This is a genomic window from Streptomyces sp. CA-251247, assembly GCF_050952975.1.
Lineage (GTDB): Bacteria > Actinomycetota > Actinomycetes > Streptomycetales > Streptomycetaceae > Streptomyces > Streptomyces achmelvichensis.
This window is the reverse complement of the sequence record NZ_CP191861.1, coordinates 681,665-797,007: the sequence shown is the minus strand read 5'-3', so window position 1 is coordinate 797,007 and position 115,343 is coordinate 681,665. Positions and strand designations below refer to the sequence as shown.

Below are 115,343 nucleotides of genomic sequence, written 5' to 3'. Positions count from 1 at the left end.
CGGGGCGCTCGGAAATCCGCATCGCATGCGGATCATCGCCGCCCTCGTCGACGGAGGCCGTAACTACGTCAGCCGCCTCGCCCGGGAACTCGGCATCGGTCGCCCGCTCCTGCACATGCACCTGCAACGACTGGAGGCGGCGGGGCTCGTCACCGGCGAGCTGGAGCTGTCGGAGGGCGGAAAGGCCATGAAGTACTTCGAGGTCACGCCCTTCTGTTACGCACTGACCCCCGAGACCGTCGCCGAGGCGGCGCGGACGATCACCGAGGAAGCGAGAGAGACCGTGAAGGAGACTGCGCGATGAACGGAGCGGACTGGGCGGGAGTGGCCGGCGCCTCCGGTGTCTTCCTGTTTCTCATCGTGGTCGTGTGGCAGATCGCCGCGACCTGGCGGGCCCGCATGCTGGCCTCCCGAGAGCAGCAGTACAAGGAGCTCGCGGCCAAATACGCGCAACTCCTGGAAGACAACGTCGAGTTGCACCGCCGCACCCTCGACGAACTGACGCAGGCCCGCACCTCGATCACGTCGATGGAGAAGATGATGCGCGAGATCGAGTAGCGGTACGCAGGTGCGGTACGGCGGCGCGGCACGTCAGTCGGTACCGCAGCAGTGACACGGCCGGGAGCGGCAACTCCCGGCCGTGCCCATGGAGAACTCGTCCCAGGCACATCCCACCCGTACACCGCGGCAGGTCGGCACACCATCACGCCGCGGTGCGGGTCCTGTGCGCCCCGAGCCGGTCAGCGACCGGCAGCACTCCACACCCAGGAGACTACTCATGAAAGCGCTGTTCAAGCGGGTGGCGACCGCCCCCGGCGGCCGACGCACCAAGTGGCTCGTCCTCGCCGCGTGGCTGATCCTGGCCGTCGCGCTGGGCCCGCTGGCCGGCAAGCTCGGCGACGTCGAGGACACCGGGCCCAATGCCTTCCTGCCGCGCGGAGCCGAATCCGCCCAGGTCAACACCGAGCTGAAGAAGTTCCGTAACGACGCGCTGATGCCCGCCGTCATCGTCTACACCGGCACGGACAGGGCAGCGACCACCGCGAAGGCGACGGCCGACCGCAGTGCCTTCACCCGCCTCGCCGCGTCGGGCGAGCAGGTGCCTGTGCCCCTTCGGTCGCAGGACGGCGACGCACTGATGATCGTCGTTCCCCTCGACACCAAGGGCGAAGTCACCGACGCCGTCAAGGAGTTGCGGGACATCGCCGGCTCCAACGCGCCACCGGGCGTGGACATCGAGGTCGGCGGCCCCGCCGGCTCGCTCGTCGACCAGGTCGCCGTCTTCGACTCACTCGACTCCACCCTGATGATCGCCACCGGTCTCGTCGTCGCCGCCCTCCTGCTGATCACCTACCGCAGTCCTGTCCTGTGGCTCTTCCCGCTGATGTCGGTCGGCTTCGCCGCCGTCCTCACCCAGGTCTGCACGTATCTGCTCGCCAAGCACGCACAACTGCCCGTCGACCCGCAGAGCGCGGGCATCCTGATGGTCCTGGTCTTCGGCGTCGGAACCGACTACGCCCTGCTGCTCATCGCCCGATACCGCGAGGAACTCCACCGCCACGAGGACCGGCACCGGGCGATGACCATCGCGCTGCGCCGTTCCGGTCCGGCGATCCTCGCCTCCGCGGGCACCATCGCGGTCGGACTCGCCTGCCTCTCACTGGCCGACATCAACTCCTCGCGCTCCATGGGGTTGGTCGGAGCCGTCGGAGTGATCTGCGGATTCATCGCGATGATCACGGTTCTCCCGGCGCTGCTGGTGATCGCGGGCCGCTGGGTCTTCTGGCCGTTCGTCCCGCGGTTCGGCACGCCGGCCCGTAAGACCACCACCGTCTGGTCCCGTATCGGGTCCGCCGTCGCCCGGCGTCCGCGCTGGTCCTGGATGATGTCGGTCGCTGTCACCGGCGTCCTCGCGCTCAGCGCCTTCGGCATCAGCATGGGCCTCACGCAGTCCGAGATGTTCCAGGACAAGCCCGAGTCCGTCGTCGCCCAGGAAAGGATCTCCGCGCACTACCCTTCGGGCGCCTCCGACCCGGCGACGATCGTCACCGCCTCGGCCCAGGTGCCCGAGGTGAAGACCGCCGCTGCGGCGGTCGCGGGCGTCGCCCGCGTCGAGGACGGCGATCGCACCGCCGACGGCGAACTGACCACTCTTGCCGTGGTGTTGAAGGACACCCCGGACAGTCGGGCCGCCAAGAACACCATCGACGCCGTACGGGATGCCGTCCACCGCGTGTCCGGCGCCGACGCACTGGTCGGCGGCACCACCGCCCAGACCCTGGACACCCAGCGGGCCGCCGACCGTGACCTGCGGACCGTCATCCCCGTGGTGCTCCTCGTCGTACTCCTCGTCCTGGTCTGGTTGTTGCGTGCCATCGTCGCCGGGCTGCTGCTGCTCGCCACCGTGGTGCTCTCGTACTTCGCGGCGCTCGGCGCCTCGAACCTCGTCTTCGAGCACGTACTCGGCTTCGCCGGGGTCGACTGGTCCATTCCCCTGATGGGCTTCGTGTTCCTCGTCGCCCTCGGCATCGACTACAACATCTTCCTGATGCACCGGGTGAGGGAGGAATCCATCCGTCTCGGCCGCAGCCGCGGCGTACTGGAAGGCCTGACGAGCACCGGAGGCGTCATCACCTCCGCCGGCGTCGTCCTCGCCGCGACGTTCGCGGTCTTCGCGGGACTGCCGCTGGTGACCATGGCGCAGATGGGCGTCATCGTCGGGATCGGGGTTCTGCTCGACACCTTCCTCGTCCGCACGGTCCTGGTGCCGGCGCTGGCCCTCGACCTGGGCCGCTGGTTCTGGTGGCCGGGCCGCCTCTTCCGTGACCCGGACCCGGAGCCCGGGGAGGCCGCCACGCGGCAGGAGGCAGGGCTGACGCCGGAACCTGCCTGAACCCGAGGCAGGGCTGACGCCGGAACCTGCCTGAACCCGAGGCAGGAGAGCCGGCTACCGGGCCGTGGTCCGGTAGCCGGCTCTCTCGTCGGGGCTGCCGATCCATCCCCGCGTCTCGTCAGCGACGGATGTCCTCCACCTCCGCGAAACCGTTCGCCCGGTCCCACCGGAGCTGTGTCAGCCACTCGACGGACCTTCTGGTGAAGGTGAGTTGCTGGGCGTTCCCCGAGGCGGTGACCTTCTCCCAGCCGTCGAAGTTCGCCGTCACCTCGGTGTGCCATGCCGACCGGTTCTTCTCCCCGACCGCGGCGAGAGACTCGGTCGGCGGTTCCCCATCGGCGCAGTAGGGCCCCCAGTCGGCGATGACCGCCACCACACCGTCGAACGCCATGAGCTTCATGCTCCCGCACGGGTCCGCGGTGGTCCTGTGCACCACATGGGGCTTGCTCCATGCCGTGTCCCCGGGGTCGACGTGCTGCTCCATGAGTCCGCGGCCGGGGCTGTAGTACATGCCGACGCGTCGGCCTCCGTCCATCACGACCTGCTGGTCGAAGGGGGCATGCGACGGGGAGGTGGGAGAGGCCGGGGGGTCTTCCGCGTCTGCCACGGGCTCGCCGCCGCAGCCGGCCACCGCCAGCAGCGCCGCCGCCACACCCACGATGCGCCTACGCCCGCGTGCCCGCATGTACGTCACCTGACCTGCCCTGTCCGAGAGTCTCTGTGCGAAGGGAGCTTGCCCGTCACCTCGCCGGCGACACCGGCGTACGCCACCCGGCCGGGGCCGGGGCGGGGACACATGGTTCGCTTGGCGGAACCGGCAGCACGGGTTCAGTCGTGTACCGGACAGCGACGACGGGAGGTCGACGTTCCTGTTGATGCGGGGGAGCGGGAACTGCCGGTCGTTGTCGTCCGGACGCCGTGCACAGGTGACATGCGATACCTCAGGGGATCACCACATGCGTCGAGTCAGCCGATTCGCAGCGCCGCTCGCGGCCTTGCCCTTGCTCCTGACAGCTACCGCCTGTGCCGAGGAGGACGCGAAGCCACCGTCCCCCGAGGCCAGGCTGTGCGGTGTCACCATGGCGAGTTGGTGGTTCGACGCGACGGGCGCGGGCGATCTGTCGGGACGGCTGCGCGGCGGACTGCCGCTGCCGAAGCCCACGCAGACGGAGCACACCACTGCCACCGCGAGATGCTTGGTGTACTCGGGTGACGAGCAGGTCGGGCGGTTCCTGGCCGAGGTCCCGCCGGCCGACCGGGTCGTCAACGCCGCGGCACAGCTCGCCGAACGACCGGCGGACAGGCGCTTCACCGCTGCCGGAGGCAAGGGTGCCGTGGATCCGGATCAGGACGATGACGGCACGGAAGCCTGGTGGACCTGCAAGAGCGCTCTGCTCCATCTCGAGGTCCTTCGCCCGCGGGATGCCGACAAGCGCATCGAGCTGACCAAGGACCTCGCCGGCCGAGTCGCCGCTGTCGTCGGCTGCCCGGGGCCCGCTCCCGCGCGTGCTTCCGGCTGAGCCGGACCGGCCGTCGCCGGTCCGCCGCGGGTCCGCCACGGGTCAGGCGGCGGCCTTGCGCCGCTGAAGCAGCCGAGGGTGCAGGGCGAGCAGGATCGCGGCGACGCCGCCCCACAGGGTGAGTGTGATGAGAGGGCCCGACATGTGTGCGCCGTTGAAGTAGCTCAGGTCGTTGATGGCACGGACGGCGGCCCCGGGCGGCAGAAGCGCGGAGATGATCCGGGCGGGGGCGGGGAGCAGATCGGCTCCGATGACGGCACCACTGGTCGCATTGCCGACGGTGAGCAGCAGGAGCGTGGTGACCGGGAGTCCGACAGGCCCGAGAGCGGTGCCGAGGAACTTGGTGGTGAAGGCCGCGGCAGCTGCCAAGAGGGTGAGGGTGAGGATCAGCGGAAGCAGCGGGGCCGGAACTGCTCCCAGGACGGGGCCGGAGATGATCGCCGCGACGGTGCCGATGGCCGCGGAGGCGCCCGTCAGCAGCCAGAACCGGTGACGCAGACGGAGGACGCTGACGAGGCCGAGAGCGTTCGAGCCCAGCACGAAACCGGCGAGCGTCACACCGAAGGCCATGTAGAAGCCGGCCAGTCCCCGCGAATCGAAGTGCGCCAGCGGCACGACGTTCTCGGTGGTGACATGTGCGCCCGCGCCGTGGGCGTAGGCGTCGACGAGGCCGCTCACGGCCGAGGTCGTGGACGCTCCGGCCGCCCCGGCGACCTCCAGCCGCAGCTGGTCCGGGCCGTCGGCGCTGAGCACGGCGACGACGTCGTTGTGCACCAGTGCGCTCCGGGCCGCGTCGGCGTCCGTCGCAGCGTGGACCTCGACCGCGTCGCCGAGAGCCTGACGTATCTCGCCCGGCAGGTCGGACCCGGTGACAGCGATGGGGACCTGGTGGGGCTGGGGGTCGCGCTGGAGACCGACGTAGCACGCGATGAACGCCGCCACGACGATCAGTGCGATCACCGTCGGCTGGAGCCATGCCCTCACCGGCGGCCGACGGTTGCCCGAACTGAGCTTGGTCGACGTCTCGGCCACCGCGGGGGGCGTTTGATGACGCTCGGTTACGGATCCGGCGGGAACTGTCATGAAGGGCTCTCTCGTGAGGGTGGAGGAGACATGCGGACGGCAGGCGGAAGCGGCCGCACAGGGAAGATACGAGCATATGCTCCTATCTCTGAAATCGCAAAGGTGGGCGTCCCGTGTGGACCTGCCCGGGGTGCGTGCCTCGCAGCCCCGGACGGGCGGCCTTCCTCCATTAGGTGCATATACTCTTATTGTCTCGGCGAAGCTTCGGAGGAGATCATGGCCGCACAGACCGCCCCCGCCTGCAACAGCATGGCCTTGCGCAAGGCGGCCCGGTATCTCGGTGCGACGTACGACAAGGCCCTCGCCCCGGTCGGCCTTCGCTCCACGCAGTTCAGCATCCTCCAGAAGCTCAGCAACCAGGGCGAGACGACGATCACCCACCTCGCCGACATGATCGCCATGGACCGCACGACCCTGGCCACCAACCTCAAGCCGCTCGCCCGGGAAGGGCTGGTGACCGTCGAGCACTCGGCAGCCGACCGCCGGGCGCGCATCGTCGCGCTCACGCCGGACGGCAATGCCCGTCTGAAGGCAGCGCTACCGCTGTGGCGCGCCGTGCAGGTTCAGTTCGAGGACACCTTCGGCGCGGAGAAGGCCTCCCAGCTGCGCGCCCTGCTCGATGAGGTGCTCGACACGGGCTTCCAGCCCTGGGCCGAGTAACCGACAGGGCCAGGGGCTGTCGTTCGGATCTTGCCGGGCCCGGGAGCGGTCGGGGCGCGACACTGGGTTCCAGGAACAGGTGGCGGACCGAGGAGGCAGACCGATGGCTACGACCAGCGACAGCTCCGATGCCGTGCCGACCGTGCACCGTCGGTCCGAAGCGATCGACAGCGTGGTGTGGGAGCCGAGCGAGCGCTGGGTGCGGGCGACCAAGGGCGAGGTCACGGTCGTGGACAGCCGGCGACCGGTTCTTGTGTGGGAGCCCGGCCGCCCGGTGCCTCTTTACGCCTTTCCGGCCGAGGACGTCCGGACGGATCTGCTGCGCACGGTGGAGCGGCCGGCCAACTCGCGCCGTCATGCGGGTGCGACGGTCTTCTACGACCTCGTGCTCGCCGACCAGTCGGTCAAGGCGGCGGCCTGGACCTATCCCGGCGAGGAGCTGGCCGGACACATCAGCTTCGAATGGTTCGGCCGCGATGTTCTCGACCACTGGTACGAGGAGGACGAGGAGATCTTCGTGCACCCGCGCGACCCGCACAAGCGGGTGGACGCCCTGCCGAGCACTCGTCACGTCCAGGTCGAGATCGAGGGCACGACGGTGGCGGACACGCACACGCCGGTTCTGCTGTTCGAGACCCATCTGCCGGTCCGTTACTACTTCCCGCGGGATGACGTCCGCCTCGACCTGCTCACCCCGACCGATGCTCAGACCCGCTGCCCGTACAAGGGTGTGGCGACGGAGTACTGGTCCTGGGAGGGCGACGCCGACGTACTGCCGGACATCGCCTGGAGCTACCCGGACCCGCTGCGCCCCGTGGAGCTCATCAAGGACCGGGTGGCCTTCTACAACGAGTCGGTGGACATCGTCGTCGACGGAGAACGGCAGGAGCGCCCGGTCACGTTCTTCAGCAAGCGGTCGCGTTCCTGAATCCGCGCAGTCCGTTGCGGCATCGTCGAGGCGCAGGTACGCGGTGGCCGATACGCGCTCATGGCCATCACGCACCCATTACTGTCCTCAGCCATGACCGAGTCGACCTACCTGCACGCCACGCGCGTGGCCTACGACACCGTCGCCGTCGACTACGCCGAGATCGCGCCTCCCGCGTTCGAAGGCGACCTGTACGGCCGCGCGATGATCAGCGCATTCGCCGAACTCACGCGGGGCGCCGACAGCGGGCCCGTCGCTGATCTCGGGTGCGGGCCCGGGCATGTGACGGCGCATCTGCACTCACTCGGGGTGGATGCGTTCGGCATCGACCTGTCGCCGGAGACCGTCGCGGTTGCCCGTCGGATGCACCCGCACCTGACGTTCGACGAAGGGTCGATGACCGACCTGCATCTGGCCGACGGCGCTCTCGGCGGCATCCTCGCCTGGTACTCGATCGTTCACACCCCTCCGGAGCTGTTGCCGGTGGTGTTCGCCGAGTTCCACCGCGTCCTGGCCCCGGGCGGCCATCTGCTGGTCGGCTTCAAGGCTGGTGACAAACACCGCCACTTGGAGAACGCGTACGGTCACGAGCTCTCCCTCGATGTGTACTGGGTGTCTCCCGACCGCATCGCCGAGCTGCTGAGCCGGGCCGGGCTCGAGGTGGACGCCCGGATGATTCGCGAGCCCACCGAGCAGGAGAAGCCCCGGCAGGGCCGACAGGCATACCTCCTGGCTCGGAAGCCCTGAAGCCGGTCGATCCTCGACGGTGATCAGGCCTCGGTGAGGTGAAGCAGGTGTGGCATCAGCCGCCGGAGCCGGCCGCGCCCACGAAGAGGCAGAACGGGTGGCCCACCGGGTCGAGCAGCACCCGGACGTCTTCCTGGGGCTGGAGGTCTGCCAGGGTGGCGCCCAGGGCGCGGGCGTGTGCGACGGCCCAGGGCAGGTCGTCCACCTCGATGTCCAGGTGGATCATCATCTGCTGCCTGTCCGGTGTGGACGGCCACTGTGGGCGCACGAAGTGCGGCTCGGTCTGGAACGACAGGCCGGCGCCGCCTTCGGGTGGCGCGAGCATCACCCAGTCCGGCTGGTCCTCCCGTACCGGCCAGCCCAGCAAGCCCCGGTAGAACGCTGCCAACTCCCGTGCGTCGGGGGCGTCGAGCACCGTTGCGGCGAGTGTGCAGCGCGGTCGTGTCCCCATGGGTTCACGCTACCGGCGACCGCACTCGGAGGATCAGCAGACCTGTCGGCTCCGGGCGGCGTACCGGCGGGTAACGCCGTCGGTGGCGGGCCCGAGCGGCAGCTCCCGTCACTCCAGCGGGTAGTCCGGATACAGCCACCGCCGCAGTGCCCGGCTCATGAACGGCATGACCGCGTACGTCAGGAGCGGGGCCAGGATCACCGGGAAGACGAGGGTGCGGGCCAGGAGCGGCCAGGCGTGGAAGTACTCGGCGAACACCCCGTCGTACAGCAGCGCGAAGGGATAGACCGCGACGATCGTGACGAGCGACATCTTCCAGCGCGCCGGTGGCCGGGCCGGGCCGTTGGGGACGTTGAACCACGTCTCCAGCCCCGTGGTGGTCAGCTTCGGATGGGCCGAGCGGCCGAAGGGTTTGACGCGGTCCTGCCAGGAGGCCCGCTGGGGTGAGGTCATCCAGCGGTCCAGGCTCTCGGTGTCCGCGAACCGGACGACCGCGTGGTAGCGGTGGCTGTCGCCCTCGGGTCGCAGCCAGGTCACTCCGCGGTGGCCGGTGAACGAGGCTGCCTCCGCCTCGATCTCGTGGGCCCACTCCTCGAATTGCTCTTCCCTGCCGGGCACCACCTCCCAGGTGTAGACGACCGTCACCGCTTCTCGGGCTGCTTCTCGCACACTCTGGCTCATACCGCAAATCTTACGGTTGCGCAGGGTTTGTATGTGTATGAGCATGGAGGGGTGCTTTCTCTGGAGGTGCGCTATGTCCGCACGCGGCCCGGCCCTCACAGAACGAGGGGCAGCACTCGAGGAACGAGGTCCCGGTCCGGTCCGGGTCACCTTGTCGATCAACGGCACCGAGCACACTCTCGACATCGAGCCCCGCGTCAGTCTGTTGGACGCCCTTCGTGAGCGTCTCGACCTGACGGGCGCCAAGAAGGGTTGCGACCAGGGCACTTGTGGCGCATGCACGCTGTGGGTCGACGGAAAACGGGTGCTCGCCTGCCTCACCCTCGCCATGACCTGCGAGGGCCGTGAGGTGACCACCGTCGAGGGCCTGGCCGAAGAGGGCGAACTGCACGACATGCAGCAGGCCTTCATCGCCGAGGACGCGTTCCAGTGCGGCTTCTGCACCCCCGGCCAGATCATGTCCGCCGTGGCGCTGATGCAGGAGGGCCACGCCGGGGACGACGCCGAGATCAAGGAATGGATGAGCGGCAACATCTGCCGCTGCGCCGCCTATCCCCATATCCGGGCTGCGATCCGCTCCGTCCGCGACCAACCGTAGGGAGGCCCGACGTGCGGCCGATCACCTACCTCCGCGCGACCGACACGGCGACCGCCGTCGCCGCTGTGAGCAGCGATCCCACCAGCGACTTCCTCGCCGGCGGCACCACCGAGGTCGATCTGCTCCGCCAGAACGTGCTGAACCCCCGCCGGCTCGTGGACATCAACGAGCTTCCGCTGACCGGCATCGAGGGCACTGAGGAAGGCGGCCTGCGGATCGGCTCGCTGGCCCGGATGAGTGAGGTCGCCGCCGCTCCCGTCGTCCGTGAGCGCTTCCCGCTGATCGCCCAGGCCCTGGAGCTCGGTGCGTCCGCGCAGCTGCGCAACATGGCGTCCATGGGAGGCAACCTCCTCCAGCGCGTGCGGTGTTCGTACTTCCGCGACGCGCACTCCGCCTGCAACAAGCGCGAGCCCGGCACCGGCTGCTCGGCCATCGACGGCTTCAGCCGCGGTCACGCGGTGCTCGGCACCAGCGAGCACTGCATCGCCACCCACCCCTCGGACGTGGCCGTGGCCCTCATGGCGCTGGACACACGTGTGCACACGATGGGTCCGAGCGGCGAACGGGCTTATCCCATCAACGACTTCTTCCTCCTCCCCGGGGACTCGCCACACCGCGAGCACCCCCTGGAGCACGGTGAGCTGATCACGGAGATCGAGGTGGCCCCGACACCCCTCGCCCGGCGCTCCCTCTATCTGAAGGTCCGGGACCGCGAGTCGTACGAGTTCGCGCTCGTCTCGGTCGCGGCCGCGATGTCCGTCGCCGACGGCAGGATCGTGGACGTGCGGATGGCGCTGGGCGGTGTGGCCACCAAGCCCTGGCGGGCCGAGCGGGCCGAGGACTTCCTGATCGGCGCGACCATCATGCGGGACAACTTCGCCATGGCCGCCCGCGTGGAGATGGCCGCCGCCCGGCCGACGCCCATGAACGCCTTCAAGGTCGAACTCGCGCAGCGCGCGATCGTCCGCGCACTCGACATGCTCAGCAACGGAACGGGAACCGCGTCCGCGTCCGGAAGCGAGAGCGGGAGCCCGTCATGACCACGACCACCCCCTCTGCCATCGGACAGCCGCTCGACCGTGTGGACGGTCGCCCCAAAGTCACCGGAGGCGCCCGCTACTCCGCCGAGATCCCCATGCCGGACATGGCGTACGCGTACGTGGTCGGCTCCCGTGTCGCCGCGGGACGGGTCACGGGCATCGACGCCAGTGCCGCACAGGCCGAGGAGGGCGTACTCGCCGTCCTCACCCACCAGAACCTCCCGAAGATCGCCGAACAGCCGCCGCTCGTGCCCTCGCTCGGCGGCACGGCGGCACCCGCGCAGACCTTCTTCCCGATGCAGGACGACACCGTCCACTACGCGGGCCAGCAGATCGCGATCGTCATCGCCGACACGTGGGAACGCGCCCAGCACGCCGCGCAGCTGTTGAGCGTCTCCTACGAGGAGACCACCCCGGTCACCACCCTCGACCAGGGCCGGGACCAGGCGTACGAGCCCGAGAGGATCTTCGGCGGCTGGGTACCGGGCCGCCTCGAGCGCGGTGACGCGGAAGCCGGGCTGGCCGATGCCGACATTCGGGTGGAGGGCACGTTCACGTACGCCGCGAACAATCACAACCCCATCGAACCCTCCTGCACCACGGCCGAGTGGGAGGGCGACGAGCTGCTTCTGTACGACGCCACCCAGGGGGTCAATGCCACGCAGATGACCGTCTCCCGGCTGCTCGGCATCCCGATGTCGAAGATCCGCGTCATCGGCCACTACGTCGGCGGCAGTTTCGGCGCCAAGGCGATGATCCATGCCCACTCGGCGCTCGCCGCCATGGCGGCCCGCGAGGTCGGCAGGCCCGTCAAGCTCGCCCTGACCCGCGAGCAGATGTTCACCTCGGTGGGGCACCGTGAGGAGCAGGAGCAGCAGTTGGCGATCGGTGCGACGAGCGAGGGCCGGCTGACCGCGATCCGGCACCACAAACTGTCCCCGACCTCCCACTTCGACGACTGGGCAGAACCCTCGATCGGCATCTCCTCGCAGATCTACGCCTGCCCGAACTACGAGGGCGTCTACCGGTTGTTCCGGGCCAACACCATGACCCCCACGTTCATGCGGGCACCGGGTGAGGCGACCGGCATGTTCGCGCTCGAATGCTCGATGGACGAGCTCGCCCATGAACTCGGCCTCGACCCCATCGAACTGCGGCTGCGCAACCACTCCGACGTCGACGCGATGTCGGGGCTTCCCTGGTCCAGCAGTGGTCTGCGGGAGTGCTATGAGCGCGGAGCACAGCGCTTCGGCTGGCAGGGGCGCGATCCGCGGCCCGGCACACGCCGTGAGGGCAACTGGCTGATCGGTACGGGCATGGCCACCGCGGCGTACCCGGTGCCCCCGCTCCCCAATGCCCAGCGTGCCCGCGCGCGTCTGTACGCCGACGGGACCGCGGTCGTCCAGGCCGCAACCCCCGACTTCGGCACCGGCGTCGCCACGGTGATGGCCCAGGTCGCCGCGGACGGTCTCGGCATGCGTGTGGACCGCTGCCGTTTCGAGGACGGTGACACCGATCTGCCCAATATCAACGCGGCAGTCGGCTCCGCGGGCGCCGGCATGATCAGCGCGGCCGTGCACAGCGCGGCCACGGCCCTGCGCCAGCAGCTCATCCAACGGGCCGTCGGCGACTCCGGTTCGCCGCTGCATGGAACGGACCCGGTCGACGTGGTCGTGCAGGACGGCGTCATGACGGCCGGCACGTCATCCGACCCGTACACCGATCTGATGCAGCGCAACTTCCTGTCGGATGCCGAGGCTTCGGGCCAGTGGAGCCCGCCGCCCCCCGACGTCCCCTACGGAATGATGACCTTCGGCGCCCAGTTCGCCGAGGTCGCAGTGGACGCCGAACTCGGCCTGGTCCGGGTGCGGCGTATGACGGGTGCCTTCGCACCCGGCCGGGTGCTCAATGACAAGACGGCCCGCAGTCAGCTGATGGGCGGCATGCTGTGGGGTCTCGGGCAGGCGCTCCTGGAAGCCAACTACATGTCGCCGGACACCGGCCGCTGGGTCAACTCGAACCTCGGTGAGTACCTCGTGCCCGTCAACGCGGACGCGCCGGACGTCGACATCGAGCTGATCGAGATCGAGGACGGCATCGTCAACCCCCTGGGCGTGAAGGGAGTCGGCGAGATCGGCCAGGTCGGCGCGGCGGCTGCGATCGCCAACGCCGTTCACCACGCCACCGGACGCCGGATCCGCAAGCTGCCGATCACCATCGAGGACATGCTCTGAGCCTCGTGTGAGCAAGCAGTGATCAGCTCACGGCCGTCGCTTCGGGGGAGTTGGCCAGGCGGTCGAGCCATTCGGCCATGGGCGCCTGCTCACTGGCAGTCAGGACGTCAGGAGGGGTGGCGCTCAGCGTTTCGCGGCACGTCCGAAGGATCAGAACGGCCATGGAAACACCGGACCCCACGCTCGGAACGACCACCCTGACCGCCCTGCTGGAGAGCACGGAGGATGTCGCAGGAGCGGCACTGGCGGCCCTCCTGACCCGCTCCGCGGCCGGGTTCGCCCTCTGGGACACCGACCTGCGGTGCATCTGGGTGAACGACACCCTGGGCCAGTACGACGGAATCGCCCGGGAGTCCCGGTTGGGGCGCGGGCCCGGGGAGGCGCTGCCCGGCGACGCCGAAGAGCTCGCGACGGCGATGCGGCAGGTGCTGGCCACCGGCGCCGGTCTGACCGGCCGCGAGTACCGGGTACCTGCCGCGGCGGGCACGGTGCGCGACAGCGCCTACTCCGCCTCCTTCGTCCGTCTGGACGACGCCGACGGCCGGCCCCTGGGCGTGTGCCTGGTGGTCCTGGCCGTCCGCGACAGGCGGTGGGCCGGGGACCGCCTGGCCGTCGTGAGCGAGGCCGGTGCCCGCATCGGCACCACTCTGGACGTCATGCGTACGGCACAGGAGCTGGCCGACTTCACCGTTCCTCTCGTCGCCGACTACGTCACCGTCGACCTGACCGAGGCAGTGCAGCTGGGCGAGGAGCCGCTGGAACGGCTGGAGCCGTCCCAGGGGCGCATCCCCACCTTCCGGCGCGCGGGCAGGGCGTCCATCCACACCGGCGCCCCGGAGTCCCTGTGGACCCAGGGCGAGGTGGTCTACGTCCCCGAGGCGTCGCCGTTCATGCAGGTGCTGTCGACGGGAGGTCCGGTGCTGGAGCCGACCCTCGACACCTCAGCGGACTCCTGGCTGGCCAACGACCCGGCGCGGGCGGAGAAGATCCGCGCGTTCGGCATGCACTCCCTGATGGTCCTCCCGATCCGTGCGCGCGGCGTTCTGCTGGGTGTGGCCGTGTTCGTCCGGACGGACAACCCGATGCCCTTCGACGAAAGCGATCACCAGCTCGCCGCGGAGCTGGTGTCCCGGGCCGCGCTGAGTCTGGACAACGCCCGCCGCTACACCCGCGAGCGGGCCACCGCCCTCGCCCTCCAGCGCAGTCTGCTGCCGAGCTCCGTGAGCGGCGGAACCGCCATGGAGGTGGCGGCCCGCTATCTGCCGGCGGACGCGGCGGACGGCGTCCGCGGAGTCGGCGGCGACTGGTTCGACGTCATCGGGCTGCCCGGCGGCCGGGTGGCACTGGTCGTCGGCGACGTCGTCGGCCATGGCATCGACGCCGCCGCCACCATGGGCCGGCTGCGCACGGCGATCCGCACACTCGCCGACCTGGATCTGCCCCCGGGTGAACTGCTGACCAGGGTGGACCGGACGTTCATCGGACTCGTCGAGGACGAACCGGACTCCGACATGCCGCTGCCCTCCATGGGCGCCACCTGTGTGTACGCGGTCTACGACCCCGCCACACGACGCTGCACGGTGGCGCTGGCTGGGCATCCGCCGCCCGCCGTCGTCGACCCCGGGGGAAGCGTCGCCTTTGCCGATCTGCCGACCGGAACACCCCTCGGTCTGGGGATGCTGCCCTATGAGGCCGCAGAGCTGGACCTGCCTGCGGGAAGCCTCATCGCCCTCTACAGCGACGGACTGGTGGAGGACCGCCGCCAGGACATCGACGTCGGCATGGAACGGGTGCGCAACGCTCTCACCCGGACCGGCCTGTCCGTGGACGATCTCTGCTCGGTGGTGATCGACACACTCCCGACCGAGACCTCGTCCGACGACGTCACCCTGCTGCTGGCCCGCGCCCTGCCGTGATCCCGTCGTGGAGCGTCTGTGTGCGCTGCGCGCAGCGGCGCGGCCGGTCGGCAGGGGCGCGTCCGACGGAGCGCCCGCCCCGGCCGAGGCCGGAGCGGGCGCTGTGACATCGTGAGCCGCCTGGGCCCGCAGTGCCCTCTCAGTACAGCCGGGCGTACGCGCCCCAGCCCGTACCGATCGTCACCGTCGACCCGAAGCCGCCCGCGGCGTTGCCCTTGTTCCGCAGCAGACTGCCGTCCCCGTGCCGTGACACCAGGTCCGGGTAACCGTCCCGGGTCACGTCACCGACCACCATCATCTCCCGGCGTCCCGCGCCCCAGTCCTGGAGCAGCAGCTTGCGGGGCAGGAACTTCCCTTCCCCGAGGCCGTCGTAGCGCCAGACCTCGCCGCCGCTGTCCCGGGCCACCAGGTCCCCGATACCGTCACCGGTCAGATCGGCCGCGCCCATGATGGTGTAGCCGTTCCAGCCGGGTCCGATCAGGATCGGCCTGCCGTATCCCGTCACTCCCGCATTCCCCGGATACAGATAGAGACGTCCGGTGGATGCCTGACGGGCAATCAGATCCGGTGTGCGGAACGGGTCGTTGTCGGCAGCCGGCACGATCGCGTCGAATCCTCCCCAGCCCGCGCCGACCAGGGTCCGCGGAGTGTCGGGGGTGACCCGGGCCCCGCAGCCCGGGGCATACCGCCAGAGGTTGCCGTCCGGGGTACGGGCCACCACATCACCGCACCCGTCATTGGTCAGGTCACCCGCGGACACGAAGCGGGTGGTCGTGTCCCAGCCGGTGGAGGTCCATGAGCCGCTGTCGCGGGAGAGATGGTGGACGGCCAGCTTGCCGGCGGTCGTCATGGAGAACATCTCGCCGTACCCGTCGGCGTCGGTGTCCCGGAACGCACTGCGTCCGCCCGCCTCCCGGGTGTGTTCCAGCCCGCGACTCGTCAGCTCGTGCGTCCCCGTTCCGTCGCCCGAGTCGACGCCGAGCGTCCAGGTGTACGCCCCGCTGGGCACCGGTTGGTTGTCGGAGTCCTTTCCGTCCCAGCCGGCCTGCACCGAGGAGCCCTCCCTGTCCCGCCCACGGATCTCCCTCACCACGTTGCCGTACGGATCCTTGATGGTGACGGTCCAGGACGCCGCCGGACGGCTGAGCCGCCAGTCGCCCCGCCAGGGCCCGAACCCGGCTTCGGGGGCCAGGTCGGTCACCGTGACCGGCTGGCGCGGCACGGTCACCGGCCTGATGCGGATCCGTCCCTCGGTGTCGGTGAACGCCACATGGCCGCCGAACCGGTCGACGTCCCATGCTCCGGACGGTACGTCGGAGGCCAACGTCCGCTCCACGTACGGGAATCCACCGCCCTGGTGGAAGTCGACCAGCTCCAGCCGGCGCTCCGACGGCTCGTACCAGACCAGATAGCCGTCGCCCATCCGGACACCGTCCTGCGAAGGCACCGCGACGTTCTTCCGGGTCCCGAAGTCCCACACCCCGGCCTTGTCGACTCCCGGGCAACGCCAGTACAGCCACCGCCCCACCACCTGGAGCTCCTCGGCGGTGCAGCCCGTCCCGAGAGCGATGTCCCCGGACTTCGCGCCGGTCTTCAGGTCGTAGGACTGGACGGCGCCGGGCTGTTCGCCCCGGGTCCACACCTTGGTGGCCCACACGGACGCCGGACGGCCGTCGGCGATGTGCTGTGCGCCGGAATCGCCGTCGAGGTCTCCCACCCGGGTGTCGAAGCCGTCGAAGACGGCGACGTAACGGCCGGCCGCCGAGGTCAACCGGTCCTGCCGCCATTCGTTTTGGAGTGAGACCTGCTGCGGCGGGCGTGTGCCGCCGACGGAATGGTGGCTGCCCCACGGCTCCTGATAGCCGATCCGGCCGTCGCCGAGCCCCCACAGTCTCGAGTCGAGCTCCGAGCAGAAGGTGCCGGGGTCGTCCCGGCACGGATAGTCGTTCCAGAAGTTGTCGACGGCGAGGCGCCGGGGCCCGGCGGTGGGCGTACCGGTGACGGCGAGGTCGTACTCGTACAGGCTGCGCTTGGTCGCGTTGTCCGCGCGGCCGGTCACATGGAGCCGCCCACCGGCGAGAGCCAGTGCCTCGGGAGGGACGACGCGGCCGTCACGGACGCCCAGGGTGATGACGACATCCTCTGCCGTCCCGGAGGCGGCCGTCCCGGAGGCGGCCGTCCCGGCGGTGCCCGGCCCGGCGACCGCCGGGCCGGCCGACACCAGGGGGGTGCCCACCACGAGTGCGCAGGCAATGACAAAAGCGGTACGGGTTCTGTGTCCGGAGCTCTTCATCCCGATCCCCCATCGAGCGGTTCCGTCGTGTTGGTGCGTACGACACCGGGGACCGCTGATGGGTTGTACGCGACCCGGATCCGCATTGCCGTGCGGACTGAGGGCCGGGCCCGGCCGCCTGCCGACCGTGCAGACCGGCAGCCTTCGGCAGTGGAGCCCCGGTCCTCGGCCCGTGGTGAGATGCGGGGTCGCGTTCCGGGCACGTGTGGTGGCTACCGTTCGTTGGAAGGGGCAAGACGGTCGCTGCGACCCGTGTGCCCTGGGAAGGGCTGTGCTGTCCGGGGCGTGCGCGGCGGCCGATCCGCGCGCTCGGTGAGCGCGTCGAGACCCTCTGAACAGTCGGCCTGATCTGTGCCCGTGGACGGCGCCCTCCGACAGGGCCCTTTCCCCGGCAGTGACGGCCGACTTCGTACGGGGCGATTGGATCAAGGTCACTCCTGACCACTGCGGACGTCAGTGCCGGCCGCATCCGACACCCGTGAGGGAGCTCGTTTTCATGGATTCGCAGACCGTTCACCCTGCCCCGCCCGATATCCGACAGGGGACGGGGAGTGATTTCGCCCAGCTGTCCCGGAAGATCGCCGACGCAGGTCTGATGGGCCGCCGCCCGGGCTACTACGCGGCCCGGATCGCCTCGGTGGCCGCGCTGTACGTCGGCGGCTGGGTCGCGTTCGTTCTCGTCGGCGACAGCTGGTGGACGCTCGCGGTGGCGGCGTTCCTGGCCGTCGTCTTCGGTCAGGTCGCACTCCTCGCGCACGACGTGGCACACCGGCAGGTCTTCCGGCTCCGCAAAGCCAGCGAACGAACCGGCCGCATCGCCGGCAACGCCGGTATCGGCATGGGTTACGGGTGGTGGCAGGACAAGCACACACGCCACCACGCCAACCCCAATCACGAGGAGCTGGACCCCGACCTCATCCCCGACGTCCTGGTCTGGTCGAGGAACCAGGCGCACGCCTCAACGGGGCTGCCCCGTCTGCTCGGCCGGTACCAGGCGTTCCTGTTCTTCCCCCTCCTGACGCTTGAGGGCTTCAATCTGCACCTGTCCGGTGTGAGGTCGCTGGCAGACCGCTCGCTCAAGAACCGCGTGGCGGAAGGAAGCATGCTGTTCGCGCATTTCGCCGTCTACCTGGGTGCCCTGCTGCTGGTGCTGCCGCCCGGCATGGCCCTTGCTTTCCTCGCGGTTCACCAGTGCCTGTTCGGGGTCTATCTGGGCTCGATCTTCGCCCCCAACCACAAGGGCATGCCGATCCTGACCGGTGACGACCGCCCCGACTTCCTGCGGCGCCAGGTGCTCACCTCACGCAATGTCCGCGGCGGTTGGTTCACCGACGTCGCACTCGGCGGACTGAACTACCAGATCGAGCACCACCTGTTCCCGAGCATGCCCAGCCCGCATCTGCGCAAGGCGCAGGTCATCGTCCGCCGCCACTGCCAGGAGCTGGGAGTGGACTACCTGGAGACCAGCCTGATCACGTCCTACCGGCAGGCTCTCGCCAGCCTCCACCACGCCGGAGCCCCCATCCGGCAGCCTGTCCCCGCATAGTTCGGGGCACGGAGTCCGGTGGGCTCGCGGTCCTCGTCCCGCGCGGGCGACAGGGCCCTCCGCCGGTGGCAGTGAGTGACGGCGCCGGAATTGTGTGTCACCGGCGGCGGGGGCGTGGGAGTTCCTCCGGATGCGGCTGTCTCATTTGGGTACAGACTGGACAACGTGGGGCTGACAAGAAAGTCGGCGGCCCCGGTGCGATGTGCCTGCTGCGCGTGACAGTCGCCCGGGTCGCCTGATGCGAGGGTCACCGAGTTGCCTTCCCGCGCTGCCCCCTTCGAGAGACGGCAGTTGACGCGCCCGGGCGGCGAAGTCCCCCGCATTCCGGCGGCAATCCGCACCGTGCGAAAGCGCCGATGGAAGGTGATGGATTCATGGACAACCAGACCAAGGTGGCTCTGGCGGCGGCTGTTGCGGGCGGATACGTGCTGGGCCGGACGAAGAAGGGCAAGCTCGCGCTGACGGTGGCCACGTATCTGGCGGGCAGACGGTTCGGGCTGGAGCCTCGCCAACTGGCGGCTGAGGCCGTGAGTCGTCTGGGTCAGCTCCCGCAGGTCGCCGAGCTTCAGGAGCAGTTCAAGGGCGATGTCCTGGAGGCGGGGCGGAAGGCGGTTGCGGCCGTCGCCGATCGCGGTATGAGTTCCCTCGCCGACACTCTCCAGAGCCGCACGAGCGCACTCGGTGACAAGGTGCGGCTGCCGGAGGAGGACGAGGAGCCCGAGGACGAGGAGCCCGAGGACGAGGAGCCGGAGGACGAGGAGTGGGACGAGGACGAGGAACCGGAGGACGAGGAACCGGAGGACGAGGAACCGGAGGACGAGCTCGACGAGGAGCCTGACGAGGACGAAGAGCCTGACAAGGACGAGGAGCCCGATCGGCAGCCGTCTCGCCGTGCGAAGAAGTCGGCCCCGGCCAAGAAGTCGGCCCCGGCCAAGAAGTCGGCCCCGACCAAGAAGGCGGCGGCCAAGAAGTCGGCCCCGGCGAAGAAGTCGGCCCCGACCAAGAAGGCCCCCGCCAAGAAGACGGCGGCCAAAAAGACAGCGGCCAAGAAAGCCGCACCGGCCAAGAAAGCCGCGGCGAAGAAGTCCGCCCCGGCCAAGAAGGCATCCTCGCGTTCCGGGCGTCGGAGGTAGGCAGTCATGACGGGAAAGGCAGACGCGCGGTCGGGGACGGAGCAGTCGGGCATGGACCGGCTGCGTGAGGAATTGTCGGGGTACGCCAATGCGCAGATGGGGCGGCTTGCCGACAAGGCGGGGGACAAGCTCAAGGACGTCACAGGGCAGCTGACCGACGTGGCGGACAATCCCGGGTCGTTGCCTGCCATCGGCTCGAAAATCCTCGGGGGTGATTCTCCCCTCAAGGCCATCGTGTCCGGGAAGGCGAAGGGCGTCATGGATAAGGTCAAGGGAGCGTTCGGTGGCGGCAAGGGCAAAGGCAAGTCGAGCGGCAAGTCCATGAACATCATCGAAGTGCTCGATGTCGGAGTGCCCCTGCGCACGGCCTACGACTTCTGGACCCAGTACGACCAGTTCAGCAGCTTCATGAAGGGCGTCCAGAGCGTTTCGGCGGGTGATGAGGTGGAGAGCGACTGGAAGGTCAAGATCGCTCTGTCCAACCGCAGCTTCAAGTCGAAGGTCCAGGAGCAGATACCTGACGACCGCATCGCGTGGACATCCGAGGGCGCCAAGGGGAGCACCAAGGGTGTGGTCAGCTTCCATGAGCTGGCGCCCGCGCTGACGCGGATCGTCCTGGTCGTGGAGTACTACCCGTCGGGCTTCTTCGAGAAGACAGGCAATCTGTGGCGAGCCCAAGGGCGCCGTATCCGCCTGGACTTCAAGCACTTCCAGCGGTATGTGTCCCTCACTGACGAGGAGCCCGAGGGCTGGCGCGGGGAGATCCGCGACGGCGAAGTGGTCGTGTCCCATGAGGACGCCATTGCGGAGGAAGAAGACGCCGAAGACGCCGAAGACGCCGAGGCGGAAGACGAGTACGACGAGGACGCCGAGGACGCCGAATACGACGAGGACAGCGAGGACGCCGACGAGGACAGCGAGGACGCCGACGCGGAGTACGACGACGAAGCAGAGGAATGGGAGGACGAGGAGGACGCCGACGGTCGGTAGAAACCCGATCCGCCGGCGCCCGTTCGGAGCTCTCCGCTCTACTCGACGCGGTCGGTGCGGCCTTGATCGCCGTCGTCCTTGTCATCGCCGGGTATGTGGACGTCGTTGACGTTGATGTTGACCTCGACGACCTCCAGCCCGGTCATCTGCTCGACCGCGTCCACGACGTTGTTGCGGACCGCGCGGGACAGGTCGGGTATGGACGCGCCGTACTCGATGAGGATCTGGAGGTCCACGGCCGCCTGCTTCTGGCCGACCTCGACGGATACACCCTGTCCGGCACTGGCCGAGGCTCCGGGGATCCGCCCCTTCATCGCGCCGTACGCCCGTGACGCGCCGCCGCCCAGTGCGTACACGCCGGGTACCTCGCGGGTGGCGATTCCGGCGATCTTCTGGACCACGACGTCGGCGATGGTGGTACTGCCCTGCCCCTCTTCGGAGTTCTGGCCTCGCGATACCGCCGTGGGACCGGTGCCCTTGTCGGTGTCACCGGCGGCGAACGTGGAGTGATCGGCAATCTTCATGACGCCCTCCTCGGGCTCCGGACGTACGAGGCGGTGTCGCGCTCGTCGTACCGGTAGGACCCCTGGCAGGGCAGAACGTCACGATATTCGCGGACTCATCCTCGCTGTTCCTGATCCGCAGTGGTGAGGGCGGCGGCGTCGATGTCGGTGACGATCAGGCGTATTCGGGCGTCCTTCCACCTGGTCCCCTCCAGCACTGCGTGCAGGGCCGCCTCGGCCCTGCTGAGGACCTCGGGAAGAGGGAGGACGAGGGTGACAAGGCGGATCTCGACGACATCATCGCGGACGGCAACCGCCGACGCGTCGAGGTTCCACGGCACGCGTGAGCCGAAGGGGGTGGTGGAGGACGTCGCCGGGCGCAGGCCCGGAATCCCGGCAACGACGGCCAGGAGGGAACGTGTCAGGTCCGTACGAGGTGTCACCTCGTACCGGCCCCGTACGGCTCGATGTCGGTGATCGAGACCCCGACGGAGCGTGGGGTCAGGCCGGTGGCATCGCCGACCGCACGTGTGACCTCACGCTGAACTGCCCGCGCCACGGCCGCTGCCTGGTCCTGCCCCGAGGTGACGAGGTCGACGCAGACGCGCAGCACCGGTGGTTCAGCCGACCGGTCCACCCTCACGTGTACGCCCTCGGTCGGCGCGGGTGTCAGGCCGTTGATCTTCTGCCGGGCCGAGCGTGCCACCTGAGTGGCGAGGCCGGTGAGGCCGGGTTCGAGCCGCACCACACCGGCGACACCGCCCGCGGCATGAGCGGCGACCGCGGCGATCACCGGATCGGCCACCACCCACTGGGTGCGCGGCGCTCCGGTCCTGTCGTGGGGGAGGGGTGTTCCCATCGCGAGCACCTGTCCTTGTGCGTCGGCCGGTCTCAGAGACCGGGAGCCTCGTCCCGGTGGTGTTGTGCGTCGTAGAGGTCCTCCACCGTCAGGTCCACGTGCACGAGGGACACTCCGACGCGTGCCGCGGCGGCGGCCCGCACGCGCTCACGTACGTCGTCGACCGCCTCGGAGTGGAAGCCGCGATAGGCGACAGCGATGGTCAGTTGGACCCGTACGGCGCCATCCGTCCCGGTGGCGGTGATCCGGCAGTGCCGGGCGTGGACACCGTCGACGGAATCGGCGGCGGACCGCAGCACGGCGGCTACCGCCTGTTCGCTGACCCGGACCTCGCCGGGCTCCGTACTGGGCAGAACCAGCATGTGGTGGCGGACTCTCTCCGCCCGGACCGCGGACATGATCCGGGCGGTGAACCCGGCCGGCGGCTGGATCTCCTCCGCGGCGAGCTCGCCCGTCACCTCCCGCAGCACCGCCAGGCTCTCCCGGGCGGCAGCGCAGTACGCGCAACCGGGGTCGTGGCCGTCCGGCTCGTCGCCGCCCCTCGGCGAGGGCCGCTCCCACACCGTCTCGATGTCGCGGCCGCACGGGAGCGCGGAGCCCTGCGCGTCGTTCATTTCCATGGAGCCATCACCTCCGCCAGGTGGGCGCGGGCGCGTGCGATGCGTCCGCGTACCGCAGTCGGGGTCGTGCCCGTCGCTCTCGCGATCTCGTCGTAGGAGCGCCCGTGCACCTCCCGCAACAGCCAGCAGGCGCGCTGTTCAGCTGTCAGTTGCTGGAGGGCGCCGGAGAGCGCGACCAGTTGTTCACCGACCTGTGCCGACCGTTCCGGGGATCCGGCGGCGTCGCCGGATGCGCGAGCGTCCAGGTCCGTATCCGCCGTGGGCCTGCGCGCCCGGATGACATTTAGGCACCGGTTGGTCGTCATCCGGTAGAGCCAGCCCACGAACGCGGCACTCTCCCGCAGCCGGCCCAGTCGGCGCCAGGCGGTCAGGAAGACCTCCTGCACGACATCCTCGGCGTCGCCACGGCCGGCGAGCATGCGCAGCGCCAAGCGGTACATCGGGCCCTGATAGCGAAGCACCAGTACCTCGAAGGCCCTCACATCGCCGTCACGGGCGCGTACGACCAGGGTGGCATCGTCCAGATCCGCCTCGTGCGCGCCGAGTACGAGGGGCTGGGAGCCGGTGTCGGCCATCGATGTCACCTGCAACACCTTCCTGCGCCATCGCCCCCGCTTGCCGGGCACTGGAGAAGACACGACGACGGCGCTTTCGTCACGGCACATCACGTCGCGCCGCGCGTCCGCCTGCGTGCCGGTGCCGTCGTGCCGGCCGGTGACGATGTCCCTTCCACGGTAGGACCGCCCGGCCCGCCGAGCCACCGCCACAGGTGGACGGCCGACGGCCCGCTGTGCCGCGGTGGGGGAAAACCCCCAGCTCAAGACGGAGGTTTGCCACGGTCCGGTGACCGATCCGGGCTCCTGGCGTGGAGGACATGACATCCACATGCAGCAGGGGTCCGGCATGATCGAAGTGCGCTCCCTCACCAAGCGGTACGGCACGACGGTCGCTGTCGACGGTTTCAGCTTCGATGTGCGGCCGGGCGCCGTTACCGGATTCCTCCAACGTCCTCGCCGGTGTGGCGCTGGGGCAGTTGATCATCCTCGAGGCCGTCACCCCACTGGCGGGCGCGGGCAGCCGCCCGCAGGAACTGGGCTCCCTGACGAACCGCGAACGGGCCGGGCTCTCCCTGATGATGGCCGAGGGCAGATCCACCGCCGGTATCGCCCGGGCGCTCGTGGTCTCGGCCGGAACCGTGGAGAAGCATGTGGCGAGCATTTTTCGGGAAGTTGGGCCTGCCGCCTTCGGAGGACGACAACCGGCGGGTACCGGCGGTGCTGCGCTTTCCGTGTACGTGAGGGGCGGCCCGACCCGGAACGGTCACCTGAGGGCGACAGGGCCGGCGGCGGGCCACCCGAAAAGGCGCCCCTGGACGCACGTCGGCCCCGGTCACGGCCTGCGCGCGTCGCGCCGGTCACGGCCTGCGCGCGTCCCGCCGGCCATGCGCCACGCGTACGACGGGCGCCCGACAGCGAGGGACACCGCTTTCCCTTGGGTAGGGTGCCGTGCGACATCGGTGTTTTGTGTAGGGGGAATGCGTGATGAGTGGTCAGCAGCACGACCGGGGGAAGGCAGAGGTCTTTCAGCCGCTCGCGGGAGACGACCCGGCGACCATCGCCGGATACCGGCTGACCGCGAAGCTCGGTGCCGGAGGCATGGGCAAGGTCTACCTCTCGTACACGCCCGGCGGACGGCCGGTGGCCATCAAGGTGATCCGCCCGGAGTTCGGCGAGGACCCGGAGTTCCGCCGCCGTTTCGCGCAGGAGGTGAAGTCCGCGCAGCGCGTGCAGGGCCTGTTCACCGCTCCTGTGATCGACGCGGACACCGACGGTCCGCAGCCCTGGCTGGCGACGGCGTACGTCCCGGGTCCCTCGCTCGCCGACGCGGTCGCCCGGCACGGCGCGCTCCCGGTCGAGGCGGTGCTGCTGCTCGTCGCGGGCATCGCCGAGGCCCTGCACGTCATCCACGGCGCCGGCATCGTGCACCGCGACCTCAAGCCGTCCAACGTGCTGCTCGCGGCCGACGGACCGCGCGTCATCGACTTCGGCATCGCCTACGCGGCCGACGCGACGTCGCTGACCGGCAGCGGCGTCACGATCGGCACACCGTCGTTCATGGCCCCCGAACAGGCCGCGGGGCAGCGGGTCACGGCGGCGACCGACATCTTCGCGCTCGGTCAGGTCGCGGCGTATGCCGCGGCCGGTACCCCGGCCTTCGGCGAGGGCACGTCGCACGGCGTGCTGTACCGGATCGTCCACGAGGAGCCGGATCTCGGCGGAGTGCCGGACCGGTTGAGGGAACTCGTCACGCGCTGCCTGGCGAAGGACCCCGCGGCCAGGCCGTCGATCGCCGACATCATCGGACTCTGCCAGTCGGCGAACGCGGAGACGGTACTGCGGCGGCCCGAGGACTGGCTGCCCGCGGCCGTCAGCGCCGACATCACCGGACGTGCGGCGGCCCCGGCCCCGGCCCAGACACCGCCGCCGCCCTCCACCACCCCCTCGGCGGCGTACTCGCCCACCACCCCGGTGACGCCCGGCACCCCGCCTCCGGGCTACGGCCCGCCCGCCGCGCACGGGCCCTCCCCGCAGTACCCGCCCCCGCAGCACCACCAGCCCACCAACCCCGGCCATGCCCACGCCTACGCCCAGACCCAGGTACCTGCGAATCCGAACCCGCGCCCGTACCCGGCCCCGTACGTCGATCCCCATGCCCGGCGCGCCACCGGCGGTGGCGGCAAACGCGCGGCGCTCATCGCCCTGGCCGTCCTGCTGGTCTTCGGCGTCGGGGGCGGGACGGCGTACCTGGCGATGAAGGACGACGACACGTCGCGGGGGAGCGGTGCGTCCCAGGGCGGTTCCTCCTCGGACACCGGGGAGAGCGGTACCGGCGGCAAGGATGAGTCCGCCCCGAAGCCGGACCCGGCGCCGGCCCCGCCGAAGCCCGTGGACTACCCGGGCATCAACCTCACGGCCGGCTTCCATCTGACGCTCAGTGACGACGACGTCCGGCCGCAGGAGGGCGAGGACGGCGGCTACGAACTCTCCTACGACACCGGCGGTTACCTCGACGCGGAGAGCAACGAGGGCAATCTGGTCCTGCTCGACCCGGGCCAGCAGGGGTCCCTCGAAACGTGCCGCAAGGACACCCGGTTCACCAAGAACGTCTACGTGAACAGGCTGTCGAAGGGCCGTCAGATCTGCATCACGACCGGCACGGGTCACTTGGGCCTGCTGACGGTGCAGGGTTTCTCGGCCGAGGACTCACCGAGCAAGTACCTCACCCTGGACCTGACGGTGTGGCGGAACGCGGCGAGCGGGACCTCGGACGGCTGAGGACGGGCCGGAAGCCGCAGAACGGGGGCCGGCGGGTTTGCCGCGGCCCCCGTTCCGAGCGGGCCTGTTGACCGGCCGTCGTTCCGAGCGGGCCCCCGTTCCGAGCGCGACGGTCAGTGCTTGGGGTGGAAGTCCCCGGGCGGGGCCTCGCCCTGCTGCCGGCTGGTGCGGCGGCGCAGCTCAGTGGCCTTCTCCCGCAGGCGTCGGCGCACATGGGGGTCGGAGGACTGTTCCGCGGCCTGTTCCATCTTCTGCGCCTGCTGCTTCATGTCCTCGGCGGAGCCGTGTGACGGCCTTTCCGGGCTCATGGTCACTCCTTCGTGACGGAGGTGCGTTCCCCCATCAGCGAAACAGTGCCCAGGAGCGGGCGCACGTCGAACGGCTACCCATCGTCACGTGTGGTGGACGCCTGGTGAGTGCGGTGTGCCCGGGTGGCCCTGCCCACCGCTCCGCCGGTGACATCAGGCCGTGGGCTCGTCCGACGACCGGTTCCCCTCCAGCCAGGTCCCGATCACCGCGATGTCGCCGATCTTCGAGACGGGCACCCGCCGCGGATCGTCCTCCAGGACGACGAGGTCGGCGCGCTTGCCGGCGGTGATGCTGCCCGCGCTGTCCTCCCAGTGGCAGGCGTACGCGCCGTCCGAGGTGTAGGCCCGCAGCGCCTCGTCGATTCCGATGCCCTCGTCCGGGCCGACCAGCCGGCCCGACTCGGAGGCCCGCTCCACCATGAACTGGATGGCCCGCAGGGGCGCGCCGTCGGCGACAGGACGGTCCGAACTCCCCACCAGACGGACGCCGTTGTCGAGGAAGCCCCGGCCCCGGTAGAGCCAGGGTGCCCGCTCACGGCCCATGATCGCCGCGTAGTCGTCGCCGAAGTACCGCAGGAAGCTGGGCTGGACGACGGCGGTGGCCCCCACGGCGGCGAACCGGGCCAGCTGGTCCGGGCGGACGAGACCGGCGTGTTCGACGCGGTGCCGGGCCTCCGGGCGGTGGTGCAGTCGCTGCGCCTTCTCCAGGGCGCCCAGGGCGACATCGACCGCGCGGTCCCCGATGGCGTGCACGGCGAGCTGCCAGCCCGCGAGGTGGCCCTGGACGATGGTGTCCTCGAGCTGCTCGGCGGGCATCTGGAGCTGACCCGCCGACTGTGTGCCGTGGTACGGCTCGGTGAGTGCGGCGGTCCGCGCCATCATGCCGCCGTCGGTGAAGACCTTGAGGGCGCCGAGCGACAGGTGCCCGTCCCCGAAGCCGGTGCGCAGGCCGAGGCCGAAGGCGCGCGACGTCATGTCCTCCGGCGCGGCGTCGACGGGCTTCAGGGCGTCCGCGGCCACCATGAGCTGGAGCCGGATCGGCAACCGCCCTGTCTCGTGGGCGAGTTGGTAGGCGGCGGCTTCGACGGGGCTGTGGGCGAACAGCTCGCTGCCGATGCCGGCCTCGGCACACGCGGTGACCCCCTCGCGCCGGCACGTCCACCCGGCGGTCTCGATCGCGTCGACGAGTTCGGTCAGGGAATGCGGCGGCCGCAGCCGCAGGGCCGCGCCCATGGCCTCCTCGGCGAGGAAACCGTCCGTGTGCGGGACGCTCTGCGGGAGCAGGTCCAGGATCGCGGTGTTGACCAGGCACGCGTGTCCGGAGATGTGTCCGAGGTACACCTTGCGCCCCTGGCTCACGGTGTCCAGTTCCGCGGCGCCCAGGGGGCGGTCGAGGGTGCGCTGGTCGTAGCCGCCCAGGTCGACCCAGCTGCCGGGCGGCGCGTCGGCGACCGCCTGCGCGACGACGCCGAGGATGTCGTCGACGCAGCTACTGGGGGCGATGTCCGGTGTCCGCGCCTTCAGTCCTGTCCAGGCGAGGTGCACATGGCTGTCGATGAAGCCCGGCAGCACGGTCGCCCCGTCGAGGTCCACCACCTGCCGGGCGGGGAGTGCGGCCACCTCCTCGTCCAGGCCCACGATGCGTCCCCGCCAGATGCCGATCTCGCGGGCGGCGGGGCGTGCCGGGTCCATCGTGATGACACGTGCGTTGGTCAACCTGGTGCAGAGCACAAGCTGATCCTTTCCTGTGAACGGGTCGTCATCCCACTCCAGAATATGCTTAGGTGAGGCTAACCTAAGAAGGTGTTGCGAGTGGAAGAGCGACGAGTCGACCCCGCGAACCGGCTGGAGTCGTGGGCCGATGGTGTGGTGGCAGACCTCGACGCACAAGAGGACGTCGACAGGGCCCTGCTCCACGCACTGGGTGCGCGACCGAGTCTGCGCGAGGAGACCGCCGCGCGGATGGCCGACGCCGTACGGGCCGCCGCTCTCGGGCTGGGGCCGCCGGGGTGTGCGGTGGCGGCCGGTGTCTCCGAGCGGCTGCTGACCGCCTGGCAGGAGCACGACCCCACCTTCGCGGCCGCGATGGCTGCGGCGGCGACGATGGCCAGGGCGCGCGGACCGGTCCCGGGCGCGACCCTCAACGCGACAGCGCTGCGGGTCCTGTTGACGGCCATGCGCGGCGGCGCCCTGCACGGCCCGGCGGCCGCACTCGTCGGGATGTCCGGGCGCGCGTTCTACCGGCTGCGCAGAGAGCGACCCGAGGTCGGTGCGCTCGTGGCCGCCGCCCGGCGGGCGAGGCCGAAGAAGGCCGACCGGCGCAAGAGGCCCAAGTACGAGCAGCACTACCGGCTGGTGCGGATCGACGACCCCGACGGCGCGGCGCGGGCGGCTCAAGTGCCCCCGGAATCGGCGCACTCGGGGCCGGCTTGAGGCCGGTCGTCCACGCCGTCCCGCCGCCGGATCACGCTCCTGCCTCGATCGTCGACGAGGGGTGGCCCATCAGGTCGTGGTTAGTCTAGCCTTACCTAAGTTCTCGTGCTCGGTCCATGGGCACTGCCAAGCAGGTCCGGAGGAGTGCGGTGGGGGCAACAGACCTGTCGGGGCGGGATGTTCTGCGGAGCTCTGTCACGGGACAGCGCCGCGATGTGACGATCGGCGTGCTGCTCGGCGCGGGGCACCAGGCGGGTGAGGCACTGGTCCCCGTGCTCATCGGTGTCGTGATCGACCAGGGTGTCGCCAAGAGCGACACCGGCGGGCTGCTGCTGGGTATCGCGGCGCTGGCCGTCGTCTACGTGGGACTGTCGTTCAGTTTCCGGTTCGGCGCGCGCGCCGGTGAACGGGCGGCGGAGACCGCGGCCCACCGCCTCAGGACCCGGCTCGTCGGCCGGATCCTGGCACCGGAGGGCGGCGCGGACAGCGGTCGGCTTCCCGGAGAGCTGACGAACATCGCGACCGAGGACGCCAAGCGGGTCGGCGCCGTCAACATGGCCGTGATCGTCGCCGTCGCGGCGCTGACCGGACTCCTCGTCAGCGCGGTGGTCCTGGTGAGCATCTCGGTCCTGCTCGGACTCGTGGTGCTCCTCGGCACACCCCTTCTCCTGTGGCTCGGCCACCTGCTGAGCAAACCGCTGGAGCGCCGGAGCGAGGCCGAACAGGAGCGAGCGGCACAGGCGTCCGGCATCGCCGCGGACCTGGTGGCCGGGCTGCGGGTGCTCAAGGGCATCGGCGCCGAATCCGCCGCCGTCGCGCGCTACCGGCAGACCAGCAGTGAGTCCCTGTCTGCCACGCTCCGGGCCGCACGGGCGCGCGCATGGCAGAACGGCATCGTGCTCGCGCTCACCGGGGTGTTCATCGCCCTCGTCGCCCTCGTCGGCGGACGACTCGCGACACAGGGGGACATCAGCCTCGGCGAACTGGTCTCGGCGGTCGGCCTCGCGCTGTTCCTGCTCGGACCGCTCTCGGAATTCTCCTGGATCAACTCCGAGCTCGCGCAGGGCCGTGCCTCCGCCACGCGCATCGCCGGAGTGCTCGGCGCGGACAGTGCGGTACTCCCCGGTGCCGACCGGCTGCCGCAGCCCGTCCGGGGCGGCGTCCGCCTGCGCGGAGTCTCGTACGGCACACTCCGGGACCTCGATCTCGACATCGCACCCGGCGACATCGTCGGCGTGGTCGCCACCGACCCCGCCGACGCGACCGCGCTGCTGCTCTGCCTGGCCCGGCGCTCCGACCCCGACAGCGGCTCGGTCGAACTGGACGGCGTACCCATGACCACCCTCGATCCCGCGGACGTCCGCACCGCGATCCTCGTCGCGGAACACGACGCGGACCTCTTCGAAGGCACGCTCACCGGCAACGTCCGCGCCGCGGCGCCACCCGAGCACGACATCGGTCCCGCGCTCACCGCGTCGGGCGCCGACGAGGTGGCCGGGACGCTGCCCCAGGGCGGCGACACGATCGTGACGGAACGCGGGCGCTCACTGTCCGGCGGACAGCGCCAGCGCGTCGCGCTCGCACGCGCCCTGGCCGCCGACACACCCGTCCTGGTGGTGCACGACCCGGCCACGGCGGTCGACGCGGTCACCGAGGCCAGGATCGCGGCCGGCCTCAGGGACATCCGCCGCGATCGCACCACCGTCCTGGTGACCACCAGCCCGGCGCTGCTGTCCGTGACCGACCGGGTCGTCCTCATCGAGGACGGCCGGGTGGCGGGCTGCGCCGCCCACGCCGAACTCGTCCGTGACCGCATCTCCTACCGTTCGGCAGTTCTCTCATGACACAACAGCAGGCCGACGGGCAGGCCGCCACGCCCACCGACGCGAACACGGAACCCCAGCAGGCCTCCGCACCCACCGACGCGAACCCGGAGCGACAGACCGTGCAGGAGACCGCCGGCAGCGGCGAGCCCGTCCGGCAGCTGCTGCCGACGGCGACCGCGGCACGGACCCGCGCCGCCGTCGGTGAACTCGTGCGCCCCCACCGGCTCCTCGCGCTGTGCGGCTTCGCCGTCATGGTCGGCGCGACGGCCGTCGGACTGCTGATCCAGCCGCTGCTCGGGCGCGTCGTCGACCTGGCGGCGGACCACCGGCCGCCGGATGCGATCACCACGATCGTGGTGCTGCTCGCCGCCGTCGCCGTCGTCCAGGGACTCACCACCGGCCTCGGCCTCTCGCTGATCTCCCGGCTCGGCGAAACCGTCCTGGCCCGACTGCGCGAGCGGTTCGTCGAACGGGCCCTGGGTCTGCCCCTGGAGCAGGTGGAGAAAGCCGGCTCCGGCGATCTGACCGTACGGGTCACCGCCGACGTGTCCCTGATCGCCGACGCCGTCCGCAACGCCTTGCCGGAGCTGGCCCGTTCACTGCTCGCGATCATCCTGACCCTCGGCGCGCTCGCGGTGCTCGACTGGAGGTTCCTGCTCGCCGCGCTGCTCGCCGTCCCGGTCCAGGTGCACACGGCACGCTGGTACGTCCGAAGGGCCGTACCGCTCTACGCGGAACAGCGCATCGCCACCGGCGCCCAGCAGCAGCAACTGCTCGACACCATCGGCGGCAGCACGACCGTCAAGGCGTTCCGGCTGGAGGAGGAGCACAGCGAACGGGCCGCCGGGCGTTCCTGGTCCGTCGTCCAACTGACCATGCGCGGCGTCCAGCTCGTGCTGGGCTTCTACAGCCGTCTGCACGTCGGCGAGTTCATCGGGCTCGCCGCAGTCCTCGTCACCGGCTTCTGGCTGGTGCGCGACGGATCCGCGTCCCTCGGCACGGCGACCGCCGCCGCGCTGTACTTCCACAGCCTCTTCACCCCCATCAACTCCGCGCTCGTCCTCATCGACGACGCCCTGTCGGCCGCCGCGGGCCTCGCCCGGCTCGTCGGCGTGGCCGATCAGCCGCCCCCCGAGCAGCCCGCGCGGCCCTCGACCCCGCGCGACGCGTCCATCACCGTCACCGGCCTCTGCCATGCGTACGAGACCGGGCATCCCGTGCTGCACGACGTCGACCTGACCCTGCTGCCCGGGGAACGCGTCGCGCTCGTCGGGGCGAGCGGCGCCGGCAAGACCACCCTGGCCAAGATCATCGCGGGAGTGCACCGGCCCTCGGCCGGCACCGTGCAACTCGGCGGCGCCGCACTGCACGAACTCGGCCCGGCCGTCACCCGCCGTACGGTCGCTCTGATCACCCAGGAGACCCACGTCTTCGCCGGGACGCTCACGGACGACCTCCGGCTGGCCAAGCCCGGGGCGAGCGACGGTGAACTGCGCAGCGCACTGGACCGGGTCGACGCGCTGGGCTGGGCCGAAGCCCTTCCCGAAGGGCTCGCCACCGTGGTGGGCGAGGGCGGGCACCGGCTCAGCAGCGCACAGACACAGGCGCTCGCGCTCGCACGGCTGATCCTCGCGGACCCGCCCGTCGCGATCCTCGACGAGGCGACCGCCGAGGCCGGCAGCACCGGAGCCCGCGCACTGGAGAAGGCCGTCGCGCGCGCTGTCGACGGTCGTACGGCACTGATCGTGGCGCACCGCCTCACCCAGGCCGCGACCGCCGACCGCATCGTCGTCATGGACGGCGGACGCATCGTCGAGACCGGCACCCACGAGGAACTCCGCCGTACACAAGGACGCTACGCCGCCCTGTGGGAGGCGTGGTCGGACAGCCGCGATCGCGGCGTCTGAGGAAACACAGCCCCCCACACCCTCACCGCTCCACAGGAACCCGAACCGAAGGACCACCGATGGCCCGCTCCCTCAGAGCTCCACGGCTCGCCGCCGCGCTCGCCTCCGTTCTGCTTCTGCTCGGAACCGCCACCGCCTGCGGGGGCGACTCCGAGTCGGACACGTCCGCATCCACCGGCAAGGACGCGTCGGCCGGCAAGGCCTTCCCCGTGACGATCCCGCACAAGTACGGGAACACCACGATCAAGTCCGAGCCCCAGCGGATCGTCACGGTCGGACTCACCGACCAGGACGCCCTGTTGGCGCTCGGCAAGGTGCCGGTCGGCACCACCGAGTGGCTGGGCGGCTACAAGGGCGCCATCGGTCCCTGGGCCACGGACAAGCTGGCCGGCGGCGCCGCGCCGACGGTGCTGAAGGACACCGGCACCGGCCCGCAGGTCGAGAAGATCGCGGCCCTGAAGCCCGACCTGATCCTCGCCCTGTACGGCGGTCTCACCAAGGAGCAGTACGCGTCCCTGTCGAAGTTCGCCCCGGTCGTCGCGCAGCCGAAGGAGTACAACGACTTCGGCATCCCGTGGCAGGAGCTGACGAAGCGGGTCGGCACCGCGGTCGGCAAGCCCGCCGAGGCCACGAAGGCCGTCGCGGACGTCGAGGCGAAGATCGCCGCGGCCGCCTCGCAGCACCCCGAGTTCAAGGACGCCACCGCAGTGATGGCGACGCCGTACGAGGGCACCTTCGTCTTCGGCAGCCAGGACGCGCGCTCGCGCCTGCTCACCAACCTCGGGCTCAAGCTGCCGACCGGCCTGGACAAGGCGATCGGCGACAAGTTCGGCGCGAACATCAGCAAGGAGCGCATGGACCTGCTCGACCAGCAGGCCGTCGTGTGGATCGTCGGCGATGTCGCCAAGGACACCGCGAAGCTCCACAAGGACGCCTCGTACGGCGACCTGAAGGTGGTGAAGGAGGGCCGTGAGGTCTACATCCCGGAGACCAGCGACTACGGCAACGCGACGTCGTTCGTCTCCGTCCTGAGCCTGCCCTACGTCATGGAGCGGCTGGTCCCGCAGCTGGCGGCCGCGGTCGACGGCAAGCCGGCCACCAAGGTGGAGCAGCCCGCTTCCTGACCGGCCCGACCGGTCCGCATGTGAAGGAGCAGGGCCGCGAGATCACTCGCGGCCCGGCTCCTTCGTCGTCTTCCGGGTGGACCGCCGACCCTGTCGGCGGTCCACCCGGCGCGGTCAGCTGTCCATCGACTGCGCGAGGCTCCTCGGCCGCATGTCCGTCCAGTTGGTCTCGATGTACTCCAGGCACGCCTGCCGCGACGCCGGCCCGTGGGCGACGGTCCAGCCGGCCGGGACGTCCACGAAGTCCGGCCACAGGCTGTGCTGGTTCTCGTCGTTGACCAGCACCGAGTACACGCCCTCGGGGTTCTCGAACGGGTTGCTCATGGTGTCCTTCTCCTCGGTACGGATGTGTGGGTCCGGTCAGTTCTTCGGGGGTGCGGGCGTCGTGCGGGCCGCCCGGGCGAGCAACCCTTCGAGTGCCCGGAACCAGGTCTCGGCCAGGTCCTGGACGGTCTCCCGGGAGAGCGGCCCGTCCAGGTAGGACCAGTGGGCGGCCAGCACCGGCCCGTCCGCGCGGTCCTCGGTCACGACGTTGATGCTCAGTGCGTGGCCCTCGCGCATCGCGGGCTCCGGGCCGATGTCGGCCACGTCCTCCTCGGGGGCGTACGACCAGTCCACCGCCTCCGGGATGCCGAAGCGGCCCAGGTAGTTGAACTCGATCCTCGGCGCTTCCCGTTGTGCCAGTACCTCGCGGGTGTGCGGGTTGAGATGCCGCAGCAGACCGTAGCCGACGCCGTTCGCCGGCAGTGCGGCCAGATGCTCCCGTACGCGCGCCACCGCCTCCTCGGCGGCCGGGCCGCCCGCGAAGGCGTCGGCCAGGTCGACGGGGCCGGGGTCGAGACGGACGGGGAAGACACTGGTGAACCAGCCGACCGTGCGGGACAGGTCCGCACTGTCACCGGCGAGTTCCTCCTCGCGTCCGTGTCCTTCGAGGTCGACCAGCACCGAGGTGTCGCTGCCCCCGTGGCGACGGCGCCAGTCGGCGACCGCGAGCCCCAGGCCGGCCAGCAGCACATCGTTGACCGTCCCGCCGAAGGCCGCCGGGACGGTCGAGAGCAGCGGTGCTGTGCGCTCCGTCGGCATACGCAGGTCCAGCTCACGCATCGACGCGGTCGTGTCGCGCGCCCGGTCCAGCTCGCGCGCCAGCGGGAAGGGCTCCGTACCGCCGTCGAGGACCGCGGTCCAGACGGGCAGCTCGGCCTCCCGCGCCGGGTCCTTCGCCAGCTCGGACAGATGCCGCGACCAGCGTGCGAACGACGTGTCGACGGGCGCCAGTTGCGCCGGGCGGCCCGCCGCCACGTCGTGCCAGGCCGCTGCCAGGTCCGGCAGGAGCACCCGCCAGGAGACACCGTCCACGACCAGGTGGTGGGCCATCAGCAGAAGGCGGCCGGGCTCCGTGCCCGCGTCGAACCACACGGCCCTGACCATCTCGCCGGCGTCCGGGTCCAGCCGGGTCCGGGCGAGGTGCGCGTGCTCGGCGATGGTCGTCCGCAGCGTCCCGTCGTCCGCTCCGGCCACATCCACCCGCTCGATCCACGTGCCGGCGTCGAGAGCGCCCGCCGCCGGAACGTCCAGGCTCCAGCTCGTGGTGTCGTCGGTCGACGGCCGCACGAGCCGGGCCCGCAGCAGGTCGTGCCGGTCCGCCAGCGCCTGGAGCACCGTGGTCAGCGAGGACACGTCCAGCTCCGCGGGAGTGCGGACGAGCGCCGCCTGGTGGTAGCTCCCGAACGGGCCGCCGAGTTCGCGCAGCCAGTGCATGACGGGCGTCAGGGGCACACTGCCCGTGCCGTCGTCGCAGGCGGGCGTCCGCTCGCCCGCGCCGACGAGCTCGGCGACCGTGCTCAGCCCCGCCGCGGTGCGGTGCCGGAAGACCAGCCGCGGTGTGATCCGCACTCCCGCCGCGCGAGCCCTGCTGACCAGTTGCATGGCCACGATGCTGTCGCCGCCCAGAGAGAAGAAGTCGTCGTCGGCGCCCACTTGTTCGAGTCCCAGCACATCGGCGAAGACCGTGCACAGGACCTTCTCCAGCGGTGTCGCGGGCTGCCGCCCGGAGGACAGCGCGGAGAAGTCGGGTGCGGGCAACGCCCCCCGGTCGAGCTTCCCGTTGGGCAGCTTCGGCAGTTGTTCCAGAAGGACCGTCGCGGCCGGGACCATGTAGTCCGGCAGCGTCGCCGCGAGATGGCCGCGGAGCTGCCCCGGATCCGGTGACTGCCCGGCGGCCGGGACGACATAGGCCACCAACTGCTTGCGGGGACCGTCCTGACGTGCCGTCACCACAACGTGACCGACCGCCGGGTGGGCGGCGAGAGCGGACTCGATCTCGGCCAGTTCGATACGGAAGCCGCGGATCTTGACCTGATCGTCGGCGCGGCCGAGATAGTCGATCCGGCCCTCCGCCGTCCAGCGCGCCAGGTCGCCGGTGCGGTAGAGCCGCGAGCCCTGCCCCCCGAACGGGTCGGCGACGAACCGCTCGGCCGTGAGCGCCGGGCTGTCCAGATATCCGCGGGCCAGGCCGCCGCCCGCCAGATACAGCTCACCCGTGACTCCGGGCGGCACCGGCTGGAGCGAGGCGTCCAGAATGTACGCCCTGGTGCCGGCCACCGCCCGTCCCACGAGCGGCCGTTCGCTGTCCCGTACCCGCGCCACCAGGGCGTCGACGGTCGACTCGGTCGGCCCGTACAGATTGAACGCCTCGGTTCCGTCGAGGGCCGCGAGCTGCTGCCACAGCGCCGTGGGCACCGCCTCGCCGCCGACGCCGACGACCGCGAGCGGGCAGTGACCGTCCCGCAGCAGCCCGGTCTCCGCCATCTGCGCGAAGAACGACGGGGTGACCTCCAGGAAGTCGAAGCCGTGCCGGGTGACGTCGGCGGCGAGCAGCTCCGGGTCGCGGCGCGTCTCCTCGGACACCACATGGACGCAGTGCCCGTCGAGCAGCCACAACTGGGGCTGCCAGGAGGCGTCGAACGAGAACGACCAGGCGTGACCGGCCCGCAGATGGTCTCTGCCGGTGGCCGCGACCGCCGGTCGGTACAGCGTCTCGCGGTGGCTGTGGAAGAGGTTGCCGACGCTCTCGTGGGTGACCACCACGCCCTTGGGGCGGCCGGTGGAACCCGAGGTGTGGATGACGTACGCCGGATGGCCCGGCGCGAGAGGCGCCGTGCGTTCGGCGTCGGTCACGTCAGCCGTGTCCAGGGCGGCGGTGCGCTCCGCGGTCGCCGGATCGTCCACGATCAGCACGGGCACGTCCGTACCCGGCAGCTCACCCGCGAGCGCGCGGGTGGTCAGGAGCACGACCGGACGGGCGTCGTCGAGCATCTCCGTGGTGCGGCCATGGGGTGCCTCGGGATCGAGCGGCAGATAGCCCGCTCCCGCCTTGTGGACCGCGAGGATCGCCACCAGGGTGTGGGCCGTACGCGGCAGGGCCAGGGCCACGTACCGCTCCGGACCGGCACCGTGCGCCACGAGCAGCCGCGCCAGCCGGTTGGCCTCGGCGTTCGCCTGCGCGTAGGTGAGTTCCACCCCGTCGGAGGCGACCGCAGGCGCCTCGGGCGACAGCCGGACCTGCTCCTCGAAGAGCCGAGGCACCGTGGTCGGCAGCGCGGTGAGCGGCCGGTCGTTCCACTCGTGGAGGATGCGCCGGCGCTCGGCGTCTCCGAGCACGCCGATCCGTGCCACCGGGGTGTCCGGGTCGGCCGCCACGGCCCGCAGGATGCGCAGGAGCCGGTCGGCGAACGACCGGGCGGTCGCCTCGTCGAAGAGGTCGGCGCTGTACTCCAGCACGCCGTCGACCCCGGTCCCGTCGGCCCGTTCGACGAAGTCGAAGGACAGGTCGAACTTCGCCGTGGTCTGGCCGACGTCCACCCGTCGTGATCGCAGACCCGGCAGGGAGGCCTCGTCGCCGCCGGCTGCCAGATAGACGACCATCACCTGGAACAGCGGGTGGCGGGCGAGCGACCGCGCCGGATTGAGCACCTCCACCAGACGCTCGAACGGCACGTCCTGGTGGTCGAAGGCGGCCAGGTCGCCCTCCCTGACGCGGGCCAGCAGCTCCCGGAACGTCGGGTCGCCGGAGGTGTCCGTGCGCAGCACCAGCGTGTTGAGGAAGAAGCCGACCAGGTCGTCCAGCGCCGCGTCCGTGCGTCCCGAGATCGGGCTGCCGATGGGGATGTCGTGACCGGCACCCAGCCGGGTCAGCAGCGTGGCCACCGCCGCCTGAAGCAACATGAACATGCTGACGTCGCCGGCGCGTGCCACCCGCTTCAGTTCCGCGGTCAGTTCGGCGTCCAGCGAGAGATCGGCCGCGCCTCCCCGATAGCTCGACTCCTGCGGCCGCTGCCGGTCGGCCGGGAGCGCCAGCTCCTCCGGCACACCCGCCAATGCCTGCTTCCAGTAAGCGATCTGGCGGGACGTCGGACTGTCGGGGTCCTGCTCGTCGCCGAGCGACTCCAGGTGCCACAGCGTGTAGTCGGCGTACTGGACCGGCATCGGCTGCCAGTCGGGCGCAAGCCCGGCGCTGCGCGCCCCGTAGGCCCGCGCGAGGTCCCGGTTCAGGGGCAGCTCGGACCACTCGTCCCCGGCGATGTGATGCAGCAGGAGCAGCAGGGTGTACTCCTGCTCGCCGGTCCGGAACACATGGACCCGCAGCGGAGCCTCACGGTCCAGGGCGAATCCGTACGCCGCCGCCTGCGCCAGTCGCCCGGGCAGCGCGTCCTCGCTCGCGTCCTCGAACTCCACCGGCACGAGTGCCTCGTGCGCGTCGAGCACCAGCTGGTAGGGGCGCCCCCCCTCGTCGGGGAAGACCGTGCGCAGTGTCTCGTGCCGCTCGACGAGGTCCGCCACCGCGGCACGCAGCGCGGCCACGTCGAGCTGTCCCGTCAGACGCCACGCGGAGGGGATGTTGTACGTCGCACTGGGGCCCTCCACCTGGTAGAGCACCCACAGCCGGCGCTGCGCCGACGACAGGGGCAGCCGCTCCGGCCGGGAGGCACGTGCGGTCAGGGCAGGACGTGCCTCCTCCACCGCGCCCGACAGATGCTCGGCGAGCCGGCTCACAGTGGGCGCGTCGAAGACGGTCCGCAGCGACACCTCCGCCCCGAACACCGAACGGATCCTGGCGACCAGCCGCATGGCGAGCAAGGAGTGGCCGCCGAGTGCGAAGAAGTCGTCGTCGACGCCGACTCCCGGCAGTCCGAGGACGCCGGCGAACTCCGCACACAGCAGCTCCTCGCGCGGCGTGCGCGGCCGCCGCCCCGACGACAGCGCCGCAAGATCGGGCGCGGGCAGGGCAGCACGGTCCAGCTTGCCGCTGACGCCGAGAGGCAGCGCGTCCAGCACCACGAACGCCGCGGGGACCATGTGTCCGGGCAGTGCCTGCGCGAGGTGGGCGCGCAGCGCCGCGAGGCCGGGCGTGCGGCCGGGCGCGGGCACGACGTACCCGACGAGCCGGGGCACACCGGGGGAGTCCTCCCGTACGACCACGGCCGAGGCGGCGGTGTCCGGGTGGGTGTCGAGCACGGACTCGATCTCACCGAGCTCGATGCGGAAGCCGCGCAGCTTCACCTGGTCGTCGGTGCGGCCGAGGAACTCCACGGTCCCGTCGCTCCGTCGCCGGGCCCGGTCGCCCGTGCGGTACATACGCGTTCCGGGCGGACCGTACGGGTCCGCGGTGAAGCGCTCCGCGGTGAGTCCGGGCCGGCCGAGGTAGCCCCGCACCACGCCTTCGCCCGCGAGATACAGCTCACCCGCGACACCCACCGGCACATGCCGCAGCCGCTCGTCCAGGACATGGGCGCGGATGTTGCCCACCGGGGCCGCCCACGAACCGTCGGCGCCGCCGTGCCGGCCGTAGGCGTCGACGCTGCACTCGGTCGGCCCGTACAGGTCGTGGACCTGGACGCCGGGCAGGGAGCACAGCCGCTGCCACAGGGCGGCGGGGGTGGCCTCGCCGCCCACGGCGAGGGTGCGCGGCAGGTGCCGCTCCCCGGAGAGGAAGCCGTGGTGGGTGAGTTCGCGCAGATGGCTCGGGGTGAGGTCGACGTAGTCCAGCCGGGCCGCGTCGATCAGCGCGAGCAGAGCGGCCGGGTCGGCCATCGTCGGCTCGTCCGGCACATGCAGCTCGTGCCCGGCCAGCAGCCACAGCAGCGGCTCCCAGGAGCCGTCGAAGCTGAACGACGCGGCGTGCAGGGCACGCAGAGGGGCGCCGTCCGCCGCCCGTTCGGCGGGCTCGATGACGTCCCTGTACTGCGCCGCGAAGAAGTTGCTCAGACCGCGGTGGGTGCCCACGACGCCCTTGGGCCGGCCCGTGGAACCCGACGTGAAGATCACGTAGGCGGCGTTGTCCGGCTCCGGGCGGGGCACGGCGGCCGCGGTCGTGCCCTCGAAGGCGGCCGGGTCGTCCAGCAGCACCGCCGGACAGTCCGACCGGTCCGACAGGGAAAGCTCTCCCGCCGGCGCCGTCGTGGTGAGCACGCACAGCGGAGCCGTGTCCGCGAGCATCATCTCCAGCCGGTCCGAGGGATAGCCGGGGTCGAGCGGCAGATATGCGGCACCGGCGCCCAGCACACCGAGAATCGCCGGGACCATCTCCGCCCGGGGCAGCGCCAGGCCGATCACCGTCTCGGGGCCCGCTCCGCGCCGCAGCAGCAGTCGGGAGATCGCGTCCGCCCGTGCGGCCAGCTCACCGAAGGTCAGCCGCGAGGCACCGGACACCAGAGCGGTCGCGTCGGCGCGGCGGCGGGCCACGTCGGCGAACAACTCCGGCACGCTACGGGACTCCAGCGGCCGGGCGGAGTCGTTCCACACCGTCGTGGCCGCCGACTCCTCCTCGTCGGTGAGCACCGTCAGAGCGCCGACCGGCCGGCCCGGGTCGTGCGCGATCTGCTCCAGGAGGCCCACCAGCCGGTCGACGAGCCGGGCAGCCGTGCCCGGTTCGGTCAGATCCGTGGCGTACTCCAGCAGCAGAGCCATGTCGTGACCGGCGCCGTGGTCGACGAAGGTGAAGTCCAGGTCGAACTTGGCCGTACCGGTGTCCATGTCGAACCACTCGGTCGGCATGCCCAGCAGATCCGGGTCCCCGTCGGGGCGGTGGTGGTAGCCGAGCATGACCTGGAACAGCGGGTTGCGGTCGGCGACCCGGGCCGGGTTGACCGCCTCCACCACCCGGTCGAACGGCACGTCCTGGTGCTCGAAGGCGGCGAGCGCCGACTCCCGCACCCGGCCCAGGAGTTCGGCGAACGACGGGTCGCCGGACAGATCCGTGCGCAGGACCAGCGTGTTGACGAAGAAGCCGACCAGCTCGTCCACGGCACTGTCGGTACGCCCCGCGATCGGCGCTCCGAGCGGGATGTCGTCGCCGGCGCCCAGCCGGTGCAGCAGCACCGCCGTCGCCGCCTGGAACACCATGAACATGCTGCAGTTGTGGGCGGCGGCCAGATCGCGCAGCTCCGCGGCGGTCGCGTCGGGCAGTGTGGTGCGCACGACCGCGCCCCGGCCCTTCGTCCGGGCCGCACCCGGGCGGTCCAGCGGCAGGTCGAGCTCCTCCGGCAGGTCCCGCAGGGCCTCGGTCCAGTGGCCGAGCTGCCGCTCGCCCACCTCGGCCAGCAGCCGTTCCTGCCACAGCGTGTAGTCCGCGTACTGCACCGGCAGGGGCGCCCAGTCCGGAGCCGTCCCCGCGGCGCGCGCCGCGTACGCCGTGTTCAGATCGGCCAGGAACGGCCGGTCCGACCACTCGTCGGTGGTGATGTGGTGCAGCACCACGGCCACCACGTGGTCGGCCGGTCCCAGGCGCAGCACCTCGGCCCGGAGGGGCAGTTCGCTTCCGAGGTCGAACGGACGGCGCTGGGCCGCCTCGATCCGACCGGCGAGCGCGGCCTCGTCGCACTCGGACACGAGGAACTCCGGAACGGCCTCCTCGGCCGGGACGATGACCTGGTACGGCTCACCGTCGCGCTCCACGAAGCGGGTCCGCAGTGCCTCGTGGCGTCCCGCCACATCCCGCAGGGCCGCCCGCAGGGCGTCCGCGTCGAGTTCGCCGCGCAGCCGGAAGACCAGCGGGAAGTTGTACGCCACTCCGCCGCCGGTGATCCGCTCGACGAGCCACAGCCGGCGCTGCGTTGCGGAGAGCGGGATGCGCTCCGGGCGCTCGGCCGCCGTTTCCAGCGCGGGCCTGGCGGGCCGGCCCGTGTCCGCACGGCCGGCGAGCAGTTCGGGTGTCGGCGCCTCGAACAGGTCGCGGATGGCGAGTTCGGCGCCCAGTTCGGTACGGGCGCGGCTGATGAGCCGGGTCGCGAGCAGGGAATGGCCGCCCAGGTCGAAGAAGTTGTCCTCCGCGCCGGTCCGTGCCAGACCGAGCACCTCGGCGAACAGCCGGCAGAGCACCTCCTCGCCGGGGGTGCGCGGCCCGCGCCCGGTCGACAGGGCGGCCGCAGGTTCGGCGTCCGGCAGAGCCCGTACATCGAGCTTGCCGTTGTCGTTCATCGGCAGCCGCGGCAGGACGACGAAGGCGGCGGGAACCATGTAACCGGGCAGACGCCCGCCCAGGTCCTCACGCAGGCGGCGCACGAGAGCCCCGGTCCCGCGGGCCGTGGCCGGGGTGTTGGCGTGCACGGCCGTGCCGTCGGCCGACGGCAGCAGCAGTCCGGACGTGCGCCGGACCGCCCCGTCCCGCACGGCCGCCGACTCCCGCACGAACACCGCGTCGAAGCAGCCGAGTTCGCCGGACCAGGTCATCAGGACCCGGTAGCCGCGCTCGGCTCCGAGCAGGCGCAGGGTCTCGGTCTCCACGCCCTCGGGTGCGCCGCCGGGAAGCCGGCCGGCGTCCACCGCCCGCATGGCGGTGAGTTCGCCCGCGGTCCGCGCGTCGGGCACCCGGCGCACCCGCAGGAGCTGCGGACGGTGCTCGTCCAGCCGTGCCGTGAGCTCGTCGGCACCGCTCCAGTCCGACTCCGGAGCGTCGCCGAGGTGCAGCGCACGCGCGGTATCGGCGTACAGCACCACGTCGTAGCGGTAGCGGGTCAGTTCGTTGTGGTGACGGCCGGCCTTGGTGCGCAGCTCGACGCCGAAGCCGAGCGTGGTGAACCAGTCCGGGTCGACCAGGAGTTCCTTCTCCAGGGCGATGCCCCGGTCGACGGCCTTGCGGACGGTGTCCGGATCGGCGTCTGAGCCGGCCCGCGTGAGCTGGATCCCGGTCTGGAAGGGCCGTGCCAGTCGCAGATTGCGCACATCGCCGATGAACAGATGGCCACCGGGGGCGAGCAGACCCATCGCCCCGGTGACGACCTGGGCGAGGTGGTCGAGGCTCGGGAAGTACTGCACGACCGAGTTGATGACGATCGTGTCGAAGTGACCGACGGGCAGACCGTCCGTCACATCGGCGCTCTGGCAGCGCAGTTCGACCTTCCCGGCGAGTGAGGGGTCGCGCCGCAGGTCCTCGCCGATCTTGCGGATGACGGGCGCGGCGAAGTCGGTCGCCCAGTAGGACTCGGCGTCCGGAGCGAGCTGGGAGAGCAGCAGCCCGGATCCGACGCCGATCTCCAGGATGCGCTTCGGCCCCAGCTCGCGGATCCGCTCCACGGTGGCCGCGCGCCACTCGCGCATGTGCTCCACCGGAATGGGTGTTCCGTCGTACGAGCTGTCCCAGCCCGCGAAGTCCTCGGTGAAGACCGCGGTGCCGATCTCGCTGTACTCGGCGGAGTAGATCTCCTGCCACTCGCCGATCTGCTCCCGCTCGGCCGTCTCCCGTGCCTCGTCGTCCGGTTCGGCCGGCACGACGTAGGCCACGAGGCGCTGGGTGCCGGGTGCCGCCGTGTCGTCACGGGCGACGACGGCCGCCTGCACGACCTCCTGATGCTGGGCGAGGACCGTCTCGATCTCACCCAGCTCGACCCGGTGGCCGCGGATCTTGACCTGGTCGTCGGTACGGCCCAGGAAGTCGAGATTGCCGTCCGCCCGGCGGCGCACCAGATCGCCGGTCCGGTACATGCGCTCGCCGGGCAGACCGTACGGGTCGGCGACGAAGCGCCCGGCGGTGAGGCCGGGCCGGTCCAGATAGCCGCGGGCCAGCCCGACCCCGGCGATGTACAGCTCGCCGGGGACCCCGTCGGGGACGGGCCGCAGCCAGGCGTCCAGGATGCGGGCGCGCGTACTGCGGATGGGACGGCCCACCGTGGGCGTCGCGCTGTCGTGCGTACCGCCGCCGAGGGTGTTGATCGTGTACTCGGTCGGCCCGTACAGGTTGTAGCCGTAGGTGCCTTCCGTGTCCCGCAGGGCGTTCCACACGGTCTCCGTGACCGCCTCACCGCCGAGGAGGACGAGCGGCGGGCGGTGCCCCTCCAACAGCCCTTCCTCGATCAGTACATGGGCGTACGTCGGGGTGACGTTGACGACGTCGATGCGGTGCGTCTCGCAGTAGGCGACCAGGGCGATGGCGTCGCGCCGCAGTTCCTCGTCACAGATGTGCACCTCGTGGCCCTCGACGAGCCACAGCAGCTCCTCCCAGGACATGTCGAAGGCGAAGGAGACGGTGTGCGCGATGCGCAGCCTGCGTCCGCCGGCCGAGGCGATGGCCGGCGCGAAGATCTCCTTCTGGTGGTTGAGCTGCATGTTCGTCAGCCCGATGTAGGGCGTCACCACGCCCTTGGGGCGGCCGGTCGAGCCGGATGTGTAGATGACGTAAGCGGGGTGGTCCAGGCTGAAGCGGACCTCGACGCCTTCGGCGGAGCGGGCCGCCAGATCGGCGGCGGTGCCGGGGTCGTCCAGCAGTACCCGCGGCACGTCGCCGGTCAGGGTCCGGGAAACGCCCTCCGTCGTCAGCAGGAGCAGGGGATTCGCGTCCTGGAGCATCAGCGACAGCCGGTCCGCCGGGTGGTCCAGCTCCAGCGGCAGATAGGCCGCGCCGGTGCGCAGCACCGCGAACAGGGCCACCACCATGTCGACGGAACGCGGCAGACCCAGGGCCACGACCGTCTCGGGGCCGGCGCCGTGCGCCAGCAGCAGCCGCGCCATCCTGTTGCACCGGGCGTCGAGTTCGGCGTAGGTGAGCACCTGCTCGCCGAAGACGAGGGCGGTCTCGTCCGGGGTCCGGCCGGCCTGCGCGGCCAGCATGTCCGCGACGGTCTCGTGCGGAACCGGTTCACGTCCCGCCGCGTCCTCGCGGGCCAGTGTGGCGGCCTCGCCGGGCAGCAGCGCGTCGAGCGAGCCGACGGGTGCGGACGGGTCGGCGATCAGCCGGTCCAGCAGCAGGGCGAATCGGTCGAGCAGGATGCGGGCGGACGGGCCGTCGACGAGGTCGGGACGGTAGGCCAGGGTGACACGGACGCTCTCGCCGGGCGTGACGACCAGGTTGACGGGGTAGTGCGTGGCATCGACGTTGGCCACGGCCGTCGCACCGTGCCTGACACGCAGCTCCGCGAGGCGCTCGTCCGTGTCGGCGTTGCGGAGCACGAACAGCGTGTCGAAGAGCCGCCGGTGGCCCGTCTCGGCCTGGAGCACACCGAGCCCCAGGTACTCGTGCGGCATCAGCTCCAGACGCTCGCCCTGGATGCGGCGCAACAGGTTCAGGACGCTCTCGCACGGATCGAAGGCGATGCGTGCGGGCACGGTGTTGAGGAACATGCCGATGACGTTCTCGACGTCCGGCACCTCGCTGGGCCGCCCGGCGACGGTGGTCCCGAAGACGACGTCGGCACGGCCCGTGGCACTCGCGAGCGCCAGTCCCCAGGCCGCGTTGAGCACGGTGTTGAGGGTCAGTCCGTGACTCCGCGCGGTCTCCCGCAGCCGTTCGCCGGCTTCCGCGGTGAGCACGGTCTCCAGATGCTCGGGGATCACCGGTTCCAGACCGCGGTCGGCGGCGGACGGCACGAGGAGCGTCGGCTCCTCCAGACCGTCCAGCGCGCTGCGCCAGGCCGCTGTGGCCCGGCTGTCGTCCTGGTGCTCCAGCCAGGTCAGGTAGTTGCGGTAGGAGCCCGGTCGCGCCAGCGACGCCGGGTCGCCGTCGCTCTCGTACAGGGCGAAGAGCTGGTCGAGGAAGAGCCAGGCGGACCAGCCGTCCCACAGGATGAGGTGACGTCCGATGACGAGCCGGTCGCCGCGTTCGTCGCCGAGCCGCACCAGCAGCATGCGGAAGAGCAGAGGCCGTGCCAGATCGAAGCGCCGGGAGCGTTCCTCGTCCATCAACGCGCCGAGGCGGGCGTCCTGTTCGGCGGCCGGGAGCGAGGAGAGGTCGACCTCTTCGAGAGGGATGTGCGGGTCACGCACGATGAACTGGACGGGCTGGCGCAGCCCTTCGCTGGTGAACCCGGCGCGCAGGCTGGGGTTGCGGTCGAGCAGCACGCTCGCGGCCGTACGCAGCCGGTCGGCGTCGACGCGCTGCGTGAAGTCGAACGACTCGTGCACGGTGTAGACGTCCAGCGAGCCGTCGTCGTACGTCGAGTGGAAGAACAGGCCTTCCTGGAGCGGCGCGAGGGGCCACACGTCGTCGATCCGGCCCGGTGCGAGCCGCTCCACCCGGGACCGCTCCTCGGGGGTGAGGTCGACCGCGGCCTCGGCCGGTTCGGTCTCCCGGTCCTCGGTGACGGTCGCGGCGGCCGCGAGGGCGGCCGGGGTGCGGTGGTCGAAGATGTCGCGTGGATCGAGCGCCAGACCTGCGCGGCGGGCACGGCTGGACACGCCGATGGAGCTGATGCTGTCGCCGCCCAGCAGGAAGAAGTCGTCGTCGATGCTCACCTCCGGCAGCTTCAGCACCGCCGCGAAGATCTCGGTCAGTACCTGTTCCCGTGCGTCGCGCGGGGCGCGGGCGGCGGCGCGTACGGCATGGGGCTCGGGCAGTGCGGCCCGGTCCAGCTTGCCACTCGGGGTGAGCGGCAGGGCGTCGAGGACCACATAGGCACTCGGCACCATCGGCGCGGGCAGCACGGCGGTCAGGGCGTCGCGCAGGTCCACCGCCTCCGGGCGGGCCCCGCCGGCCGGTACGACATAGGCGACGAGCGCCTCGTCGCGGATGGTCACGGCGGCCTGGGCGACCGGTGCCGTGCCCACGAGGGCGGCCTCGATCTCGCCGAGCTCGATGCGGTTGCCGCGCAGTTTGACCTGGCGGTCGGTACGGCCCAGGTACTCGATCACCCCGTCGGCCCGGCGGCGCACGAGGTCCCCGGTGCGGTACATCCGGCCGCCCGCAGGTCCGTACGGGTCGGCGGTGAACCGTTCCGCGGTCAGCGCGGGACGGGCGTGGTAGCCGCGTGCCAGCTGGACACCGCAGAGGTAGAGCTCACCCGGGACACCGTCGGGAACGGGCCTCAGGCAGGCGTCGAGGACGCGCAGGCCGGTGTTCCACACCGGCCGCCCGATGGGCACGACCACGCCCTCGTCGCCGTCGTAGGTGTGGTGGGTGACGTCGACGGCGGCCTCGGTCGGCCCGTACAGGTTGTGCAGCGGCACCCCGGTGAGCGACTGCCAGCGCTGCGCGGCGGACACGGGCAGCGCCTCGCCGCTGCTGAAGGCGCGCCGCAACGACGCGGACCAGGCGGGGTCGCCGGTGATGTCGTCCGCCTGGAGGAAGGCCTCCAGCATGGACGGGACGAAGTGCAGAGTGGTGACCCGCCGTTCGCGGACCAGCGCGGCCAGATGGGCGGGGTCGCGGTGGCCGTCCGGGCGGGCCAGGACGACGGCCGCGCCGTGGAGCAGGGGCCAGAAGAACTCCCAGACGGAGACGTCGAAACTGGACGGCGTCTTCTGGAGCACCCGGTCGTCCGGCCGCAGACCGTAGGCGCCCTGCATCCAGGCGAGCCGGTTGACGATGGCGCGGTGGGTGACCGTGACGCCCTTGGGGCGGCCTGTGGACCCGGATGTGTAGATCAGATAGGCGGGGCTGTCGGGACCCGCGGCCCGGACGGCGACGGGTTCCGTCTCCGGTGTCGTCTCTCCGCCGAGGACGAGCACGGTGAGACCCTCGGCCCGCGGCAGCCGCTCGGCCGTCCCGGGCACCGTGACGGCGAGCGTCGTACCGGAGTCGGCCAGCATGTGGGCGACGCGCTCGGCCGGGTAGTCGGGGTCGACCGGCAGATAGGCGGCGCCGGACTTCAGCACGCCGAGCAGAGCCACCATCAGCTCGGCCGACCGCGGGACGGCGACGGCCACGAAGGACTCGGGTCCGGCGCCTCGCGCGCGCAGCCGGCGCGCCAGCGTCTCGGCCCTCGCGTCCAGTTCGGCGTACGTCAGCTCCTCGTCCTCGAAGACGACGGCCAGGGCGTCGGGAGTGCGCGCCACCTGCTCGGCGATGGCCGAGGCCAGGGTGGCGACCGGGACAGTCCGCTCGTCCCCGGCGGGCAGGGACCGCGCCCGCTCCTGCTCGGAGAGCAGCTCGACGGATGCCGCCACGGTGGAGGGGTCGGCGGCGACCGCCTCCAGGATCCTCGACAGCCGGTCGCCCAACGCGCGGACGGCTTCGCCGTCCAGCCGCGCGAGGTGGTGCTTCAGCCGCAGATCGAGCCGCCTGCCCGGCTTCACGATGAGCGCGAGGGGGTAGTGCACGGCGTCATGGAACGCGTGGCCCGTGATGCGCACCGTCCCGGAGGCGTCGCGCAGGTCCCCGTCGGCGGGGTAGTTCTCGAACACCACCAGGGTGTCGAAGAGTTCCGTGCCGCCGGCCGTCCCCGTCAGCCGCTGGATCTCGGCGAGCCCCAGGTGCTGATGGTCCATCAGGTGCGCTTGCTCGTCCTGGAGACGGGCGAGCAGCAGACCGAGTGACTCGCCGGCCTGCCAGCGGAACCGGGTGGGAAGGGTGTTGATGAACAGGCCCACCATGGACTCGACGCCGTCGACCTCGCTGTCCCGGCCCGAGACGGTGGTGCCGAACACCACGTCCTGGCTTCCGGTGAGCCTGCCGATCAGCAGCCCCCATGCGGCCTGGACCACGGTGCCGAGGGTGACACCATGTTCGCGGGCGCGTTCGGTCAGCCGCTTCGTGGTCCCTCCGGACAGCTCGACCCGGACCTGGCCGGGCACCGGGGCGGTGCCGTCCGCCGGTGTCCCGACCAGCCGTGTCGGCTCGTCGACACCGCCGAGCGCCGCGCGCCAGGCTCCGCGTGCCGCGTCGCGGTCCTGCCGGGCGAGCCGCGCCAGATGGTCGGCGTACGGGGTCACCGCGGGCAGCCCGGGGTCGGGTGTGCCGTAGTACGCCATGAGTTCGCGGTGCAGTACGGGCAACGACCAGCCGTCGGCCACGATGTGATGGAACGTCAGTACCAGTCGGCAGTGCTCCGCCCCGAGCCGCACCAGCGCGCAGCGCAGCAGCGGCGGCCGGGCCAGGTCGAACCGCCCGGCCCGCTCGTCCGCGGCGACCGCGTCGGCCAACGTCTGGCGTACGCCGCCGTCCTGCGCCGACAGGTCGACCTCGCGCCACGGCAGTTCGGCGTCGCGGGGCACGATCTGCACAGGGGTGCCGTCGGAACGGCGGCGGAATCCCGCGCGCAGCGGGGCATGCCGGTCGAGCAGTGCCTGGGCCGCCCGGCGCAGAGTCTCCCCGTCGACCGGACCCGACAGGTCGAGCACCTGCTGGACGACGTAGGCGTCGCTGTCGGCCGCGCCGATCAGGGAGTGGAAGTAGAAGCCCTCCTGGAGCGGGCTCAGGGGGAGCAGTTCCTGCACCGTGAGCGGTGCGCTGCCCTGGATCTCGGCGAGGTCCCCGGGAGCGAGTTCGATCAGCGGCGGGCCCGCGTCGTCGGCGGGAGCGGTGACGAGGTCGACGGCCACCTCCGCGAGCGCGGCCACGGTGCGGTGCCGGAAGACATCACGGGGGGTGAGCCGCAGACCCGCGCCCCTGGCGCGGATGAGCAGCTGGATGGCGGTGATGCTGTCCCCGCCGAGGGCGAGGAAGTCGTCGTCGACGGTGACCGCGCGCAGGCCCAGCACCTCGGCGTACAGGCGGCAGAGCAGTTCCTCGCGGGCGTTGCGCGGGGCGCGGCCCGAGCTGAGCGAGCCGTAGTCGGGCACGGGCAGGGCGTTGGCGTCCAGCTTGCCGCTGGGAGTGACCGGCAGCGCGTGGAGGGGGACGAAGGCGGACGGGACCATGTAGTCGGGCAGCCACTCGGTGGCGTGCCCGCGCAGGGTCCTCATCAGCGCGGTGACATCGCGGAACGGCACGGGCCGGTTGGCCCGGGGGAACCGGCCGCCGGGACGGTACAGCCCTTCGAGGGCGCCGGCCGCCCTCTCGTCGGTCGCGTCGGTGAAAACGGCGTCCAGCGAACCGTCGTCGGCGTGACCGTTCCAGGTGACGTCCACCCGGTGGCCGTGCTCGGCGGCGAGCGCAAGGAGTTCCTCGGGGTCCACGCCGACCGACGCGGGACGGCTGGTGTCCTCCAGCCTGCGCAGCGCCGACAGGTCGTCGGTGAGACGGGCGTTGGGTATCCCGGTCACGCGCAGCCGCCCGGGCCGCTCCGCCAGCAGGGCGGCCACCTCGGCCGTCCCGCCGGTCACGGACCAGTGGACCTCCCGCTCTGCGGGAGCCGGACGCGCGGTGCCGTCGCTCGGGCGCAGGACGACGTCGTAGCGGTAGCGGCTCAGCTCGTTGTGGTGGGCGGCCCGCTTGACCCGTATCTCGGCGTCGAAGCCGTCGAGCCCGGCGAAGTGGTCCGGGTCGAGCAGCAGTTCGCCTTCCCAGCGCACGGACCGCTCGACGGCGGTGCGCAGGGCGTTCTTGTCCGTCTCGCCGTCGCCGTCGGCACGCCGGCTCTCCACGGCGGCGCGCAGGGTGCGCAGCAGCCGCAGATTGCGGACGTCGCCGACGAACACCCTCCCGCCGGGCGCCAGCAGGGCCGACACCTTGCGCAGGACGTCCGTGAGGTAGGCGGAGCTCGGGAAGTACTGGGCCACGGAGTTGATGACGACGGTGTCGAAGAACCCTTCCGGCAGCCCGTCGGTGTCGTGCGCCGGCCGGGCGCTCAGTTCCACGCGGCCCGCCAGCTCGGGCACCGCGTCCACCTGCGTACGCAGCGCGCGCACCGCCTCGTGGGAGACGTCCGTGCCCCAGTAGGTCTCGCAGCCGGGCGCGATCCGGGACAGGAGAAGGCCGCTGCCGACGCCGATCTCCAGCACCCGGCGGGGGCTGCCGAGTTCGGCGATGCGGGCGATGGTCTCGTCCCGCCACTCCCGCATCTCGGCCACGGGGATCGGACGTCCGTCGTACATGCTGTTCCAGCCCGCGAAGTTCTCGCGGAAGCCCTCGGACCCGGCGGCGCTGTAGAGGAGTTCGTGCAGGTCCTTCCACTCCTCGACCTGCTCGCCCTCGTCGTGTCCGGGCCGTGCCTCCACGGAGGGCACGATGTAGGCGGCGAGCCGCCGGTCGCCCGGCCGGTCCTCTCGGGCGATCACCGTGACCTGGTCGACGGCGGGGTGGCGGCGCAGGACGGACTCGATCTCGCCCGGCTCGATACGGAAGCCCCGGATCTTGACCTGGGTGTCGGCGCGTCCGAGGAACTCCAGCCGTCCGTCGGCCTTCCAGCGGACCAGGTCGCCGGTGCGGTAGAGCCGCCCACCGGGGGTCTCCGCGTCACCGAAGGGGTCGGCGACGAACCGTTCGGCGGTGAGGTCGGGCCTGCCGAGGTAGCCGCGCGCCAGACCGTCCCCGGCCAGGTACAGCTCGCCGGCGACACCGGCGGGGACCGGCTGGAGACGGGCGTCCAGCACATAGGCGCGGGTGCCGGGGTCGGGGATGCCGATGGGGACGACGGAGCCGGCCGGGGTGTCGGGATCGCACAGCCCGAGGGTGGAGTTGGTGGTGGCTTCGGTCGGGCCGTAGGCGTTGAACATCATCCGGCCGCCGGCGTAGCGGCCGACCAGCTCGGGGGAGACCCGCTCGGTGCCGGCCAGCAGGGTCGCGGCCGGGGGCAGGAGGACGTCGTCCGGCATCGCCGCGAGCAGGGCGGGCGGCAGGATCATGAAGGTGATGCCGTTGGCGTCGGCGTAGTCCGCGAGGGGCGCGCCGGGCACCCGGCGTTCGGCGGGGACGATGACGAGACGGCCGCCGGACAGCAGACCGAGGCACAGGTCCCAGAAGGCCACGTCGAAGCTGGGCGAAGCGAACTGGAGGACGCGGCTGTGCGGACCGATGCCGAACCGCTCGCTCTGTGTCGCGACGAGCTTCGCCACACCGCTGTGCGCGAGGACGACGCCCTTGGGCCTGCCCGTCGAGCCCGAGGTGTAGATGACATACGCGGCGTTGAGGACGGTGAGAGCCCCACCGCGGTCCTCGTCGGTCGGATCGTGGACGGGCCGGTCCGCCAACTCCGCGGCGGTGGCGGGGGAGTCGAGCAGAAGCCGAGCCATCCCCTCGTGCTCGGGGACGTCCCTGGCGGTGTCCGCTGTCGTCACCAGGACCGCCGGTGCCGCGTCCCCCAGCATGTAGGCGATGCGGTCCGCCGGATAGTCGTGGTCGATCGGGAGGTACGCGGCCCCGGACTTGAGGACGGCGACCTCGGCGATGATCAGGTCGGCCGAGCGGGGGAGGGCCAGCGCGACGATGCGCTCAGGACCGGCACCGCGGGAGATCAGGGCGTGCGCGAGCCGGTTGGCGCGCTCGTCCAGCTCGGCGTAGGTGAGGCGTTCGTCCTCGAAGACGAGGGCGATGTCGCCGGGGCGGCGGCGTACCTGTTCCGCGAACATGGCGGGCCAGGTGGCGGACGGGACCGTGTGAGCGGTGGAGTTCCACTCCACGACCACGCGCCGGTACTCGTCCGGTGTCATCAGCGTCAGAGCGCCGACCGGGGTCTCGGGGCGCGCGGAACCGTCGGCCAGCAGGGTCGCGTAGTGGCCGAGAAGCCGGTCCACGGTCGACTCGTCGAAGAGGTCGGCACGGTAGTGCGCCCGCACCTCTCCCGGCAGCGCTTCCAGCACCAGATCGACCGGGCCCGGCGCGGCGGTGAACGGCCTGGCGGCGGTGGCGAAGGCGGTGTTGAAGAACAGCCCGCCGCCCCGGGTCGGTTCGGGTCGCAGCGCGTCGACCAGAGCCGACAGCTCGACCGGACGGGCCTCGGCCTCGTCGCGGGCCGCCGCCGTCCGGCGTACGAGATCGGCGAAGGCGGGCTCGCCCTCGCACGAGACGCGTACGGGCAGCGGTCCGTGCCCCACGGTGACGTCGGGGGCGCCGCCGTAGCGGTGCAGCAGGGCGACGAAGGCAGCCAGCAGCAGGTCGTCGGAGGCGTCGTGTCCGAGGGGAAGCGTCCGCACGCTGTGCCCGCCGGTCGGGGCCGGCGGATAGGGCCGGTCGGCCGGCAGCACCGTCTCCTGCGGGAGAGGTGTGAGCAACTGCTGCCAGTACGTCAGGACTTCTTCTGAACCGGACACAGTGGCCGAGCCTCCCCAGCAGTCGGTCCCGGCCCCCGGCCGGGGTCGGTCCGCGTCATACTAAGGTAAGCATTACCTAATTAGACAGGCTTTCATGCGGCAGTGGGCCGAGCGGCCGAGCAGCCCTTACATTTAAGGCCTGCCTAACCTAAGGATGGTCGCGTGGGGAGCACAGTGATCGGCGCCAGAAGGCCCCGCGGCATGCTCCTCATGGTGCTGCCCGCCACCGCCCTTGTGGCCCTGTGCGCCCTGTCGTTGGCCTTCGGCGCACTGAGCGTTCCCCTCGACCAGGTGTGGGACACCCTGGTCGGCCACGCCCCCAGCACCCGGATCGAGAACGTGGTCTGGTCCGTCCGCGTACCGAGGACGGCGCTCGGGCTCGCGGCCGGAGCGGCACTCGGCCTGTCGGGCGCGCTGATGCAGGCACTGACCCGCAACCCGCTCGCCGACCCAGGAGTGCTCGGCGTCAGCGCCGGAGCCGCGTTCGCCATCGTCTTCTCGGTCGGCGTCCTCGGACTTGGCTCCGTCTACGGCTACATCTGGTTCGCCTTCGCCGGAGCGATGGCCGCAAGCGTCCTGGTCTACCTCCTCGGCGGACTGGGCCGCTCGGGCACCACGCCCGTCAAACTCGCCCTCGCCGGCGTGGCCGTGACCTCGCTGCTGTTCTCGCTGACCAGCGCGATCGCCCTGACCGACCCGGACGCACTCAACCGCTACCGCTTCTGGTCCGCGGGATCGCTGGCCAACCAGAACGAGGAAGTCCTCGTGCGCGTCCTGCCGTTCCTCGCCGTCGGCGCCGTGCTCGCCCTGGCCTGCGCCCCCGCCCTCAACAGCATGGCGCTCGGCGACGACGTGGCCGCCTCGCTGGGGCTGCGGCTCGGCCTGACCCGGATCCAGGGCGTCCTCGCCGTCACGCTCCTCACCGGCGGCGCCGTCGCCGTCATCGGGCCGGTGGTGTTCGTCGGCCTCGTCGTCCCGCACATCGCCCGCGTCCTGGCCCAGTACGCCGGCGTGGGCCCCGACCACCGCTGGCTGCTGCCCCTGTCGGCGGCGCTCGCGCCCTGTCTGCTGCTCGCCGCCGACATCGTGGGACGCCTTCTCGCGCGGCCGACGGAGATCCAGGCCGGCATCCTCGTCGCCTTCATCGGCGGCCCCTTCTTCATCGCCATGGTGCGCCGTCGACGACTCGCGGAGCTGTGAGCATGACCGATCTGCTGTCCCGCGCCCCCGGCCGCATCACCTTCCGGCTCGGCGTCCCACCCGTCTCCGGAGTGCTGCGGCCACGCCTGATGTGGGTGAGCGGCGTACTCGCTGTCGCCACCTTGCTGGTGTTCTGCCTGGGCATGACGATCGGGGACATCCCGTACTCGTTCATGGACGTCGTGCGGGCCCTGCTCGGTACGGCGGATCCGGGCACCCAGCTCATCGTCCAGGAGCTGCGGCTGCCACGGGCCGTGGCCGGGCTGCTCGTCGGGTTCGCCTTCGGTGTCTCCGGAGCGCTGTTCCAGACCATGACGCTCAACCCGCTCGCCAGCCCGGACATGATCGGCATCACCCAGGGCGCGGGCGCCGCCGTGGTCGCCGGCATCGTGCTCGGCTGGGACGGAGGGCTGAGCACCCAGGCGCTCGGCCTGATCGGGGCGCTGACCGCGGCGCTGCTGGTGTATCTCCTCGCGTGGAAGCGTGGCACGACGGGCTACCGCATCGTGCTCGTCGGCATCGGCATCGCCTGGATCTGCACCAGCGCCACGGACTATCTGATGGCGCGCGGCGAGCGGTTCCAGGCGCAGGCCGCGCTCGGCTGGCTCGTCGGCAATCTCAACGGCCGCGGCTGGGACCAGGTCGGCCCGCTGGCCGCCGCCATGGCGGTGCTCGTCCCCATGGCGCTGGTGCTCGGCCGGCTGATGCGCACGCTCCAGCTCGGCGACGACGTCGCACGAGGACTGGGCACACGGGTGCAGCCGGTCCGACTGGCCGTCCTCCTCGCGGGAGTCGGACTGGTGGCGTTCGGCACCGCCGCGGCCGGCCCCGTCGCTTTCGTGGCGCTTGCCGCGCCCCAGATCGCCCAGCGTCTGGCGCGTACGGCCTGGCCGCCACCGGTGGCCTCGGGGCTCACCGGAGCGCTGGCCGTGCTCGTGTCGGACCTGATCGCACGGAAGCTGATCTCCGGTACGGAGCTTCCGGTCGGGATCGTCACGGGAGTGCTGGGCGCTCCCGTCCTGTTGTGGCTGCTCGTCCGTGCCAACCGCGCCGGCTCAGGAGGCTGAACACGTGTCATCGAAGTCTGTGGACCCCGCGGGCCCCGATCTGCGGGCCGAAGGCCTGCGGCTGGCGTACGAGAGCCGGGTCGTCGTCGACGGCCTCGATGTGGTGATACCGCCCGGCCGGGTCACGGCGATCGTCGGGGCGAACGCGTGCGGGAAGTCGACCCTGCTGCGGGCCCTGGCCCGGCTGCTGGCGCCGAAGGCCGGATCCGTCCATCTCGACGGCCGTGCGGTGCAGTCCATCCCCACCCGGGAACTGGCCCAGCGGCTCGGCATCCTGCCGCAGTCACCGGTCGCACCGGAGGGACTGACGGTCATCGACCTGGTGGGGCGGGGCCGTTCACCGCACCAGACCTGGTGGCGGCAGTGGACCCGGTCCGACGAGCAGGCCGTCCACGACGCCCTGCGCGCCACGTCGATGGCGGATCTCGCCGACCGTCCCGTCGACGAACTCTCCGGCGGGCAGCGCCAGCGCGCCTGGATCGCGATGGCGGTGGCGCAGGGGACGCCGGTGATGCTGCTCGACGAGCCGACGACGTATCTCGACCTCGCGCACCAGATCGATGTGCTGGACCTGGTCACCGACCTCAACCGGCATCAGAACCGCACGGTGGTCATGGTCCTCCACGATCTCAACCAGGCCTGCCGGTACGCCGATCACGTCATCGCCATGAAGAAGGGGCGGATCATGGCCGAGGGCGCACCGGGGGACGTCATCACCGCGACCACGGTCGAGGACGTCTTCGGGCTGCGCTGTCAGGTGGCCAGGGACCCGGTCAGCGGGACCCCGATGATCATTCCGATGGGGCGCCACCACGATGTCGTGGACGCGGTTCCCCGGGCCGATGCCGATGCCGATGCCGATGCGGTCGATGAGGCCGGCGCCGATGCCGATGCGGTCGCCGTCACCGGATCTGCCGGCTGACGCACGAGCGGCCGGGGAGACGAACGGCACGGCTTGACGAACGGTACGGGTTGACGAACGGCCCGGCGGGAACGGGTGGGTGCCCGCTCCCGCCGGGCCGATGACGTCAGGAGGTGCCCGTCACGGCCCTCCGGTCGTCACACCGGGAACATCACGGACGGTCCGTCAGATAGCCGCCCATCGTGCGGAAGTAGTCGGTGGCGGCGAGTTCGGTGCCGTCCTCGGTCCGCACCCGCTTCAGCAGGAGGCCGTGGTTGCGTCCGGTACGGGCGTCCGCGCCGGCGACGATGACGATGCCGTCGCCCTCGCGGATGAAGATCCGCCCGGGGGTGCCTCCGTAGCGTCCTTCCGACACTGCCGCGGAGACGACGCGCAGCCGCTGCCCGCGGTGGTGGGTGAAGGCGTTGGGGTAGGGGTCCGACTGCGCGCGGACGAACCTCTCCAGATCCTCCGCCGGCCAGGTCCAGTCGATCCTGCTGTCCTCCACGGAACGCTTGTGGAAGAAGGTGGACTTCGAGCGGTCCTGCGGCGTCCACACCGCCGTACCGGCGGCGATGTGGTCGAGCGCGTCGTGGACGATCGGTCCGATGAGGTCAACCGTCTTGCGGAACAGGTCCGTTGCGGTGTCCTCGGGTCCGACGGACACCGAACGCTGGAGCACGATGTCGCCCATGTCGAGCTCGCCGTCCATGCGATGGGCCGTGACACCCACCTCCGGCTCGCCGTTGATCAGCGCCCAGATCAGCGGCGAGAAGCCCGCGTACGTGGGCAGCAGCGAGTCGTGGACGTTGAGCGTGCCGTGCGGCGGCAGGTCGAAGATCTCCGGTGGCAGCCAGGTGCGCCAGTTGTTGGCCACGATGATGTCGGGCTCGACGTCCCTGAGAGCGCTGAGCAGTTCGTCGTCCCCGGGGCGGTTGCGCAGCAGGACCGGCACGCCGTGCTTCTCGGCCAGGTCCGCGACGGAGTCGTCCCAGATCTTCTCGTAGGCGTGCTCGCTCTTGGGATGGGTGACGACGAGGACCACTTCGTGTTCGGAATCCAGCAGAGCCTGCAGCGTGCGGTGGCCCCAGGTCTGATAGCCGAACATGACGACCCGCATGTGAATCCTCCTCAGACATTGCAAGGTAAGGCTAACCTTATCTAACATGTGCGTGCTTAGGGAGGCGATGACGCGGTGAACACACTGCAGAGTGGGCCGGGCACCATCCACGACGTTCTGGGCATTGGGTTCGGTCCGTCGAATCTTGCTCTCGCGATAGCGATCCAGGAGTACAACGCACAAGTTTCCGAAGAGGACAGGCTCGAGGCGACGTTCCTCGAGAAGCAGCCCCGGTTCGGCTGGCACCGGGGCATGCTCATCGACGACGCCACGATGCAGGTGTCGTTCCTCAAGGACCTGGTGACGATGCGTGACCCCACCAGTGACTTCAGCTTCCTGTGCTACCTGCGGGAGCGGGAGCGGTTGGTCGACTTCCTCAACCAGAAGACGCTCTTCCCGCTCCGCATCGAGTTCCACGACTACTTCGAGTGGGCCGCCGCCCGCGTCTCCGGCCTGGTGGAGTACGCGACGGAGGTCGTCTCGGTGAAGCCCGTGACCGAGGACGGCGAGGTCCGCTGGTTCGAGGTCACCGGCCGCAACCCGGCGGACCCGCAGCAGCCGATCGTGCGCAGGGCGCGCAATCTGGTCATCGCGACCGGCATGGAACCTCACCTTCCGCCGGGGACCGTGCTGTCCGACCGCGTCTGGCACAACAGCGAGTTGATGCCGCGTGTGGCCCAACTCGTCGGCGAGGGAACCCCCGTACGCCGGGCCGTGGTCCTCGGCGCCGGACAGAGCGCCGCCGAGGCGGTCGACTACCTTCACCGCAGCTTCCCGGCCGCCGAGATCTGCTCCGTCTTCGCCAAGTACGGCTACACCCCGGCCGACGACAGCCCGTTCGCCAACCGGATCTTCGACCCCGAGGCGGTCGACATCTACTACCAGGCGCCGCGGGACGTGAAGCAGGCGCTCTTCGACTACCACCGCGGGACCAACTACTCCGTCGTGGACATGGATCTCATCGAGGCCCTGTCCAGAACGATGTACCAGGAGAAGGTCCAGGGCCGCGAGCGGCTGCGGATGCTCAACGTCTCCCGCATCCGGGAGGTCGAGACGAGCGACGACCGGCTCGACATCACGGTGGAGTACCTGCCGACCGGCGACCGGGACGTGCTCACGGCCGACCTGCTCGTCCACGCGACGGGCTATCAACCGCGCGACATCGGCGAGCGGTTGGGGGACATCAGCAAGCTCTGCATGCGCGACGACGAGGACGCCCTCTTGGTGGGCAGGGACCACCGGGTCGCCACACTGCCGGGCGTCGCCTCCGACATCTACCTCCAGGGCGGCACGGAGCACACGCACGGCATCACGTCGACGCTGCTGTCGAACACGGCCGTACGCGCCGGAGAGATCCGTGCGTCACTCGTCGCCCGGCGCATGGCGAGGGGGCGGGTGGCGAACGGTATCGGCTGACGGAACGGGTTGCCGGCCTCGCATGCGGGGGGTCGGCGGATTCGTACGACATGTCAGACCGCCCGGTGCCGCAGTCCCACGACCTGTGCGGGGTCGCCGTCGACCACTGCCGGGCGAGGTACTGCCGAGGCCCGGACCGCGCGGAAGCGGGCCGGGCCTCTCGTGTCCCTCAGGCCGCCGGGAGCCGGGGCAGTTCCTTCGGGAAGGTCCGCGACTCCTGGCAGTCGACGGCCTTGTACGTGTGGCGAGCGAGCTGGTAGGCGAAGTCGGCGAGGGCCTGCCGCAACTCGTCCCCGTGGACGCGGGTCTCCCCGATGGTGCGGGCGTCGACGGTCAGCGCATAGGCTTCCCGCGCCTCGCCTCGCTTCTTGCCGGGCGGGGTGCAGGGGACATACACGTACGCGCGGTCCGGGTGCACCACGGCTCTGATGTCGCCGGACGACACCTCGACCGGGTCCACGACGTACCCCTGCTCCGCGTAGTAGTCACGCCACTCGCCGGGAGCTGAGTCACGGGACTGCACCTCTCCCGAGATGACGGAGCCACCGCTGGTGCGTACGTAACAGCCGAAGAAGAAGTTGCCGTCCGAACTGTTCAGCCTCCCCCGCTCCTCGGCCGAACGCGCCGAGGGCAGGGCACGCGCTGCCGTCTCCCGGTCCACCGCGCCGTCGCACGGCCGGTCCGGCAGCCGGTCGATACCTTTGGTGAAGATCTCCAGGTACCCGAACACCGCCGCGACCGCCAGCAGGCAGCCTATCCCTGCGATGGCGACGTTCTTCTTGCGACTTGTCTGCATGAGGCTTCCCACATCCACTCAGAAGTTACGCTGCCGGCCGGGCGTGGGAGTCCTCCAGCATGGTGTCGCTGTCATTCCAGCCCTCCTGAAGTGCCTGGCGGATCATGTTCCGCGTGGCATCTTCTGTCAATTCCTTGGAACCGTGCTCCTCGATGGCGTCGACGGCGCTCTGCTGCGTCTGCACGTTGGCCGATTCCAGGGAGTCGTTCAGCTTCCCTCCACTGTCGTAAAGGGCCTGGTCCAGCGCTCCGTCGATCTGCTGTGCGTCCATGAGGCGGTCGACGGACATACCGGCGATTCCGCCGAAGAAGCCGCTGACCGCGGCACCCGTCGCGGCCACTGCCGGCGCTGTTCCCACCAGGGCGACGGTACCCACGCCGACACCGGCGGACAGGAAGGACTTGACGACATCGCCCTTCGTCTTGAGGGCGGTGTTCGCGTCCTTCTCGGCCTCCAAGTCGCCGGCGATCTTGGCGTCCGCGACCGAGTGGCCGACGATGCCCTCGATGATGCCGGCGTTCTTGGAAATGGTCTTGACCGCGTCCTCCGTCTTGCCGTCGAACAGCTCCGGCTGGGCGATGTGCGCCTCCAGGGAGCTGGCCGTATAGACGCTCTCCCCGACGATGATCGCGGCGCGGCCCATGGGATCCCTGGCGGTCTCGTACAGGAACCGTGTGGTATCGAGTTTGTCGAGTCCACCGGGATCCTGGCTGTTGCTCCAGAAGATCGACTCGGCTCCCTGGCCGGCGATCGACCGGTTGATCTCCGGCATGTAGGCGGCCGCCATGTCGCCGAAGCTCTCACCCGTGGCCTTGTTCACCAGCTTGGCGCCGGTCTCCGGCTGTGCGACCGAGTGCATGACCTCCTTCATCAGCGCTACCTGTTCCTTGCTGTGCGGCCTGATGTCGGTCGCCTTCTCGCCGTCCCCGTAGCCCGTCACCGCCGCCTCGAGGGCGTGCGCCACCGCACCGTCGCGGTCGGTGTACCGCATGCTCTCCACCACGTGCTCGAAGGTCTTCTTGTCGTCGAAGGTCTCCAGTGCGGCCTCGGGGTTGTGCGACAGGGCCTTCATGAAGCCGACCATCGGGTCGCGGCCGTCGTCGTCGCCGAAGACGAGGTCCGTGACGTTTCCGGTCTTCCAGAGGTCGTTGGTGCCCATGCCGGTCTGGCCGGCCGGCGCCATGTCCATCTTCAGGAGCTTCTTGCCGTACGCGTCGAGGAACTCGGCGTCGTACTTGCCGTGGTGCATCAGGCTGCTCATGACCTGGTAACCCATGGCACCGTTCGGCCTCAGCGGGTCCGAGGGGTTGGAGCGGAAGGCTGTGGTCGCCTCGTCGAGGACCTTCTTCTTCCACTCCTGCATGCCGTCCGCGTCGGACAGCGTGGCCGTGGCGAGCGTCATGCTCAGGTCCTTCTGGATGCTCTGGAGCTGCTTGAGCTCCTCGCCCTTCGCGCCCGCGTGGATCTCGGCGAGGTCGTTCCAGAACTGCAAGGTCTCCTTGCCACCCAGCTTGGCGGCGAACTGGGCGGCGAAGAGCTCGTCGTCCTTGTACTTGGCCATCGTCCGCTGGAACTCGGCGAGCTCCTGGGGTGACATCTTCTTGGCGTCCTTCGCCAGCATCGCCATGGCGTCGGCCTTTTGCAGCGCGTCGGCGGCGGAGTCGCGGTCGGCATGCTTGACGCCGGAGAAGCCGTAGTCGGCCTGCTCGGCTATCGCCTTCAGGGCACGGGCCGCGGTGGAGTCGCTCGTCGTGGCCTGCCCGAGGAGTTCCTGGATCCTGTTCTTCAGGGCCTCGGCCTTCTCCTTGGTGCCAGGAGGTTCGGGGTGGATGGCCGCGACGACGCGGAAGCCGCCGCCCTGCTCGCCGTAGACCGAGAGCTTGTCCTTGTCGAAACCGTCGTCGAGGGCCTGCTTGAGCTTGTCCCGGTACCCGACGAGCTCGTCGTACGTGTCCTTGAGGATGTTGTGGATGGACGTCCCCTGGGTGAGAGCGTCCGAGAACTCACCGGCCGTCTTGGAGATGAACTCGCGCGAGACGGTGGCATTGACGCCGGCCCAGTTGGCCTTGTCGGCCTTGGCCTTCATGTCGTCGCGCGCCTGCTTCTCCAGGGTGGTCAGGCTCTTGACGACCTTGCCCCAGTCGCTGATCGCGGTGTTCAACAGCGAGAAGTTGGCGTGGCGGAGTGCTTCGAGGTCCATCAGCGCTTTGTTCCCTCGTCAAAACCCTTGTCGAGGGTGGCGATGCTGCTGACGATCGACGCGATGTAGGACTCGTCGCCCGCGTGAGCCTTCTTCGTGAAGTCCATGTGGTTGGAGATGTGGGCGCAGGCGTCGAGCAGGGTGGTCAGCGACTTCTCCCACCGCTCCTGGACGGTGTCCAGGGCGCCTCCGAGCTCGAACTCCTGTGTTTTGAGGTCCTTGGCGGCGGTCTGACTGCTGGACCAGGCGTCACGGCCGTAGCGACCGAGGTCTGTGAACAGCTTGAACGCGCTGTCGCCCACCGCAGCCAGGTCCTGCTGATCGACCTTGAGGTCGCCCTGCTGCCCGTCGCCGCCCTTGCCGCTCGGCACCCCGTTGAGTTGCATTCGTGACGAGCCACCGCTGTCGGCGCCGGCCTTCAGCCGCTCCCATTCGTCCCAGGCCATCTCGTGGTTTCCTTCCCCCGTGCGAACAAGCAACAGATCGACGTTCCACTCGGGAAGTCCGCAGGACGTCCCGGACACGTCAAAGGTCGACCCTAACAAGCCACGGGAACGGATGATCAAGCAGCCTTGCCCCCTTGATCGGCTCTCCCTTGCGGGCGGAGGCCGGGCCGAGGAGGCGGGTGCCCCGGAGGCAGGTCTCGGGTCGGTCCGGTGAGGATCTCGACGCGGCGGCGCGATGACAGGTCTTCGGCGACGGGCCGACCGGTTCGGCGGGAGTGAACGGGGCGCGACAGCGGAGAGCTCGGCTCAGGTCGACGTGGCGGGCGACGCCGACGCGGCTACTGCGAGGGGTGGGCCTTGATGCTCACCGCCGGTCCGCGGGAGTTGAGTGCGACGGCGGCGGCCGCGGCTCCGGTCACCTCGACATCCGCCACGTCAGGCTGCCCGGGTCCCGAGAACCGAAGGATGTCGCACCCGTCTCCCTGCGAAGCGACCAGCGTTCCACGGTCGCCGCCGAACACGGTGCTGACCTTGACGTGCGGCAGAACCTGATCGTTCTTGTCGATCGCGTGGAAGGACAGGGTCGGGATGACCGATCCCATCGTGTGGTCGGTGCACGAGACGAGCCGTGCGGAGCCATAGGCCGCGCCGGCGGGATCAGCGGTCCGCGATGTCCTCGCGCAGTCCGTCGGAGAATTCCCACCACGACATGGGAAGCCAGTCGCCGTCGACAAAGGCATCGACTGTCGCGCCGCGACCGCGGACAGTCACGGTCGTTCCGGGCGGGTACACGGTGCCGGAGAGCCCGGGTACGGGGACGAGCAGGGTTCCGAGTCGCTGTGCTGACACCTTGGGCCCTCCATCTCAATATCTCGGCAGAAATCCGATCGGGTACGCCGAGGCTACCGGCTTGTCCGATCGAGCAGTCCGGAGAATCATGAGAAATAGGTCACGTGGGGAAATCGGGGGGAAACCGAGAATCGGTCGAAGCGAGGTGGCAGCCATGAAGGCAGTCGTTTACCAGGGACCGTTCAGCGTAGCGGTCGAAGATGTTGAAAAGCCCAGTATTCAGCATCCCAACGATGTGATCGTCAGGATCACCTCCACCGCCATATGCGGCTCCGATCTGCACATGTACGAGGGCCGTACCGCTGCCGAGCCCGGCATCGTCTTCGGCCACGAGAACATGGGGATCATCGAGGACTGCGGTGCGGGCGTCACCTCTCTCGAGGAGGGCGACCGCGTGGTCATGCCCTTCAATGTCGCCTGCGGGTTCTGCACCAACTGCGTCGAGGGATACACCGGTTACTGTCTGACCGTCAATCCCGGTTTCGCGGGCGGCGCTTACGGATACGTCGCCATGGGCCCGTGGACGGGCGGCCAGGCGGAATACCTCCGCGTCCCCTACGCCGACTTCAACTGCCTGAAATTGCCGCCGGGTGAGGAGCACGAGCGCGACTTCATTCTGCTCGCCGACATCTTCCCCACCGGCTACCACGGCTGCGAACTCGCCCAGGTCCGTCCCGGCGAAAGTGTCGCTGTGTACGGCGGCGGTCCGGTCGGGCTCATGGCCGCCTATTCGGCCATGCTGCGCGGCGCGAAGAAGGTGTTCGTCGTGGACCGGGTCGCCGAACGCCTGGCGAAGGCCGAGGAGATAGGCGCGGTTCCGATCAACTTCGCCGAGGGCGACCCGGTCGAGCAGATCAAGGACCAGACCGGAGGTGTCGGCACGGACAAGGGCGTCGACGCCGTCGGCTACCAGGCGACGGCACAGGGCACGGACCGCGAGGAACCGGCGACGGTCCTGAACTCTCTCGTCGGCACGGTCCGGGCCACCGGAGCACTGGGAGTCCCGGGTCTCTACGTCCCGGCCGACCCCGGAGGCCCGGACGAGGAGGCCAAGAAGGGCATGCTCCTCGTGTCGGTCGGCAGGCTCTTCGAGAAGGGGCTGCGGATGGGTACGGGACAGTGCAACGTGAAGCGCTACAACCGGTTCCTGCGCGACATGATCATCGAGGGCAGGGCGGAGCCCAGCTTCGTCGTCTCCCACGAACTGCCCCTGGACCAGGCACCTTCGGCGTACGAGAAGTTCGACCAGCGGGTCGAGGGCTACACCAAGGTGGTGCTGCACCCGTAGACACAGCATCGCGGTCAGCGCGCGCAGGCGGATCGGCGCCCGTCGTCCCCGATCCGCCGCGCCCCCGGCATGGCCGGCCGCTCCGGCTGAGGCCGAAGCGCCGCGTCACGCGTCCAGTTGTCGGCGAATGAGCGTGTCGAGTCGCTGCCGCTGGACGAGGGATCCAGGCGGGCCGGGTTCCTGCTCACGCGGCGCGCGGCCGCCGCCGGTGACCTGCGCGAGCTGCCACGGATCTCCGACGCCGGGTACGACGAGGCCGGGAACGAGCTGAACCGGCGGCTGCGGGCGCCGGCCGACGGGCAGCGGGACAGAGGGGGCGCTGCGCGGTGCCTCGACGGACGACGCTCCCCCTTCGGTCTCCGCCCTCGCTCTCCGCGCATTCGGGACGGATGGACTCCCACGGTCACCTGCCGACGGCTAGGGTCGATCCGGTCCGTCGTAAGCGGCGCGGTTACAGGGGATGCTCATGGCACGAGAGTGCTGGTTCTGCGGGAGTGAAGCGACGGCACCGCAGCACGATCGTGTCATCGGGATGCACCGGGACGTCGACAGCAGTCCGACCTGGACCCTGGGTGTCCGCACCAGATGGCACAGGACCGGCATCCGTGTACCGCGCTGCGCACGCTGCCGTGATGGCCACCGGATCGAGCAGGCGACGATGGTGCTCGCCGTCGCCGCGGTGATCGCGTATTCCGCCAGTGGGCAACTGGACAGGCTCCTGGGCATCCTGCCGAGTACCTCGTCCGGCAGGGTCCTCTCGGCGGTGTGGGCAGTGGTGGCCTGTTTCCCCGCACTGGCCTGGATCGCCACCCGGCAGGCATGGTTGCCCTGGCAGCGCCTTGCACCTCGCCGTCTGCGCCACGCGCGCCGGCACCCGGGGGTCCAGGAACTCAGGGAGGACGGCTGGAAGTACAGGCCCGGGCCCTTCCCGTACTGGCAGAACCCCGAGGCCCCGGCCCTGGTGCGGCTGTCCGCGCCGCCCGCCGGCGCCCGGAAGGCGGCCGGCTGTGTCACCGCGGTGCTCGGTCTCGCCTCCGTGGTCGTGACCGTTGTTCTGTATCTGCGGGACAGCGAGCTGGCGGCGGTGTTCCTGGTGGCCGCCCTCGGTCTGTTCTTCCTCTCGTCGAAGATCAACCCCGAAGCGTGATCACGGACCGGCCACGCTGACCGCCGACGCCGACCGCTCTCGTTGCCGAGGCTGACGAGCACCCACGTCCGGGATGTAGTTGCGAGTCCATCGCAGCTGGTCAGAGGCCGTATGACGGCGGTAGCCGCAATGCCGCTCCTGTGCCACGGTGGCTGCATGGACGCCACGGAGGGGAACCGGCACCACCACGGACACCACGACCACGGCCATGCCGAGGCCGGGCATCGACATGAGCCACGTGCGTCCCGCCCCGCCCGGGTACGGCACCGGCTGGCTCACCTGGTCCGGCCGCACAGCCACGAGTCGGTGGACAAGGTCGACACAGCGATGGAGACCTCCCGCGAGGGCATGCGCACGCTGTGGCTCTCCCTCGCCGTCCTCGGCGCCACCACCCTCATCCAGGCGGTGATCGTCGCCCTGTCCGGGTCGGTCGCCCTGCTCGGTGACACGATCCACAACGCAACCGACGCGCTGACCGCGCTCCCGCTCGGCATCGCCTTCGTCCTCGGCCGGCGAGCGGCCAACCGCCGTTATCCGTACGGCTACGGCCGGGCCGAAGACCTCGCCGGCATCCTGATCGTGGCGGCCATCGCCGCCTCCGCCGCACTGGCCGCCTGTGCGGCCGTCGACCGGCTGCTGCACCCTCGCGACATCACCCACCTGTGGGCCGTGGCGGCGGCCGCGGTCGTCGGGTTCATCGGCAACGAGTGGGTGGCCCGCTATCGCATCCGCACCGGCCGGAGGATCGGCTCCGCCGCCCTGGTCGCCGACGGTCTGCACGCCCGTACCGACGGATTCACCTCACTGGCCGTGCTGTTGGGCGCGGGCGGTGCCGCCTTCGGCCTGCGTCTGGCGGACCCCGTCATCGGTCTGCTGATCACCGCCGCGATCCTGTTCGTCCTCAAGGATGCTGCCCGCGAGGTGTACCGGCGCCTGATGGACAGCGTCGATCCCCGTCTCATCGAGACCGCGGAGGCCGCGCTGCACGCGGTGGACGGCCTGCGAGGCGTCGGACCGGTGCGGATGCGATGGATCGGCCACACCCTGCGGGCGGAAGCCGACATCGTCGTCGACCCGCACCTGACCGTCGTCCAGGCTCACCGGCTGGCCGTCGCCGCGGAACACGCACTGATCCACGCGGTACCCCGGCTGACCGCCGCGACCGTCCACACCGACCACACGCCGGCGGACGGCGACCCGCACGAGCCCCTCGCACATCACACGGGCCGGGTGGATGTGGTCGCGGCGGACCGCGCTGGTGCCCCCTGAAGGCCCCGATGCTGCCTCAGCCGGTCGACGGCTCTTCCGGCTGTCGGGAGCCGGACGTCAGATCGGCTGCATCGACGACGTTCAACCCATGGTCCTGCGCCAGCTCGTGGATCCGCAGGAGTGCGGGCACCGCGCTCATCGCTCCACTCATGAGGATGATCACGTGGTCGGTCCCCACACTGAGCGGAGCCGCGAGCCAGGGCGGCCTCGGATCGTCGCTGTAGGGGAGGAACTCGGGGTACTGGGCCCGCAGTTGTTCGTAGAACGCCATGATCCGGTCGTCGAACTCACCCTCGTCATGGTTCTCGGCGAGGCACCTGCGGGCCACGCTCTCGATCACCTCGGGAGCGGCTTGCCGCGCCATGGCGAGGACGGCCAGTTCGACGGGCACGGCCTGTACCCCGTTCCGTTCCGTCTCCACGGTCCCCACCCGCAGGCCCACCAAGGCTCCGCCCACGCCGAGGACGATCAGGCCCAGGCCGCCGACGAGGCCGTAACGGCCGACGGCCGACGTCGTGCGCTCGAGCGAGGACTCGGGCTGTTCGTAGCCGTTGTCGCGGCTGATGGCCTTCACCTTCCGCTCGACGGTGCGCTGGTCGGACGCATTCAGTCCGCCGTCGAGGGCGAGTGACGAGGAAAGCTCCGTCACTTCGGTGACCTCTTGCTGCGAGAACTCGCCCGTGTCGTCGGACGCGTTGGGATGCGGAGGCAGTTTGCTGCACGCGAGCCGCTCACCGGTGGCGCGGCTGAGCGTGATTCCCGCGTCCTTGTCGCAGGTCTCCTCGGGCCGTGAGAACTCCACCGTGTACGGGGAGGAGGGCGACGCAACCATCAGGCTGACCAGACCGCTCGCCGCGCCGATCAGGAAGCAGGCTCCGCCGATCCATGCCAGGACGAGACAGAACCGTGAAAGAGACTCCCGCACGCTTCCCCCCAGACGAGACGCAGTAGCGCTCCAACAGGCTCGATCATCCAGGAGGGTCGACTGCGCGGCCACACCGCAGCGTGTCACGCGTGACAGAGCAGGTGACCTGACGGGCCGGGGTCACAGGACGTGACTGCCGGGCACCCGCGAGACGGCGCGCCCACGGCCCCTCGCGAAGCCCCCGCCCCGCGAGACGCCGTGGCGCGCACCCAACGTCACCCGGACGTCATTCCGCCTTCGCCTGCGCCGAGATGCCCCCGTCCACCGGCATCGCCGTCCCGGTCACGAAGGACGCCCGCCCGCTGCACAGCCACACCGCGGCCTCCGCTATCTCGCGCGGATCCGCCATGCGCTTCTGGATCTGCGGGGCGATGAACGCCTGCTCCAGGTGCGGGAATTGGCGTACGGCCTCATCGATCATCTCGCTGCGTGTGGTGCCGACCACGAGGGCGTTGACGCGGATGCCCTGCGCGCCGTACTCGGCCGCCGCCGCGCGTGTGATCCCGAGGATCGCGTGCTTGGCCGCCACGTACGGTACGGACGCCCCCGTCGCGTAACGCCCCGCGGTACTGCTGGTGTTGACGACCGAGCCGCCCCTGCCCGACGCCAGCATCACCGGCAGCTGGTGCTTCATGCAGTTCCACACCCCCCGGACGTTGACGTCCATCGTGCGGTCGAAGATCTCGTCATCGGTCTCGTGCAGCAGTGTCCCGACGGTGGCGTAGCCGGCGTTGTTGAAGGCGCAGTCGAGCCCGCCGAATTGTTCGACGGCCGCCTCCACCACCCGGCGGACGTCGCCGGAATCGGCCACGTCACCGGGAACGGCGAGTGCGCGACCGCCCTTGGCGGTGATCTCCTCGGCGATGGCACGCAGCTTCTCGGCACGGCGTGCCATCAGTACGACGGCGGCCCCCTCCTGCGCGAACAGATGCGCGGCGGCTGCGCCGATCCCGCTGGACGCGCCCGTGATCATCGCCACCTGGCCCGCGAGCATGCCCTGGTGGTTCCCCTGTGTGATCTCTTCTCCGGTCATCGGACGAGCATATGTAGATCACGGGTGGTGCCGCATCGGTGTTCGACCCGCCGACGTACTCCTCATCCCGGTCGCTCTGCCGCTACCGTCGTGGACAGAAGCGCACGTCGTGAACGCCGCATGGTCCCCACGAGAAATCCTGGTCACACATGAGCGATGCCGACCCGGGGCTGTTCGGGCCCGACTCCGTCACCTGGCACCTGCACGGCGACCCGATGATGTGGGTGGCGGGCGTCCGCGCCCTGTATCTCCAGGCGCTGCATCCCCGCGCCGTCCGCGGGGTCATGGAGAACTCCGACTTCCGCAAGGACGCCTGGGGCAGGCTCCTGCGTACCGCCGACTTCGTCGGCACCATCAGCTACGGCACCACCGAGGCGGCCGAGAAGGCGGGCGCCCGGGTGCGGCGGATCCACTCCCGGCTCACGGCCACGGACCCGGCCACCGGCGAGCGGTACGGCGTCGACGAACCGGACCTGCTGCTGTGGGTGCACTGCGCCGAGATCGACTCCTATCTCCAGGTCGCCCGCCGCTCCGGCCTTCCCCTCAGCGACGCCCAGGCCGACCGCTACATCGAGGAACACCGCGAGAGCGCACGCCTCGTCGGCCTCGACCCCGAGGCCGTACCCGCCACGACCGCCCGGCTCACCGAGTACTTCCGTACGACCCGGCCGCTGCTCGTGGCCGGGCCCGACGCACGGGACGTGGACGACTTCCTCCGGCGTCCGCCGACGCCCGCCCTGCTCGTGCCGGCGCGGGAACTTCTGTGGAGGCGCGTGGCGAACCTCGCGTACAACGCCCTGCCGCCGTTCGCCCACGAGCTGTACGGCCGTCCGGCGCCCCCGCCGCAGCGCGTCACCCGTCAGCTGGCCGCCACCGGGCGTCTGTTGCGCTGCATCCCCTCCCGTGTCCGCTGGCAGCTCCCGCCGGGGCACATCCTGAAAGCAATGGCCCGTCTCGGACCGGACACCCGCCCCGCCCCGTACAAACTCCGCAGACAGGAGGCCATACTGAACGGGCCGGGTGGGGCGCAGCAGAGCAACGGGGGCGACAGCACGCGATGGCGGAAACCAGGCTGATCCAAGGCCGCTACCGGCTGCTCGAACGCATCGGGCGCGGCGGCATGGGCGAGGTGTGGCGAGCCGTCGACGAGGCGCTCGGACGGCACGTCGCGGTCAAGTGCCTCAAGCCGATGGGTCCGCAGCATGACGCCGGCTTCGCCACGGTCCTGCGCGAACGCTTCCGCCGTGAGGCCCGGGTCGCGGCCGCCCTCCAGCACCGCGGGGTCACCGTCGTCCACGACTTCGGCGAGTACGACGGCGTGCTCTACCTGGTCATGGAGCTGCTGGAGGGCCGTAACCTCAGCCAGTTGCTGGAGGAGAACAGCCAGCGACCGCTGCCCGTACGGGATGTTCTCGACATCGCCGAGCAGGTCTCCGACGCCCTCGCGTACACGCACGGGCAGGGCATCGTCCACCGCGACCTGAAGCCCGCCAACATCATGCGGCTCACCGACGGCGCGGTGAAGATCTGCGACTTCGGTATCGCCCGGCTCGGCGAGGACATCGGGTTCACCTCCCGTCTCACCGGTACGGGCATCGCCATGGGCACGCCGCACTACATGTCGCCCGAGCAGATCAGCGGCGGCCATGTCGATCACCGCAGCGACCTGTACTCGCTCGGGTGCGTGCTCTACGAGATCGCCACCGGGGTGCCGCCGTTCGACCACGACGACGCGTGGGCCGTCCTGGTCGGCCACCGCGACACGACACCGGAGCCGCTGCGTACGCACCGGTCCGAGATCCCCGACTCCTTCCAGGAGATCGTGCTGGACCTGCTGGCCAAACCGCCCGAGGACCGGCCCACCGACGCCACGCACCTCACCCTCCGGATCGGCGCCGCGGCGCGCCCGGGTGTGGCGCTCTCCCCGCCGCCGCAGAGTCCGGCCGAGGGGCCGGCGCCCGCACCCCGTCTGCCGTCCTGGACCCGCGGGATGACCACCGGACACAAGGCGACCTCGACCTCGGTGATGCGGACCTCGCTGCCCGACCACACCGCCGGGCTGACGGGGGAGTGGACCACGCTCACCGACCCGTGGGGTGGTCCGGTGCTGCCGGTGTCCGCCGCACGCGAGCGGCCCACTCCGCCGCCCGAGCTGGTCGCCGTCCTGGCCGGCCGGCACAGCGCGGGCCTGAGCCTCGGCCGTCTCGGCCGCTGGGAGGAGGCGGGCGAGGTGCACCGCGCGGTCGCCGCCGAGCGGGAACACGCGCTGGGTCCCGACCATCCGGACACCCTCACCAGCCGCTACGAGGTCGCCTTCACACTCAGCAGGACCGGGCGGGGCGCGGACGCGCTGCGTGAGTTCGGCCGGGTGGCCGAGGGGCGCGAGCGGACCATGGGCGCGGATCATCCCGAGGCGCTGGCCGCGCGACAGGAGACGGCGTACGTCCTCGGGCAGCTGGGGCGCCACTTCGAGGCGCACGAGGTCTACGCCTCCGTGCTCGCCGCCCGCGAGCGCACCATGGGCCCCGACCATCCCGACACCCTGCGCTGCCGGCACAACCTCGCCTTCAACCTCAGCAGGCTGGGACGGCTGGAGGACTCGTTCCGGATGGCCCACGACGTCGCGGCGGCCCGCGCCCGGGTCCTCGGCGCCGACCACCCGGACACCCTGGTCACGCAGTACGAGGTCGCCTACGCGCTCGGTCGCCTGGGCCGCTGGTCGGAGGCGCTCCAGACGTACCGCGAGGTGGCGGCCGCGCGCTCCCGGGCGCTGGGCCCCGACCATCCCGACACCCTCGCCGCCCGCTACGAGGTCGGCATCAGCCTCGGCCGGCTCGGCCACAGCGCCGAGGCGCTGGAGCTCTACCGCTCGCTCGTCGCCGACCGCACCCGGATCCAGGGCCCCACCGACCCGGAAACACTGCGGGCCCGGCACGGTGTCGGGGTGAACCTGGGAAGGCTCGCCCGCTGGGAAGAGGCGCTCGCGGAGGCCGAGGAGGTCAGCGCGCTGCGCGAACGTGTCCTCGGCGCCGACCACCCCGACACCCTGGTCAGCCAGCGTGAAGTGGCCGTCGGCCTGGGCTGGCTCGGCCGGTGGACGGACGCACTCACCACCCACCGGCACGTCGCGACGGCCCGCGAAAGCGTCTTCGGCCCGGACCACCCCGACGCCCTGGCCAGCCGGAACGACGAGGCGCACTGCCTGGAGCAGCTCGGCCGCCAGGAGGAGGCGGTGGAGCTCTACCGCACGGTGGCCGCCCTCCGCGAACGCCGGGGCACGCACGGGCGGTAGGCGTTCGCAGGGCGCGCACCCACGGCCGTCAGCGACTGTCGTCCTGATCCGAACGAGTCGGCCCAGGTGTCCACAGGGCAGGCCCCCCACCCCCATCAGGGGATATCGTCCGCCCATGCCCGCACACACTGCGTACGACGTCGTGATCGTCGGCGGAGGCCACAACGGCCTCGTTGCCGCCGCCTACCTCGCCCGCGCCGGTCGCTCGGTCCTGGTACTGGAGCGCCGGGGGAACACCGGGGGAGCGGCCGTATCCACGCGGCCCTTCGCCGGGGTCGACGCGCGGCTCTCGCGCTACTCCTACCTCGTGTCGCTGCTGCCGGAGAAGATCGTGAGCGACCTCGGTCTGCGCTTCTCCGTGCGCAAGCGCACCGTCTCCTCGTACACCCCCAAGGGCACCGGCGGGCTCCTCGTCGGCGCAGGCCGGACCAGGGAGTCGTTCGCCGCGCTCACCGGCGGCGACGGCGAATACGCCGCCTGGGAGGACTTCTACGGCATGACCGCCCGCCTCGCCGAGCGGGTCTTCCCCACCCTCACGCAACCCCTGCCGACCCGGGACGCGCTGCGGGCCCGGATCGACGACGAGACCGCCTGGCGGATCCTCTTCGAGGAGCCCATCGGTGAGGCGATCGAGAAGCGCTTCAGCGACGACCTCGTCCGGGGTGTCGTCCTCACCGACGCCCTGATCGGGACGTTCGCCGACGCCCATGATCCGGGCCTCGCCCAGAACCGCTGCTTCCTGTACCACGTGATCGGCGGCGGGACAGGCGACTGGGACGTGCCCGTCGGCGGGATGGGCGCGCTGACCGACGCGCTGGCCGCGGCGGCCCGGGACGCCGGCGCGAAGATCGTGACCCTGCACGAGGCGACGCGCATCGAGACGGACGGCGAGCGCGCCGCCGTCACCTACCGCTCGCACGACGCCGAGGGAACGGTCGACGCGGGGCATGTGCTGGTGAACGCCTCACCGCGGGAGCTGGCGGCGCTGCTCGGCGATGAGGCACCCGAGCCGGCCGAGGGGGCGCAGCTCAAGGTCAACATGCTGCTGCGGAGGCTGCCGCGGCTGAAGGACCGCTCCGTCGACCCGCGCGACGCGTTCTCCGGGACGTTCCATGTCTCCGAGGGGTACGGCCAACTGGCCACCGCGTACCGGGAAGCGGCCTCGGGCAGGCTGCCCAGCGCGCCGCCGTCGGAGATCTACTGCCACTCCCTGACCGACCCCTCCATCCTCGGTCCCGAACTCGCCGCGCAGGGCTACCAGACGCTGACCCTGTTCGGACTGCACACGCCGGCCAGGCTGTTCGCCGCCGACAACGACGCCGCGCGCACGGAGCTGCTCGCCGCCACGATCGCCGAACTCGACACGTATCTCGACGAGCCCCTCGCCGGCTGTCTGGCGCTCGACGAGAACGGCGAGCCGTGCATCGAGGCGAAGACGCCGCTCGACCTGGACCGCGAACTGCTGCTCCCCGGCGGGAACATCTTCCACCGCGACCTGTCCTTCCCCTACGCCACCGAGTCGACCGGGCGGTGGGGCGTCGAGACGGCCCACGCCAACGTCCTGCTCTGCGGCGCGGGCGCGGTCCGTGGCGGAGGCGTCAGCGGAGTGCCCGGCCACAACGCCGCGATGGCGGTGCTGGGCCGGTGACGTCCCGTCAGTCGGCGGACATCGTCCAGCCGGTGGCCTCGATCCGGGTGGAGTCCCGGGGCCTGCGTTCGTCGAAGACGGTGCGGCCCCGGTCCGTGACCTTGATCGTGTCCACGTAGACGCCGCGGCCCACATAGAGCTGGTCGGTCGCGTATCGCCAGCGCAGCCGGACGGTGGTGCCGCGCCAGGCGGCGAGGTCCGCGGTCAGCCGGTGCCAGCGACGGCCCGACCAGCCGGTCGCGTTGCCCGCCGGATGCGCCTGGGGCGTCGCGCCGTCCCGTGCGGTCGTGAACGGCACCGGCTGCCAGCTCGCGCCGTCGTCCGACGACGCTTCGAGGAACAGGCCGTCCGAGCCCGGTTCGGTGTCCCACCACAGGGAGCAGCCGAGCCGGGCAGACCCGGCCCGAGAACCGGACGCGGACGAGAGCGCCAGCGCGGGCAGGGCGAGCGTGGCGGACGAGGCGGCGGCCATGCCCGCGAACCAGGCTCTGCGGCCGTGGTCGGGGCGTACGGCGACGGCACGGGCGAGATGGTTGGCCGCGGCGGCCCGCGGCGCGCTGCCGCTGCGCCAACTGCGCACCGGATGGACGGAGTTGCCGAGCACGATCAGGAAGGAGTCGGAGCCGGGGTCGAAGACCAGACTGGTGCCCGTGAATCCGGTGTGCCCGGCGGTGCGCGGGGTGGCCATGGCTCCCATGTACCAGTGCTGGTAGAGCTCGAACCCGAGGCCGTGCTCGTCGCCCGGGAAGGCGGTGTTGAAGTCGGTGAACATCAACTCGACGGAGGACGGGCGCAGGATGCGGGACCGTCCGTAGACACCGCCGTTGAGGAGCGTCCGGGCCAGGACCGCGAGGTCCCAGGCGCAGGAGAAGACGCCGGCGTGACCGGCGACGCCGCCGAAGCCGAAGGCGTTCTCGTCGTGCACCTCTCCCCACACGAGTCCGCGGTCCAGGCCCGACCAGGGCAGCCGGGCATCCTCGGTGGCGGCGATCTTGGGCCGCCAGGAGGCGGGCGGATTGAAACGCGTGCGGTGCATCCCGAGCGGAGCGGTGATCTCGTCCCGGAGCAGGACATCCAGTGCGCGACCGGTGATCTTCTCCAGGATCAGCTGGAGGGAGATCAGATTGAGATCGGAGTAGAGGTAGGCGGTGCCCGGCGGCGTGACCGGGACCTCGTTCCACAGCAGCCGGAGCTTGCCCTCACGGGTGGGCTCCTTGTAGAGCGGGATCCAGGCGCGCAGCCCCGAGGTGTGGGTGAGCAGCTGGCGGACGGTGATGTCCTGCTTCCCCCCGGCTCCGAAGTCCGGCAGATACGTGGCGACCGCCGCCTCCAGCCGCAGCGTGCCGCGCTCGATCTGCTGCACGGCGAGCAGGGAGGTGAACAGCTTGGACACGGACGCCAGATCGAAGACCGTGTCCTCGGCCATGGGGATCTGCCGCTCGGGCGGGAACTCCACTCCGGTGTCGGTCTTCTCGTCGTACGCCGCGTAGCGCACCGCCTTGCCGATCGGACGGTGCAGCGCCACGGTGCCACCGCGCCCGGCGAGCAGTACCGCTCCCGCGTACCAGGGGTGCTTCGGTGACGGGCCGAGGAACGTCTCCGCGTCGGTGACGAGTTGTTCCAGGTGGCGGGGGATCAGTCCGGCCTGCTCCGGGCTGCCGCGCCGCAGGGTCGGACGTCCGCCGGCCGGACTTCCGTCTTCGCCGGACGGTCCACCGCCCACGGCGGCTGCCGCGTCGGCGAACGGGATCGGCCCCAGCGCGAGCGCTCCGCCCAGGGCCAGCACTCCGCTGCCCAGTCTCCGTCGGCTGATCCCTCTGCCCTCCGCGCCCTGTGTCATCCGGAACCTACCCTCTCCTGAAAGTATCTTTCGGGATCACGATCAGCAGTGAAACTTTCTTGCGGGCCCCGGGCGGTGTCAACCACCTCAAAGAATCTGACACAGCATCAGAAAATCTCTTCCCTCGTCCGTCCGGCTGCGGCATCCTGCCGCCCATGGAGACGGAGCTGAGCAAGAGACTGGGGATCGAACACGCCATCTTCGGCTTCACGCCGTTCCCCGCGGTGGCCGCCGCCATCACCAGGGCCGGCGGCTTCGGCGTCCTCGGAGCCGTCCGCTACACCGCCCCCGACGACCTCAGACGCGATCTCGACTGGATGCAGGAGCACAGCGACGGCAAGCCGTACGGACTCGACGTCGTCATGCCCGCGAAGAAGGTCGAGGGCGTCACCGAGGCCGATGTCGAGGCGATGATCCCGGAGGGGCACCGGCAGTTCGTCCGCGACACCCTGGCCAAACACGGGGTGCCCCAACTCGCCGAGGGCGAGGCGGCGGGGTGGCGCATCACCGGATGGATGGAAGAAGTCGCCCGCACCCAGCTCGACGTCGCCTTCCAGTACCCGATCAGGCTGCTCGCCAACGCCCTCGGTTCCCCGCCGGGCGACGTCGTGAACCGCGCCCACGACCAGGATGTCCTGGTCGCCGCACTGGCCGGCAGCGCACACCACGCCGAGCGGCACGCCGAGGCGGGCATCGACATCGTGGTCGCCCAGGGCTACGAGGCGGGCGGGCACACCGGCGAGATCGCCTCCATGGTGCTCACTCCCGACGTGGTCGACGCCGTCGACCCGCTGCCCGTACTCGCCGCCGGCGGCATCGGCAGCGGTGAACAGATCGCCGCGGCACTCGCGCTCGGCGCACAGGGGGCCTGGCTCGGCTCGCTGTGGCTCACCACCACCGAGGCCGACCTCCACTCCCGCGCACTGACCGCCAAACTCCTCGCCGCGGGCTCCGGCGACACCGTGCGCTCGCGTGCCCTGACCGGCAAGCCCGCGCGCCAGCTGCGGACCGAATGGACCGACGCCTGGGACGGCCCGGACGGACCCGGCACCCTCCCGATGCCGCTCCAGGGCCTGCTCGTCGCCGAGGCGGTCTCCCGTATCCAGAAGCACGAGGTGGTGCCGCTGCTGGGCACACCGGTCGGTCAGATCGTCGGACGGATGACGTCCGAGCGTGCTGTGCAGACCGTCTTCGACGATCTGACCCGCGGTTTCGAACGGGCCGTGGACCGCATCAACCGCATTGCCGGAAGGAGTCAGTGATGCCCAACGGTTTCTGGGCCCAGGCGGCAGCCGACCCCGGCCGCACGATCCTGACCGCGCCCGACGGTACGACCTGGACCGCAGGGCGACTGCACGGCGTCGTCAACCGGCTCGTCCACGGGCTGCGTGCCGCGGGCCTCGAGCGCGGTGATGCTTTCGCCGTCGTGCTCCCCAACGGCGTCGAACTCCTCACCGCCTACCTCGCGGCATCCCAGGCCGGGTTGTATCTCGTCCCCGTCAACCATCACCTCGTCGGCCCCGAGATCGCCTGGATCGTCGCCGACTCCGGCGCCAAGGTCCTCATCGCGCACGAGCGGTTCGGCGACGCGGCGACGGCGGCGGCCGACGAGGCGAAACTGCCCGCGAGTCACCGGTACTCGGTCGGCTCCGTCGACGGCTTCCGTCCGTACGCCGAACTCCTCGACGGACAACCGGAGTCCGTACCCGAGGGACGCACGCTCGGCTGGGTGATGAACTACACCTCCGGCACCACCGGACGGCCGCGCGGCATCCGCCGGCCGCTGTCCGGGAAGCCCCCCGAGGAGACCTATCTCGGCGGGTTTCTCGGCATCTTCGGCATCAAGCCCTTCGACGGCAACGTCCACCTGGTCTGCTCCCCGCTGTACCACACGGCCGTGCTCCAGTTCGCGGGCGCGGCCCTGCACATCGGGCATCCGCTGGTCCTGATGGACAAGTGGACGCCGGAGGAGATGCTGCGGCTGATCGACCAACACCGGTGTACGCACACGCACATGGTGCCGACGCAGTTCCACCGGCTGCTCGCCCTGCCCGACGACGTCAAGGCGCGGTACGACGTGTCGTCGATGCGGCACGCGATCCACGGTGCGGCCCCCTGCCCCGACCATGTGAAGCGGGCGATGATCGACTGGTGGGGGACCTGCGTGGAGGAGTACTACGCGGCGAGCGAGGGAGGCGGCGCCTTCGCCACCGCCGAGGACTGGCTGAAGAAACCCGGCACCGTCGGCAAGGCCTGGCCCATCAGTGAACTCGCCGTCTTCGACGACGACGGCAACCGCCTGGCGCCCGGTGAACTGGGCACCGTCTACATGAAGATGTCCACCGGCGGCTTCAGCTACCACAAGGACGAGGCCAAGACGCGGAAGAACCGGATCGGCGACTTCTTCACCGTCGGCGACCTCGGCCTTCTCGACGAGGACGGTTACCTCTTCCTCCGTGACCGCAAGATCGACATGATCATCTCGGGCGGCGTCAACATCTACCCGGCCGAGATCGAATCCGCTCTGCTCACCCATCCGGCGGTCGCCGACGCGGCGGCCTTCGGGATACCGCACGCCGACTGGGGCGAAGAGGTCAAGGCCGTCGTCGAACCCGCCGACGGGCACGAGGCCGGCGACGCACTCGCCGCCGACATCCTCGACCACTGCGAGCAGCACCTCGCCGCATACAAGCGCCCGAAGACGGTGGACTTCATCGAGGTCATGCCGCGGGACCCGAACGGCAAGCTCTACAAGCGCAGGCTGCGTGAGCCGTACTGGGAGGGCCGCGAACGCGCCATGTGACGCACCGGGGTGGGTGGGCGGCGGGCAGGGCTTCCGGGCGTTCCCGCGAGCGCTGCCGCCCGGCATCGGCGCTCCGCCTGATGCCCGCTCGACGGGGTACCCGGTCGGCCCGTGGCCCCGTACGGGACCCGTACGAGAGGGAATCGCCCGGGAGCCGCGCCGGGACCCCGTTGGCGGAGCACCTCGCGCGTCCCGCCCGTGCCCCTGGCAGCGTGGCCGTCATGAAGACCGGCACCGCACCGCTCGCGGCTCAGTGGACCACCTGGGTGCCGGTCATCGCCGTGGTCGCGCTCGTGCTGGCCTGGGGCCGCGAGCTGCCCGGGTTCGTCGTCGCCCTCGTCGGGCTCTGTCTGGTGGGCGCCGTCCTCGCCGCCGTGCACCACGCCGAGGTCGTCGCGCACCGTGTCGGCGAACCCTTCGGCTCCCTGGTGCTCGCCGTGGCCGTCACCGTCATCGAGGTGGGACTGATCGTCACCCTCATGGCGGGCGGCGGGGACAAGGCGTCGACGTACGCCAGGGACACCGTCTTCGCCGCTGTCATGATCACCTGCAACGGCATCGTCGGACTGTGTGTGCTGGTCGGAGCCCTGCGCAACCGTGTCGTCGTCTTCAACGCCGAGGGCTCCGGCGGCGCCCTCGCGACCGTCTGCACCCTCGCGACGATGACCCTGGTGCTGCCCACGTTCACCACGAGTCAGCCGGGCCCGGAGTTCACCGGGGCGCAGCTGACCTTCGCCGCCGTCGCCTCGATCTGTCTGTACGGCATCTTCGTCGCCGTCCAGACCGTGCGGCACCGCGACTACTTCCTGCCCGTGGAACGCGACGGCCAGGAGCCCGCCGCCGACGAGCACGCGCCCCTGCCCACCGACAGAGAGACGACGGCGAGCCTGGGCCTGCTGGTGGTGGCGCTCGTCGCCGTCGTCGGAAACGCCAAGCTCGTCTCGCCGACCATCGAGGGCGCCGTGGAGTCGGCCGGACTGCCCACGGCGGTCGTCGGCGTCGTCATCGCCCTCATGGTGCTGGCGCCCGAGACTCTCGCCGCGGTCCGCGCCGCGCGCCGGAACCGGCTGCAGACCAGCCTCAACCTCGCCTACGGATCCGCCATCGCCAGCATCGGTCTGACCATTCCGGCCATCGCGCTCGCTTCGATCTGGCTGTCCGGGCCCCTGGTCCTCGGTGAGGACGCGACCCATATGGTGCTCCTCGTGCTCACCGCGGTGGTGAGCGCGCTGACCGTGGTGCCCGGACGAGCCACTCTGCTCCAGGGCGGCGTCCATCTGGCGCTGTTCGCCGCGTTCGTCTTCCTCTCCTTCAGCCCGTGATGCGTTCAGCGGTTGTCTCCGGGGACACGACCTGACGCTCGCGCACCCTCACGATCCTCAGCTGCGGCGAGCGCAGGATGTCCTTCTCGCAGAACCGGGACGTCACCCACCGCTCGCCCGAGAACAGCACGGTCTGGTCGCTGTAGTGCGGCGACGCCGGATTCGACGACTGGGAGTACGTCAGCAGGGTGCGGGCCACCGGACAGCGGCCGCCGTCCCAGCCGACCGCCTGGATGTGGCTGGACCCCGTCGAGACCTCCGTGTAGCCGCCGCCGGCCGCGTTCCACACCGGCTCGACCTTGTTCCACACGCCCAGCGCCTCCGTGCCGCCGTGGACCGGGATGCGCTTGCCGTTGCGCATGACGAACTGGTGGGCACCGAGCGGGGCGTCGAGCGGGATGCCCGCGGCCCGCAGCTCGGCCACGGCACCTGTCAGCGCCTTGGCGAAGCCGGGGGAGGCGGTGTTGAGCGTGTTCGGCGTGTTCACCGGATCGGCCGCGGAGAACGGCACCTTCCACTGTTCGGCGAGCGGCAGCGTGGCGAACGCGCGCCAGAAGCGGTCGAACAGCAGAGCGCCCCGGCTGGTCGTGTCGGCCCGGCGGTCCCATGCCGCGAGCGCCGCGCACGCCGCGGTGTCGCCCGGCAGTACAGCGGGGCAGGCCCGCGCGGCATCGGCGACCGCCAGATCGGCCGCGGGCACCCGGTTGGCGAACTGCTGCCGCTGGAGGTCGGCCACGGTCAGCCCACGCCGGTCGGCCATCGCCGCCACGTCCTGGATCGCGCCACGGGTGCGCAGCGAACGCGGCGTCGCGAGGTTCCCGAAGACCCGTTCGTAGCCGGTCAGCGGACGGTCGGCGTTGGCGAGCCAGGCGCTGTCGTTGGAGTTCTCCGCGTACGGGGCGTCCCGAAGCGTCGGCATCGTCGACGGTCCGAAGATGCCGGGCTGCACCGCGTCCTTGTCCGAGCCGATCGCGCAGTCTGTCCGTGAACCGTCGAGCACGGCCACACCCGAGGCCGGGTAGGTGACCTTGCCCAGCGGGGTGGAACAGCGCTGTGCGAGGTCGTCCGTGATCCGGGGCAGCACCTGGGACTGGGTGAACAGCGAGTGTCCCTGGGCGTCGGCGGCGATGGTGTTGATCCAGGGCAGCCCCTGCGTGCGCCGCAGGGCACGGACCATGTCGTCGGTCGAGCGGGCCTTGCCGAACGCGAGCGCGGTGTCGGACGCCCGCAGATTTGCGGCGTTGGGGTCGTTCAGCGCGTACGCGGTCGTCGCCGACCACGGCAGCGGCAGTGACGGACCGAGCGAGGTGACGACCGGTCCGTACCGCGTCCACCACTGCGTACGCGTCACGGGCTCTTTGCCCTTGACCTGGACGGTCACCGTCCGCTTCCGCATCCGCTCCGGACTGCCGTCCACCAGGTACGTCGTGGGATCGGCCGGGTCCAGGGCGAGCTGGTGCAGATTGAGCGTGACGCCGGTCGCGACGGTGTGGCTCCAGGCCACCTTGTCGTTGAAGCCGATGTTGACGACGGCCGTGCCGAGCAGGGAGGCGCCGGAGACGTTCAGCTCGCCGGGGATGGTCTGCTGAGACTGCCAGAAGCGGCGTCCGCCCTGCCAGGGGTAGTGCGGATTGCCCAGCAGCAGGCCCCGCCTGTTCGCGGTCGTGGCGCCGCTGAAGGCGACGGCGTTGGAGCCCATGGTGGCGCCGTCGGGGGAGAAGAGGTCGCGTGCTGCCTTCGCCGTCGCTGCGGCATCGGGGGCGGCGACCGGTGCCGCGCCCGGCGGCCGGGCCGCGGTGATGCCCTCGATGCCACGGCCCTGCCCGCCGAGCACCGAGACGGCGAAGCCGCGCCTGGCCACGTCCAGCGTGCTGACGGGCCGTACCCAGTCGGCGCCGCGGCAGGCCGGGTCGGTGATGCGGTTCTGCTTCAGCCAGGCGTTGTAGCCGGCCGCCCAGCCGCGCATCAGCTCCTTGACCTGACGGCCGGGGCCTGCGGGTGCCGGGGTGGCGAGCAGCTTCTCCACCGTGCGGGCGTCCCGCACACCGGCGAAGTAGAGGTCGCTGGAGAGGTTCTTCGTCGCGGACGACAGTGAGCCGTCCGGGGCCGCGTCGGGGCCGAAGTGGCGGGAGCGCTCACCGCGCACCGTCACGAAACCGTCCGCGAGGACGCACACCTGGTCGGCGGCCTGCGCCCAGCCGGTGCCGAAGCCGAGATCCGCGTAGTCCTTGGCCACGATGTGCGGAATGCCGTGCTCGGTGTAGCGGACGACGGCGGAGAGACCGCCGCCGGAGGGATGCCGGTCGTGACGGTCACCGGAATCGGCGACGGCGGCCGACGGCAGCGCGGCCGCCGCGGTCACGAGCGCGACACCGGCGAGTCCGAGGCGTCTCAGGCGGGTGCGGAAGAGCAACGTGCCTCCCAACAAGGTCAGTTCGAACTCCCGGCAAGGTCAGTTCGAAGCAGGATGGTCCATGCATTCAGTCGCGGCGCACGGTGTCAACATCCCGTTCGGTATCCGCGGACTTGACCGTCCATCGGGCACCGCACAGGATCGCGCCATGACAGCTGTACGCAGCAACACCGTCGACTCCGTCCTGCGGAGCAGCGCCCGGCGCACCCCCGACCGCACGGCCGTGCACTACGCGGACCGGACCTGGAGCTACGCGGAGCTGGACGCCGCGGTCACCACGGCGGCGGCCGTCCTGGCCGGCCATGGTCTGCGGCCCGGGGACCGGGTCGCCTCCTACGGCCACAACTCCGACGCGTACCTCATGGCCTTCCTGGCCTGCTCGCGGGCGGGTTTCGTGCACGTACCGGTCAACCAGAACCTCACCGGCGAGGATCTGGCGTACATCATCGAGCAGTCGGGCAGCGCCCTGGTGCTGGCGGACCCCGACCTGGCGCCCCGGCTCCCGGACGGACCCGCCGTCAGGTTCCTGCGCGACGCCGACGACTCGCTGCTGGCCGAGCTGTCCACGCCCCGCGACTTCACGCCCCAGCGGGAGCCGGAGACGGAGGACCTGGTCCAGCTGCTGTACACGTCCGGCACCACCGCGCTGCCCAAGGGCGCGATGATGACCCACCGGGCGCTGTCCCACGAGTACGTCAGCGCGATCGCGGCCCTCGATCTCAACGAGAACGACCGGCCGGTGCACTCGCTGCCGCTGTACCACTCCGCCCAGATGCATGTGTTCCTGCTGCCGTACCTCGCGGTCGGCGCGGAGAACATCATCCTGGACGGACCGGACGCCACCGCGATCTTCGACCTGGTGGAGGCCGGACGCGCGACCAGCCTCTTCGCTCCGCCGACCGTGTGGATCGCGCTGGCGAACCACCCGGACTTCGCCACCCGCGACCTCGGCGGGCTGCGCAAGGCGTTCTACGGCGCCTCGATCATGCCGGTGCCGGTCCTCGAACGGCTCCGGGAACGCCTGCCCGACCTCGGCTTCTTCAACTGCTTCGGCCAGAGCGAGATCGGCCCGCTCGCCACCGTTCTCGGCCCGACGGAACACGAGGGACGGATGGACTCCTGCGGCCGCCCCGTGCTGTTCGTGGACGCGAAGGTGGTCGACGAGGACGGCAAGGACGTCCCCGACGGCACGGCCGGCGAGGTCGTCTACCGGTCCCCGCAGCTGTGCGAGGGCTACTGGGACAAGCCGGAGGAGACGGCCGAGGCGTTCCGCGACGGCTGGTTCCGCTCGGGCGACCTCGCCGTACGCGACGCCGAGGGCTACTTCACGGTCGTCGACCGGGTGAAGGACGTCATCAACTCCGGTGGAGTGCTGGTGGCTTCACGGCAGGTCGAGGACGCGCTCTACACCCACCCGGCCGTCGCGGAGACGGCGGTCATCGGCCTGCCGGACGACCGCTGGATCGAGGCGGTCACGGCGGTGGTGGTGACCCGGGACGAGGTCACGGAGAGCGAACTCATCGACCATGCACGCGAGAAGCTCGCCCATTTCAAGGCCCCGAAGAAGGTCCTGTTCGTGGAGGAACTCCCCCGCAACGCGAGCGGAAAGATCCTCAAGCGCGAGCTGCGGGACCGGTTCGCCGAGTAGGCAGGCCGCGCGCTCCCGCTGCGAGTGCGCCGGTCACCCGTGCCGGTATGCCGGTCACACCCACGGCGGTGGCCCCTGCGGGAGCAGTTCGTGGACGTCCAGCAGCAGCGCCGCCTCCACGCCCAGTGCCGGACCGGCCGTCCTGGCCACCCAGGTCAGGAACGGTCGCGGCTCGAAGCCGTTCGCGCCGAGGCCCTTGGTGTACTCGGCGTGGGCGGCGAGTGAGGCGATGCCCCGCTCCAGCGGATCACCTGTCACATCCACACCGTGCGTGGGCTCGGCGGTTCCCGCGAAGCACACCAGCCGCACCCCGCCCCACGGCTCCAGGCCCTCGTCGGCGAGTTCGGGGAAGATCCAGCGGTTGCCCGCGTCCCTCGCGGCGTCGAGCGCGGCGAGGCCCACCACCCGGTGGTCGGCCTGGTTGGTGAGACCGCCGATCATCCGCACCGTGAACGCGCCCGACACGATGACCTCGGGCCGGTGCCTGCGGATCGCCCGTACGATGTCGCGGCGCAGCGCCGGGCCGTATTCGACGACGCCGTCGCGGTGGTCGAGGAACTCCACGACGTCCACGCCGACGGCGCGGGCGCCCGCGCGCTCCTCCGCCTCGCGCAGGGTGCCCGCCTGATCGGGGTGCATCCCGTCGATGCCGGCCTCTCCGCGCGTGGCCAGGAGGTAGCTGAAGCTCTTGCCCTGCGCGGTCCAGCGTGCGACCGCCGATGCCGTCCCGTACTCGATGTCGTCGGGGTGCGCCGCGATCGCCATGCCCCGCTGCCAGTCCTCGGGCAGCGGAGGCAGGGGCGCGGGTCCTCCGCCTGTGTCGCCGCCTGTGTCCTCGAAGGAGCTCATACGCTCATGATGGCCGTGCGGGGGCCTCGCGGCAGCCGCAAGGACAGAACCGGCGACAAGTGGTCAGCGGAGGTCGACGATGCGCTTGATCTTGCCGACCGAGCGCTCCAGCGTCTCCGGGTCCACGACGTCGACCGAGACCGACACCCCGATGCCGTCCTTCACGGCCGCGGCGATCGCCCGGCCCGCCTCCGCCCGCTGGTCGGGAGTCGCTCCGGCGCGGGCCTCCGCCCGGACGGTGAGCGCGTCCAGGCGCCCGTCGCGGGTCAGCCGCAGCTGGAAGTGCGGGGCGACATGCGGTGTCCGCAGCACGATCTCCTCGATCTGGGTGGGGAAGAGGTTCACCCCGCGGAGGATCACCATGTCGTCGCTGCGGCCGGTCACCTTCTCCATCCGCCGGAACACCCTGGCCGTGCCCGGCAGGAGCCGGGTCAGGTCCCGGGTCCGGTACCGGATCACGGGCATGGCCTCCTTGGTGAGCGAGGTGAAGACCAGTTCCCCCGGCTCGCCGTCCGGCAGCACCTCGCCGGTGAACGGGTCGACGACCTCCGGATAGAAGTGGTCCTCCCAGATGTGCAGGCCGTCCTTGGTCTCCACGCACTCCTGGGCCACACCCGGCCCCATGACCTCCGAGAGCCCGTATATGTCGACGGCGTCGATGGCGAAGCGCTCCTCGATCTCCCGCCGCATCTCCTCGGTCCACGGCTCGGCGCCGAAGATCCCCACCTTCAGGGAGGTCGTCCGCGGATCGACACCCTGCTTCTCGAACTCGTCGAGCAGGGTCAGCATGTAGGAGGGCGTCACCATGATGATCTCGGGGCGGAAGTCCTGGATCAGCTGCACCTGACGGGCGGTCATGCCGCCGGAGGCCGGGATGACGGTGCAGCCGAGGCGTTCGGCTCCGTAGTGCGCGCCGAGGCCGCCGGTGAACAGCCCGTACCCGTAGGCCACATGGACCTTGTGACCGGGCCGGCCGCCGGCCGCACGGATCGAGCGGGCCACCACATCGGCCCACGTGTCCAGATCGCGCTCGGTGTAGCCGACGACGGTCGGACGGCCGGTGGTGCCGCTGGAGGCGTGGATGCGCCGGACCTCGGACTGCTCCACCGCGAACATCCCGAACGGGTAGTTGTCCCGCAGATCGGTCTTGGCGGTGAAGGGGAAGCGGCCGAGATCGGCGAGGCTGTGGCAGTCCTCGGGGCGCAGACCTGCCTTGTCGAAGGAGCGGCGGTAGAAGTCCACATGGTCGTACGCATGACGCAGGGTCGCCCGCAGCCGTTCGAGCTGCAGCGCCTCGAGCTCCTCGCGGCTCAGCCGCTCCGCCGCGTCCAGCAGGTCCGTCATGCCGGATTCTCCCGTCCCAAATCGGACGACCGATCATTCGGTCGTGGTGCAACGAGATCAGTAATTCAGCCCTGCGGCCGGGCGTCAAGGGATGTGGATGGGCTCGTAGGGACGGCCGTGTTCGGGCCGTCCTGCGCCCCGGGCGGCTCGGCACGAGGCCAAGAGGAGGGGCGTCTGCGGGGTGATCGCCGCCGGAGGGGGGAGGATGCGGGAAGGAAGTTGAATCCCGCATGCATTTTGACGAAGGAGACCGCGATGCCGCAGCCCGAAGGCGCCGAACTGGAAGCCGTGCAGGCACGCCGGGAGCTGCTGAAGCAGCGGTATCTGCGCGCGCCGGAAGACCGGCCCCCGACGACGGTCCGCGGTATCCACCATGTGGCCTTCATCTGCCGCGATGTCGAGGAGACCATCCGCTTCTACCAGGAATTCCTGGGCTTCCCGCTGGTGGAGATCGTGGAGAACCGCGACTACCGCGGCTCGACGCACTTCTTCTTCGACCTCGGCCACGGGAATCTGCTGGGATTCTTCGACTTCCCCGGACACGACCACCCGCCCATCGAGGAGACGATCGGCGGCGTACAGCATCTGGCGCTGTCCGTGGACGCGGAACGGTTCGCCGCGGCACGCAAAAAGCTCGACGACGCTGGCGCCGAGTACCTCGGCCCGGACCGCGGGGTCGAGGACAGCCTCTACCTCCGGGACCCCAACGGCGTTCCCCTGGAGCTGTATCAGGAGCGGCTCGGCGTCTTCAACGGCGAGCGGATCCTCGGAGCAGACCCCTCCTGAGAGTGCTCGGAGGGCGAACAGGCCCTGTCTCCGGCCGCCTTCGTCCCGCAGGCGGCGAGCTGACCGAGTGGCTGCCCCGGCTGACGGACATGTCCCGGCGGGCGGAGCACCGCGTCCCGTTCAACAACTGCTGTGACGACGCGGCCGTCCGGGACGCCGAGTCCATCGAGCGACTTCTCGCCGGGGCGTCCTGAAGGAAGCGCCCCGGCGAGGCATCCGTGTGCGGGCGGTCACTGCCCGGCGGCCTCCGTCGCCACCGTGCGGGCCCAGCGGTAGTCCGCCTTGCCGCTCGGCGAACGCTGGATCTCCTTCGCGATCACCAGCTGGCGCGGAATCTTGTAGCCGGCCAACCGGGTGCGGCAGTGCGACTGGATCTCCTCCAGGCCGGGTTCCGCCGCTCCCTCGCGCACCTGCACCACCGCGGCCACATGGTTGCCCCAGGTGGCGTCCGGCACCCCGGCCACCAGCGCGTCGTACACATCGGGGTGGGACTTGAGCGCCTGCTCGACCTCTTCCGGATACACCTTCTCGCCACCGGTGTTGATGCACTGCGAGCCGCGGCCGAGGACGGTGACGATGCCTTCCTCGTCGACCGTCGCCATGTCGCCGAGCAGCACCCATCGCTCGTCGCCGCGCTGGAAGAAGGTCTCCGCGGTCTTCTTCGGGTCGTTGTAGTAGCCGAGGGGTACATGCCCGCGCTGGGCGATGCGGCCCGGCTCGCCCACCGCGACGGGTTCGTAACTCGCCGGGTCGACCACCTCCGTACGGGAGTTGACCCGCAGGCGGAAGCCCTTCTCGGGGCCGGAGTCCTCCGTCGCGGTGCCGTTGAACCCGGATTCGGACGAACCGAAGTTGTTCAGCAGCATCACGTTCGGCGCCAGCGCGGAGAACTGCGCTCGCACCGTCTCCGACATGATCGCGCCGGACGAGGAGACGCTGAACAACGCGGACAGGTCGGTGCCCTTCAGGGGCCCGTTCAGTGCGTCGATGAGCGGCCGCAGCATCGCGTCGCCGACCAGGGACACACTGGTGACCTTCTCCTTCTCGATCGTCCGGAGCACCTCCTCCGGCACGTACTTGCGGTGGACGACGATCCGCTGGCCGAAGTTGAAGCCGATGAACGCGGTGAGGGTGGACGTGCCGTGCATCAGCGGGGGAGTGGGGAAGAAGGTGATCCCCTCACCGCCCGCGGCCACCCGCTCGGCGAGCTCCGCGGGCGAGGAGACCGGCTCGCCGGTCGGCGCACCGCCGCCCAGGCCGGAGAAGAACAGATCCTCCTGACGCCACATCACCCCCTTGGGCATGCCGGTCGTGCCGCCGGTGTAGATGATGAACTGATCGTCGGCGGACCGCTGTTCGAAGCCTCGTCCGGGTGATGCGCCGGCCGTCGCCTCGGCGAAGGGAACGGCGTCCAGGGGCGGTGCGTCCGGCGGGGGCGTGCCCACCCGGACGAGATGCCGCAGCTTCTGTGTCTTCGGCAGCGCGGCCGCGACCCGCCGGGTGAACTCCGCGTCGAAGACCAGGGCCGCGAGGTCGGCGTCGCGGTAGAGGTAGACGAGTTCCTCTTCCACGTAGCGGTAGTTGACGTTGACCGGTACGACTCTCGCCTTGAGGCAGCCGAGCACGGTCTGCAGATACTCGATGCCGTTGTAGAGGTGCAGGCCGAGATGGTCGCCGGGTCCGATGCCCGCGCCGATCAGGTGGTGGGCGACACGGTTGGCCGCGGCGTCGAGCTCCGCGTAGGTGAGCCTGCGTTCGGAGCCGGTGCCGGGGTGGTCGATGTAGACAAGCGCCTCGCGGTCGGGGACCACGTCGACGACCGACTCGAACAGGTCGGCAAGGTTGTACTCCACCGTTCCTCCTGACCGCGGCGCATCCCCGGCGAACTCCGGCTCGGCGGTCATTAGAGCGCCGGGGGACACAACTGGGAAGGGGCGCCGCAGAAGAAATCTGACTGGGTGTCAGAAAACTATTGAACTGGGCCCCGGCCTACTGCAACCTGTTCCAGGTCGAGACGGGAGGTCCGCACATGGACGAACGAGGTGGAACCGAGCACCTCACCGTGCGGCGCGAAGGCGCCACACTCGTGCTCACCCTGAACAGGCCCGCGGCGAAGAACGCCCTCTCACTGCCGATGCTGGTCGGCCTTCACGACGGCTGGATCGAGGCCGACGAGGACGACTCCGTGCGCTCCGTCGTGCTCACCGGCGCCGGCGGAGCCTTCTGCGCCGGCATGGACCTCAAGGCACTCGCCGGCCGGGGGATGGACGGAGAGCAGTACCGCGACCGGATGAAGGCCGACCCGGATCTGCACTGGAAAGCCATGCTCCGCCACTACCGCCCCCGCAAACCGGTGATCGCCGCCGTCGAGGGCGCCTGTGTGGCCGGCGGCACCGAGATCCTTCAGGGCACCGACATCAGGGTCGCGGGCCGCAGCGCCACCTTCGGACTGTTCGAGGTGAAGCGAGGACTGTTCCCCATCGGCGGCTCGACCGTACGGCTCCAGCGCCAGATCCCGCGCACCCACGCCCTGGAAATGCTGCTGACCGGCCGGCCCTACAGCGCCGAGGAGGCGCAGGGGATCGGGCTCATCGGCCACGTCGTCCCCGACGGGACGGCGCTCGACAAGGCCCTCGCCGTCGCCGAGCGGATCAACGCCTGCGGTCCGCTCGCCGTCGAGGCGGTGAAGGCATCCGTCTACGAGACCGCCGAGATGACCGAGACCGAGGGACTCGCCGCTGAACTCAAACGCGGCTGGCCGGTCTTCGACACCGAGGACGCCAAGGAAGGCGCCCGCGCCTTCGCCGAGAAGCGCGACCCCGTCTACCGCCGCGCCTGACCCGAGGGAGAGACCCCGGATGCCCGAGCTGCTGAGCGCCCCGCTGGTCGTCGAGTTCCCTTTCACCCGCTCACTCGGCCCCGTACAGAGCGCCTTTCTCACCGGACTGCGCGAGCGGACGGTCCTCGGCGTACGGACGGAGGACGGCCGGGTGCTCGTACCGCCCGTCGAGTACGACCCGGTCACCGCCGAGGAGATCCGCGACCTGGTCGAGGTCGGCTCCTGCGGGACCGTCACCACCTGGGCCTGGAACCCGGCCCCCCGCCGCGGTCAGCCCCTGACGGAGCCGTTCGCCTGGGTGCTGGTGCGGCTCGACGGCGCAGACACCTCCCTCCTGCACGCCCTCGACGCACCCGGGCCCGAGGCCGTCCGCACCGGCATGCGGGTCCGCATCCGCTGGGCCGGGGAGCGGACCGGCGCGATCACCGACATCGCCTGCTTCGAGCCGTACGACGGCGAGCCCGAGGCCCACGGCACGGACCACACCGGGCAGTTCGACGACGCTGTCACCGGCATCGTGGCGCCCGCCCGGCTCGACTACGTCTACTCGCCCGGCCGTGCCCAGACCGCGCACATCGCCGCGCTCGCCGACCACCGGACCGTCGGTGAGCGCTGCCCGTCCTGCCACAAGGTCTATGTGCCGCCCCGCGGCGCCTGCCCCACCTGCGGCGTCGCCACCACGGACCGCGTCGAGGTCGGTCCCCGCGGCACGGTCACCACCTACTGCATCGTCAACATCAAGGCCAAGAACCTCGACATCGAGGTCCCGTACGTCTACGCCCACATCGCCCTCGACGGGGCCGACCTCGCTCTGCACGGGCGCATCGCCGGGATGCCCTACGACCAGGTGCGCATGGGGCTGCGGGTGGAGCCGGTGTGGAAACCGGGCGGCCGCCACCCCGACCACTACCGCCCCACCGGCGAACCCGACGCCGACTACGACACCTACAAGGAGCTGCTGTGACGCACGACGTGGCGATCGTCGCCTTCGCGCAGACGGACCACCGGCGCCGCAGCGACGACCTCTCCGAGGTCGAGATGCTGATGCCGGTCCTCCACGAGGTCCTCGCGCGGACCGGCCTGAAGACCGGTGACATCGGCTTCACCTGCTCGGGCTCCTCCGACTATCTCGCCGGACGGGCCTTCTCCTTCACCATGGCCCTCGACGGCGTCGGCGCCTGGCCGCCCATCTCCGAGTCCCATGTGGAGATGGACGGCGCCTGGGCGCTGTACGAGGCCTGGGTCAAGATCCTCACCGGAGAGGCCGACACCGCACTCGTCTACTCCTACGGCAAGTCGTCCCCCGGCCAGGTGCGGGACGTCCTCACCCGCCAGCTCGACCCCTACTACCTCGCCCCGCTCTGGCCCGACTCGGTGGCGCTCGCCGCACTCCAGGCGCAGGCGCTGATCGATGCCGGAGGCGCGGACGAGCCGGAGCTGGCAGCCGTCGCCGCCCGCAGCCGCGACGACGCCCGGACCAACCCGCACGCCCAGCTCACCGGATCGGTCCCGCAGGGCGAGTACATCGTCCAGCCGCTGCGGGCCGGGGACTGTTCCCCGATCGGGGACGGCGCCGCCGCCGTGATCCTCGCGGCCGGGGACCGTGCCCGCGACCTGTGCGAACGACCCGCCTGGATCCGGGGCATGGACCACCGGATCGAGGCCCACAGTCTCGGCGTACGCGATCTCACCGACTCGCCCTCCACCCGGCTCGCCGCACAGCGCGCCGGAGCCTTCGAGCGGCCGGTCGACACCGCCGAACTCCACGCACCGTTCAGTTCCCAGGAAATCGTCCTGCGGCGAGCCCTCGACCTCGACGACAGCGTGAGGGTCAACCCGTCCGGCGGAGCGCTCGCCGCCAACCCGGTCATGGCCGCCGGCCTCGTCCGGCTCGGCGAGGCCGCCGCCCGCATCCACCGCGGCGAGTCCGACCGGGCACTCGCCCACGCCACATCCGGCCCCTGCCTCCAGCAGAACCTGGTCGCCGTCCTGGAAGGGGAGGACCGTGCCTGACACCGCCCGAGGCAAGGAACCCGTCGCCGTCGTCGGCGTGGGCCAGACCAAGCATGTCGCCGCCCGTCGGGACGTCTCCATCGCCGGCCTGGTGCGCGAAGCCGCCCGCAGAGCGCTCGACGACGCCGAGCTGACCTGGGCGGACATCGACGCCGTGGTGATCGGCAAGGCCCCCGACTTCTTCGAGGGCGTCATGATGCCGGAGCTCTATCTCGCCGATGCGCTCGGCGCCGTCGGCAAACCGATGCTGCGGGTGCACACCGCGGGCTCGGTCGGTGGCTCCACCGCCCTCGTCGCCTCCAACCTGGTGGCCTCCCGGGTGCACGGGACGGTCCTGACCCTCGCCTTCGAGAAGCAGTCCGAGTCGAACGCCATGTGGGGCCTGTCCCTGCCGGTCCCCTTCCAGCAGCCGCTGCTCGCGGGAGCCGGCGGCTTCTTCGCCCCGCACGTACGCGCCTACATGCGGCGCACCGGAGCCCCCGACACGGTCGGCTCCCTGGTCGCCTACAAGGACCGCCGCAACGCGCTGAAGAATCCGTACGCCCATCTCCACGAGCACGACATCACGCTGGAGAAGGTCCAGGCCTCCCCGATGCTGTGGGACCCGATCCGCTACTCCGAGACCTGCCCCTCCTCCGACGGCGCCTGCGCGATGATCCTCACCGACCGGGCCGGGGCCGCGCGCGCCCCGAACCCGCCTGCCTGGGTGCACGGCGGCGCGATGCGCAGCGAACCGACGATGTTCGCCGGCAAGGACTTCGTCTCCCCGCAGGCCGGCAAGGACTGCGCCGCCGACGTCTACCGGCAGGCCGGCGTCACCGACCCGCGCCGGGAGATCGACGCCGTCGAGATGTACGTCCCCTTCTCCTGGTACGAACCGATGTGGCTGGAGAACCTGGGCTTCGCCGCCGAGGGCGAGGGCTGGAAACTGACCGAGTCCGGCGTCACCGAACTCGACGGGGACCTCCCCGTCAACCCGTCGGGCGGTGTGCTGTCCACCAATCCGATCGGCGCGTCCGGCATGATCCGCTTCGCCGAAGCCGCACTTCAGGTACGCGGCCGGGCGGGAGAGCACCAGGTCGAAGGAGCCCGCAGAGCGCTCGGGCACGCGTATGGCGGAGGGTCGCAGTTCTTCTCGATGTGGCTCGTCGGCGCGGAGCCGCCCCGCACCTGACGCGTACTTCCGGCCCCGGTGGCTCCCGGCCTTCTTCCGCGGCCTGTCGGTGACCGGGGACGATCGCTAGTCTGAGGCCGGAGACAATGCGGGAGGAGCACGGACGTGGCCGAGAGCACGACCACCACGCAGATGTTTTCGGGCTGGGACAAGCCTGAACTCGACCTCACCAACGCCGACTGGCAGTCCGGCAGTCAGGGAACGGGGGATGTCCAGATCGCCTTCGTGGAGGGCTTCATCGCGATGCGCAACGGCGGACGGCCGGAGAGCCCGTCCCTGATCTTCACACCGGCGGAATGGCGAGCCTTTGTGCTGAACGCCCGCGGTGGGGAGTTCGACCTCACCTGACGGCTTGCGCCGGCCCTTTCCCCACTCCCGCCCGCCCTCGATCCCGATCGCTGCCGCGGTGGTCCGACCGCCGCGGCCCGTAAGCGATGCCGCGCCGCCCCTCGGGTCGGCGTGCGATTCGGGACGAGGGCCGGGGAGGCGCCTGCTCCGGATCACCTGCCCGCCCGTGGACCCTGGCCGCCTGCTTGCGTTCTCCGGGCTGCGGTGCGGGCTGACTGATCCTGCCGCCGTGCGCGCGGCCTCACGTCCCGTACGGCTCGTCCGTATGACGCGTCACTCGCGCGCCGCGAGCGGTACGCCGCCGACGGAGCAACGGCCCCACCCGTACACACATACGGGCCTACACGTGTGAGTGAACGCTGCGGGGACTTCTCCCGTATGACTCTGCATGCCCCGCACGCCGGGGTGCGCAGCGTCCCGCGAGGATTCCGTTCCAACAGCGTGAGGATCAGCCATGAATGACGCCATCAACCCGTCTCTCCAAGCCCTCCCTGACGGGCAGGCCGAACTCCGCCTGGTGGTCCGCCTGCAATGGGAGGACGTCGCCGCGCTGGGTCAGGAAGCGGGTCGGCTGTCGGCCCAGATGCAGCGCCCCGTGAGCCTCGACGAAGCCGTCGGCCACCGGCTCCGCTCGCGGACGACAGCGAGCCATGCCAGGCCCGCGGCGACCCAGCAGGCCGCACCGTCGTCCGTCTCCTCGCTCACCGGACGATCACCCGGCGAACACGCACGGCAGGCGATAGAGAAGATCAACGGAACCGCCGGCCCCGGAATGAGCCCGACCCAGACCTCCGCCTAGGCCCTGTCCGGGCGATCTTGTCGGGCCTGTGACGACAGCTACGGCACCTCGCTGTGTTGTCGGAGTCGCCCGAGTACGCCCAGTACGAGGACGATCTCCCCCAGCCTCCGGCGGGGGTGCCCCCACCGCCGTGCGATGTACCGCATCCGACGCCGCAGGCTGATCCTCGAAGATCGCCCGGACAGGACCTAGTCCACGCGGTCCTGCGCCCACGGCGGCCGCTCGTCACCAGGCAGCGCCGGCCCACCGCACGCGGGCGTACCCATGTGCGGCGGGCCGGACCGCAGAACTCCCCACGTACCCACAACTCCCATTCCGGACACGCACGTTTCGCAAGGACAGGTCCCTGAGAGCGCGCGCGGGCGTACGCTGAGGTGCCTCAAGGACGTGTGTCCGGCGGCCCCTTCACCGCGCCGGGAGCACGCCCGGCCGTGGGGGTTACAGATGACGCGACGTGCCGGCGGGACAAGACGCCGACTCTTCGAGCGTGAGGCCGAACTGGCCGCCGTCGACGAAGCTCTCGACGAGCTCACCGGCTTCCGGACGGACGACCTCGACCCGCCCGAGCGGCCGCGCGGCGCGCTGCTCGCCTTCGCCGGCCCCGCGGGTCTCGGCAAGACGACGCTGCTCAACGAGGTGCGCCGACGGGCGGCCGCCAAGGGCTGCACCGTTCTCTCCGCGCGCGGCGGCGAGCAGGAGCAGCAGGTCGCCTTCCACGTCGCCCGCCAGCTGATCCAGCCGCAACTGGCCGGCACCTCCGAGGCCGCACTGCGCATGCAACTGGGCAGCTGGTACGCCATCGTGGGCCCCGCGCTCGGCCTGTGCACCGCGGACGCGGGCGCCCCGCCCGACCCGCAGGGCCTGCGCGACGGGCTCGACTGGGTCCTCACCCACCTCGCCGTGCAGCGCGCCCCGCTCGTCCTGGTCCTCGACGACGCCCACTGGGCCGACCCCGAGTCGCTGAGCTGGCTCGCCGCGTACGCACCCCGCGCGGAAGAACTGCCGATGCTGCTCGTCGTCGCCTACCGCCCCGACGAACTCCCCGACCACGCCCAGCAGTTCCGGGGAATCACCGGGAGGGCCGGACAACGCCCCATCGATCTCGCACCGCTGACCGCCCCCGCCGTGGGCCATCTCGTACGCGACCGGCTCGGCGCGCATGCCGACGACGCGTTCTGCCGCGAATGCTGGGCCGTCACCGCGGGCAACCCCTTCGAGGCCGTCGAACTCACCGCCAAGGTCAGCGACCGCGGCATCGAACCCCTCGAAGCCGGCGCTCACCTGCTGCGCGACCTCGCCGCCGCAGTCAAGGGCAGCGGGCTCGTCTCCCGGCTGGAGCGGCTCGGCACCTCCACCGTCCGCTTCGCCTGGGCCGGGGCCGTCCTCGGCACCGAGATCCAGCCGTCGCTCGCCGCGTCCGTCGCCGGCCTCGGCAGTGAGGCGGCGGCCGACGCCGCGGACCGGCTGCGCGACGCCCGTATCCTCACCGGCTCGGACACCCTCGAATTCGTCCACCCGCTGATCGCCACCGCCGTCTACCGGGCCATTCCCGACGCTGTGCGCGTCGCGCTGCACGGCCTGGCCGCCTGGGCGGTCGTCGACGCCGGGCTCGGCTCGTCCGCCGCCGCCCGCCACTTGATGGAGGCCCACCCCGACGGCGATCCCTGGGTGGTCCAGCAACTGCGCCGGGCAGCGGGCGAGACACTGCGCGCCGGTGCTCCGGACGCCGCCCGCCGCTTCCTCGCCCGCGCACTGCGTGAACCCCCCGCCTTCGACGACCGGGCCGCCGTCCTGTACGAACTGGGCTGCGCCTCCCTGCTCACGGAGCCCGCCACCACTGTCAACCATCTGCGGGCCGCACTCGAAGAACCCATCACGGACCCAGCCCTGCGTCAGGCCATCGTCTACCGCCTCTCCCAGGTCCTCGCCCACTCCGACCGCCTCGGTGAAGCCTGCGACACCCTCGCACGCGAGACCCGCCGCTCGACCGACCCGCGCACCCGGCTGCGCATGCAGTCCGAGAAGTTCATGTGGGACGCGTTCCGCGCGGACGAACCCGACTCTCCGGCCCGCTCGCGGCGGCTGGCCCGCCTCGCCGACCGCCTCTCCGGCACCGACCTCACCGAGCGGTACATCATCGGGCTGCGCGCCTGGGACGCCACGCTGCGCGCAGAACCCGCCTCCGTCGCGCTCCACCATGCCGAACGCGCCCTGGAGGGCGGCCTGAGCTGGGCCGTCGAGGACCGCGGCTTCGAAGTTCCGGTGCTCGTCGCCCTCGCCTTCCTCTACGCGGACCGGCCCGGCCGCGCCGAGGAACTGTTCGCGGCCGGTACGGCGGAGTTCGAGCGCCAGGGCTGGCGCGGCGCCCATCTCTCCTTCGCCTACACCCTGCTGGCGTACATCCGCTACCGGCGCGGACGGCTCGCCGAGGCCGAGGACTTCGTCCGGGCCGGACTGCGTCTCGCCGAGCGCGTGGGTCCCCGCACCCCGGCCGCGTGGTACGCCGTCGGCACCCTCATCGAGGTACTGCTGGCCCGCGGCCGCACCGACGAAGCGATCACCGTCGCACAGGACCACGGCTTCGGCGAGCCCTTCCCCGCGGCCGTCACCTTCCCCGACTCGCAGTCCGTGTACGGCGAACTGCTGCTCGCCCGTGGCCGCACCAAGGAGGCGGCGGTCGAGCTCGCCGCCGTGGGCCGCCGGCTCGACCCGCGCGGTATGCGCAACCCCGCCTGGTGCCCCTGGCAGCTCCATCTCGCCCTCGCCGAGGCCCACGACGCACCGGAGAGAGCGCGGGCCATCGCCCTCGACGCCGTCGAGCGCGCCCGCCGCTACGCCGCCGCCTCCGGCATCGGTCAGGCACTGCGGGTCGCCGCCGAGGTGTCCGACGGCAGCGAGCGCACCGCCTTCCTGCGGGAAGCCGTCACCTGCCTCGAACGCTCACCGGCCGCGTACGAACTGGCCCGCGCCCTCGTCGGCCTCGGCGCCCATCTGCGCCGCACCGGCCACCCGAAGGAGGCCGCGGAGTATCTCTACCGAGGACTGGAGGCCGCCGGTCAGTGCGACGCCGACGGGCTCGCGGACACCGCGCGCGACGAGCTCGCCGCCGCGGGGCTGCGCCCCCGACGGCTGCGCGCCATAGAGACGGACGCCCTCACCACCCGGGAGCGGACCGCGGCCCTGCTGACCGTGAAGGGGGATGACGCGGCCGCTGTGGCCGCCGCCCTGCACCTCGACGAACCCGCCGTGATCAAACTGCTCTCGGCCGTCTACCGCAAGGTCGGCACCGACGAGGCGGGACTCGCCGCGGCACTCGGCGAGGACACCGAAGAGGCGACGGTCGGCGGGCGCGGAAGGTGACCGAACAGTAGCCCGAAGGCACCCGGCCCCGGCTCTGGCGCACCCCCGCGGACACGTACCATGGCGGTATGTCCTTCCTCCGCCGCCGCAGCGCCGCCACTCCCGCGGGTCCGGACTTCGACGTCCTGGCCATGGACCCGGGAGACTGGCCCGGCAACCTCGGCGCGGGCCTCCTTCCCGCTCCCGACGGTTCCTGCCAGGGTGTCTTTCTGCGGTACGACCTGTTCGGCGGCCGCGGCCCGGCGATGATCATCGGCAATCTCCCGGAGGGCTCGCCCGCCCGAGAGGTCGACGAGGGACAGATCCCGTTCGAGGTGGCGCAGCTGCTGCTCGCCCTGGAGAACGAGGAGCCCGTCGAGGTCGTCGAGACCGAGGACCTGCCGGTGATGCAGGGGGACAATCTGCTGATCGTCCGCAGGCTGAAGCTCTCCGAGAGCCGTATCTCCTGTGTCCAGTTCGACCGCAGCGATAATGTGCTGGTCACCATCGCCAGCTGGGACCGTCCGATCACGGACGACCTGTACGCGCTGCTCAAGCCGCTGCCCGCGGAACTCTTCCAGCAGGGCTGACCCTCCGGCGCTCCTGCCGTTGCGGGGCCGCGAAACCCGTCCGGCTCCGCGGCCCGTGTCCGTCCGCCGCCGCTATCGCGTGAGCATCGCGGCCACCCGCATCGCCGAGGTGCCGAGCCCGGTCGGCTCCTTCAGCAGCGTCGTTCCCGCGCCCGTGCGCAGATCCTCCGCCTTGTAGCGGCGCACCCCCCGGTGCCAGTTGAGGATGCCCGCCAGCCAGTCCTCCAGCTCGTGCACATAGGTGTCGAGGGCGGCCCTTGCGTCCTCATCGAGTGCGAAGTCCTCGTACAGCAACGGCAGTTCCCGCTCCTTGACGTGCAGGAACTGGCGGAGCCGGCCGCGCATCAGGTCGTCGACGATGGAGACCGCGGTCGGATAGTCGCAGTCGAAGAACGTCTGCACCACCAGGACCGCGTTGTGCACCTCACCCTCGACCTCGATCTCCTTCTGGTAGGAGAAGAGATCGTTGATCAGAAAGGCGTAGTCCGCCGCGGCGTTCTCCAGGCTCCGCACCGTCCCGCTGCGCAGCACCTCCGGTGGCAACTCTCCCTCGTGCCGCAGCCGGCACAGACTCATCGTCAGGTCCGACCCGAAGGTCAGCCGCCGCATCTCGATGTAGTCGACCGGGTCGGGGACGCGGTGCTGCGCCTGGTTGTGCAGCTCCCACAACCAGCTCTCGATCATCACTTCGATCGCCCGGCGCAGCTTCACCCGGGCCCCGGCCTCCATGGGGCCGGTGGTGCGCTCCCACAGATCGGCGAGCGCCCGCTCCATCGGGCTGACGGCCAGGGCCGCGCCCGCGGCCGGTTCGTCGACGGGCATACAGGCAAGCAGCCGCTCGTTGCACAGTTTCGCCCCGACGAGATTGCGGGGGCGGCCGAAGACGAGAGGGTAGTAGTCATCGCCGTAGGTGCCCCAGGTCAGCCACTCGGCGCTGAGCTCCAGTTCCTCGGCCGTGGCGTCAGGGTCCAGGCCCGCCGAGCACAGCGCGAAGTCGAAGCCCCGCAGCATCGGCCCGTCCCAGATGTCCCCGAGCAGGCCCATGCGGTCCGCCCAGGCGACCGACTTGTCGAGCGCGTCCCGGTGGTGCGGACTGATCGAGAGAGGGAACGGCAGGTCGAAGTCGGGCAGCAGCGAGGGTCCGACCCGCTGGTGCGGAAGGTGGGCGCGGCCACGCAGCCGCGATGCCGCGGGACGGCCGAAAAGGGTCGTGATGTCGAGGGCCGAGGTGCCCAGGACCCCGCCGACGTGTGAAGGCGGCCCGGTGTTCACGCCCTCGTTCATATAGCGGCTGGAGCGCATGTGCCACTCATGACCACCGGACTGCCAGTCCTGAAGTCCCTTGGTGTACGCGGCGATCGCGGCGCAGTCGACCGGAGTCAGGCCCTTCTCCACGCAGAGGCCGGGGACTTCGGTCAGCGCGGTGTTCTCGAACTGCTGGACCCGGGAGGTCAGCAGGTCGTTGACCGCCTCGGCCGCCTCCTGCGTCGTACACCCCAGGAAGGTCTCCAGCACGAGCACGCCGTTGCTCAGCTCACCCTCGTCCTCCACCTCGCGCTGGTAGGAGAACAGGTCGTTGCGCAGATGGACACCGTCGGAGAACGCGTCCCGCAGCACCCGCAGCGGACGTGAGTCCGCAACGGCTTCGGGCACTTCGGCGCCCGCCGCGTACTCCACGAGCCCCGCCGACCAGGGTGCGCCGCCGACCTTGCGGCGCATCTCGATGTACTCGACGGGGTTGGAGATCCGCCCCTCGTTGATGTTGGTGAGCTCCCACATCGACTCGTTGAGAAGGTTCGCCGTGGACTCGGCGAACCTGGTCCGCCAGCCGTCGGACATGCTCGGCACGGTCCGCGCCCACAGATCGGCCAGTCCCGCCTCCACCGGGTTCTGCGGCTCCGGGACACCGGCCGTGGAGCCCATCGGCATGAAGGCCGGCAGGCGGTCCAGATACGCCTTGCCGCCCTCACGGTCCTGGCTGCGCTTGAAGACCTCGAGGAAGTGGTCGTCGAAGAAGAAGACCCACACATACCAGTCGGTCACCAGGGACAGCGCCTCGGCGTCGCAGTCGGGGTGCGTGTAGGCGCACAGCAGCGCGTAGTCGTGCGCGTCGAGATCGGCCTCCTCCCAGATGCCGGACCCCTCCAGCATCCCCATGCCGCGGGCCCACTCCCTGGTGTGCCGCCGTGCCTCCTCGACATGAGGGTTGAGCCGTGCCGGATACGGGACGTAGAAGTCCGGCAGTACGAAGGGCTGTGCCATCTGCGCGTGGGCCTTTCGGTGAGCATCCGCGCGAGCGCGGACCGGGTGGACGGGCGAGGCCTACCCGTCCCTCGGACGGCCCACGCACAACGACCCATTAGTCACACAAGCCCACAAAGTTGAGACGGTGCGCCACCGGACCCCTCGACCGGTGGCGCCCGCCGGCTACCTCAGGACGCGCACATCCGCGGCCTTCACGAAGGCCACCCGGTGCCCGAACTGGATCTCGTAGTAGAGCTCCTTGCCCCGCACGACGCGATGTCCCGCCGCATCGAAGGTCGTCGCGTACAGGTACTCGCCCGGGACCCGGTCGCCCGCCACGTACTTCTGCCCGGCGAGCAGCTTGTACGGCAGCGGCGACACCGGCTGCACCGGCACGCCCTCGGGATAGGCGGCCGCCTCCGGGTAGGCACGCCCGTACACGGGGATCTCCGCGAGGCCGGCCCTCGGGGTCAGCAGGGACTCCCGCGCGCCCACGGCGGTCGGCCGGCTGCTCGGATTGTGGAACCAGGCCTTCTGGCCGAGGTACCAGATGGCCGTCCACTCGCCGCGGCGCTCCGCCACGGCGTACTGCTGACCCGTCGAGGCCCGCGCACCCGTGTCGTTGACACCGGTGGTCGAGTCCTGCCCGCCGGGCCGCAGACCGATGTCCTTGACCAGCGGCGCGTCGTCCGCCGGGGCGGTGTGCAGCCGGACCGCACCCGAGCCGTGCGGTGCGCACGCCTCGGCGGGCTTCACACAGCCCGTGTAGAGGGGCTGGTTGCGGACGTAGTCGGGACGGATGGTCACCACGTCGCTGCGGGGACCGGCTCCCGGCACGAACGGGCGGCCCAGCAGGGTGAAGTAGTGCGCCCAGTCCCAGTACGGGCCCGGGTCGGTGTGCATTCCGGCGATCGTCGCCGTGGTGGTGCCCGGCACCGTGTCGTGCCCGAGGATGTGCTGCCGGTCCAGCGGGATGTCGTACCGCTGTGCCAGATACCGCACCAGCCGCGCCGAGGTGCGGTACATCGCTTCCGTGTACCAGGCGTCCGGCGAGACCAGGAAGCCCTCGTGCTCCAGGCCCACCGACTTCGCGTTCACGTACCAGTTGCCGGCGTGCCAGGCGACGTCCTTGAGCGGCACGTGCTGGGCGATGTGCCCGTCGGAGGACCGCAGGGTGTACTGCCACGACACATACGTCGGGTCCTGCACCAGCTTCAGGGTGGTGTCCCAGGAGCCCTCGGTGTCATGGACGACGATGTACTTCACCGACTGCGACGCGGGCCGGTTCGCGAGGTCGTGGTTGCCGTACTCGCCCTCGCCGAACTCCTCGTACGGCGCCGGGATCCACTCGCAGGCCACGGTCCGCGGGCACTCGGTCTTCCCCGCGTCCGCCGTGCGCAGCCCGAGCCGGGCCGTCTGCGCGGCGTCGGCGACCGCCGACGGGTCGGCCGCCAGAACGACGTGCTCGCCGCTGTCCGTGGTGCGGGACCGGCCGGTGCGGATCACGTCGAAGACGTCGCCCGCGTAGACCGTGGCGGTCGCCGTGTCGTCGGCGCCGGAGAAGCGGGCGACGGCGCCGAACCAGTCGGCGGGCCGGTCGCTCAGCGGACGGCCCAGCTTCTTCTGCGCGTCGGCGAGGAGGGCCGCGCCGCCGCGCACATTGGCCGCGGTGTTGTCGCGCAGTTGCGCCGCGCTGTAGCCCGACAGCTCCGCCGCGCGCTCCAGCGTCCGCAGCCGGGAAGGAAGTTCGGCGGGATCCGGCAGCGCGGCCTCGGCGGCCCGCAGGGTCCGACGGGCGTCGTCGCCGCGTGGGTCCTCGCTGCCGTGGGAGTGGTGCGGAGCCTCGGCCAGTGCCGTGCGGGCGTCCGTGAGATGCATCGGCCCGTAGCCGCCGGTGACACTCGCCGCGCCTCCGTGCGTGTCCCACCGGGACTGCAGGTACGACACGCCGAGCAGCACGCTCTGCGGCACGCGGTACTGGGCGGCAGCCGCGGCGAACTCCCGTTGCAGCGACCCGGTTCCGCCCTGCTCGGCGGTGGCGGACGGGCCGGCCGAGACCAGCGGCAGCAACAGGGCCGCGGACGCCACCGCGCCCCCTGCCCTCAGCATGCGACGGCGGGCGCTTCGCGGGCGCGCGGGGGCGGAACGTTGCAAGGCAGCCTCCAGGGGCGGATGGTGCGTGGCGGGGCCTGCGGGGTCGGTCTCGCCTACAGGGGTATCGGCTGCCGGACGATCCGTCAATCGCACCCAGGTGGAGGAAGTTTGCACGTCAGCGCAGGTTCCGGGGAGTTTCGCGGTGAGGGGCCGCGGGCCTGCGGTGCGTCAGTGGTGTGGACCAATTCCCGTCCATGGAACGGAGGTTGGCACCGGCAGCCCGACCCCCGGTTCCGGTCCCGGCGAGCGGCTCAGTTCACCTGAATGGCAAGCAGACAGGCGCCGTCGTGGGCCGAGCGGGTGTAGTCCGCGATGATCCGTTCGAGTATCTCGCCGGGGAGCGCCCGGCTTTCTCTCGGCGGCTCCGTGCGAGCCGGTCCATGCCCTCGGTGATGTCCTCGCCCCGTCGTTCCACGACACCGTCGCCGATCGCGACCAGCGCCTGGCCGGTCGGCCCAGAGTCGTCCGGACGGGTGGCGGGCTGTCGAGGACACCGGTCATCACCCGCACAGTGCGCTGCGCGCCCAGTGTGTCGGCACTGGGCGCGCAGCGCGCTTCCCCCTCTGTGGCGGCCGGTCAGCGAGTGCCGACCGCCGCACGCACGGCCCGACGGGCCAGTGCGCAGTCGTCGTGCAGCCGCCTGAGCAGCAGCCGCTGTTCCTCACCGGCCGACAGGCCGCCGGCGGCGGGTGCGGTGGCACCGGTGGCGGGAGTGGCCTCCCGCATGGTGCGCTGCACCGCTGTCTCGTAGGTGCGGATCTCCCGGGTCAGCACCAGCATCAGATTCACCAGGAAGGCGTCCCGGGACGCGGGCCCCTGCTGCTGGGCGAGCTGGCTGATCTGCCGCCTCGCCACCGGCGCGTCGCCGAGCACCGACCACAGGGTGGCCAGGTCGTACCCCGGCAGGTACCAGCCGGCGTGCTCCCAGTCGACCAGAACGGGACCCGTCGGCGACAGCAGGATGTTGGACAGTAAGGCGTCACCGTGGCAGAACTGGCCCATGCCCTGCTTGCCACCGGCGTGCGCCAGTCCGTGCAGCAGCTTCTGGAGGTCGCCGAGGTCACGGTCGGTGAACAAGCCCAGTTCGTGGTAGCGCGAGATACGGGACGCATAGTCGAGGGGGGCATCGAACATTCCGGCCGGCGGCCGCCAGGTGTTGAGCCGCGCGATCGCGCCGAGGGCGGCCCTCACATCGGCACGGGGCGGAGCCTCGGCCGGGTGGCGCGCGAGGGCCGCCGCCCGGCCCGGCATCCGCTCGATCACCAGGGTGCAGTTGTCGGGATCCGCGGCGACCAGCCGCGGGACCCGCACCGGTGGGCGGTGCCGGACGAAGGCGCGGTAGGCAGCTATTTCGTGCCGGAAACGTTCGGACCAGGCGGGTGAGTGGTCGAGCAGACACTTGGCCACCGCCGTCATCCGCCCCGTCGTACCGACGAGCAGGACCGAACGTCCGCTGCGGCGCAGCACCTGGACCGGATTGAACTCCGGGCAGATGCGGTGCACCGACGCGACAGCCATACGCAGCTGCGCGCCCTGAGAGCCGGACAAGTCGATCCTCCCGCTGAGGGGTTGACCGACCGCCCCCACCGGCCGTCGAGCCCGGCCGGCGTTGGTGGGGTCGAGATACGGTCCGGAGCCGACCGGTACGGCGGAGCGCTGCGGCCGCTGTGGGGCGGACACGGAGGACGATGCTGTGTACATGGGGGTGACAGATCCCTTCGTGCGCCGACAGTTTGCGTGCGCGGCCCCGCCCCGGCAGCCGGTCAACACCCTGGGGAGTGCGATCGGCTGCCGGGCCGGGGTGGCGCGTTCCTACGTCACACCAGCCCGCGGGTGGCACACCATCTGGCGCACCCTGGCGAACCCTGGCGAATAGTCGCCCCGCATCTGACAGGGGGTTACTGTCAACTCAGCCGAGAACCTGGGGGCTTGACGTGACCGGAGAACCCAACACCCGCCTCTGCGACCTGTTCCGCCTGGCCGGCTGGTCCAAAGGGGAACTCGCAAGACTCGTGAACCGGCAGGCGGCGGCCATGGGCCACCCGCAGCTGGCGACCGACACCTCGCGGGTGCGGCGCTGGATCGACATGGGGGAGACCCCGCGCGATCCCGTGCCACGCGTGCTGGCAGCTCTGTTCACCGAGCGACTCGGTCGTGTCGTGACCATCGAGGACCTCGGGTTCGTACGAAGCGGGCGAGCAGGAAAGCGGAAGGACGCTCAGGGAAGTGACACCAACCCTGACGGCCTCCCGTGGGCGCCCGAACGCACCGCTGCGGTCCTCACCGAATTCACGGGAATGGACCTCATGCTCAACCGACGCGGCCTGGTGGGCGCGGGCGCCGCGCTCGCCGCAGGCTCCGCACTCAGCAGCGCCATGCACGACTGGCTGCACACCGACCCCGCACTCGCCAAGGACGCACCACATTTCGAGAACGCCCTGCACGCCGACTCCGTCGGGTTCGACCGCTACGAGGCGGCGCCCATCGGATCGCAGGAGATCGAAGCCCTGGAACGTTCCGTCGAAGTGTTCCGTGCCTGGGACGCCGCCCGTGGCGGCGGCCTCCAGCGCAAGGCCGTGGTGGGCCAGCTGAACGAGGTGGGCGGCATGCTCGCCTACCGTCACCCGGACCATCTGCAGCGGCGCCTGTGGGGCGTCGCCGCCAACCTCGCCGTACTCGCCGGCTGGATGTCGCACGACGTCGGCCTCGAACCCACCGCCCAGAAGTACTTCGTCATCGCCGCGCACGCGGCACGCGAGGGCGGCGACCGCCCCCGGGCCGGCGAAGCGCTCTCCCGCGCCGCCCGGCAGATGGTCCATCTGGGCCGTCCCGACGACGCACTCGACCTGATGAAGCTCGCCAAGACCGGCTCGGGTGAACAGACCCTGCCACGCACCCGGGCGATGCTGCACACCATCGAGGCCTGGGCACAGGCCTCCATGGGCCGCGGCCAGGCCATGCGCCGCACCCTCGGCGAGGCCGAGGACCTGTTCGTCTCCGACAAGGGAGATGTGCCGCCGCCCAGTTGGATGCAGATGTTCGACGAGGCGGATCTGCACGGTATGGAGGCGCTCGCCTACCGCACGCTGGCCGAGCACGACCCGTCGGCCGCGAACATTGCGCAGAACCACGCACGGCAGGCCCTGCAACTGCGTGAGGGCGGACGGCAGCGGTCGAAGATCTTCGACTACATCTCCCTGGCCTCGGCCTGCTTCATCGCGGACGACCCCGAACAGGCCGACCGCTACGCGCGGCTGGCGCTCGTCTCGATAGGGGAGACCTCGTCGCACCGGACGTGGGACCGGCTGCGGGAGATGTACCGGCTCACCGGGCAGTACTCGGGCTACGCCAGGATCGAGGACCTGCGCCAGGAGATCCAGCAGGCCCTGCCCGCGGGTCCGTCGAAGAAGGCGAGGAGCACCGACATCTAGGCGCGGAGTGCGCTGAGCGCACGGAGAACCACCTTTGCGCCCGAGAACCAACCCGCGCCCGGGACCCACGTGCCCACATCCAGGACCCACGTGCCCCTACCCAGAACGCTCGCGCCCGCGCACAGAACCCCCGTGCGTCGGGCCCGGTGGACTGCAGGCCGCCTAGGCTCCGATCTTCACCACCATCACGCAGGCGTCGTCCTCACGCCTGCCCTCACCGGACACCTCGAGGACCGCCCGTACGCACTCCTGCGCGTCCCGGGCCGTGGCGAAACGTGGCGCCAGCGCCAGCAGTCGGCCGGTGTCGCTGTCCCCTGCGGCGCTGGTGCGCGTCAGACCGTCCGTGTGCAGCAACAACAGGTCGCCGGGGAGCAGGGGTACTTCGGCCTGCTCGTACGTGGCGCCGGAGGTGGCGCCGAGCAGCACACCCTCGGGGGGCGTGAGGACCTGCCCCGTCCCGTTGCGGAACAGCAGCGGGGCGGGGTGTCCCGCCTGCGCCCAGGAGAGCGTGCGGTTCGCCGGGTCGAAGCGGCAGCACACCGCGCTGCCCAGGGCCGGCTGGACGGAGGTCTCCAACAGCTGGTTGAGGTGCGCCATCAGCGGTCCGGGCTCGATACCCGCGACAGCCATGCCGCGCAGCGCGCCGAGCAGCATCGCCATGGCCGATGTCGCGCTCACACCGTGCCCGGTGAGGTCACCTACGCTCAACAGCGAACCACCATTGGGCAGTTGCAGGGCGTCGTACCAGTCACCGCCGATCAGGGCGCTGTTGGCGGACGGCAAATAGTGCGCGGCGACGTCGAGTTCGGTGGGGCCGTCGAGCGGGAACTGCAGCGAGCCCCGCCACGGCGGAAGCACCGCCTCCTGGAGTTCGACCGCGAGCCGGCGCTCGGTCTCCTCGAAATGCTGCTTGCGCTGCACATGGTCGCGGCTCTCGCGGAGAGCGCGCTCGCTGCGACGCAGTTCGCTCACGTCCCTGAGGACCGCCCACATGGAGGCGGTGGACCCTTCGGAGTCGAGGACCGGCTCGCCCATCATGTGCACCGTACGGACGCGGCCGTCGGCGCGGACCATGCGGAACTCGCCGTCGATGGGGCGCCCGTCGACCAGACAGTCCGTCACCATCGAGGTCAGCAGGGCCTGATCCTCCGCGAACACGATCGACGGCAGCTCGTCCAGGGTCATGGGACCGCTCTGCGGGGCGCGTCCGAGGATCTGATAGAGCTCGTCGGACCAGCTCACCTCGTCGGTGAGGAGGTTCCACTCGGCGCTGCCGACCCGGCTGAGGAGCGATCCGGTGCTCTGCGCGCTGTCGGCCTCGTACTCCGCGAGTTCGTCCTCGAAGAGACCGAGGGACTCGGCGGGCAGGCCTTCCTTCAGCTGTCCCAGATGGGTGCCGAGGTCGTCCAGGTGATGGACGGCGAGGTCGCACAGCGCCCGCTGCCAGCGGCCCTGGGGATCGTCCTCCTCCAGCACGGCGTCGCGGCGTACGGCATCGACGTCACCGCGCAGGCGGCGTGTCCGGGTGATCAGAGCATCGACGGTGCCACGCTCCGGCGGCTGTGGTGCGGGATGGTCCGCGAACACATGGGAGGGCATGACGTACTCCGATACAGGCGTGGCCACGGCCAGTCTGAAACACGGTCTGAACAATGGACCAGTTACGACTGTTGCACAGGGAGCGATGGCCTGTAAGGGATTTGGCAACACTCGATACGGTGGTGCCTCTGTCATATGCCACAGGCCGGGCAATTGGATGGCCCGGCCGGGGGTTGAGCGATGAGTTCAGGGGGCAGCAGGGGTCTAACCGATGGAGAGAGCATGCGGCAAAGTCGCCGCACGCGCCACAAGTTGGAGGTCCACCATGTGTACGCACCAGTCACAGGTGGAATCTTCTCGTCAACGGTCCTACGCGTACGAAGCCGTTGCGGCTTGAGAGGGTGAGTCCGATGGCCAAGGCCGCTCAGATCCGTATCCGAAAGCCCGCTCCGCAGAGGCCCGCCCGAGAGCTGGACCTGCGCACCCCGTCGGGCCGGGTGCTTCCGTACTGACAGGGCGCGTGCCAGGCACGCGCCCACGACGACCGTGGCCGCGACCGAGACGGCGAAGCCCAGCCAGGAAGCATCGAACCAGAGGCTGTTGAGCCGTCCCAGGCCGGTGAGATAACCGGCCCACAGCACCCCTCCCACCACCGACCAGGCCAGGTGGCGACGCCGTGACACCCCCGTGGTGCCCACGGCGACCGCCAGCACGGTGCGGCCGCCCGGCAGGAAGCGGGCGGCCACCGTCGTACGCCCCAGGCGGCCGGCGAGCGCCTTCTCCAGCCTGGCCGCCGCGGATGTCAGGGCCGGGCGTCTCAGCGGGCGGCTGCGGGCCAGCGTCACCACGAGCAGGTCCCCGAGCACGGAAGCGGCCGCCACCGGCACGGCGACGGTCAGCAGGCCGACCTCCTGGGTGGTCGCCCACAGGGAGGCGGCCAGCACGAGCGTGCCGCTCGGCATCACCGGCACCAGTGCGTCGAGGAAGACCGCGAGCAGGGCGACGGCGAGTATCAGCGGAGAACCCATGAGCTCGGCGGTCAGGTCGGACAGCATGCCGTTCAGCCTGGTGGGACGAACGCTCGACGGCAACTCCTTTTGTCACTCGGCGTGTTGATCCGGTCGCGGACTTCGCGAGGGGCGTTGTCAGTGGTGGGCGGCAGGATGGACACATGACGACGACCTCACCCGCCGCCCCTGCCGCGGCCGCATCGATCGCCGACTCCGCCGCGTATGCCGAGGCGGTCGAAACCGCCTCCCGCGCCGCCGCCGCGTACTACGCGACGGGGGAGAGCACCCTCGACGACGACGCGTACGACCGGCTCGCCCGCGGGATAGCCGCCTTCGAGGAGGCACATCCCGAGGAGGTCTCGGCGTCCTCGCCGACCGGCAAGGTGGCGGGCGGTGCGGCCGTGGGGGACGTGCCGCACACCGTGCCGATGCTGTCGCTGGACAACGTCTTCTCCGCCGAGCAGCTGGTGTCCTGGACCGCGTCGGTGGAGCGGCGCATCGGCAGACCCGTCGAGCAGTGGAGCGTCGAGCCGAAGCTGGACGGCCTCGCGGTGGCGGCGCGCTACGAGGAGGGCAGGCTCGTCCGGCTGATCACCCGCGGCGACGGCACCGCGGGCGAGGACGTCTCGCACGCGATCGGCACGATCACCGGCCTCCCCGACCGGCTCGCCGAGCCGGTCACCATCGAGGTGCGCGGTGAGGTCCTGATGACGAACGAGCAGTTCGAACAGGCCAACACCGTGCGTACGGCCCATGGCGGCGCCCCCTTCGCCAACCCGCGCAACGGCGCCGCGGGCACTCTCCGAGCCCGGGACCGGGCCTACCGCGTCGAGATGACCTTCTTCGGTTACGGGGCGCTGCCGATGCCGGGGACCGGCGCCGACCTCGCCGACCAGCTCGCGCAGTGGCCCCACAGCACCCTCATGTCCCACGTCGCCTCCCTGGGTGTGCACACCGCGGAGGACACCGCCGTCGCGCCGCGCACCCTGACGACGGCCGACGAGATCATGGCGAGGATCGAGGAGATCGCCGCCCTTCGCGCGGATCTGCCCTTCGGGATCGACGGCATCGTCATCAAGGCCGACCGGGCGGCCGACCAGGCAGCCGCCGGATCCGGCTCGCGGGCCCCGCGCTGGGCCATCGCCTACAAGCTCCCCGCCGTGGAGAAGGTCACCGTCCTGCTCGACGTCGAGTGGAACGTGGGGCGCACCGGGACCATCGCACCCCGCGCCGTCCTGGAGCCGGTGGAGATCGACGGCTCGACGGTCACCTACGCCACGCTGCACAACCCCGCCGACATCACCCGCCGTGACCTGCGCCTGGGCGACCGTGTGATGGTCTACAAGGCTGGCGACATCATTCCCCGGATCGAGGCGCCGGTCGTCCATCTGCGGACCGGTGAGGAGAAGGCGATCGTCTTTCCCGAGGTCTGCCCGCAGTGCGGCTCCGGTATCGACACCTCCGAGCAGCGCTGGCGCTGTGTGCGCGGACGCGACTGCCGGCTGGTGGCCTCCGTCTCGTACGCCGCGGGGCGCGACCAGCTCGACATCGAGGGACTCGGCGACACCCGGGTCGTCCAGCTCGTCGAGGCGGGCCTGGTGAGCGATGTCGCCGACCTGTTCACGCTGACCCGTGAGCAGCTGCTCGGCCTGGAGCGGATGGGCGAGACCAGTACGGACAACCTCCTCGCGGCCATCGAGACGGCCAGGTCCCGGCCCCTGTCGAGGGTGTTCTGCGCTCTTGGCGTGCGCGGTACCGGGCGCTCGATGTCGCGTCGGATCGCCCGGCACTTCGCGGCCATGGAGCACATACGCGCGGCGGGACCCGACGCGCTTCAGCAGGTCGACGGCATCGGGGTGGAGAAGGCGACGGTCGTCGTCGCCGAGCTCGAGGAGCTGGCTCCGCTGATCGACAAACTGATCGCCGCGGGGGTCAACATGACGGAGCCGGGTGCGGTCCCGCCGCCCGTCGGCGGTGACACGGACGGCGGAGAGTCCGCGGACGGCAGCGGGCCTGTCCCCGAAGCCCGTCCGCTGGACGGCATGGCCGTGGTGGTGACGGGTGCCATGACGGGCCCGCTGGAGAAGCTGTCCCGCAACCAGATGAACGAGCTCGTCGAGCGGGCCGGCGGCCGGTCCTCCTCCAGCGTCTCCGGGCGGACCTCGCTCCTGGTCGCGGGCGAGGGCGCGGGTTCCAAGCGGGACAAGGCGGAGAAGCTGGGCACGCGGATCGTCTCGCCGGAGGAGTTCGCCGGTCTTGTGTCCGGCTTCCTCGGGGAAGAGAGCTGAGTTCCTCGGCGAACAGGCGAACAGGCCAACAGGACTGAGGGGGCCGGCCGGGCGCGAGGGCTCAGCGGGCCGCTGCCCGAGCGGGACGGGCCGCCTGATCGGGCCCCTGATCCGGCTGCCCGAGCGAGCCGGCCGAACGCGCCGGGCCGGGCTGCCTGACCCGGCCGGCCGGGCCGCCTCCTGCCGGGTGGCACTTTTCCGGGTGTCGCCTGGCGGGAGGCAGTGCACGGCGGCAATAGGGCCGCTGTGCACTTACCCCGTGAGAAGTGGGCGCGTATCCAGGAAACAGAGGCTGCTGATCAGGTGCCTGGAGCAGGGCTGATCCCGAGGAGGGCTCATGGACGCCCCGACCGCCACGACGGCCGACACGGACCTCTTGGAAGAACCCCAGGAGGACCCGACCGTACACATTCTCTGGATCAACGCGGGCCTGAGTTGCGACGGGGACTCGGTGGCGTTGACCGCGGCGACCCAGCCGACGATCGAGGAACTGGCGCTGGGTGCCCTGCCCGGACTGCCCAAAGTGGCCGTCCACTGGCCGCTCATCGACTTCGAGTGCGGTCCCGTCCAGGGCGCCGACAACTTCATCGAGTGGTTCTTCAAGGCCGAGCGCGGTGAGCTGGATCCCTTCGTCCTGATCGTCGAGGGCTCGATCCCGAACGAGCGCATCAAGCCCGAGGGCTACTGGTGCGGTTTCGGCGACGACCCCGAGACGGGCCAGCCGATCACCACCAGCGAGTGGCTCGACCGGCTCACCCCCAAGGCCCTGGCCGTCGTCGCCATCGGCACCTGCGCCACCTACGGCGGTATCCACGCCATGGCCGGCAACCCGACGGGCGCGATGGGCGTGCCGGACTATCTCGGCTGGGAGTGGAAGTCCCAGGCGGGCATCCCCATCGTGTGCATCCCCGGCTGCCCGGTCCACCCCGACAACGCCTCCGAGACGCTGCTGTACCTGCTCTACCAGGCGGCGGGCGCCGCCCCCATGATCCCCTTGGACGAGGAGCTGCGGCCGACCTGGCTGTTCGGCGCCACCGTCCACGAGGGCTGCGACCGTGCCGGCTACTACGAGCAGGGACAGTTCGCCGAGGAGTACGGATCCCCCCAGTGCCTGGTCAAGCTCGGCTGCTGGGGCCCGGTCGTCAAGTGCAACGTGCCCAAGCGCGGCTGGATCAACGGAGTGGGCGGCTGCCCCAACGTCGGCGGCATCTGCATCGCCTGCACCATGCCGGGCTTCCCGGACAAGTTCATGCCCTTCATGGACGAGCCACCGGGCGGCCATGTGTCGACGGCGGCGAGCGGTATGTACGGCACGGTGATCCGACGGCTGCGGGGCATCACCGCGAGGACCGTCGACAAGGAACCGAAGTGGCGCACCAAGAGCGAGACGCTCAAGACCGGCTACCGGCCGCCATGGTGACCCGAGTTCCCCGCTGAGCAGGACACTCAACAGGAAGGTGGCGCGCACCATGGCGACGGCGACGAACAAGCCCGCCGGTGACGGCGACGGCCTCATGGAGATGTCGTGGGACCCGATCACCCGCATCGTGGGCAGCCTGGGTATCCACACGAAGATCGACTTCGCCGCGAAACGCGTTGCGGAGTGCTACAGCACCTCGTCCATCTTCCGCGGGTACAGCGTGTTCATGCGCGGCAAGGACCCGAGGGACGCGCACTTCATCACCAGCAGGATCTGCGGCATCTGCGGCGACAACCACGCCACGTGCTCGGTGTACGCGCAGAACATGGCCTACGGAGTGGCACCGCCGCACCTCGGCGAGTGGATCATGAACCTCGGCGAGGCCGCGGAGTACATGTTCGACCACAACATCTTCCAGGAGAACCTGGTCGGTGTGGACTACTGCGAAAAGATGGTCCGCGAGACCAACCCGGGTGTGCTCGAACTCGCCGAGCGTACGGAAGCACCGCACGCCGGTGACCACGGCTACCGCACCATCGCCGACATCATGCGCTCGCTGAACCCCCTGGAGGGCGAGTTCTACCGCGAGGCCCTCCAGGTCAGCCGCTACACGCGGGAGATGTTCTGCCTCATGGAGGGCCGCCATGTGCACCCCTCCACGCTCTACCCCGGAGGCGTCGGCACCGTAGCGACCATCCAGCTCTTCACCGACTATCTGACCCGGCTCACGCGCTACGTGGAGTTCATGAAGCGGGTCGTCCCGCTCCACGACGACCTCTTCGACTTCTTCTACGAGGCGCTGCCCGGATACGAGGAGGTCGGCAGGCGCCGTGTCCTGCTCGGCTGCTGGGGCGCGCTCAACGACCCGGAGTACTGCGACTTCACCTACGCCAACATGGCCGAGTGGGGCCGGCGGATGTTCGTCACCCCCGGTGTGATCGTGGACGGCAAGCTGGTCACCAACAACCTCGTCGACATCAACCTCGGCATCCGGATCCTGCTCGGCAGCTCGTACTACGAGGACTGGGCGGGCATGGAGAAGTTCGTCGAACGCGACCCGCTGGGCAACCCCGTCGACGAGCGGCACCCGTGGAACCAGCACACGATTCCCGCCCCGCAGAAGCGCGACTTCGACGACAAGTACAGCTGGGTCATGTCGCCGCGCTGGTTCGACGGCAAGGACCACCTCGCCCTGGACACCGGTGGCGGCCCCATCGCACGGCTGTGGTCCACGGCCCTGTCCGGGCTGGTCGACAACGGCTACGTCAAGGCCACCGGACACAGCGTCGAGATCAATCTGCCCCGGACCATGACCAAGCCGGAAATGGCGCTGGAGTGGAAGATCCCGGAGTGGAGCAACGCCCTCGAACGCAACCGGGCCCGCACCTACTTCCAGGCCTACGCGGCCGCCTCCGCCCTCCACTTCGCCGAGATGGCGATGGAGGAGGTACGCGCTGGACGCACCCAGACCTGGGAGAAGTTCGACGTGCCGGACGAGTCCATCGGCTGCGGGTTCACCGAGGCCGTCCGCGGTGTGCTGTCCCACCACATGGTGATCAGGGACGGCAAGATCGCGAACTACCACCCCTACCCGCCGACCCCGTGGAACGGGAGCGTCCGTGACGTCTACGGCACCCCCGGCCCGTACGAGGACGCGGTGCAGAACACACCGATCTTCGAGGAGAACCCCCCGGAGAACTTCAAGGGCATCGACATCATGCGTGCCGTCCGCAGCTTCGACCCGTGTCTGCCGTGCGGCGTGCACATGTACGTCGGAGGAGGCCGGACGGTCGAACAGACCCATCTGCCGACGGGACTGAGCGGACTGGCCTTCTGATCCTCAGGAGAGGGGCTTGCCGATGGCCGGACAGGACACGGGTGAGCGCATCGCCGCGCTGCTCGACGAGCTGGGGGAGAAGGCAGGACCCGAGGTACGCGACACGGCCGACGAACTGGTGCGGTGCGTCGTGGAGTTCTACGGCGAGGGGCTCGCCCGGACCGTGCGCCTGCTGCGCGCGGCACCGGGCGGGGCCGACCCGATCGACGTGCTGACGGCCGACGAACTCGTCAGCGATCTGCTGATCCTGCACGACCTGCATCCCGAGGACACCATGACCCGGGTGGGCCGGGCCCTCGACAAGGTCCGCCCCTATCTCGGCTCCCACGCGGGTGACGTCGAGGTCGCGGGCCTCGACACGGACCCGGCGGAGGGCCCCACGCTGCGGCTCCGCCTGCGCGGCAGCTGCGACGGCTGCCCCTCCTCCACCCAGACCGTGCGCTGGACCATCGAGGAGGCGGTCTCCCGGCTGGCGCCGGAGATCGCCCTCATCGAGGTCGAGGGCGTCGCCGAGGACACGCCCCAGGAGCAACCGCTGCTCCAGATCCTGCCCCACCGCCCGGACGACGGACCGGACGGGCCACCCGCCGGAGACGACGGGCGCGTGTCCGTCAACGGCGAAGGGGACCCGGCCCACTGGCACACCGTGGCCCGGCACACACTGCCCGCCCACGACCGCGACACCGGCGTCACCGATGTCGCGGGACACGCGTTGCTGCTCGTCCGCCTGCCGGGCAACCTGTACGCCTATCGCGACCACTGCCCCGGATGCGGCGGCAGCCTCCACGAGGCGCTGCTGGAGGCGGAGTTGCTGCGGTGCGCCCGGTGCGCCGCAACCTTCGACGTACGCCGGGCAGGGCGTGGCGAGCGCGGGCATCTGGAACCGGTACCACTCCTGGAGGAGGACGGATCGGTGCGGGTCGCGCTGCCCGGTGAGCTGCTGGGGGCGGGGCCATGAGCGCGGACGTACTGAAGCAGTTCACCCGGCGGCCCCCGCCGCCGGGGGAGCGCTGCGAGTTGTGCGGGGAGCCGCTGGCGTCGGAGCACCGGCATCTGGTGGACACCTCACGGCGTTCCCTGAAGTGCGCCTGCATGCCGTGCCACATGCTCTTCACCCGTCCCGGTGCCGGACAGGGCCGCTTCCGGGCCGTGCCCGACCGGTATCTGACCGACCCCGACTTCACGCTCGACGAATCCGGCTGGAACCGGCTCCAGATACCCGTCGGCCTCGCCTTCTTCTTCCGCAACTCCTCCCTCGACCGGCTGGCGGCCTTCTACCCGAGCCCGGCGGGCGCCACCGAGAGCGAGCTGGACCCCGAGACCTGGGACGCCGTTCTCGGGCGCACCCGGCTCGCGGAACTCCTCGAACCCGATGTGGAGGCGCTGTTGCTGCACCAGGAGCGCGGCTCCCCGGCGACCTGCACCCTCGTGCCGGTCGACGTCTGCTACGAGCTCGTCGGCCGGATGCGGCTCCACTGGAAGGGCTTCGACGGCGGGTCCGAGGCCCGCGAGGACCTCGCCGAGTTCTTCCGGCGCGTCACGGCCGCAGCCCGTCCGCTGGACGCCCGCCCCGAGCGCGGGCAGACCGCGGCCGAACGGGACCCCCAGCCCGCTCCGGAGCCGGGGGGCACCCCATGACCGACCTCCACTTCGAGTGCACCGGCGCCCGGCCCGAACCCTTCGGGGCGAGCCCCACCCTGCTGTTCGGGCTGCGGATCGAGGAGTCGGACCATCAGCCCGTCCACGCGATCGCGCT

Annotated in this window: 83 protein-coding genes and 1 pseudogene (2 of these 84 running past the window's edge); 51 read left to right on the top strand and 33 right to left on the bottom strand. The window is 70.8% G+C overall.

The window, feature by feature from the left end; all coding sequences use genetic code 11:
• The 3 genes from ACQPWZ_RS03395 to ACQPWZ_RS03385 form a co-directional block, all read left to right on the top strand.
• A protein-coding gene (locus ACQPWZ_RS03395) for an ArsR/SmtB family transcription factor (protein ID WP_313947991.1) crosses the window boundary here: on the top strand, positions 1-304 show its 3' portion. Its footprint begins 53 nt before the window's first position; only the last 304 of its 357 coding nucleotides appear in the window; its start codon lies beyond the left edge, outside the window; it ends in the stop codon at positions 302-304.
• Positions 301-558: a hypothetical protein gene (locus ACQPWZ_RS03390; protein WP_340471624.1), complete on the top strand. Its 258-nt coding sequence runs from the start codon at positions 301-303 to the stop codon at positions 556-558. The genes ACQPWZ_RS03395 and ACQPWZ_RS03390 overlap by 4 nt, the downstream gene beginning before the upstream one ends.
• A 220-nt stretch (positions 559-778) precedes the next feature.
• Positions 779-2,893 (top strand): MMPL family transporter, encoded by a 2,115-nt coding sequence (locus ACQPWZ_RS03385; protein WP_433570570.1) that lies wholly within the window; start codon positions 779-781, stop codon positions 2,891-2,893.
• A gap of 118 nt (positions 2,894-3,011) precedes the next feature.
• On the opposite strand, the gene ACQPWZ_RS03380 is transcribed toward ACQPWZ_RS03385, so the two are convergent.
• Positions 3,012-3,578 carry a hypothetical protein gene (locus ACQPWZ_RS03380; protein ID WP_433570569.1) on the bottom strand — a complete coding sequence of 189 codons (567 nt, stop codon included), beginning with the start codon at positions 3,576-3,578 and terminating at the stop codon, positions 3,012-3,014.
• Positions 3,579-3,894: 316 nt separating this feature from the next.
• Between ACQPWZ_RS03380 and ACQPWZ_RS03375 the strand changes: the two genes are divergently transcribed.
• A complete protein-coding gene (locus ACQPWZ_RS03375) occupies positions 3,895-4,413 on the top strand; it encodes a hypothetical protein (RefSeq protein WP_433570568.1) in 519 nt (172 codons plus the stop codon).
• Between the two features lie 42 nt (positions 4,414-4,455).
• Here ACQPWZ_RS03375 and ACQPWZ_RS03370 read toward each other — a convergent pair whose 3' ends face one another.
• Entirely contained in the window at positions 4,456-5,445 is a 990-nt protein-coding gene (locus ACQPWZ_RS03370; protein ID WP_340471620.1) for a hypothetical protein, read from the bottom strand.
• 267 nt (positions 5,446-5,712) lie between these two features.
• Between ACQPWZ_RS03370 and ACQPWZ_RS03365 the strand changes: the two genes are divergently transcribed.
• The 3 genes from ACQPWZ_RS03365 (at position 5,713) to ACQPWZ_RS03355 (ending at position 7,831) form a co-directional block, all read left to right on the top strand.
• Entirely contained in the window at positions 5,713-6,156 is a 444-nt protein-coding gene (locus ACQPWZ_RS03365) for a MarR family winged helix-turn-helix transcriptional regulator (protein ID WP_433570567.1), read from the top strand.
• A 103-nt stretch (positions 6,157-6,259) separates the two neighbouring features.
• The gene (locus ACQPWZ_RS03360; protein WP_340471618.1) at positions 6,260-7,084 is read left to right on the top strand and encodes a DUF427 domain-containing protein; all 825 of its coding nucleotides are present in this window, start codon (positions 6,260-6,262) and stop codon (positions 7,082-7,084) included.
• A gap of 93 nt (positions 7,085-7,177) precedes the next feature.
• The gene (locus ACQPWZ_RS03355; protein ID WP_340471617.1) at positions 7,178-7,831 is read left to right on the top strand and encodes a class I SAM-dependent methyltransferase; all 654 of its coding nucleotides are present in this window, start codon (positions 7,178-7,180) and stop codon (positions 7,829-7,831) included.
• Between the two features lie 55 nt (positions 7,832-7,886).
• Here ACQPWZ_RS03355 and ACQPWZ_RS03350 read toward each other — a convergent pair whose 3' ends face one another.
• Entirely contained in the window at positions 7,887-8,282 is a 396-nt protein-coding gene (locus ACQPWZ_RS03350; RefSeq protein WP_340471616.1) for a VOC family protein, read from the bottom strand.
• A gap of 108 nt (positions 8,283-8,390) precedes the next feature.
• On the bottom strand, positions 8,391-8,963 hold the full coding sequence (locus ACQPWZ_RS03345) for an antibiotic biosynthesis monooxygenase (protein WP_356706524.1): 573 nt from the start codon (positions 8,961-8,963) through the stop codon (positions 8,391-8,393).
• Between the two features lie 73 nt (positions 8,964-9,036).
• Between ACQPWZ_RS03345 and ACQPWZ_RS03340 the strand changes: the two genes are divergently transcribed.
• The 3 genes from ACQPWZ_RS03340 to ACQPWZ_RS03330 are packed head-to-tail and all read left to right on the top strand — an operon-like array spanning position 9,037 to position 12,835.
• Positions 9,037-9,561, top strand: a complete 525-nt coding sequence (locus ACQPWZ_RS03340; RefSeq protein WP_340471614.1) for a (2Fe-2S)-binding protein — start codon at positions 9,037-9,039, stop codon at positions 9,559-9,561.
• An 11-nt stretch (positions 9,562-9,572) separates the two neighbouring features.
• The gene (locus ACQPWZ_RS03335; protein WP_356706522.1) at positions 9,573-10,601 is read left to right on the top strand and encodes an FAD binding domain-containing protein; all 1,029 of its coding nucleotides are present in this window, start codon (positions 9,573-9,575) and stop codon (positions 10,599-10,601) included.
• Positions 10,598-12,835 (top strand): xanthine dehydrogenase family protein molybdopterin-binding subunit, encoded by a 2,238-nt coding sequence (locus ACQPWZ_RS03330; protein ID WP_433570566.1) that lies wholly within the window; start codon positions 10,598-10,600, stop codon positions 12,833-12,835. Before ACQPWZ_RS03335 ends, ACQPWZ_RS03330 begins: the two co-directional genes overlap by 4 nt.
• Positions 12,836-12,857: 22 nt before the next feature.
• On the opposite strand, the gene ACQPWZ_RS03325 is transcribed toward ACQPWZ_RS03330, so the two are convergent.
• Entirely contained in the window at positions 12,858-12,998 is a 141-nt protein-coding gene (locus ACQPWZ_RS03325; RefSeq protein ID WP_340471611.1) for a hypothetical protein, read from the bottom strand.
• On the opposite strand from ACQPWZ_RS03325, the gene ACQPWZ_RS03320 reads away from it, so the two are divergent.
• A complete protein-coding gene (locus ACQPWZ_RS03320; protein WP_433570565.1) occupies positions 12,997-14,751 on the top strand; it encodes a SpoIIE family protein phosphatase in 1,755 nt (584 codons plus the stop codon). The two genes, ACQPWZ_RS03325 and ACQPWZ_RS03320, sit on opposite strands and share 2 nt — an antisense overlap.
• 139 nt (positions 14,752-14,890) lie before the next feature.
• Here ACQPWZ_RS03320 and ACQPWZ_RS03315 read toward each other — a convergent pair whose 3' ends face one another.
• The gene (locus tag ACQPWZ_RS03315; protein ID WP_433570564.1) at positions 14,891-16,990 is read right to left on the bottom strand and encodes an FG-GAP-like repeat-containing protein; all 2,100 of its coding nucleotides are present in this window, start codon (positions 16,988-16,990) and stop codon (positions 14,891-14,893) included.
• A 550-nt stretch (positions 16,991-17,540) separates the two neighbouring features.
• Here ACQPWZ_RS03315 and ACQPWZ_RS03310 point away from each other — a divergent pair.
• From ACQPWZ_RS03310 to ACQPWZ_RS03300, 3 genes are all read left to right on the top strand, one after another.
• The gene (locus tag ACQPWZ_RS03310; protein WP_433570563.1) at positions 17,541-18,590 is read left to right on the top strand and encodes a fatty acid desaturase family protein; all 1,050 of its coding nucleotides are present in this window, start codon (positions 17,541-17,543) and stop codon (positions 18,588-18,590) included.
• 374 nt (positions 18,591-18,964) lie between these two features.
• Positions 18,965-19,723: a histone protein gene (locus ACQPWZ_RS03305; protein WP_433570562.1), complete on the top strand. Its 759-nt coding sequence runs from the start codon at positions 18,965-18,967 to the stop codon at positions 19,721-19,723.
• A gap of 6 nt (positions 19,724-19,729) precedes the next feature.
• Positions 19,730-20,713: an SRPBCC family protein gene (locus ACQPWZ_RS03300; RefSeq protein WP_433570561.1), complete on the top strand. Its 984-nt coding sequence runs from the start codon at positions 19,730-19,732 to the stop codon at positions 20,711-20,713.
• A 38-nt stretch (positions 20,714-20,751) separates the two neighbouring features.
• Here the strand turns inward: ACQPWZ_RS03300 and ACQPWZ_RS03295 are convergent, their stop codons facing one another.
• The 5 genes from ACQPWZ_RS03295 to ACQPWZ_RS03275 all read right to left on the bottom strand — a co-directional run bounded on the left by ACQPWZ_RS03295 (position 20,752) and on the right by ACQPWZ_RS03275 (position 23,270).
• The gene (locus ACQPWZ_RS03295) at positions 20,752-21,237 is read right to left on the bottom strand and encodes an Asp23/Gls24 family envelope stress response protein (RefSeq protein WP_433570560.1); all 486 of its coding nucleotides are present in this window, start codon (positions 21,235-21,237) and stop codon (positions 20,752-20,754) included.
• A gap of 95 nt (positions 21,238-21,332) precedes the next feature.
• Positions 21,333-21,659: a hypothetical protein gene (locus tag ACQPWZ_RS03290; RefSeq protein ID WP_433570559.1), complete on the bottom strand. Its 327-nt coding sequence runs from the start codon at positions 21,657-21,659 to the stop codon at positions 21,333-21,335.
• Entirely contained in the window at positions 21,656-22,075 is a 420-nt protein-coding gene (locus tag ACQPWZ_RS03285; protein ID WP_433570558.1) for an Asp23/Gls24 family envelope stress response protein, read from the bottom strand. Before ACQPWZ_RS03285 ends, ACQPWZ_RS03290 begins: the two co-directional genes overlap by 4 nt.
• A 32-nt stretch (positions 22,076-22,107) precedes the next feature.
• Entirely contained in the window at positions 22,108-22,695 is a 588-nt protein-coding gene (locus ACQPWZ_RS03280) for a hypothetical protein (RefSeq protein ID WP_433570557.1), read from the bottom strand.
• A complete protein-coding gene (locus ACQPWZ_RS03275; RefSeq protein WP_356706537.1) occupies positions 22,686-23,270 on the bottom strand; it encodes an RNA polymerase sigma factor in 585 nt (194 codons plus the stop codon). Before ACQPWZ_RS03275 ends, ACQPWZ_RS03280 begins: the two co-directional genes overlap by 10 nt.
• 395 nt (positions 23,271-23,665) lie before the next feature.
• On the opposite strand from ACQPWZ_RS03275, the pseudogene ACQPWZ_RS03270 reads away from it, so the two are divergent.
• Together ACQPWZ_RS03270 and ACQPWZ_RS03265 are read left to right on the top strand one after the other, a co-directional pair.
• Positions 23,666-23,860 (top strand): annotated as a pseudogene (locus tag ACQPWZ_RS03270) (hypothetical protein); the annotation flags it as partial.
• Positions 23,861-24,236: 376 nt separating this feature from the next.
• Positions 24,237-26,030, top strand: coding sequence for a protein kinase domain-containing protein (locus ACQPWZ_RS03265; protein ID WP_433570556.1), 1,794 nt, complete (start codon positions 24,237-24,239; stop codon positions 26,028-26,030).
• A gap of 113 nt (positions 26,031-26,143) precedes the next feature.
• Here the strand turns inward: ACQPWZ_RS03265 and ACQPWZ_RS03260 are convergent, their stop codons facing one another.
• Together ACQPWZ_RS03260 and ACQPWZ_RS03255 are read right to left on the bottom strand one after the other, a co-directional pair.
• The gene (locus ACQPWZ_RS03260; RefSeq protein WP_340471600.1) at positions 26,144-26,338 is read right to left on the bottom strand and encodes a DUF6381 family protein; all 195 of its coding nucleotides are present in this window, start codon (positions 26,336-26,338) and stop codon (positions 26,144-26,146) included.
• Positions 26,339-26,491: 153 nt separating this feature from the next.
• Complete coding sequence (locus tag ACQPWZ_RS03255; RefSeq protein ID WP_433570555.1) at positions 26,492-28,069, bottom strand: amidohydrolase; 1,578 nt, start codon at positions 28,067-28,069, stop codon at positions 26,492-26,494.
• Between the two features lie 81 nt (positions 28,070-28,150).
• On the opposite strand from ACQPWZ_RS03255, the gene ACQPWZ_RS03250 reads away from it, so the two are divergent.
• From ACQPWZ_RS03250 to ACQPWZ_RS03235, 4 genes are all read left to right on the top strand, one after another.
• Positions 28,151-28,771, top strand: coding sequence for a hypothetical protein (locus tag ACQPWZ_RS03250; RefSeq protein WP_356706508.1), 621 nt, complete (start codon positions 28,151-28,153; stop codon positions 28,769-28,771).
• A gap of 149 nt (positions 28,772-28,920) precedes the next feature.
• On the top strand, positions 28,921-30,615 hold the full coding sequence (locus ACQPWZ_RS03245; protein ID WP_433570554.1) for an ABC transporter ATP-binding protein: 1,695 nt from the start codon (positions 28,921-28,923) through the stop codon (positions 30,613-30,615).
• On the top strand, positions 30,612-32,504 hold the full coding sequence (locus ACQPWZ_RS03240; RefSeq protein ID WP_433570553.1) for an ABC transporter ATP-binding protein: 1,893 nt from the start codon (positions 30,612-30,614) through the stop codon (positions 32,502-32,504). The genes ACQPWZ_RS03245 and ACQPWZ_RS03240 overlap by 4 nt, the downstream gene beginning before the upstream one ends.
• A gap of 59 nt (positions 32,505-32,563) precedes the next feature.
• A complete protein-coding gene (locus ACQPWZ_RS03235) occupies positions 32,564-33,628 on the top strand; it encodes an iron-siderophore ABC transporter substrate-binding protein (RefSeq protein ID WP_433570552.1) in 1,065 nt (354 codons plus the stop codon).
• 114 nt (positions 33,629-33,742) lie between these two features.
• Here the strand turns inward: ACQPWZ_RS03235 and ACQPWZ_RS03230 are convergent, their stop codons facing one another.
• On the bottom strand, positions 33,743-33,952 hold the full coding sequence (locus ACQPWZ_RS03230) for an MbtH family protein (protein WP_313948023.1): 210 nt from the start codon (positions 33,950-33,952) through the stop codon (positions 33,743-33,745).
• A gap of 36 nt (positions 33,953-33,988) precedes the next feature.
• On the bottom strand, positions 33,989-52,960 hold the full coding sequence (locus ACQPWZ_RS03225; protein WP_433570551.1) for an amino acid adenylation domain-containing protein: 18,972 nt from the start codon (positions 52,958-52,960) through the stop codon (positions 33,989-33,991).
• Positions 52,961-53,170: 210 nt separating this feature from the next.
• On the opposite strand from ACQPWZ_RS03225, the gene ACQPWZ_RS03220 reads away from it, so the two are divergent.
• The 3 genes from ACQPWZ_RS03220 to ACQPWZ_RS03210 are packed head-to-tail and all read left to right on the top strand — an operon-like array spanning position 53,171 to position 56,149.
• Positions 53,171-54,160 (top strand): FecCD family ABC transporter permease, encoded by a 990-nt coding sequence (locus tag ACQPWZ_RS03220; protein ID WP_405575756.1) that lies wholly within the window; start codon positions 53,171-53,173, stop codon positions 54,158-54,160.
• 2 nt (positions 54,161-54,162) lie between these two features.
• On the top strand, positions 54,163-55,227 hold the full coding sequence (locus ACQPWZ_RS03215; RefSeq protein ID WP_340471592.1) for a FecCD family ABC transporter permease: 1,065 nt from the start codon (positions 54,163-54,165) through the stop codon (positions 55,225-55,227).
• Between the two features lie 19 nt (positions 55,228-55,246).
• On the top strand, positions 55,247-56,149 hold the full coding sequence (locus ACQPWZ_RS03210) for an ABC transporter ATP-binding protein (protein ID WP_433573761.1): 903 nt from the start codon (positions 55,247-55,249) through the stop codon (positions 56,147-56,149).
• A gap of 151 nt (positions 56,150-56,300) precedes the next feature.
• Here the strand turns inward: ACQPWZ_RS03210 and ACQPWZ_RS03205 are convergent, their stop codons facing one another.
• On the bottom strand, positions 56,301-57,248 hold the full coding sequence (locus tag ACQPWZ_RS03205) for a methionyl-tRNA formyltransferase (RefSeq protein ID WP_340471591.1): 948 nt from the start codon (positions 57,246-57,248) through the stop codon (positions 56,301-56,303).
• Between the two features lie 75 nt (positions 57,249-57,323).
• On the opposite strand from ACQPWZ_RS03205, the gene ACQPWZ_RS03200 reads away from it, so the two are divergent.
• Positions 57,324-58,664, top strand: coding sequence for a lysine N(6)-hydroxylase/L-ornithine N(5)-oxygenase family protein (locus ACQPWZ_RS03200; protein ID WP_433570550.1), 1,341 nt, complete (start codon positions 57,324-57,326; stop codon positions 58,662-58,664).
• 169 nt (positions 58,665-58,833) lie between these two features.
• Here ACQPWZ_RS03200 and ACQPWZ_RS03195 read toward each other — a convergent pair whose 3' ends face one another.
• The 5 genes from ACQPWZ_RS03195 to ACQPWZ_RS03175 form a co-directional block, all read right to left on the bottom strand.
• Positions 58,834-59,460 carry a hypothetical protein gene (locus ACQPWZ_RS03195; RefSeq protein WP_433570549.1) on the bottom strand — a complete coding sequence of 209 codons (627 nt, stop codon included), beginning with the start codon at positions 59,458-59,460 and terminating at the stop codon, positions 58,834-58,836.
• Positions 59,461-59,485: 25 nt separating this feature from the next.
• Positions 59,486-61,660 carry a hypothetical protein gene (locus ACQPWZ_RS03190; RefSeq protein ID WP_433570548.1) on the bottom strand — a complete coding sequence of 725 codons (2,175 nt, stop codon included), beginning with the start codon at positions 61,658-61,660 and terminating at the stop codon, positions 59,486-59,488.
• Entirely contained in the window at positions 61,660-62,106 is a 447-nt protein-coding gene (locus ACQPWZ_RS03185) for a hypothetical protein (protein WP_340471587.1), read from the bottom strand. Before ACQPWZ_RS03185 ends, ACQPWZ_RS03190 begins: the two co-directional genes overlap by 1 nt.
• Positions 62,107-62,444: 338 nt before the next feature.
• Positions 62,445-62,708 carry a hypothetical protein gene (locus ACQPWZ_RS03180; RefSeq protein ID WP_433570547.1) on the bottom strand — a complete coding sequence of 88 codons (264 nt, stop codon included), beginning with the start codon at positions 62,706-62,708 and terminating at the stop codon, positions 62,445-62,447.
• A gap of 55 nt (positions 62,709-62,763) precedes the next feature.
• Positions 62,764-62,955 carry a hypothetical protein gene (locus ACQPWZ_RS03175; RefSeq protein WP_313948028.1) on the bottom strand — a complete coding sequence of 64 codons (192 nt, stop codon included), beginning with the start codon at positions 62,953-62,955 and terminating at the stop codon, positions 62,764-62,766.
• A gap of 154 nt (positions 62,956-63,109) precedes the next feature.
• Between ACQPWZ_RS03175 and ACQPWZ_RS03170 the strand changes: the two genes are divergently transcribed.
• The 3 genes from ACQPWZ_RS03170 to ACQPWZ_RS03160 all read left to right on the top strand — a co-directional run bounded on the left by ACQPWZ_RS03170 (position 63,110) and on the right by ACQPWZ_RS03160 (position 66,659).
• Positions 63,110-64,243, top strand: coding sequence for a glutathione-independent formaldehyde dehydrogenase (locus ACQPWZ_RS03170; protein ID WP_340471586.1), 1,134 nt, complete (start codon positions 63,110-63,112; stop codon positions 64,241-64,243).
• Between the two features lie 466 nt (positions 64,244-64,709).
• Positions 64,710-65,390, top strand: a complete 681-nt coding sequence (locus ACQPWZ_RS03165; RefSeq protein ID WP_433570546.1) for a hypothetical protein — start codon at positions 64,710-64,712, stop codon at positions 65,388-65,390.
• A gap of 156 nt (positions 65,391-65,546) precedes the next feature.
• The gene (locus ACQPWZ_RS03160; RefSeq protein ID WP_433570545.1) at positions 65,547-66,659 is read left to right on the top strand and encodes a cation diffusion facilitator family transporter; all 1,113 of its coding nucleotides are present in this window, start codon (positions 65,547-65,549) and stop codon (positions 66,657-66,659) included.
• A gap of 16 nt (positions 66,660-66,675) precedes the next feature.
• Here the strand turns inward: ACQPWZ_RS03160 and ACQPWZ_RS03155 are convergent, their stop codons facing one another.
• Together ACQPWZ_RS03155 and ACQPWZ_RS03150 are read right to left on the bottom strand one after the other, a co-directional pair.
• The gene (locus ACQPWZ_RS03155) at positions 66,676-67,584 is read right to left on the bottom strand and encodes a hypothetical protein (RefSeq protein WP_433570544.1); all 909 of its coding nucleotides are present in this window, start codon (positions 67,582-67,584) and stop codon (positions 66,676-66,678) included.
• 226 nt (positions 67,585-67,810) lie between these two features.
• Positions 67,811-68,617: an SDR family NAD(P)-dependent oxidoreductase gene (locus ACQPWZ_RS03150; RefSeq protein ID WP_340471582.1), complete on the bottom strand. Its 807-nt coding sequence runs from the start codon at positions 68,615-68,617 to the stop codon at positions 67,811-67,813.
• 149 nt (positions 68,618-68,766) lie between these two features.
• Between ACQPWZ_RS03150 and ACQPWZ_RS03145 the strand changes: the two genes are divergently transcribed.
• The 3 genes from ACQPWZ_RS03145 to ACQPWZ_RS03135 all read left to right on the top strand — a co-directional run bounded on the left by ACQPWZ_RS03145 (position 68,767) and on the right by ACQPWZ_RS03135 (position 73,557).
• Entirely contained in the window at positions 68,767-69,693 is a 927-nt protein-coding gene (locus ACQPWZ_RS03145) for an oxygenase MpaB family protein (RefSeq protein WP_433570543.1), read from the top strand.
• Positions 69,675-71,909 carry a tetratricopeptide repeat protein gene (locus tag ACQPWZ_RS03140; RefSeq protein WP_433570542.1) on the top strand — a complete coding sequence of 745 codons (2,235 nt, stop codon included), beginning with the start codon at positions 69,675-69,677 and terminating at the stop codon, positions 71,907-71,909. Before ACQPWZ_RS03145 ends, ACQPWZ_RS03140 begins: the two co-directional genes overlap by 19 nt.
• A gap of 115 nt (positions 71,910-72,024) precedes the next feature.
• Entirely contained in the window at positions 72,025-73,557 is a 1,533-nt protein-coding gene (locus ACQPWZ_RS03135; RefSeq protein WP_433570541.1) for a phytoene desaturase family protein, read from the top strand.
• A 7-nt stretch (positions 73,558-73,564) separates the two neighbouring features.
• Here ACQPWZ_RS03135 and ACQPWZ_RS03130 read toward each other — a convergent pair whose 3' ends face one another.
• Positions 73,565-75,397, bottom strand: a complete 1,833-nt coding sequence (locus tag ACQPWZ_RS03130; RefSeq protein ID WP_433570540.1) for a serine hydrolase — start codon at positions 75,395-75,397, stop codon at positions 73,565-73,567.
• A gap of 155 nt (positions 75,398-75,552) precedes the next feature.
• Between ACQPWZ_RS03130 and ACQPWZ_RS03125 the strand changes: the two genes are divergently transcribed.
• From ACQPWZ_RS03125 to ACQPWZ_RS03115, 3 genes are all read left to right on the top strand, one after another.
• A complete protein-coding gene (locus ACQPWZ_RS03125) occupies positions 75,553-76,659 on the top strand; it encodes a nitronate monooxygenase (RefSeq protein WP_356703417.1) in 1,107 nt (368 codons plus the stop codon).
• Complete coding sequence (locus ACQPWZ_RS03120; protein WP_433570539.1) at positions 76,659-78,200, top strand: acyl-CoA synthetase; 1,542 nt, start codon at positions 76,659-76,661, stop codon at positions 78,198-78,200. The genes ACQPWZ_RS03125 and ACQPWZ_RS03120 overlap by 1 nt, the downstream gene beginning before the upstream one ends.
• Before the next feature lie 221 nt (positions 78,201-78,421).
• Positions 78,422-79,522: a calcium:proton antiporter gene (locus tag ACQPWZ_RS03115; protein ID WP_433570538.1), complete on the top strand. Its 1,101-nt coding sequence runs from the start codon at positions 78,422-78,424 to the stop codon at positions 79,520-79,522.
• Here ACQPWZ_RS03115 and ACQPWZ_RS03110 read toward each other — a convergent pair.
• Complete coding sequence (locus ACQPWZ_RS03110; RefSeq protein WP_433570537.1) at positions 79,512-81,935, bottom strand: penicillin acylase family protein; 2,424 nt, start codon at positions 81,933-81,935, stop codon at positions 79,512-79,514. The two genes, ACQPWZ_RS03115 and ACQPWZ_RS03110, sit on opposite strands and share 11 nt — an antisense overlap.
• Before the next feature lie 148 nt (positions 81,936-82,083).
• Between ACQPWZ_RS03110 and ACQPWZ_RS03105 the strand changes: the two genes are divergently transcribed.
• Positions 82,084-83,583 (top strand): acyl-CoA synthetase, encoded by a 1,500-nt coding sequence (locus tag ACQPWZ_RS03105; RefSeq protein ID WP_433570536.1) that lies wholly within the window; start codon positions 82,084-82,086, stop codon positions 83,581-83,583.
• A 54-nt stretch (positions 83,584-83,637) separates the two neighbouring features.
• Here ACQPWZ_RS03105 and ACQPWZ_RS03100 read toward each other — a convergent pair whose 3' ends face one another.
• Together ACQPWZ_RS03100 and paaK are read right to left on the bottom strand one after the other, a co-directional pair.
• Positions 83,638-84,432, bottom strand: coding sequence for a PIG-L deacetylase family protein (locus tag ACQPWZ_RS03100; protein ID WP_433570535.1), 795 nt, complete (start codon positions 84,430-84,432; stop codon positions 83,638-83,640).
• Positions 84,433-84,495: 63 nt separating this feature from the next.
• Complete coding sequence (gene paaK, locus ACQPWZ_RS03095) at positions 84,496-85,776, bottom strand: phenylacetate--CoA ligase PaaK (RefSeq protein ID WP_356703422.1); 1,281 nt, start codon at positions 85,774-85,776, stop codon at positions 84,496-84,498.
• Positions 85,777-86,031: 255 nt separating this feature from the next.
• On the opposite strand from paaK, the gene ACQPWZ_RS03090 reads away from it, so the two are divergent.
• Together ACQPWZ_RS03090 and ACQPWZ_RS03085 are read left to right on the top strand one after the other, a co-directional pair.
• Positions 86,032-86,562, top strand: coding sequence for a VOC family protein (locus ACQPWZ_RS03090; RefSeq protein ID WP_433570534.1), 531 nt, complete (start codon positions 86,032-86,034; stop codon positions 86,560-86,562).
• A 2-nt stretch (positions 86,563-86,564) separates the two neighbouring features.
• Positions 86,565-86,756 (top strand): hypothetical protein, encoded by a 192-nt coding sequence (locus tag ACQPWZ_RS03085; RefSeq protein WP_433570533.1) that lies wholly within the window; start codon positions 86,565-86,567, stop codon positions 86,754-86,756.
• Positions 86,757-86,792: 36 nt separating this feature from the next.
• Here the strand turns inward: ACQPWZ_RS03085 and ACQPWZ_RS03080 are convergent, their stop codons facing one another.
• Positions 86,793-88,415 carry an acyl-CoA synthetase gene (locus tag ACQPWZ_RS03080; RefSeq protein WP_433570532.1) on the bottom strand — a complete coding sequence of 541 codons (1,623 nt, stop codon included), beginning with the start codon at positions 88,413-88,415 and terminating at the stop codon, positions 86,793-86,795.
• 176 nt (positions 88,416-88,591) lie between these two features.
• Here ACQPWZ_RS03080 and ACQPWZ_RS03075 point away from each other — a divergent pair, with 176 nt between their 5' ends.
• The 8 genes from ACQPWZ_RS03075 (at position 88,592) to ACQPWZ_RS03040 (ending at position 97,664) form a co-directional block, all read left to right on the top strand.
• Positions 88,592-89,401, top strand: coding sequence for a crotonase/enoyl-CoA hydratase family protein (locus ACQPWZ_RS03075; protein ID WP_433570531.1), 810 nt, complete (start codon positions 88,592-88,594; stop codon positions 89,399-89,401).
• Positions 89,402-89,420: 19 nt separating this feature from the next.
• Positions 89,421-90,365 (top strand): Zn-ribbon domain-containing OB-fold protein, encoded by a 945-nt coding sequence (locus tag ACQPWZ_RS03070; protein WP_340471566.1) that lies wholly within the window; start codon positions 89,421-89,423, stop codon positions 90,363-90,365.
• On the top strand, positions 90,362-91,414 hold the full coding sequence (locus ACQPWZ_RS03065) for a thiolase domain-containing protein (RefSeq protein ID WP_340471565.1): 1,053 nt from the start codon (positions 90,362-90,364) through the stop codon (positions 91,412-91,414). Before ACQPWZ_RS03070 ends, ACQPWZ_RS03065 begins: the two co-directional genes overlap by 4 nt.
• Entirely contained in the window at positions 91,407-92,588 is a 1,182-nt protein-coding gene (locus ACQPWZ_RS03060) for a thiolase domain-containing protein (RefSeq protein ID WP_340471564.1), read from the top strand. Before ACQPWZ_RS03065 ends, ACQPWZ_RS03060 begins: the two co-directional genes overlap by 8 nt.
• Before the next feature lie 132 nt (positions 92,589-92,720).
• Positions 92,721-92,936, top strand: a complete 216-nt coding sequence (locus tag ACQPWZ_RS03055) for a DUF397 domain-containing protein (RefSeq protein ID WP_383240041.1) — start codon at positions 92,721-92,723, stop codon at positions 92,934-92,936.
• A gap of 454 nt (positions 92,937-93,390) precedes the next feature.
• Complete coding sequence (locus ACQPWZ_RS03050; RefSeq protein WP_340471563.1) at positions 93,391-93,735, top strand: hypothetical protein; 345 nt, start codon at positions 93,391-93,393, stop codon at positions 93,733-93,735.
• Between the two features lie 444 nt (positions 93,736-94,179).
• Positions 94,180-97,095 carry an ATP-binding protein gene (locus ACQPWZ_RS03045; RefSeq protein WP_356703427.1) on the top strand — a complete coding sequence of 972 codons (2,916 nt, stop codon included), beginning with the start codon at positions 94,180-94,182 and terminating at the stop codon, positions 97,093-97,095.
• Positions 97,096-97,163: 68 nt separating this feature from the next.
• Positions 97,164-97,664, top strand: coding sequence for a hypothetical protein (locus ACQPWZ_RS03040; RefSeq protein WP_340471561.1), 501 nt, complete (start codon positions 97,164-97,166; stop codon positions 97,662-97,664).
• Positions 97,665-97,736: 72 nt separating this feature from the next.
• On the opposite strand, the gene ACQPWZ_RS03035 is transcribed toward ACQPWZ_RS03040, so the two are convergent.
• The 3 genes from ACQPWZ_RS03035 to ACQPWZ_RS03025 all read right to left on the bottom strand — a co-directional run bounded on the left by ACQPWZ_RS03035 (position 97,737) and on the right by ACQPWZ_RS03025 (position 103,763).
• Entirely contained in the window at positions 97,737-99,926 is a 2,190-nt protein-coding gene (locus ACQPWZ_RS03035) for a terpene synthase family protein (RefSeq protein ID WP_433570530.1), read from the bottom strand.
• Between the two features lie 165 nt (positions 99,927-100,091).
• Entirely contained in the window at positions 100,092-102,017 is a 1,926-nt protein-coding gene (locus tag ACQPWZ_RS03030) for an N-acetylmuramoyl-L-alanine amidase (RefSeq protein WP_433570529.1), read from the bottom strand.
• 621 nt (positions 102,018-102,638) lie between these two features.
• Positions 102,639-103,763, bottom strand: a complete 1,125-nt coding sequence (locus ACQPWZ_RS03025) for an aminoglycoside phosphotransferase family protein (RefSeq protein WP_433570528.1) — start codon at positions 103,761-103,763, stop codon at positions 102,639-102,641.
• Positions 103,764-103,996: 233 nt separating this feature from the next.
• Between ACQPWZ_RS03025 and ACQPWZ_RS03020 the strand changes: the two genes are divergently transcribed.
• Positions 103,997-105,493, top strand: a complete 1,497-nt coding sequence (locus tag ACQPWZ_RS03020) for a DNA-binding protein NsdB (protein WP_433570527.1) — start codon at positions 103,997-103,999, stop codon at positions 105,491-105,493.
• 162 nt (positions 105,494-105,655) lie between these two features.
• Here the strand turns inward: ACQPWZ_RS03020 and ACQPWZ_RS03015 are convergent, their stop codons facing one another.
• Both ACQPWZ_RS03015 and ACQPWZ_RS03010 read right to left on the bottom strand, forming a co-directional pair.
• Positions 105,656-107,092, bottom strand: coding sequence for a PP2C family protein-serine/threonine phosphatase (locus tag ACQPWZ_RS03015; protein WP_433573760.1), 1,437 nt, complete (start codon positions 107,090-107,092; stop codon positions 105,656-105,658).
• Positions 107,093-107,223: 131 nt separating this feature from the next.
• Complete coding sequence (locus tag ACQPWZ_RS03010; protein ID WP_433570526.1) at positions 107,224-108,087, bottom strand: DedA family protein; 864 nt, start codon at positions 108,085-108,087, stop codon at positions 107,224-107,226.
• Positions 108,088-108,203: 116 nt separating this feature from the next.
• Here ACQPWZ_RS03010 and ligA point away from each other — a divergent pair, with 116 nt between their 5' ends.
• From ligA to ACQPWZ_RS02980, 6 genes are all read left to right on the top strand, one after another.
• Positions 108,204-110,330 (top strand): NAD-dependent DNA ligase LigA, encoded by a 2,127-nt coding sequence (ligA, locus tag ACQPWZ_RS03005; protein WP_433570525.1) that lies wholly within the window; start codon positions 108,204-108,206, stop codon positions 110,328-110,330.
• Positions 110,331-110,667: 337 nt separating this feature from the next.
• Positions 110,668-111,750, top strand: coding sequence for a hydrogenase expression protein HypE (locus ACQPWZ_RS03000; RefSeq protein WP_313948063.1), 1,083 nt, complete (start codon positions 110,668-110,670; stop codon positions 111,748-111,750).
• Positions 111,751-111,799: 49 nt separating this feature from the next.
• Complete coding sequence (locus ACQPWZ_RS02995; RefSeq protein ID WP_340471554.1) at positions 111,800-113,587, top strand: nickel-dependent hydrogenase large subunit; 1,788 nt, start codon at positions 111,800-111,802, stop codon at positions 113,585-113,587.
• A 22-nt stretch (positions 113,588-113,609) separates the two neighbouring features.
• The gene (locus ACQPWZ_RS02990; protein WP_405567727.1) at positions 113,610-114,545 is read left to right on the top strand and encodes a NifU family protein; all 936 of its coding nucleotides are present in this window, start codon (positions 113,610-113,612) and stop codon (positions 114,543-114,545) included.
• Complete coding sequence (locus ACQPWZ_RS02985) at positions 114,542-115,225, top strand: DUF5947 family protein (protein WP_405567724.1); 684 nt, start codon at positions 114,542-114,544, stop codon at positions 115,223-115,225. The genes ACQPWZ_RS02990 and ACQPWZ_RS02985 overlap by 4 nt, the downstream gene beginning before the upstream one ends.
• Positions 115,222-115,343, top strand: the 5' portion of a protein-coding gene (locus ACQPWZ_RS02980) for a DUF6084 family protein (RefSeq protein ID WP_340471551.1). 520 nt of this gene lie beyond the right edge of the window; 122 of the gene's 642 nt are visible here — the first part of the coding sequence; its start codon is at positions 115,222-115,224; the stop codon falls past the right edge of the window. The genes ACQPWZ_RS02985 and ACQPWZ_RS02980 overlap by 4 nt, the downstream gene beginning before the upstream one ends.

Coding starts and splice junctions, on each gene's coding strand:
- ACQPWZ_RS03390 (WP_340471624.1), top strand. CDS start 301: ATGAACGGAGCGGACTGGGCGGGAGTGGCCGGCGCCTCCGGTGTCTTC.
- ACQPWZ_RS03385 (WP_433570570.1), top strand. CDS start 779: ATGAAAGCGCTGTTCAAGCGGGTGGCGACCGCCCCCGGCGGCCGACGC.
- ACQPWZ_RS03380 (WP_433570569.1), bottom strand. CDS start 3,578: ATGCGGGCACGCGGGCGTAGGCGCATCGTGGGTGTGGCGGCGGCGCTG.
- ACQPWZ_RS03365 (WP_433570567.1), top strand. CDS start 5,713: ATGGCCGCACAGACCGCCCCCGCCTGCAACAGCATGGCCTTGCGCAAG.
- ACQPWZ_RS03360 (WP_340471618.1), top strand. CDS start 6,260: ATGGCTACGACCAGCGACAGCTCCGATGCCGTGCCGACCGTGCACCGT.
- ACQPWZ_RS03355 (WP_340471617.1), top strand. CDS start 7,178: ATGACCGAGTCGACCTACCTGCACGCCACGCGCGTGGCCTACGACACC.
- ACQPWZ_RS03350 (WP_340471616.1), bottom strand. CDS start 8,282: ATGGGGACACGACCGCGCTGCACACTCGCCGCAACGGTGCTCGACGCC.
- ACQPWZ_RS03345 (WP_356706524.1), bottom strand. CDS start 8,963: ATGAGCCAGAGTGTGCGAGAAGCAGCCCGAGAAGCGGTGACGGTCGTC.
- ACQPWZ_RS03340 (WP_340471614.1), top strand. CDS start 9,037: ATGTCCGCACGCGGCCCGGCCCTCACAGAACGAGGGGCAGCACTCGAG.
- ACQPWZ_RS03330 (WP_433570566.1), top strand. CDS start 10,598: ATGACCACGACCACCCCCTCTGCCATCGGACAGCCGCTCGACCGTGTG.
- ACQPWZ_RS03320 (WP_433570565.1), top strand. CDS start 12,997: ATGGAAACACCGGACCCCACGCTCGGAACGACCACCCTGACCGCCCTG.
- ACQPWZ_RS03325 (WP_340471611.1), bottom strand. CDS start 12,998: ATGGCCGTTCTGATCCTTCGGACGTGCCGCGAAACGCTGAGCGCCACC.
- ACQPWZ_RS03310 (WP_433570563.1), top strand. CDS start 17,541: ATGGATTCGCAGACCGTTCACCCTGCCCCGCCCGATATCCGACAGGGG.
- ACQPWZ_RS03305 (WP_433570562.1), top strand. CDS start 18,965: ATGGACAACCAGACCAAGGTGGCTCTGGCGGCGGCTGTTGCGGGCGGA.
- ACQPWZ_RS03300 (WP_433570561.1), top strand. CDS start 19,730: ATGACGGGAAAGGCAGACGCGCGGTCGGGGACGGAGCAGTCGGGCATG.
- ACQPWZ_RS03295 (WP_433570560.1), bottom strand. CDS start 21,237: ATGAAGATTGCCGATCACTCCACGTTCGCCGCCGGTGACACCGACAAG.
- ACQPWZ_RS03285 (WP_433570558.1), bottom strand. CDS start 22,075: ATGGGAACACCCCTCCCCCACGACAGGACCGGAGCGCCGCGCACCCAG.
- ACQPWZ_RS03280 (WP_433570557.1), bottom strand. CDS start 22,695: ATGGAAATGAACGACGCGCAGGGCTCCGCGCTCCCGTGCGGCCGCGAC.
- ACQPWZ_RS03275 (WP_356706537.1), bottom strand. CDS start 23,270: ATGGCCGACACCGGCTCCCAGCCCCTCGTACTCGGCGCGCACGAGGCG.
- ACQPWZ_RS03265 (WP_433570556.1), top strand. CDS start 24,237: ATGAGTGGTCAGCAGCACGACCGGGGGAAGGCAGAGGTCTTTCAGCCG.
- ACQPWZ_RS03260 (WP_340471600.1), bottom strand. CDS start 26,338: ATGAGCCCGGAAAGGCCGTCACACGGCTCCGCCGAGGACATGAAGCAG.
- ACQPWZ_RS03240 (WP_433570553.1), top strand. CDS start 30,612: ATGACACAACAGCAGGCCGACGGGCAGGCCGCCACGCCCACCGACGCG.
- ACQPWZ_RS03235 (WP_433570552.1), top strand. CDS start 32,564: ATGGCCCGCTCCCTCAGAGCTCCACGGCTCGCCGCCGCGCTCGCCTCC.
- ACQPWZ_RS03230 (WP_313948023.1), bottom strand. CDS start 33,952: ATGAGCAACCCGTTCGAGAACCCCGAGGGCGTGTACTCGGTGCTGGTC.
- ACQPWZ_RS03220 (WP_405575756.1), top strand. CDS start 53,171: ATGGTGCTGCCCGCCACCGCCCTTGTGGCCCTGTGCGCCCTGTCGTTG.
- ACQPWZ_RS03215 (WP_340471592.1), top strand. CDS start 54,163: ATGACCGATCTGCTGTCCCGCGCCCCCGGCCGCATCACCTTCCGGCTC.
- ACQPWZ_RS03205 (WP_340471591.1), bottom strand. CDS start 57,248: ATGCGGGTCGTCATGTTCGGCTATCAGACCTGGGGCCACCGCACGCTG.
- ACQPWZ_RS03195 (WP_433570549.1), bottom strand. CDS start 59,460: ATGCAGACAAGTCGCAAGAAGAACGTCGCCATCGCAGGGATAGGCTGC.
- ACQPWZ_RS03190 (WP_433570548.1), bottom strand. CDS start 61,660: ATGGACCTCGAAGCACTCCGCCACGCCAACTTCTCGCTGTTGAACACC.
- ACQPWZ_RS03185 (WP_340471587.1), bottom strand. CDS start 62,106: ATGGCCTGGGACGAATGGGAGCGGCTGAAGGCCGGCGCCGACAGCGGT.
- ACQPWZ_RS03180 (WP_433570547.1), bottom strand. CDS start 62,708: ATGGGATCGGTCATCCCGACCCTGTCCTTCCACGCGATCGACAAGAAC.
- ACQPWZ_RS03170 (WP_340471586.1), top strand. CDS start 63,110: ATGAAGGCAGTCGTTTACCAGGGACCGTTCAGCGTAGCGGTCGAAGAT.
- ACQPWZ_RS03165 (WP_433570546.1), top strand. CDS start 64,710: ATGGCACGAGAGTGCTGGTTCTGCGGGAGTGAAGCGACGGCACCGCAG.
- ACQPWZ_RS03160 (WP_433570545.1), top strand. CDS start 65,547: ATGGACGCCACGGAGGGGAACCGGCACCACCACGGACACCACGACCAC.
- ACQPWZ_RS03150 (WP_340471582.1), bottom strand. CDS start 68,617: ATGACCGGAGAAGAGATCACACAGGGGAACCACCAGGGCATGCTCGCG.
- ACQPWZ_RS03145 (WP_433570543.1), top strand. CDS start 68,767: ATGAGCGATGCCGACCCGGGGCTGTTCGGGCCCGACTCCGTCACCTGG.
- ACQPWZ_RS03140 (WP_433570542.1), top strand. CDS start 69,675: ATGGCGGAAACCAGGCTGATCCAAGGCCGCTACCGGCTGCTCGAACGC.
- ACQPWZ_RS03135 (WP_433570541.1), top strand. CDS start 72,025: ATGCCCGCACACACTGCGTACGACGTCGTGATCGTCGGCGGAGGCCAC.
- ACQPWZ_RS03130 (WP_433570540.1), bottom strand. CDS start 75,397: ATGACACAGGGCGCGGAGGGCAGAGGGATCAGCCGACGGAGACTGGGC.
- ACQPWZ_RS03125 (WP_356703417.1), top strand. CDS start 75,553: ATGGAGACGGAGCTGAGCAAGAGACTGGGGATCGAACACGCCATCTTC.
- ACQPWZ_RS03120 (WP_433570539.1), top strand. CDS start 76,659: ATGCCCAACGGTTTCTGGGCCCAGGCGGCAGCCGACCCCGGCCGCACG.
- ACQPWZ_RS03115 (WP_433570538.1), top strand. CDS start 78,422: ATGAAGACCGGCACCGCACCGCTCGCGGCTCAGTGGACCACCTGGGTG.
- ACQPWZ_RS03105 (WP_433570536.1), top strand. CDS start 82,084: ATGACAGCTGTACGCAGCAACACCGTCGACTCCGTCCTGCGGAGCAGC.
- ACQPWZ_RS03100 (WP_433570535.1), bottom strand. CDS start 84,432: ATGAGCTCCTTCGAGGACACAGGCGGCGACACAGGCGGAGGACCCGCG.
- paaK (WP_356703422.1), bottom strand. CDS start 85,776: ATGACGGACCTGCTGGACGCGGCGGAGCGGCTGAGCCGCGAGGAGCTC.
- ACQPWZ_RS03090 (WP_433570534.1), top strand. CDS start 86,032: ATGCCGCAGCCCGAAGGCGCCGAACTGGAAGCCGTGCAGGCACGCCGG.
- ACQPWZ_RS03075 (WP_433570531.1), top strand. CDS start 88,592: ATGGACGAACGAGGTGGAACCGAGCACCTCACCGTGCGGCGCGAAGGC.
- ACQPWZ_RS03070 (WP_340471566.1), top strand. CDS start 89,421: ATGCCCGAGCTGCTGAGCGCCCCGCTGGTCGTCGAGTTCCCTTTCACC.
- ACQPWZ_RS03055 (WP_383240041.1), top strand. CDS start 92,721: ATGTTTTCGGGCTGGGACAAGCCTGAACTCGACCTCACCAACGCCGAC.
- ACQPWZ_RS03050 (WP_340471563.1), top strand. CDS start 93,391: ATGAATGACGCCATCAACCCGTCTCTCCAAGCCCTCCCTGACGGGCAG.
- ACQPWZ_RS03045 (WP_356703427.1), top strand. CDS start 94,180: ATGACGCGACGTGCCGGCGGGACAAGACGCCGACTCTTCGAGCGTGAG.
- ACQPWZ_RS03040 (WP_340471561.1), top strand. CDS start 97,164: ATGTCCTTCCTCCGCCGCCGCAGCGCCGCCACTCCCGCGGGTCCGGAC.
- ACQPWZ_RS03035 (WP_433570530.1), bottom strand. CDS start 99,926: ATGGCACAGCCCTTCGTACTGCCGGACTTCTACGTCCCGTATCCGGCA.
- ACQPWZ_RS03030 (WP_433570529.1), bottom strand. CDS start 102,017: ATGCTGAGGGCAGGGGGCGCGGTGGCGTCCGCGGCCCTGTTGCTGCCG.
- ACQPWZ_RS03025 (WP_433570528.1), bottom strand. CDS start 103,763: ATGTACACAGCATCGTCCTCCGTGTCCGCCCCACAGCGGCCGCAGCGC.
- ACQPWZ_RS03015 (WP_433573760.1), bottom strand. CDS start 107,092: ATGCCCTCCCATGTGTTCGCGGACCATCCCGCACCACAGCCGCCGGAG.
- ACQPWZ_RS03010 (WP_433570526.1), bottom strand. CDS start 108,087: ATGCTGTCCGACCTGACCGCCGAGCTCATGGGTTCTCCGCTGATACTC.
- ligA (WP_433570525.1), top strand. CDS start 108,204: ATGACGACGACCTCACCCGCCGCCCCTGCCGCGGCCGCATCGATCGCC.
- ACQPWZ_RS03000 (WP_313948063.1), top strand. CDS start 110,668: ATGGACGCCCCGACCGCCACGACGGCCGACACGGACCTCTTGGAAGAA.
- ACQPWZ_RS02995 (WP_340471554.1), top strand. CDS start 111,800: ATGGCGACGGCGACGAACAAGCCCGCCGGTGACGGCGACGGCCTCATG.
- ACQPWZ_RS02990 (WP_405567727.1), top strand. CDS start 113,610: ATGGCCGGACAGGACACGGGTGAGCGCATCGCCGCGCTGCTCGACGAG.
- ACQPWZ_RS02985 (WP_405567724.1), top strand. CDS start 114,542: ATGAGCGCGGACGTACTGAAGCAGTTCACCCGGCGGCCCCCGCCGCCG.